General features: G+C 60.8%; 100 protein-coding genes, 2 tRNA genes and 4 pseudogenes (1 of these 106 running past the window's edge). 54 read left to right on the forward strand and 52 right to left on the reverse strand.

Annotated features, from left to right (window positions below):
- Window positions 1-66: 66 nt before the first annotated feature.
- The 7 genes from gcsR to AC07W0_RS07815 all read left to right on the forward strand — a co-directional run bounded on the left by gcsR (window position 67) and on the right by AC07W0_RS07815 (window position 9,129).
- Entirely contained in the window at window positions 67-1,575 is a 1,509-nt protein-coding gene (gcsR, locus tag AC07W0_RS07785; RefSeq protein WP_017847144.1) for a transcriptional regulator GcsR, read from the forward strand.
- Between the two features lie 414 nt (window positions 1,576-1,989).
- A complete protein-coding gene (gcvH, locus tag AC07W0_RS07790) occupies window positions 1,990-2,373 on the forward strand; it encodes a glycine cleavage system protein GcvH (RefSeq protein ID WP_046382263.1) in 384 nt (127 codons plus the stop codon).
- Between the two features lie 10 nt (window positions 2,374-2,383).
- Window positions 2,384-5,224 carry an aminomethyl-transferring glycine dehydrogenase gene (gene gcvP, locus AC07W0_RS07795; protein WP_102617341.1) on the forward strand — a complete coding sequence of 947 codons (2,841 nt, stop codon included), beginning with the start codon at window positions 2,384-2,386 and terminating at the stop codon, window positions 5,222-5,224.
- Between the two features lie 165 nt (window positions 5,225-5,389).
- Entirely contained in the window at window positions 5,390-6,766 is a 1,377-nt protein-coding gene (locus tag AC07W0_RS07800; protein WP_102617340.1) for an L-serine ammonia-lyase, read from the forward strand.
- 39 nt (window positions 6,767-6,805) lie between these two features.
- Entirely contained in the window at window positions 6,806-7,930 is a 1,125-nt protein-coding gene (gcvT, locus tag AC07W0_RS07805) for a glycine cleavage system aminomethyltransferase GcvT (RefSeq protein WP_017847140.1), read from the forward strand.
- Between the two features lie 389 nt (window positions 7,931-8,319).
- The gene (locus AC07W0_RS07810; protein ID WP_017847139.1) at window positions 8,320-8,535 is read left to right on the forward strand and encodes a cold-shock protein; all 216 of its coding nucleotides are present in this window, start codon (window positions 8,320-8,322) and stop codon (window positions 8,533-8,535) included.
- A gap of 105 nt (window positions 8,536-8,640) precedes the next feature.
- Window positions 8,641-9,129 (forward strand): RDD family protein, encoded by a 489-nt coding sequence (locus AC07W0_RS07815; RefSeq protein ID WP_046382260.1) that lies wholly within the window; start codon window positions 8,641-8,643, stop codon window positions 9,127-9,129.
- Window positions 9,130-9,192: 63 nt separating this feature from the next.
- Here the strand turns inward: AC07W0_RS07815 and nadA are convergent, their stop codons facing one another.
- Both nadA and AC07W0_RS07825 read right to left on the reverse strand, forming a co-directional pair.
- Window positions 9,193-10,251, reverse strand: coding sequence for a quinolinate synthase NadA (gene nadA, locus AC07W0_RS07820; protein ID WP_102617339.1), 1,059 nt, complete (start codon window positions 10,249-10,251; stop codon window positions 9,193-9,195).
- Window positions 10,252-10,481: 230 nt separating this feature from the next.
- Window positions 10,482-11,427 (reverse strand): annotated as a pseudogene (locus AC07W0_RS07825) (hypothetical protein).
- Window positions 11,428-11,914: 487 nt separating this feature from the next.
- Between AC07W0_RS07825 and AC07W0_RS07830 the strand changes: the two are divergent.
- From AC07W0_RS07830 to AC07W0_RS07845, 4 genes and pseudogenes are all read left to right on the forward strand, one after another.
- The gene (locus tag AC07W0_RS07830; RefSeq protein ID WP_256580840.1) at window positions 11,915-13,915 is read left to right on the forward strand and encodes a hybrid sensor histidine kinase/response regulator; all 2,001 of its coding nucleotides are present in this window, start codon (window positions 11,915-11,917) and stop codon (window positions 13,913-13,915) included.
- 301 nt (window positions 13,916-14,216) lie between these two features.
- Window positions 14,217-14,509: pseudogene (locus AC07W0_RS07835) on the forward strand (conjugative transfer ATPase); the annotation flags it as partial.
- A gap of 614 nt (window positions 14,510-15,123) precedes the next feature.
- Window positions 15,124-15,504 carry a profilin gene (locus AC07W0_RS07840; RefSeq protein ID WP_046490078.1) on the forward strand — a complete coding sequence of 127 codons (381 nt, stop codon included), beginning with the start codon at window positions 15,124-15,126 and terminating at the stop codon, window positions 15,502-15,504.
- 351 nt (window positions 15,505-15,855) lie between these two features.
- Window positions 15,856-15,960: pseudogene (locus AC07W0_RS07845) on the forward strand (TIGR03756 family integrating conjugative element protein); the annotation flags it as partial.
- Window positions 15,961-16,368: 408 nt separating this feature from the next.
- Here the strand turns inward: AC07W0_RS07845 and AC07W0_RS07850 are convergent.
- The 18 genes from AC07W0_RS07850 to AC07W0_RS07935 form a co-directional block, all read right to left on the reverse strand.
- Window positions 16,369-16,444 (reverse strand) — tRNA-Lys (locus AC07W0_RS07850).
- A 63-nt stretch (window positions 16,445-16,507) separates the two neighbouring features.
- Complete coding sequence (gene queC, locus AC07W0_RS07855; RefSeq protein ID WP_162231531.1) at window positions 16,508-17,182, reverse strand: 7-cyano-7-deazaguanine synthase QueC; 675 nt, start codon at window positions 17,180-17,182, stop codon at window positions 16,508-16,510.
- A 16-nt stretch (window positions 17,183-17,198) separates the two neighbouring features.
- Entirely contained in the window at window positions 17,199-17,846 is a 648-nt protein-coding gene (queE, locus tag AC07W0_RS07860) for a 7-carboxy-7-deazaguanine synthase QueE (RefSeq protein ID WP_017847133.1), read from the reverse strand.
- A gap of 164 nt (window positions 17,847-18,010) precedes the next feature.
- Window positions 18,011-18,841 carry a tol-pal system protein YbgF gene (gene ybgF / locus AC07W0_RS07865; protein ID WP_046382258.1) on the reverse strand — a complete coding sequence of 277 codons (831 nt, stop codon included), beginning with the start codon at window positions 18,839-18,841 and terminating at the stop codon, window positions 18,011-18,013.
- A 6-nt stretch (window positions 18,842-18,847) separates the two neighbouring features.
- Complete coding sequence (pal, locus tag AC07W0_RS07870; protein WP_003209827.1) at window positions 18,848-19,348, reverse strand: peptidoglycan-associated lipoprotein Pal; 501 nt, start codon at window positions 19,346-19,348, stop codon at window positions 18,848-18,850.
- A 52-nt stretch (window positions 19,349-19,400) separates the two neighbouring features.
- Window positions 19,401-20,660 (reverse strand): Tol-Pal system beta propeller repeat protein TolB, encoded by a 1,260-nt coding sequence (gene tolB, locus AC07W0_RS07875; protein WP_017847131.1) that lies wholly within the window; start codon window positions 20,658-20,660, stop codon window positions 19,401-19,403.
- Window positions 20,661-20,698: 38 nt separating this feature from the next.
- The gene (gene tolA / locus AC07W0_RS07880; RefSeq protein ID WP_017847130.1) at window positions 20,699-21,772 is read right to left on the reverse strand and encodes a cell envelope integrity protein TolA; all 1,074 of its coding nucleotides are present in this window, start codon (window positions 21,770-21,772) and stop codon (window positions 20,699-20,701) included.
- Complete coding sequence (tolR, locus tag AC07W0_RS07885; RefSeq protein WP_160384999.1) at window positions 21,772-22,224, reverse strand: protein TolR; 453 nt, start codon at window positions 22,222-22,224, stop codon at window positions 21,772-21,774. Before tolR ends, tolA begins: the two co-directional genes overlap by 1 nt.
- 23 nt (window positions 22,225-22,247) lie before the next feature.
- Window positions 22,248-22,943: a protein TolQ gene (tolQ, locus tag AC07W0_RS07890; protein ID WP_017847129.1), complete on the reverse strand. Its 696-nt coding sequence runs from the start codon at window positions 22,941-22,943 to the stop codon at window positions 22,248-22,250.
- A 1-nt stretch (window position 22,944) separates the two neighbouring features.
- Complete coding sequence (gene ybgC, locus AC07W0_RS07895) at window positions 22,945-23,400, reverse strand: tol-pal system-associated acyl-CoA thioesterase (RefSeq protein WP_017847128.1); 456 nt, start codon at window positions 23,398-23,400, stop codon at window positions 22,945-22,947.
- Window positions 23,401-23,539: 139 nt separating this feature from the next.
- The gene (gene ruvB, locus AC07W0_RS07900; protein ID WP_017847127.1) at window positions 23,540-24,598 is read right to left on the reverse strand and encodes a Holliday junction branch migration DNA helicase RuvB; all 1,059 of its coding nucleotides are present in this window, start codon (window positions 24,596-24,598) and stop codon (window positions 23,540-23,542) included.
- The gene (gene ruvA, locus AC07W0_RS07905) at window positions 24,599-25,210 is read right to left on the reverse strand and encodes a Holliday junction branch migration protein RuvA (RefSeq protein ID WP_017847126.1); all 612 of its coding nucleotides are present in this window, start codon (window positions 25,208-25,210) and stop codon (window positions 24,599-24,601) included.
- Window positions 25,211-25,278: 68 nt separating this feature from the next.
- Window positions 25,279-25,803 (reverse strand): crossover junction endodeoxyribonuclease RuvC, encoded by a 525-nt coding sequence (ruvC, locus tag AC07W0_RS07910; protein ID WP_017847125.1) that lies wholly within the window; start codon window positions 25,801-25,803, stop codon window positions 25,279-25,281.
- A 157-nt stretch (window positions 25,804-25,960) separates the two neighbouring features.
- A complete protein-coding gene (locus tag AC07W0_RS07915) occupies window positions 25,961-26,707 on the reverse strand; it encodes a YebC/PmpR family DNA-binding transcriptional regulator (protein ID WP_046490070.1) in 747 nt (248 codons plus the stop codon).
- A gap of 135 nt (window positions 26,708-26,842) precedes the next feature.
- Window positions 26,843-28,618, reverse strand: coding sequence for an aspartate--tRNA ligase (gene aspS, locus AC07W0_RS07920; RefSeq protein ID WP_017847123.1), 1,776 nt, complete (start codon window positions 28,616-28,618; stop codon window positions 26,843-26,845).
- 109 nt (window positions 28,619-28,727) lie between these two features.
- A complete protein-coding gene (locus AC07W0_RS07925; RefSeq protein WP_026140049.1) occupies window positions 28,728-28,949 on the reverse strand; it encodes an FmdB family zinc ribbon protein in 222 nt (73 codons plus the stop codon).
- Between the two features lie 182 nt (window positions 28,950-29,131).
- Entirely contained in the window at window positions 29,132-29,473 is a 342-nt protein-coding gene (locus AC07W0_RS07930; protein WP_017847121.1) for a ribbon-helix-helix domain-containing protein, read from the reverse strand.
- 182 nt (window positions 29,474-29,655) lie between these two features.
- On the reverse strand, window positions 29,656-30,129 hold the full coding sequence (locus AC07W0_RS07935; protein WP_102617337.1) for a Dps family protein: 474 nt from the start codon (window positions 30,127-30,129) through the stop codon (window positions 29,656-29,658).
- A 428-nt stretch (window positions 30,130-30,557) separates the two neighbouring features.
- Here AC07W0_RS07935 and AC07W0_RS07940 point away from each other — a divergent pair, with 428 nt between their 5' ends.
- Complete coding sequence (locus AC07W0_RS07940; RefSeq protein ID WP_010566142.1) at window positions 30,558-31,160, forward strand: cold-shock protein; 603 nt, start codon at window positions 30,558-30,560, stop codon at window positions 31,158-31,160.
- Between the two features lie 66 nt (window positions 31,161-31,226).
- Here the strand turns inward: AC07W0_RS07940 and AC07W0_RS07945 are convergent, their stop codons facing one another.
- Together AC07W0_RS07945 and AC07W0_RS07950 are read right to left on the reverse strand one after the other, a co-directional pair.
- Window positions 31,227-31,433, reverse strand: a complete 207-nt coding sequence (locus AC07W0_RS07945; protein ID WP_017847119.1) for a SlyX family protein — start codon at window positions 31,431-31,433, stop codon at window positions 31,227-31,229.
- A 3-nt stretch (window positions 31,434-31,436) separates the two neighbouring features.
- The gene (locus tag AC07W0_RS07950; protein WP_046382253.1) at window positions 31,437-31,862 is read right to left on the reverse strand and encodes an HIT domain-containing protein; all 426 of its coding nucleotides are present in this window, start codon (window positions 31,860-31,862) and stop codon (window positions 31,437-31,439) included.
- A gap of 743 nt (window positions 31,863-32,605) precedes the next feature.
- Here AC07W0_RS07950 and AC07W0_RS07955 point away from each other — a divergent pair.
- Window positions 32,606-33,904 (forward strand): OprD family porin, encoded by a 1,299-nt coding sequence (locus AC07W0_RS07955; protein WP_102617336.1) that lies wholly within the window; start codon window positions 32,606-32,608, stop codon window positions 33,902-33,904.
- Between the two features lie 191 nt (window positions 33,905-34,095).
- Here the strand turns inward: AC07W0_RS07955 and AC07W0_RS07960 are convergent, their stop codons facing one another.
- A complete protein-coding gene (locus tag AC07W0_RS07960; RefSeq protein ID WP_017847116.1) occupies window positions 34,096-34,938 on the reverse strand; it encodes a mechanosensitive ion channel family protein in 843 nt (280 codons plus the stop codon).
- Between the two features lie 135 nt (window positions 34,939-35,073).
- Entirely contained in the window at window positions 35,074-35,559 is a 486-nt protein-coding gene (locus AC07W0_RS07965) for a YajQ family cyclic di-GMP-binding protein (RefSeq protein WP_017847115.1), read from the reverse strand.
- 123 nt (window positions 35,560-35,682) lie between these two features.
- On the opposite strand from AC07W0_RS07965, the gene AC07W0_RS07970 reads away from it, so the two are divergent.
- Genes AC07W0_RS07970 through AC07W0_RS07980 form a run of 3 tightly spaced genes read left to right on the forward strand, consistent with a single transcriptional unit; the run spans window position 35,683 to window position 39,264 of the window.
- Complete coding sequence (locus AC07W0_RS07970) at window positions 35,683-36,600, forward strand: putative 2-dehydropantoate 2-reductase (protein ID WP_046490063.1); 918 nt, start codon at window positions 35,683-35,685, stop codon at window positions 36,598-36,600.
- A gap of 46 nt (window positions 36,601-36,646) precedes the next feature.
- Window positions 36,647-38,683: a sensor histidine kinase gene (locus AC07W0_RS07975; protein ID WP_102617345.1), complete on the forward strand. Its 2,037-nt coding sequence runs from the start codon at window positions 36,647-36,649 to the stop codon at window positions 38,681-38,683.
- 2 nt (window positions 38,684-38,685) lie between these two features.
- Window positions 38,686-39,264 (forward strand): cob(I)yrinic acid a,c-diamide adenosyltransferase, encoded by a 579-nt coding sequence (locus AC07W0_RS07980; RefSeq protein WP_102617335.1) that lies wholly within the window; start codon window positions 38,686-38,688, stop codon window positions 39,262-39,264.
- 115 nt (window positions 39,265-39,379) lie between these two features.
- Here AC07W0_RS07980 and AC07W0_RS07985 read toward each other — a convergent pair whose 3' ends face one another.
- From AC07W0_RS07985 to secA, 3 genes are all read right to left on the reverse strand, one after another.
- Window positions 39,380-40,324, reverse strand: coding sequence for a Nudix family hydrolase (locus tag AC07W0_RS07985; protein ID WP_102617334.1), 945 nt, complete (start codon window positions 40,322-40,324; stop codon window positions 39,380-39,382).
- Between the two features lie 19 nt (window positions 40,325-40,343).
- A complete protein-coding gene (argJ, locus tag AC07W0_RS07990) occupies window positions 40,344-41,561 on the reverse strand; it encodes a bifunctional glutamate N-acetyltransferase/amino-acid acetyltransferase ArgJ (RefSeq protein WP_026140046.1) in 1,218 nt (405 codons plus the stop codon).
- A gap of 124 nt (window positions 41,562-41,685) precedes the next feature.
- The gene (gene secA / locus AC07W0_RS07995; RefSeq protein ID WP_102617333.1) at window positions 41,686-44,421 is read right to left on the reverse strand and encodes a preprotein translocase subunit SecA; all 2,736 of its coding nucleotides are present in this window, start codon (window positions 44,419-44,421) and stop codon (window positions 41,686-41,688) included.
- Between the two features lie 294 nt (window positions 44,422-44,715).
- Here secA and AC07W0_RS08000 point away from each other — a divergent pair, with 294 nt between their 5' ends.
- Complete coding sequence (locus AC07W0_RS08000; RefSeq protein ID WP_017847108.1) at window positions 44,716-45,171, forward strand: DUF721 domain-containing protein; 456 nt, start codon at window positions 44,716-44,718, stop codon at window positions 45,169-45,171.
- Window positions 45,172-45,175: 4 nt separating this feature from the next.
- Here the strand turns inward: AC07W0_RS08000 and AC07W0_RS08005 are convergent, their stop codons facing one another.
- A complete protein-coding gene (locus AC07W0_RS08005; RefSeq protein ID WP_102617332.1) occupies window positions 45,176-46,660 on the reverse strand; it encodes a helicase HerA-like domain-containing protein in 1,485 nt (494 codons plus the stop codon).
- A 205-nt stretch (window positions 46,661-46,865) separates the two neighbouring features.
- Between AC07W0_RS08005 and AC07W0_RS08010 the strand changes: the two are divergent.
- From AC07W0_RS08010 to gpgF, 5 genes and pseudogenes are all read left to right on the forward strand, one after another.
- Window positions 46,866-47,897, forward strand: a pseudogene (locus tag AC07W0_RS08010) (HAMP domain-containing protein); the annotation flags it as partial.
- A 93-nt stretch (window positions 47,898-47,990) separates the two neighbouring features.
- The gene (locus tag AC07W0_RS08015; protein ID WP_370737559.1) at window positions 47,991-48,755 is read left to right on the forward strand and encodes a methyl-accepting chemotaxis protein; all 765 of its coding nucleotides are present in this window, start codon (window positions 47,991-47,993) and stop codon (window positions 48,753-48,755) included.
- A gap of 143 nt (window positions 48,756-48,898) precedes the next feature.
- Window positions 48,899-50,020, forward strand: a complete 1,122-nt coding sequence (gpgS, locus tag AC07W0_RS08020) for an N-acetylglucosaminyl phosphatidylglycerol synthase (RefSeq protein WP_046382247.1) — start codon at window positions 48,899-48,901, stop codon at window positions 50,018-50,020.
- Window positions 50,013-50,756, forward strand: coding sequence for an N-acetylglucosaminyl phosphatidylglycerol deacetylase (gpgD, locus tag AC07W0_RS08025; protein ID WP_046490052.1), 744 nt, complete (start codon window positions 50,013-50,015; stop codon window positions 50,754-50,756). The genes gpgS and gpgD overlap by 8 nt, the downstream gene beginning before the upstream one ends.
- Window positions 50,753-51,853, forward strand: a complete 1,101-nt coding sequence (gene gpgF / locus AC07W0_RS08030) for a glucosaminyl phosphatidylglycerol flippase (protein WP_017847103.1) — start codon at window positions 50,753-50,755, stop codon at window positions 51,851-51,853. The genes gpgD and gpgF overlap by 4 nt, the downstream gene beginning before the upstream one ends.
- A gap of 127 nt (window positions 51,854-51,980) precedes the next feature.
- Here the strand turns inward: gpgF and purU are convergent, their stop codons facing one another.
- Window positions 51,981-52,829: a formyltetrahydrofolate deformylase gene (gene purU, locus AC07W0_RS08035; RefSeq protein WP_017847102.1), complete on the reverse strand. Its 849-nt coding sequence runs from the start codon at window positions 52,827-52,829 to the stop codon at window positions 51,981-51,983.
- A 347-nt stretch (window positions 52,830-53,176) separates the two neighbouring features.
- Between purU and mvaT the strand changes: the two genes are divergently transcribed.
- Window positions 53,177-53,551: a histone-like nucleoid-structuring protein MvaT gene (mvaT, locus tag AC07W0_RS08040; RefSeq protein ID WP_005790963.1), complete on the forward strand. Its 375-nt coding sequence runs from the start codon at window positions 53,177-53,179 to the stop codon at window positions 53,549-53,551.
- A 90-nt stretch (window positions 53,552-53,641) separates the two neighbouring features.
- Here mvaT and sbcB read toward each other — a convergent pair whose 3' ends face one another.
- On the reverse strand, window positions 53,642-55,069 hold the full coding sequence (sbcB, locus tag AC07W0_RS08045) for an exodeoxyribonuclease I (protein WP_017846069.1): 1,428 nt from the start codon (window positions 55,067-55,069) through the stop codon (window positions 53,642-53,644).
- A 167-nt stretch (window positions 55,070-55,236) separates the two neighbouring features.
- On the opposite strand from sbcB, the gene AC07W0_RS08050 reads away from it, so the two are divergent.
- From AC07W0_RS08050 to AC07W0_RS08065, 4 genes are read left to right on the forward strand one after another with little or no spacing between them, the layout of a single operon-like run.
- Entirely contained in the window at window positions 55,237-55,929 is a 693-nt protein-coding gene (locus tag AC07W0_RS08050) for an RDD family protein (RefSeq protein WP_026139913.1), read from the forward strand.
- Window positions 55,926-56,906, forward strand: coding sequence for a stage II sporulation protein M (locus AC07W0_RS08055; protein WP_046490048.1), 981 nt, complete (start codon window positions 55,926-55,928; stop codon window positions 56,904-56,906). Before AC07W0_RS08050 ends, AC07W0_RS08055 begins: the two co-directional genes overlap by 4 nt.
- Window positions 56,893-58,422 carry a DUF4129 domain-containing protein gene (locus AC07W0_RS08060; protein ID WP_046490046.1) on the forward strand — a complete coding sequence of 510 codons (1,530 nt, stop codon included), beginning with the start codon at window positions 56,893-56,895 and terminating at the stop codon, window positions 58,420-58,422. The genes AC07W0_RS08055 and AC07W0_RS08060 overlap by 14 nt, the downstream gene beginning before the upstream one ends.
- Window positions 58,419-59,576, forward strand: coding sequence for a DUF4350 domain-containing protein (locus AC07W0_RS08065; RefSeq protein ID WP_046490044.1), 1,158 nt, complete (start codon window positions 58,419-58,421; stop codon window positions 59,574-59,576). Before AC07W0_RS08060 ends, AC07W0_RS08065 begins: the two co-directional genes overlap by 4 nt.
- A gap of 282 nt (window positions 59,577-59,858) precedes the next feature.
- Here AC07W0_RS08065 and AC07W0_RS08070 read toward each other — a convergent pair whose 3' ends face one another.
- Complete coding sequence (locus tag AC07W0_RS08070) at window positions 59,859-61,187, reverse strand: OprD family porin (protein ID WP_102617331.1); 1,329 nt, start codon at window positions 61,185-61,187, stop codon at window positions 59,859-59,861.
- 498 nt (window positions 61,188-61,685) lie between these two features.
- Here AC07W0_RS08070 and AC07W0_RS08075 point away from each other — a divergent pair, with 498 nt between their 5' ends.
- A complete protein-coding gene (locus AC07W0_RS08075; protein ID WP_186354534.1) occupies window positions 61,686-62,726 on the forward strand; it encodes an AAA family ATPase in 1,041 nt (346 codons plus the stop codon).
- A 7-nt stretch (window positions 62,727-62,733) separates the two neighbouring features.
- A complete protein-coding gene (locus AC07W0_RS08080; protein WP_102617330.1) occupies window positions 62,734-64,065 on the forward strand; it encodes a DUF58 domain-containing protein in 1,332 nt (443 codons plus the stop codon).
- A 60-nt stretch (window positions 64,066-64,125) separates the two neighbouring features.
- On the opposite strand, the gene AC07W0_RS08085 is transcribed toward AC07W0_RS08080, so the two are convergent.
- Together AC07W0_RS08085 and AC07W0_RS08090 are read right to left on the reverse strand one after the other, a co-directional pair.
- Window positions 64,126-64,485 carry a PilZ domain-containing protein gene (locus AC07W0_RS08085; protein WP_102617344.1) on the reverse strand — a complete coding sequence of 120 codons (360 nt, stop codon included), beginning with the start codon at window positions 64,483-64,485 and terminating at the stop codon, window positions 64,126-64,128.
- Window positions 64,486-64,712: 227 nt separating this feature from the next.
- The gene (locus tag AC07W0_RS08090; protein WP_017139782.1) at window positions 64,713-65,087 is read right to left on the reverse strand and encodes a tetratricopeptide repeat protein; all 375 of its coding nucleotides are present in this window, start codon (window positions 65,085-65,087) and stop codon (window positions 64,713-64,715) included.
- Window positions 65,088-65,259: 172 nt separating this feature from the next.
- Between AC07W0_RS08090 and pyk the strand changes: the two genes are divergently transcribed.
- Window positions 65,260-66,711, forward strand: a complete 1,452-nt coding sequence (pyk, locus tag AC07W0_RS08095) for a pyruvate kinase (protein WP_017846080.1) — start codon at window positions 65,260-65,262, stop codon at window positions 66,709-66,711.
- Window positions 66,712-66,803: 92 nt separating this feature from the next.
- Here pyk and AC07W0_RS08100 read toward each other — a convergent pair whose 3' ends face one another.
- Window positions 66,804-67,748, reverse strand: a complete 945-nt coding sequence (locus AC07W0_RS08100) for an iron-sulfur-binding ferredoxin reductase (RefSeq protein ID WP_102617329.1) — start codon at window positions 67,746-67,748, stop codon at window positions 66,804-66,806.
- Between the two features lie 217 nt (window positions 67,749-67,965).
- On the opposite strand from AC07W0_RS08100, the gene AC07W0_RS08105 reads away from it, so the two are divergent.
- From AC07W0_RS08105 to AC07W0_RS08125, 5 genes are all read left to right on the forward strand, one after another.
- Window positions 67,966-69,489 (forward strand): fumarate hydratase, encoded by a 1,524-nt coding sequence (locus AC07W0_RS08105; RefSeq protein WP_017846082.1) that lies wholly within the window; start codon window positions 67,966-67,968, stop codon window positions 69,487-69,489.
- Window positions 69,490-69,594: 105 nt separating this feature from the next.
- The gene (locus AC07W0_RS08110; RefSeq protein WP_046490035.1) at window positions 69,595-71,361 is read left to right on the forward strand and encodes a sensor histidine kinase; all 1,767 of its coding nucleotides are present in this window, start codon (window positions 69,595-69,597) and stop codon (window positions 71,359-71,361) included.
- Entirely contained in the window at window positions 71,355-72,680 is a 1,326-nt protein-coding gene (locus AC07W0_RS08115) for a sigma-54-dependent transcriptional regulator (protein WP_017846084.1), read from the forward strand. The genes AC07W0_RS08110 and AC07W0_RS08115 overlap by 7 nt, the downstream gene beginning before the upstream one ends.
- A gap of 216 nt (window positions 72,681-72,896) precedes the next feature.
- Window positions 72,897-74,216, forward strand: coding sequence for an MFS transporter (locus AC07W0_RS08120; RefSeq protein ID WP_017846085.1), 1,320 nt, complete (start codon window positions 72,897-72,899; stop codon window positions 74,214-74,216).
- 289 nt (window positions 74,217-74,505) lie between these two features.
- Window positions 74,506-75,138, forward strand: a complete 633-nt coding sequence (locus AC07W0_RS08125) for a flavin reductase family protein (RefSeq protein ID WP_102617328.1) — start codon at window positions 74,506-74,508, stop codon at window positions 75,136-75,138.
- 124 nt (window positions 75,139-75,262) lie between these two features.
- On the opposite strand, the gene AC07W0_RS08130 is transcribed toward AC07W0_RS08125, so the two are convergent.
- A complete protein-coding gene (locus AC07W0_RS08130) occupies window positions 75,263-75,508 on the reverse strand; it encodes a hypothetical protein (RefSeq protein ID WP_017846087.1) in 246 nt (81 codons plus the stop codon).
- A 41-nt stretch (window positions 75,509-75,549) separates the two neighbouring features.
- Complete coding sequence (locus tag AC07W0_RS08135; RefSeq protein ID WP_017846088.1) at window positions 75,550-75,891, reverse strand: antibiotic biosynthesis monooxygenase family protein; 342 nt, start codon at window positions 75,889-75,891, stop codon at window positions 75,550-75,552.
- A gap of 327 nt (window positions 75,892-76,218) precedes the next feature.
- Between AC07W0_RS08135 and AC07W0_RS08140 the strand changes: the two genes are divergently transcribed.
- Window positions 76,219-77,148, forward strand: coding sequence for an AraC family transcriptional regulator (locus tag AC07W0_RS08140; protein WP_017846089.1), 930 nt, complete (start codon window positions 76,219-76,221; stop codon window positions 77,146-77,148).
- 130 nt (window positions 77,149-77,278) lie between these two features.
- Here the strand turns inward: AC07W0_RS08140 and AC07W0_RS08145 are convergent, their stop codons facing one another.
- From AC07W0_RS08145 to edd, 4 genes are all read right to left on the reverse strand, one after another.
- Window positions 77,279-78,706, reverse strand: coding sequence for an ATP-binding protein (locus AC07W0_RS08145; RefSeq protein ID WP_162231530.1), 1,428 nt, complete (start codon window positions 78,704-78,706; stop codon window positions 77,279-77,281).
- Between the two features lie 31 nt (window positions 78,707-78,737).
- The gene (locus tag AC07W0_RS08150; RefSeq protein WP_017846091.1) at window positions 78,738-79,472 is read right to left on the reverse strand and encodes a response regulator; all 735 of its coding nucleotides are present in this window, start codon (window positions 79,470-79,472) and stop codon (window positions 78,738-78,740) included.
- Between the two features lie 137 nt (window positions 79,473-79,609).
- On the reverse strand, window positions 79,610-80,566 hold the full coding sequence (locus tag AC07W0_RS08155; RefSeq protein ID WP_102617327.1) for a glucokinase: 957 nt from the start codon (window positions 80,564-80,566) through the stop codon (window positions 79,610-79,612).
- Window positions 80,563-82,389 carry a phosphogluconate dehydratase gene (gene edd / locus AC07W0_RS08160; RefSeq protein WP_017846093.1) on the reverse strand — a complete coding sequence of 609 codons (1,827 nt, stop codon included), beginning with the start codon at window positions 82,387-82,389 and terminating at the stop codon, window positions 80,563-80,565. The genes AC07W0_RS08155 and edd overlap by 4 nt, the downstream gene beginning before the upstream one ends.
- Before the next feature lie 221 nt (window positions 82,390-82,610).
- Here edd and gap point away from each other — a divergent pair, with 221 nt between their 5' ends.
- From gap to AC07W0_RS08195, 7 genes are all read left to right on the forward strand, one after another.
- Window positions 82,611-83,612 (forward strand): type I glyceraldehyde-3-phosphate dehydrogenase, encoded by a 1,002-nt coding sequence (gene gap, locus AC07W0_RS08165; RefSeq protein WP_046490029.1) that lies wholly within the window; start codon window positions 82,611-82,613, stop codon window positions 83,610-83,612.
- Between the two features lie 198 nt (window positions 83,613-83,810).
- Window positions 83,811-84,329: an RNA polymerase sigma factor gene (locus AC07W0_RS08170; protein WP_017846095.1), complete on the forward strand. Its 519-nt coding sequence runs from the start codon at window positions 83,811-83,813 to the stop codon at window positions 84,327-84,329.
- A 74-nt stretch (window positions 84,330-84,403) separates the two neighbouring features.
- Window positions 84,404-85,372 (forward strand): FecR family protein, encoded by a 969-nt coding sequence (locus AC07W0_RS08175; protein WP_102617326.1) that lies wholly within the window; start codon window positions 84,404-84,406, stop codon window positions 85,370-85,372.
- A 116-nt stretch (window positions 85,373-85,488) separates the two neighbouring features.
- Window positions 85,489-88,053 carry a TonB-dependent receptor gene (locus AC07W0_RS08180; protein ID WP_102617325.1) on the forward strand — a complete coding sequence of 855 codons (2,565 nt, stop codon included), beginning with the start codon at window positions 85,489-85,491 and terminating at the stop codon, window positions 88,051-88,053.
- 135 nt (window positions 88,054-88,188) lie between these two features.
- Window positions 88,189-88,797, forward strand: a complete 609-nt coding sequence (locus tag AC07W0_RS08185) for a biliverdin-producing heme oxygenase (protein WP_046382224.1) — start codon at window positions 88,189-88,191, stop codon at window positions 88,795-88,797.
- A 158-nt stretch (window positions 88,798-88,955) separates the two neighbouring features.
- Window positions 88,956-89,357 carry a YbaN family protein gene (locus AC07W0_RS08190; protein WP_102617324.1) on the forward strand — a complete coding sequence of 134 codons (402 nt, stop codon included), beginning with the start codon at window positions 88,956-88,958 and terminating at the stop codon, window positions 89,355-89,357.
- A 135-nt stretch (window positions 89,358-89,492) separates the two neighbouring features.
- The gene (locus AC07W0_RS08195) at window positions 89,493-91,631 is read left to right on the forward strand and encodes a methyl-accepting chemotaxis protein (RefSeq protein ID WP_102617323.1); all 2,139 of its coding nucleotides are present in this window, start codon (window positions 89,493-89,495) and stop codon (window positions 91,629-91,631) included.
- 102 nt (window positions 91,632-91,733) lie between these two features.
- On the opposite strand, the gene AC07W0_RS08200 is transcribed toward AC07W0_RS08195, so the two are convergent.
- Window positions 91,734-92,297 carry a nitroreductase family protein gene (locus AC07W0_RS08200; RefSeq protein ID WP_102617322.1) on the reverse strand — a complete coding sequence of 188 codons (564 nt, stop codon included), beginning with the start codon at window positions 92,295-92,297 and terminating at the stop codon, window positions 91,734-91,736.
- 140 nt (window positions 92,298-92,437) lie between these two features.
- On the opposite strand from AC07W0_RS08200, the gene AC07W0_RS08205 reads away from it, so the two are divergent.
- The 3 genes from AC07W0_RS08205 to AC07W0_RS08215 are packed head-to-tail and all read left to right on the forward strand — an operon-like array spanning window position 92,438 to window position 96,061.
- Entirely contained in the window at window positions 92,438-93,865 is a 1,428-nt protein-coding gene (locus AC07W0_RS08205; protein WP_102617321.1) for a di-heme oxidoreductase family protein, read from the forward strand.
- 31 nt (window positions 93,866-93,896) lie between these two features.
- A complete protein-coding gene (locus tag AC07W0_RS08210; RefSeq protein WP_017846103.1) occupies window positions 93,897-94,961 on the forward strand; it encodes an imelysin family protein in 1,065 nt (354 codons plus the stop codon).
- A gap of 2 nt (window positions 94,962-94,963) precedes the next feature.
- A complete protein-coding gene (locus AC07W0_RS08215) occupies window positions 94,964-96,061 on the forward strand; it encodes a DUF1513 domain-containing protein (protein ID WP_102617343.1) in 1,098 nt (365 codons plus the stop codon).
- Between the two features lie 98 nt (window positions 96,062-96,159).
- Here AC07W0_RS08215 and AC07W0_RS08220 read toward each other — a convergent pair whose 3' ends face one another.
- The 5 genes from AC07W0_RS08220 to colR all read right to left on the reverse strand — a co-directional run bounded on the left by AC07W0_RS08220 (window position 96,160) and on the right by colR (window position 99,929).
- Window positions 96,160-96,387, reverse strand: a complete 228-nt coding sequence (locus tag AC07W0_RS08220; protein WP_017846105.1) for a hypothetical protein — start codon at window positions 96,385-96,387, stop codon at window positions 96,160-96,162.
- Complete coding sequence (locus AC07W0_RS08225) at window positions 96,384-97,103, reverse strand: lipopolysaccharide kinase InaA family protein (RefSeq protein ID WP_026139920.1); 720 nt, start codon at window positions 97,101-97,103, stop codon at window positions 96,384-96,386. Before AC07W0_RS08225 ends, AC07W0_RS08220 begins: the two co-directional genes overlap by 4 nt.
- Window positions 97,104-97,107: 4 nt before the next feature.
- Window positions 97,108-97,788, reverse strand: coding sequence for a class I SAM-dependent methyltransferase (locus AC07W0_RS08230; RefSeq protein WP_017846107.1), 681 nt, complete (start codon window positions 97,786-97,788; stop codon window positions 97,108-97,110).
- 187 nt (window positions 97,789-97,975) lie between these two features.
- Complete coding sequence (locus AC07W0_RS08235; RefSeq protein WP_017846108.1) at window positions 97,976-99,256, reverse strand: sensor histidine kinase; 1,281 nt, start codon at window positions 99,254-99,256, stop codon at window positions 97,976-97,978.
- Window positions 99,246-99,929: a two-component system response regulator ColR gene (gene colR / locus AC07W0_RS08240; protein WP_016975511.1), complete on the reverse strand. Its 684-nt coding sequence runs from the start codon at window positions 99,927-99,929 to the stop codon at window positions 99,246-99,248. Before colR ends, AC07W0_RS08235 begins: the two co-directional genes overlap by 11 nt.
- A gap of 203 nt (window positions 99,930-100,132) precedes the next feature.
- Between colR and AC07W0_RS08245 the strand changes: the two genes are divergently transcribed.
- Both AC07W0_RS08245 and AC07W0_RS08250 read left to right on the forward strand, forming a co-directional pair.
- Window positions 100,133-102,082: an LTA synthase family protein gene (locus tag AC07W0_RS08245; RefSeq protein WP_102617320.1), complete on the forward strand. Its 1,950-nt coding sequence runs from the start codon at window positions 100,133-100,135 to the stop codon at window positions 102,080-102,082.
- A gap of 50 nt (window positions 102,083-102,132) precedes the next feature.
- Entirely contained in the window at window positions 102,133-102,870 is a 738-nt protein-coding gene (locus tag AC07W0_RS08250) for a phosphatase PAP2 family protein (RefSeq protein ID WP_017846110.1), read from the forward strand.
- Window positions 102,871-102,975: 105 nt separating this feature from the next.
- On the opposite strand, the gene groL is transcribed toward AC07W0_RS08250, so the two are convergent.
- The 5 genes from groL to AC07W0_RS08275 all read right to left on the reverse strand — a co-directional run bounded on the left by groL (window position 102,976) and on the right by AC07W0_RS08275 (window position 107,600).
- Window positions 102,976-104,622, reverse strand: a complete 1,647-nt coding sequence (gene groL / locus AC07W0_RS08255; protein WP_017846111.1) for a chaperonin GroEL — start codon at window positions 104,620-104,622, stop codon at window positions 102,976-102,978.
- Between the two features lie 50 nt (window positions 104,623-104,672).
- Window positions 104,673-104,969 (reverse strand): co-chaperone GroES, encoded by a 297-nt coding sequence (locus tag AC07W0_RS08260; protein ID WP_017846112.1) that lies wholly within the window; start codon window positions 104,967-104,969, stop codon window positions 104,673-104,675.
- Between the two features lie 246 nt (window positions 104,970-105,215).
- Complete coding sequence (locus AC07W0_RS08265) at window positions 105,216-105,692, reverse strand: FxsA family protein (RefSeq protein ID WP_017846113.1); 477 nt, start codon at window positions 105,690-105,692, stop codon at window positions 105,216-105,218.
- A gap of 67 nt (window positions 105,693-105,759) precedes the next feature.
- Window positions 105,760-106,491 carry a HugZ family pyridoxamine 5'-phosphate oxidase gene (locus tag AC07W0_RS08270; protein ID WP_017846114.1) on the reverse strand — a complete coding sequence of 244 codons (732 nt, stop codon included), beginning with the start codon at window positions 106,489-106,491 and terminating at the stop codon, window positions 105,760-105,762.
- A gap of 101 nt (window positions 106,492-106,592) precedes the next feature.
- Complete coding sequence (locus tag AC07W0_RS08275; RefSeq protein ID WP_017846115.1) at window positions 106,593-107,600, reverse strand: DUF481 domain-containing protein; 1,008 nt, start codon at window positions 107,598-107,600, stop codon at window positions 106,593-106,595.
- A 192-nt stretch (window positions 107,601-107,792) separates the two neighbouring features.
- Between AC07W0_RS08275 and AC07W0_RS08280 the strand changes: the two genes are divergently transcribed.
- From AC07W0_RS08280 to AC07W0_RS08295, 4 genes are all read left to right on the forward strand, one after another.
- Window positions 107,793-108,107, forward strand: coding sequence for an MGMT family protein (locus tag AC07W0_RS08280; RefSeq protein WP_219730840.1), 315 nt, complete (start codon window positions 107,793-107,795; stop codon window positions 108,105-108,107).
- A 43-nt stretch (window positions 108,108-108,150) separates the two neighbouring features.
- Complete coding sequence (locus AC07W0_RS08285; protein WP_017846117.1) at window positions 108,151-109,683, forward strand: AmpG family muropeptide MFS transporter; 1,533 nt, start codon at window positions 108,151-108,153, stop codon at window positions 109,681-109,683.
- Between the two features lie 208 nt (window positions 109,684-109,891).
- On the forward strand, window positions 109,892-111,607 hold the full coding sequence (locus AC07W0_RS08290) for a proline--tRNA ligase (protein WP_017846118.1): 1,716 nt from the start codon (window positions 109,892-109,894) through the stop codon (window positions 111,605-111,607).
- A 20-nt stretch (window positions 111,608-111,627) separates the two neighbouring features.
- Window positions 111,628-112,581, forward strand: coding sequence for a hypothetical protein (locus tag AC07W0_RS08295; RefSeq protein WP_017846119.1), 954 nt, complete (start codon window positions 111,628-111,630; stop codon window positions 112,579-112,581).
- A 146-nt stretch (window positions 112,582-112,727) separates the two neighbouring features.
- Here the strand turns inward: AC07W0_RS08295 and dinB are convergent, their stop codons facing one another.
- On the reverse strand, window positions 112,728-113,786 hold the full coding sequence (gene dinB, locus AC07W0_RS08300) for a DNA polymerase IV (RefSeq protein WP_046382209.1): 1,059 nt from the start codon (window positions 113,784-113,786) through the stop codon (window positions 112,728-112,730).
- A 281-nt stretch (window positions 113,787-114,067) separates the two neighbouring features.
- Between dinB and AC07W0_RS08305 the strand changes: the two genes are divergently transcribed.
- Window positions 114,068-114,144, forward strand: a tRNA-Met gene (locus AC07W0_RS08305).
- 298 nt (window positions 114,145-114,442) lie between these two features.
- On the forward strand, window positions 114,443-115,343 hold the 5' portion of the coding sequence (locus AC07W0_RS08310) for an HlyD family secretion protein (protein ID WP_102617317.1). The gene runs 143 nt beyond the window's last position; 901 of the gene's 1,044 nt are visible here — the first part of the coding sequence; the start codon lies at window positions 114,443-114,445; its stop codon lies beyond the right edge, outside the window.

Here is a 115,343-nt window from a genome sequence, read left to right on the forward strand (position 1 = left end):
TTTTTGATCTCCCCCCCTGTCTGGCATACTTGCCGCCTCTCGCTCCCCAGAATTGTCAGCCGCCCCATGCGTATCCACGTCAGCTTCATCGACCGCGTCGGCATTACCCAGGAAGTCCTGGCCTTGCTCGGTGGGCGCAATCTCAACCTGGACGCGGTCGAGATGGTGCCGCCCAACGTCTACATCGACGCGCCGACCCTGAGCGCCGAAGTCCTCGAAGAGCTGCGGGACGCGCTGTTCAGCGTCAACGGCGTGCAGGCAGTGACCGTGGTGGACATCCTCCCCGGCCAACGCCGCCACCTGCAACTCGACGCCCTGCTGGCGGCCATGACCGACCCGGTGCTGGCCCTGGACAGCGCAGGCAAGATCCTGCTGGCCAACCCGGCGTTGATCGCCTTGTACGGTCGCGAACCGGCCGGCGAAAGCATCAGCGAACTGTTCAACGATCCGGCCTTGCTCGACACCTTGCTGGAGCAAGGCTTTCGCTTGCCTCTGCGCGAGATCAGCGTCAACGGCCAGACCCTGCTGCTGGAGGCGACACCGATCACCGATGCCGGTGCCCTGCTCAGCCTCTACCAGCCCAACCGCATCGGCGAACAATTGTCGGCGCTGCACCACGACCATGCCGAAGGTTTCGATGCGCTGCTCGGCGAGTCGCCGGCGATCCGCACCCTCAAGGCGCGCGCGCAGCGTGTCGCGGTACTCGATGCGCCGCTGTTGATCCAGGGCGAGACCGGCACCGGCAAAGAGCTGGTGGCGCGGGCCTGCCACGCCATCAGCGCACGCTGCAGTGCGCCGTTCCTGGCGTTGAACTGCGCGGCGCTGCCGGAAAACCTCGCCGAAAGCGAACTGTTCGGCTACGCCCCCGGCGCCTTTACCGGGGCCCAGCGCGGCGGTAAGCCGGGGCTGATGGAACTGGCCAACCAGGGCACGGTGTTCCTCGATGAGATCGGCGAAATGTCGCCGTACCTGCAGGCCAAGCTGCTGCGCTTTCTCAACGACGGCAGCTTTCGCCGGGTAGGCGGCGACCGCGAAGTGAAGGTGAACGTGCGTATCCTCAGCGCCACCCACCGCGACCTGGAGAAGATGGTCGCCGAGGGCACCTTTCGCGAAGACCTGTTCTACCGCCTCAACGTCCTCAATGTCGAAGTGCCGCCCCTGCGCGAGCGCGGCCAGGACATCCTGCTGCTGGCGCGCTACTTCATGCAGCAGGCCTGCGCGCAGATCCAGCGCCCGGTCTGCCGCCTGGCCCCCGGCACTTACCCGGCCTTGCTCGGCAACCGCTGGCCGGGCAACGTGCGGCAGTTGCAGAACGTGATCTTCCGCGCCGCCGCCATCTGTGAAAGCAGCCTGGTGGACATCGGCGACCTGGACATCGCCGGCACCTCGGTCGCACGTCAGAGCGACAGCGAAATCACCAGCCTGGAACAGGCCGTGGAAGACTTCGAACGCAGCCTGCTGGAGAAGCTCTACGCCAGCTACCCCTCGACCCGCCAGTTGGCGAGCCGCCTGCAAACCTCCCACACCGCTATCGCCCATCGCCTGCGCAAATACGGCATCCCCAACAAACCCTGATCTGGGTGCTGTCCACTGTAGGAGCGAGCTTGCTCGCGAAAAACCCAAGGGCACCGCGTTCATCCAGGCTTCCCACATCATCGTTGACGATCTTCGCGAGCAAGCTCGCGCCTACAGGGCTCGCATTCCCAATTGGGTCTGAGAACGACATCAACTGTACTGAAAGCGCTACAGCGTAACGATATCGCTACAACCCTGCTTTTTGCGCGCCATGCAAGGCTTTGATCCACATAGGCTTTTTTTCCAGCACCGAAGTGTAGCGAAATCGCTACAGCCTCAGCCGGCAACGCATTCGTCATTTTTATCAAGTCATTGATTTATAAACACTTAATGACATTGGCCGCGATATTGCTAAGCAACTCCCCATTATTCCAATCCCGTCCACCAGACGAATCTGGCCCCCGAGGAGTTTCCATGAGCGAGTTGCGTTTCACTGAAGATCACGAATGGCTGCGCGCCGAAGCTGACGGCAGCGTCACCGTGGGTATCACCGCATTCGCGCAAAATGCGCTGGGTGATGTGGTTTTCGTGCAACTGCCAGAGTTGCAGGCTTACGAAAAAGGCGCCGAGGCGTCCACCGTCGAGTCAGTCAAAGCCGCCAGCGGCGTGTACATGCCCCTGGACGGTGAAGTGCTCGAAGTGAACGCCGAGCTGGAGGGCCGCCCGGAACTGGTCAACGAAGACCCGATGGGCGAAGGCTGGTTCTTCCGCTTTAAACCCGCCGATGCCAACGCAGTGACTACGCTGTTGGATCAGGATGCGTATGACCGCCTGATCAAAGCCAACGCCGAAGCCTGAGGAGCGCGCCATGACGATCAACTTGAGCACCGCCAACGAATTCATCGCCCGCCACATCGGCCCGCGCCAGGAAGATGAGCAGCAGATGCTCGCCAGCCTGGGCTTCGACTCCCTGGAAGCCCTGAGCGCCAGTGTGATCCCGGAAAGCATCAAGGGCACCAGCGTGCTCGGCCTGGAAGATGGCTTGAGTGAAGCCGAGGCCCTGGCCAGGATCAAAGCCATCGCCAGCCAGAACCAACTGTTCAAGACCTACATCGGCCAGGGCTACTACAACTGCCACACGCCGTCGCCGATCCTGCGCAACCTCCTCGAAAACCCGGCCTGGTACACCGCCTACACGCCGTACCAACCGGAAATTTCCCAGGGCCGCCTGGAAGCGCTACTGAATTTCCAGACCCTGATCAGCGACCTCACCGGCCTGCCGATCGCCAACGCCTCGCTGCTCGACGAAGCCACCGCTGCCGCCGAAGCCATGACCTTCTGCAAGCGCCTGAGCAAGAACAAGGCCAGTAATGCCTTCTTCGCCTCGATCCACAGCCACCCGCAAACCCTCGACGTGCTGCGCACCCGTGCCGAGCCGCTGGGCATCGACGTGGTGGTGGGCGATGAACGCGAACTGAGCGATGTCAGCCCGTTCTTCGGCGCCCTGCTGCAATACCCGGCCAGCAACGGCGACGTGTTCGACTATCGCGAGCTGACCGAACGCTTCCACGCCGCCAACGCCCTGGTGGCCGTGGCCGCCGACCTGCTGGCGCTGACCGTGCTGACCCCACCGGGCGAGTTCGGCGCCGACGTGGCCATCGGCAGCGCGCAACGCTTCGGCGTCCCGCTGGGCTTCGGCGGCCCGCACGCGGCGTACTTCTCCACCAGGGATGCGTTCAAGCGCGACATGCCGGGCCGCCTGGTCGGTGTTTCGGTCGACCGCTTCGGCAAGCCGGCCTTGCGCCTGGCCATGCAGACCCGCGAGCAACATATCCGCCGCGAGAAAGCCACCAGCAACATCTGCACCGCCCAGGTCCTGCTCGCCAACATCGCCAGCATGTACGCCGTGTACCACGGCCCCAAAGGCCTGACCCAGATCGCCCAGCGCATTCACCAGTTGACCACGATCCTGGCCAACGGCCTGCGCGCCCTGGGCCTGAAAGTCGAACAAGAACACTTCTTCGACACGCTGACCCTCAACACCGGCGCCCGCACCGCCGCCCTGCACGACCAGGCCCGCGCCCAGCGCATCAACCTGCGTGTGGTCGACGCCGAACGTCTCGGCCTGTCGGTCGACGAAACCACCACCCAGGCCGATATCGAAACCTTGTGGGCACTGTTTGCCGACGGTAAAGCCCTGCCGGACTTCGCCGCCAAGGTCGAAGGCAGCCTGCCGGCCGCGCTGCTGCGTCAGTCGCCGATCCTGACCCACCCGGTGTTCAACCGTTATCACTCGGAAACCGAGCTGATGCGCTACCTGCGCAAGCTGGCCGACAAGGACCTGGCGCTGGACCGCACCATGATCCCGCTGGGCTCCTGCACCATGAAGCTCAACGCCGCCAGCGAAATGATCCCGGTGACCTGGGCTGAATTCGGTGCCCTGCACCCATTCGCCCCAGCCGAACAAAGTGCCGGCTACCTGCAATTGACCTCCGACCTGGAAGCCATGCTCTGCGCGGCCACCGGCTATGACGCCATCTCGCTGCAACCGAACGCCGGTTCCCAGGGCGAATACGCGGGCCTGTTGGCGATTCGCGCCTATCACCAGAGCCGTGGCGATCAGCACCGCGACATCTGCCTGATCCCGTCGTCGGCCCACGGCACCAACCCGGCCACCGCCCACATGGCCGGCATGCGCGTGGTGGTGACCGCTTGCGACGCGCGCGGCAACGTCGACATCGAAGACCTGCGCGCCAAAGCCATCGAGCACCGCGACCACCTCGCCGCGCTGATGATCACCTACCCGTCGACCCACGGCGTGTTCGAAGAAGGTATCCGCGAGATCTGCGGGATCATTCACGACAACGGCGGCCAGGTGTACATCGACGGCGCCAACATGAACGCCATGGTCGGCCTGTGCGCGCCGGGCAAGTTCGGCGGCGACGTCTCGCACCTGAACCTGCACAAGACCTTCTGCATCCCCCACGGCGGCGGCGGCCCGGGCGTTGGCCCGATCGGCGTCAAATCCCACCTGGCCCCATTCCTGCCCGGCCACGCGGCCATGGCACGCAAGGAAGGCGCGGTGTGCGCGGCGCCGTTCGGCAGCGCGAGCATCCTGCCGATCACCTGGATGTACATCAGCATGATGGGCGGCGCGGGCCTCAAGCGCGCTTCGCAGTTGGCGATCCTGAATGCCAACTACATTTCCCGTCGCCTGGAAGAGCACTACCCAGTGCTCTACACCGGCAGCAACGGCCTGGTGGCGCATGAATGCATCCTGGACTTGCGCCCGTTGAAAGACAGCAGCGGCATCAGCGTGGATGACGTGGCCAAGCGCCTGATCGACTTCGGCTTCCACGCGCCGACCATGTCGTTCCCGGTGGCCGGCACCTTGATGATCGAGCCGACCGAAAGCGAATCCAGGGAAGAACTGGACCGCTTCTGCGACGCGATGATCGCCATCCGCGAAGAAATCCGCGCGGTGGAAAACGGCACCTTGGACAAGGACGACAACCCGCTGAAAAACGCCCCGCACACCGCGGCGGAACTGGTGGGCGAATGGAGCCACCCTTACAGCCGTGAACAGGCGGTGTACCCGCTGGCGTCGTTGATCGACGGCAAGTACTGGCCGCCGGTCGGCCGGGTCGACAACGTGTTCGGCGATCGCAACCTCGTGTGCGCCTGCCCTTCGATCGAGAGCTACGCATAACCTGGTCAAGAATGTGGGAGGGGGCTTGCTCCCGATGGCAGAGTGTCAGTTGATAAATCTGGTGACTGACACCCCCTCATCGGGGGCAAGTCGAATCGTCGCACCGCCCCTCCCACACTTGACCGCGTATGACCTCAAGAATAATAAGAACCTGGAGAACAACTCATGTCGTTAAGCGTGTTCGACCTGTTCAAGATTGGCATCGGCCCCTCCAGCTCCCACACCGTCGGCCCGATGCGCGCCGCCGCGCGCTTTGTCGAGGGCTTGCGCCGTGACGACCTGCTGAGCGCCACCACCTGCGTCAAGGTGGAACTCTACGGCTCACTCGGCGCCACCGGCAAAGGCCACGGCAGCGACAAGGCCGTGCTGCTCGGCCTGGAAGGCGAACACCCGGACACCGTGAACACAGAAACCGTCGCCACGCGCCTGGCACAGATGCGCAGCGCCGGCCGTTTGAACCTGCTCGGCGAACACAGCATTGTGTTCAACGAGAAAGAACACCTGGCGATGATTCGCAAACCCCTCGCCTATCACCCCAACGGCATGATCTTCCGTGCCTTCGACGCCGCCGGCATCCAGATCCGCAGCCGCGAGTACTACTCGGTGGGCGGTGGCTTTGTGGTAGATGAAGACGCTGCCGGCGCCGACCGGATCGTCGAAGACGCCACGCCGCTGACCTTCCCGTTCAAGAGCGCCAAGGACTTGCTCGGTCATTGCGCCACCTACGGGCTGTCCATCAGCCAGGTGATGCTGACCAATGAAAGTGCCTGGCGCCCCGAAGCCGAAACCCGCAACGGCCTGCTGAAGATCTGGAAGGTGATGCAGGACTGTGTGGACGCTGGCTGTCGCAATGAAGGGATCTTGCCGGGGGGCTTGAAGGTCAAGCGTCGTGCCGCCGCCCTGCATCGCCAGCTGTGCAAGAACCCGGAGTCGGCCCTGCGCGACCCGTTGTCGGTACTCGATTGGGTCAACCTGTACGCGCTGGCGGTCAACGAAGAAAACGCCAACGGCGGGCGCGTGGTCACCGCGCCGACCAACGGTGCGGCCGGGATTGTGCCGGCGGTGCTGCATTACTACATGCGCTTTATCCCCGGCGCGAGTGAAGACGGCGTAGTGCGCTTTCTGCTCACCGCCGCCGCGATCGGGATTCTGTACAAGGAAAACGCGTCGATCTCCGGTGCCGAGGTTGGCTGCCAGGGTGAAGTCGGCGTGGCCTGCTCGATGGCCGCCGGTGCGCTGTGCGAAGTGTTGGGCGGCAGCGTGTCCCAAGTCGAAAACGCCGCCGAGATCGGCATGGAACACAACCTCGGCCTGACGTGCGACCCGATCGGCGGCCTGGTGCAAGTGCCCTGCATCGAGCGCAATGCCATGGGCTCGGTCAAAGCCATCAACGCAGTGCGTATGGCCTTGCGCGGCGATGGGCAGCATTTTGTATCCCTCGACAAGGTCATCCGCACCATGCGCCAGACCGGCGCTGACATGAAAAGCAAATACAAGGAAACCGCCCGTGGCGGTTTGGCGGTCAACATTATCGAGTGCTGACGCTTAGAAGCGCGTCCGCACGTTTTTCAGGAGCTGAATATGTCCACCGAAACCCTGTTGAAAACCCCGTTGCACGCGCTGCACATCGAACTCGGCGCGCGCATGGTGCCCTTCGCCGGCTACGACATGCCGGTGCAATACCCATTGGGCGTGATGAAAGAACACCTGCACACCCGTGATCAGGCCGGGCTGTTCGACGTGTCTCACATGGGCCAGATCCGCCTGACCGGCGCCAATGCCGCCAAGGCCCTGGAAACCCTGGTGCCGGTGGATATCATCGACCTGCCCGTAGGCATGCAGCGCTATGCCATGTTCACCAACGAGCAGGGCGGTATTCTCGACGACCTGATGGTGGCCAACCTGGGGAACGACGAGCTGTTCCTGGTGGTCAACGCGGCCTGCAAGGACCAGGACCTGGCGCACCTGCGTGCCAGGATTGGCGACCAGTGCAGCATCGAGCCGCTGTTCGAAGAACGCGCCCTGCTCGCCCTGCAAGGCCCGGCAGCGGTAAAAGTGCTGGCACGCCTGGCCCCTGAAGTGACCAAGATGACCTTCATGCAATTCACGTCTCTGCGCCTGCTGGGCGTGGACTGCTACGTCAGCCGCTCCGGCTACACCGGTGAAGACGGCTTTGAAATCTCGGTGCCCGCCGCCCACGCCGAAAGCCTGGCCCGCAGCCTGCTGGCCGAGACCGAAGTCCAGGCCATCGGCCTGGGCGCCCGCGACTCGCTGCGCCTGGAAGCCGGCCTGTGCCTGTATGGCCACGACATGAACACCGACACCACCCCGATCGAAGCCAGCCTGCTCTGGGCGATCTCCAAGGCCCGTCGCGCCGACGGCGCTCGTGCCGGTGGCTTTCCCGGCGCCGACCGGATCTTTACCCAGCAGCAAGCCGGTGTGAGCCGCAAACGTGTCGGCCTGCTGACTCAGGAGCGCACACCCGTGCGTGAAGGTGCGGAAATCGTCGACGAACACGGCACCGTGGTCGGCAGCGTCTGCAGCGGCGGCTTTGGCCCGAGCCTCGGCGGCCCGTTGGCGATGGCCTACCTGGACAGCGCGTTCACTGCGTTGGATACCGAAGTTTCTGCACTGGTGCGTGGGAAAAAGGTGCCACTTCGTGTAAGTAAAATGCCATTTGTGCCGCAACGGTACTACCGCGGCTGATTGATTGTTTCTATAAGTAACGCGGTTGCGTTAACGCGCACTAATCTGTAACGCAACCGCCATAAAACAGTGCATTGACGATAGTCATTGTTATAGGGGTCAACCTATAACAAGTGACCATTTCTATCGAATAAGTCGTCCGCCCATTGTTCCCCCAAGTGCCACAAAGCCGAGCAAAACCTGGGCTTTGCGCAGGGCTTGTTTTTTCTCCATTAGTTGACGTAGAGTTTGCTCACTGTGTTTGCATGGGTCGCTTGGAACCTGGACCTGGGCAGTAGCCAAAGTTTGCTACAACCCGTTCGACGTCTCTTACTTTCCTGCAACCCAGCCCAGTACTCTTTCATGCGAAAGGGGCTGTCATTCATTTTTAGCGTCAAGGAAATAAGAAAATGTCGGATAAACGTCAGAGCGGTACCGTCAAGTGGTTTAACGACGAGAAAGGGTTTGGTTTTATCACTCCAGAAAGCGGTCCGGATCTGTTCGTGCATTTCCGCGCTATTCAGGGCAACGGCTTCAAGAGCCTGAAAGAAGGCCAGAAAGTGTCTTTCGTCGCCGTGCAAGGCCAGAAAGGCATGCAGGCTGACGAAGTGATCGCCGAAGGCTGATCCCTCCTGCGACAAAAAGCCCCTGATGGTGACATCAGGGGCTTTTTTATGGGCGCGGTAAGGGCATTGCGCCGTAAAATGCTTTTTTTCTTCAGAGAGCCGGCCATGTCCAAACCCCTGCTGAGCCCCCAAGGCGAATTCCCCGCCGTTGGCCTGGGCCGTCGTCTGGCAGCGATGTTCTATGACTTCCTCCTCTGCACGGCGCTACTGATTGTCACGGCCTTTCTCTACAAGCTGGTGTGGATCGCATTCGTGGGCGAAGCCAAAATGCGTACCCTCACCGAATCCGGCGCGCTGGACGGCGACCCGCTGCTGTCGACGATTCTGTTCTTCGTGCTGTTTGGCTTCTTCGCCAAGTTCTGGACCCATTCCGGGCAGACCCTGGGCATGCAGGTGTGGGGCGTGCGCGTACAGAACGCCGACGGCTCGCGGATCAGCCTGTGGCAGGCGCTGTTGCGCTTTGTGGTGTCGATTGCATCGTGGTTGTGCGTGGGGCTGGGGTTTATCTGGTCACTGTTCGACAAGCAGAAACGCAGTTGGCACGACATCTACTCCGACACGCAACTGGTGCAGGTTCCGAAGCGGAAAAAATAACGCCCTGCTGGTGCGGATCAAAATGTGGGAGGGGGCTTGCCCCCTCCCACATGTTCGACCGGGTCAGGCGTTGCCGGCCAGCTTCAGGCGCGCGGCCTGGGTGAAGTCCAACATGCGCTTGAGCGGGCGCACCGCCTGCGGGATCACCGAAGGCTCGACGAAGATCTCGTTGCTGCCCTCACGCAGGCACTGCAGCGTGCGCTCCAGCGTATTCATCGCCATCCACGGGCAGTGCGCGCAACTGCGGCACGCCGCGCCGTTGCCGGCGGTAGGCGCTTCGACGAAGACCTTGTCCGGGCACAGCTGCTGCATCTTGTAGAAAATGCCGCGGTCGGTGGCGACAATGAACGTTTTGTTCGGTAAACGCTGAGCGGCGGCAATCAGTTGGCTGGTGGAACCCACTGCATCCGCCAGTTCGATCACCGAGGTCGGGGATTCCGGGTGGACCAGGATCGCCGCGTCCGGGTACAGCGCCTTCATGTCTTCCAGCTGCTTGGACTTGAACTCTTCGTGGACGATGCACGCACCGTCCCACAGCAGCATGTCGGCACCGGTCTGGCGCTGAATGTAAGTACCCAGGTGCTTGTCCGGCCCCCAGATAATGGTCTCGCCGTTGTCCATCAGGCTTTCGACGATTTCCAGCGCGCAACTGGAAGTCACCACCCAGTCCGCCCGCGCCTTGACCGCCGCCGAAGTGTTGGCATACACCACCACCGTGCGCTCGGGGTGTTGATCGCAGAACGCGGAAAACTCCTCCACCGGACAGCCCAGGTCGAGGGAGCACGTGGCTTCCAGGGTCGGCATCAGGATGCGTTTTTCGGGGGTGAGGATTTTGGCAGTCTCGCCCATGAAACGCACACCGGCGACCAGTACGGTCTTGGCCGGGTGAGCAGCGCCGAAGCGTGCCATTTCAAGGGAGTCGGAGACACAGCCGCCGGTTTCTTCGGCCAGGGCCTGAATCACCGGGTCGCAATAGAAGTGGGCGACCAGCACCGAGTCCTGAGCTTTGAGCTCGGCGGCGATGGCGGTACGCAGGCTAGCCTCTTCCTCGGCACTGAGGGCCTTGGGCTGCTTGGCGTCGAGGTGGGCTTGAACCAGAAGGCGTTCGGAAATTTGCGTCATGTTCGCAAGACCTGCAGGCGCCGTTGCGCGAAAGTCGAGTGTACCACCGGCTCTGGAGCCCTTCAGGCGCCGCCGGACGAAGTGATGATGTCATCAAGCACGGGTTAAGGTGAAGCTGCGCAAGGCTACAGAATATCGAATGGATTCAAAAGCCTAATCTGGCATGGCGCGACGCATCTGTCAGGCAAAAAAACGCGAAGGCGCATCACTGGGGCTTCGCGCGTTGACCCTCAGCGCATCAGCACATCCGGATCATCCTGCAACAGGACTGAGTCATGCATCTTCGCCAATGCATCCTTCAACGTCGACTGCTCCAGCGCATCCTTGGATTTTTTGCTTTCCCTGCCCGCGTGTTCGAGCAGCGCCAAGTAGTCACGCTCGGATGAGCCCTCCTTCGGCACCACGGTGTCTTCTACCAGGTTGGCCATCACATACTTCTGCGTGTGGGTATTCTGGGAAGCCGACTGTGTGACGGAAGCACGGGTCAATTGGCTGTCTGTATAGGCAAAGCTCGCGGTGCTGCTGGCCCTGTCCTGTACTTGCATATACAGGTAATTCTGCGATTCGCGACTGCCATCAAACACCGGCGGTTTCCCACCATCAAGGCCTTTGTGGAAGCTCGCCGAAAGCACCGATTGCTGGTTCTGGGTGACGCTGCGATCCGCGCTGCTGCGACCATTAACCTGGGTTTTTTGCGACACATTGTAAGAAAAGCTGTCGACCTCTGAAGGGCGCATCGGGTTGGAGCTGTCTACGGCCTGCTTGATGGAAGCCTTGAAGCCCGCAAGACCGGTCAGCAAGCCTTTATCGCTCGGATTGTTGCTCAAGGCTTCCACGGCGCCAGCGCCTTGTGGATAGTTACTGTTCAGGGCGCTGAACGCATCTTTGAACATCGCCGGTCTTGATGCTGAGGCTGACCTGATTCTCGGCCTTATTGTGCAGCACGGTCTGGTCGGCCTTGATCGCTCCAGCGTCCCCGGCCCGGTCGGCCGTGGTGTTGAGCACCGACTGTGAAATGTCCGCGCCGCCGCCTTTGGCGAACTGCGCCACCAATGCTGCCCCCAAGCCGCTGTAGCGACTGGCCGTGGAGGTCGAGTTAAAGCGGGTGTTGATGATCTTGCTGACTGCGTCCTGGCTGTTATTTTCCCAGGCCCGCACATTTTCCCGACCCGGCATCTGCCCGTCTCGGGAGTAGATATCAACGACATCGGCAGCCGGATTACCGAGGCTGACCACCGACGCAGGTCGCACCGGCGAGACATCGACAGTGTTCGCCGAAATGGCGAGCGGTGTGGCTACAGCGCGAACAATGAGGGGATTGCTAGCGATGATCGGAGTTAGCGTAGTCATGACAGTCCATGTCTTGAAAGCTTAGCCTCCAATCTAGCCAAGATACGCCGCGTATTGACAGCATTAAAGCCGAAATAAGTGGCAAAGAGCCACATCAAAAAATCCGCCTCTTTGCCGCATCACGCAGACTCAGGAGCTGTAAGTCAACGCCACACATACCGCGCGATCGCTCGTAGGAATATGTACAGAACGTGCCGGCATTATCCAATGCCTTCCCACAGCAAAAGCAGTGCAGTGCGTAAGGAAGTCGCTGGTGGGGGGAGGTATCTTAATGACATGATGAAGGCCATTTAACCCGCTCGGCCAAACTCAAATGAATAGCACCGTCGGGATGGGCTCTGAGGTCAGCGAGCTGGCCACCTCCGGCCTGAGCCAAAACGAAGCGTTCACCGAGCGCGTACTGGCCAGCATCAACGATTGCATCCAAGTACTCGATCTCGATGCCCGCCTCACGTTCATGAGCGAAGGCGGCCAAAAAATCATGGAGGTCAGTGACTTCAACACCATCCGTGGCTGCTCCTGGCCCGATTTCTGGCAGGATCAAGGCAACCTAGACGCCAAGGCCGCCGTACAGGCCGCCAGAAACGGCGAGAGCGCCAGCTTTATCGGCCCGGCCCAGACCCTGGCCGGTAACCTGAAGTGGTGGCATGTACAGGTGAGCCCGATCCTGGGCAGTAACGGCCGGCCGGAACAGATCCTCTGCGTATCCCGCGACATCACGGCCCTGCGTGAAGCCGAAGAAGCACTGCGCAAGCTCAACGAGTCCCTGGAACAACGGGTGGTGGAACGCACCCGCGACCGCGACCGCATCTGGCGCCTGTCCCCGGACCTGATGCTGGTGGCCCAACTCGACGGCGTGATCTCCGCCGTCAACCCAGCCTGGACTCGCATGCTCGGCCACGCCGAACACGACTTGGTGGGCAGCCAGTTGCTGGCCCTGGTTCACCCGGACGACTTGGCCGACTCCGCATCGGCAGTCAGCCGCCTGGGAGACGGCAAGAACTTCCCCAACTTCAAGAACCGTTACCGCCACCAGGATGGCAGCTATCGCATGATCGCCTGGACCGCCGTACCCGACAGCGATTACATCCATGCGGTGGGCAGGGATATCCAGGCCGAAGAAGAAGCCAAGGACGCCCTGCGCCTGTCGGAAGATGCCTTGCGCCAATCCCAGAAACTGGAAACCATTGGTCAACTCACCGGCGGCGTCGCACACGACTTCAATAACCTGCTGACGGTAATCAAATCCTGCGCCGACCTACTCAAGACCCCATCCCTGAGCGAAGTGCGGCGCATCAAATACATCGATGCCATCGCCAGCACCGTCGACCGCGCCGCCCGCCTGACCGCGCAACTGCTGACCTTCGCCCGCCGCCAGGCCCTGCGCCCGGAAGTATTCAATGTCGGCGACAGCGTGTTGCGGGTGGGCGAGATGATGGACAGCCTGACTGGCTCGCGGATCAAGGTCACCATCGAAGTGCCGGATGAGCCCTGCTTTATAAACGCCGATGAAAGCCAGTTCGATACCGCACTGGTGAACATGGTGGTCAATGCGCGGGATGCCATGGCCGGCAATGGCCACTTGACCATCCAGGTCGCGACAGCCGCCTGGCTGCCGTCGGTGCGCGCCCACCCGGGGCGGGTCGCCGACTACGTGACCATCGCATTGAGCGACACCGGATCAGGCATTGCGCCGGAAAAACTCGACGCCATCTTCGAACCCTTCTACACCACCAAAGGCATCGGCCAAGGCACCGGGCTGGGCTTGTCGCAAGTGTTCGGCTTTGCCAAACAGTCGGGCGGGGAGATTCTGGTGCAGAGCGAACGCGGCAAGGGCAGCCAGTTTACGTTGTACCTGCCCAAGGTCGAGGCCAGCACGATCCCGACCGCCCAGGACAACCATCGCGTACCGATCGTCTCGAACTTGTGCGTGCTGATGGTCGAGGACAATGCTGACGTTGGCCTCTACACCTCGCAGACCCTGGAACAGATGGGCTTTCACGTGTTGTGGGTGCCGGACGCCAAGAGCGCACTGGAAGCCCTGGCCCCCAACCCGGAAAGTTTCCAGGTGGTGTTCTCCGACATCTCCATGCCCGGCATGAGCGGCCTGGAACTGCTCGACGCGATCGAGGCGCTCTATCCATGGCTGCCGGTGGTGCTCACCACCGGCTACAACGACGAATACGCGCGCATTGCCCAAGAAGAAGCCAAGCGTTTTGTACTGCTGCAGAAACCCTATGCCACCGAGACGCTGGCCTTGCTCCTGCAAAAGGTCGTCAAGGGCCGTCTGGGCGGCTTGATGGGGGTGGAGTAGGTCGACGCGACCCCAGCTCAGTCGTGAATAGTCGGCATACGCATGACGCCACACCAAGATCAGTGCATCACCGCCCTGGTGCCGCGGGTAGCCGCCGGAGCATACAAGCTGCTCACCCACGTCAAGCGCCCGGAGTCTGAAGATACCCAATGGCTCCGGCCTTGCACCCGACCGGGCATCGGGCTCGGTCATGGACTGATATGGTCTGGAACCTGGTGGAAACAGGAAGCCTTCCGGCGTCTGCAACAGGCAACCTCACTAAAGGACCTTTAAAGGTAAGGGGCAGCTGACCCAGTTTGCCAAACTGAGCCCGGCGCAAAAATCGATGATGCTTTCAGCACGAAAAGAGAGCGGTAAACTCACCGAGGGCGGGGTCCTCTCCAAAGCATGGAAATGCTGTTTCGAGCAGTGCCACCAAGTCAATACCTCGCGCAGACCATGACAGCGCCAGAAGAGAAAAAACAACACTTCGACATCATGCAGGCAACAGGCTGCAGCGAACTCGACGCAGCCATTGAGGTCGCCACGACACTGGATCGATATTGCAGCATCGAACTGCACATCATCACATTCCCCGAACAAACTACGACCTAGGAGCGCCAGGTATCAAAACACTGAATACCTTGATCCAGAGCCTGATTGAAAGCCTGACCCAATGGCTTCAACAACCTGGGAAAGATGCCATTCAGACTCTTGAAGTTTATGCCCCCGTACTGATCTAGCCGTTGCAACGGGTCTTGGTACACGCGGTGGATCGCTGTGGCATCCAGTATCAACTTGGTGTAGTGCTCAGCGATTGCCTTAGACAATATCCACAGTCTGCGGGTGCAGAAAATACAATATTGGAAGTCTTGCGCAAATACTCACTACGATCTCTGATAGTCCGCCGAGGCGGCGGCATGACCCGATCTCATAAACGCTGAGTAATTTCGGAAGATCTTTTGGCAGGCACATTCATGGCCGGCTTTCCGTTAACCCAGGACTAGGTGCAAGCTTCACCACACACAGTATCCGAACGGCGCTCAGTTGCTTCAGACCATCTCCATGCCACCTTATATCAAAAACAGCTAACCACAATATAACCCATGACAATACACATTAAAAAACTGTCAGACCTGACAGTTACCAGCAGAAAAAATACAGCTATAAATTTTCATGCAGATACATTCACACAATTACTTCTATCTAACGGTATTAAGGAGAGAAACATGGAAACCTGGCAAGACTATGTAGAGCGTCTGACGAGTTCTGGCAAAGTAACCCAAGCGGCAATAGTCGGGCTTGACGGAACAATATGGGCCCAGTCACCCGAATTAAATATTTCCAGCGACGAAATCTCGCAAATCCTGGCAGGATTTAAAGATGACAGTATTTTATTAGCGACTGGAATACATATTAACGGAGTAGAATATATGCACCGACGATCATACGAAAACCAAATACAATTTAAGTACCAGGAGACGGGCGTTCATATCGCAAAAACTACGACATGTATAATTATTGGCACCTATATCGCCGGCATGGAGCCTATAGATACACAAGCGGCAATTTCAAGAGCTCAAGAGCTTCTGCTAAAAGCCGGATATTGATTTAATACACATTAAATCGCAAGAAAACAGTATGCCTATTATTTCATTAACCCCAAGGCCAGATATGATGTGAACCACTTTTAAAATTTACATCATCTTTGGCCTTTTTAAGCAGCCCCTTCAAGCAGTCCATCCGCCCTCCTATACCTAAACTCATTTCAAGTACGATGCCACGACCGACAGCCGCCCCTCCCAACCTTAGTAAAATCCAGCGCTGTTCCCCCCACTGGCAAGCGCCTTCCAAGCGATCTTGCTCAGCCCCCGCAAGGTGTCGCAAACGCCTGGAGCTTGCTATCGAGAAGAGGCCCTCTGTCGTTGACGGCGAGCCGGACGTGGCTAAAACGGTTGGGGAGCCTGTCACCAACCTGTCTGGAGTACAAGGTCGTAGGCGTCTGCTACTGGCTGCTCTGCACGCCTTTCGGTTGCAAGGTCAAAACCTGCATACAAACTGCTCACCCACGTCGAGCGCCTAGGGTCCGAAAGATACTCAATGGCTCCGGCCTTGCACCCGATCGGCCATTGGGCTCGGTCATGGACTGATATGGTCTGGAACCTGGTGGGAAGACCTAAGGTCACCGCTGCCATCCATTGATGAAAGCGCCGAGTCATCGATGATGCTCACGCTGATGATTGGTCTGGTCGGCATGAAGTGCAACAACTGGGCTGAAGAGCGTTACCTGCCAAAGTACTTGACCATTCGATCACGGCCGATGATTCGTGTGTAGGAAGATCAGCACCTAAGGAGACTTACGAGCATTGAGGAGGATTCCCTATTCAATGCAAGCCAGCATCAAATCGCGGGCAAAAAAAAACCCGGAAATCCTCACTTGCGTGGGCCTTCCGGATTTTCTAAACCGCCAAAAATGGTGGGTCGTGTGGGATTCGAACCTACGACCAATTGGTTAAAAGCCAACTGCTCTACCAACTGAGCTAACGACCCGCTGTGTTGTGGCGCGTATAATACTGATTTCTAAGGATTATTCAACACCTTATTTTAAATAAATCAAAAATAACGCGTTGGGTCCGTAATTCCGGCCATTTTGAAGCCTTCTGCACGCAGTCGGCAGCTGTCGCATTTCCCACAAGCACGGCCGTCATCGTCTGCCTGATAGCAGGAAACAGTCAGCGAATAATCGACGCCAAGCCCTACGCCAGCCTTCACGATATCGGCCTTGCTGAGGTTTTGCAGCGGCGCCAGGATACGGAAGCCCTGCCCCTCTACCCCGGCCTTGGTCGCCAGGTTGGCCATGCGTTCGAACGACTCGATGAACTCTGGGCGGCAGTCCGGGTAGCCGGAATAATCCACTGCGTTGACGCCGATGAAAATATCGCGGGCATTCAGCACTTCCGCCCAGCCGAGGGCCAGGGACAGGAACACGGTGTTGCGCGCCGGGACGTAGGTGATCGGGATGCCTTCGCTGGGGGCTTCCGGCACGTCGATGCTGCTGTCGGTGAGCGCCGAGCCGCCGATGCCGTTGAGATTCAGGCCAATGACCTTGTGCTCGGCCACACCCATGTCGCGGGCGACGCGGGCAGCGGCGTTCAGCTCGGCGCGATGGCGCTGGCCGTAGTCGAAGCTCATGGTGTAGCAGGTGTAGCCTTCAGCCTGCGCCATGGCCACCACTGTGGCGGAGTCGAGGCCGCCGGACAACAGGATTACCGCACGTTTTTGATCAATCGGTTGTTCAGTCATTTCAGCGTCCTGGCTCGTCGTTCCAAAGGTATTTATGCAGTTGCAGTTGCAGACGGACCGGTAGGTTATCAGCCACCACCCAGTCGGCCAGGTCGCGTGCGTTCAGGTCGTGATGGCTTGGAGAGAACAGCACCTCGCCCGCGCGGCGGTCCAGGCCATACTGGATCAGCTTGGAGCTCGCCCAGTCGTAATCGTCGCGGGAACAGATCACGAACTTGACCTGGTCGTTGGCCGTCAGCAGGTCCAGGTTCTCGTAGAGGTTGCGATGTGCCTCTTTGGAACCGGGGGTCTTGAGATCGACCACTCGACTTACACGCGGGTCCACAGCGGAAATATCCAGGGCGCCGCTGGTTTCCAGGGACACCTCGTAACCGGCGTCACACAGCTGCTTGAGCAAAGGGATGGCGTTGGGTTGCGCCAACGGCTCACCGCCGGTCACGCAGACGTAGCGCGGCCGGTAACCGGCAACCTGTTCAAGGATGTCTTCAAGGGTTCGCACGGTGCCGCCACTGAAGGCGTAGGCGCTGTCACAGTACTGGCAACGCAGGGGGCAACCGGTCAGGCGCACAAATACTGTGGGCAGGCCGGCCGTTCGCGTTTCACCCTGTAACGAGTAAAAAACTTCGGTGATACGTAATGTGTCTTGCATAGTCGCCACGGGCGTAACAGCTAAACAGGCTGTCCGCCTCCGTCAGGCACTTCAAGGAATTCCGCCAACGCGTAAACCCCAGGAAGCGTGTTTCATAAAAGGGCGTGGATTCTAACGAAAAAACCCGCGCCAGGCGCGGGTTTCTTCTAAACGGACAGCATCGCTTACAAGCGCTGCAGGTCGCGTTGAGCCAACTGGGCAGCGGAAGTCCCCGGATACTGGGCAACGACCTGCTGCAGAATGCCTTTGACCTTGTCGGTGTGACCCAGGCGGCGTTCTACGTCAGCGAGTTTGTACAGCGAATCCGGCACTTTGGCGTGCTTGGGGTACAGCTGGCTGACCTTGGCAAATGCCTGGCCCGCCCCCTGCAGATCACCCTTTGCCAGGTTTACCTCACCCAGCCAGTACTGGGCGTTGCCCGCGTACTGACTGTTTGGGTAACGACCGAGGAATGCGGTGAAGGCCTTGCTGGCCTTGTCGAAATCCTTGGCCTTGATCAGGTCGAAGGCTGCATCGTAATACAGTTTTTCCTTCGCCGGATCACCCGGTTCGCTGCTGGCGGCAGGGGCTGCGGCGGCGGCCCCTGCTGCTGCACCACCGGCAGCGGCACTTGGCGCGCCACCGGCAGAAGAATTATCAGGAGTAGCGGCAGGTGTAACGCCGGCTCCTATGCGTCGATCAAGATCCTGGTATCGCTCCAGGCCTTCTTGCTTCAGCTGGTTCACTTGATTCTGCAGAACTTCAATGGCGCCTTGCTGCTGCGACAATTGATCCTGCATGCGTTGCAACTGGTTGAACAGTTCGCCCTGTGCCGAGGGCGCGGACGTAGCCGCCCCCCCAGCATAGGCGCCGTTCGTGCCATAACCTGCTGGCGGATAACTGCTCCCGCTATTGTTATAGCCTGAGTTGCTATCTTCCACAGGAACCGCAGCCCACACCGCAAGCGGCGCGAGGCTGAGAGCCAATACAGTTAGAGCACGACGGCACGTTCGCATGACGAATTACTTACGCAGTTCGACGCGACGGTTTTGAGCCCAGGACTGCTCGTCGTGGCCAGTAGCAACTGGACGCTCTTTACCGTAGGAAACCAGTTCCAGTTGGCCTGGAGCAACACCTTGCAGTACCAGATAGCGCTGAACGGCTTTCGCACGACGCTCGCCCAGTGCCATGTTGTACTCGCGAGTACCACGTTCGTCGGTGTTACCTTCCAGAACAACGCGAGCGCCGTTAGCTTTCAGGTCCTTCGCGTGAACGTCCAGAGCGCGCATGGCTTCTGGTTTCAGGTCCGAACTGTCGTATTCGAAGTAGAAAGTGGTGATTGCGCGCAGAGCAGCTTCTTCGCTCAGGGAGCCGTCAACTGCACCAGTGTTGGCGCCATAACCAGCGTTTGGATCAACAGCTGCGCCTTCACCGGCATTGTCGCCGCCTTTAGACGAGCAACCAACGGCTACGGACAGAGCCAGAGCCAGAGCAGCAAACTTACCAAACTTCAGCATTTCCATCGTGAAACTCCTAATGAACCCCAGTGTGTTAAGCAAATCATGTAGCGCCGCGTCAGTTCAGGTAAGGGGACCAGGATGGTTCTCTGACTTCGCCTTGTGCGGTAGGAAGCGGGAGCCTTACGCGTCCATTAATGGACACGAGCATCAAGACTCCCCGGCCCTGCTGGCGGGTGGCGTAGATTACCATGGTGCCGTTGGGCGCAACAGTGGCTGACTCATCTAGGTTGGTATCTGTAAGGATTTTTACGGTGCCGCGCTGCAAATCCTGGGCCGCAACCCGGAAATTAGTGAAACCATCCTGACGGTGAATCATCACCAACGTCTTTTCATCAGCCGAAAGCTTAGGGTTGGCGTTGTAGTTACCAATAAAGGTCACGCGTTCCGCGCCACCGCCACCCACGCTCGTTTTATAAATTTGAGGCTTGCCGCCACGGTCGGAGGTGAAATAGATGGTCGAACCATCTTTACCCCAGAACGGTTCGGTGTTGATACCAGGACCGCTGGTCACGCGGCTGATCTGGCGCGAAGCCATGTTCATCACGTAGATATCCGGGTTGCCGTCCTTGGACAGCACGAAAGCCAGGCGCGAACCATCCGGCGACCAGGCTGGCGCACCGTTGAGGCCTTCGAAGTTGGTGATCTGCTCACGACGGCCAGTGTCGATGTGTTGGACGAAGATGCGCGGACGCTTCTGCTCGAAGGACACGTAGGCAATGCGCTTGCCGTCCGGCGCGAAGCGCGGCGACAGGATTGGTTCACGCGATTGCAGCAAGGTCACAGCGCGCGCGCCGTCATAGTCGGAACGCTGCAGCGTGTAGCGCGTGTTGTCTACGGAGAAACGCTCGGCCGTTACATACAGCAGACGTGTCGAGAAAGCCCCCTTGATACCGGTAAGCTTTTCAAACGACTGGTCCGAGATGTAGTGGGCCATGTCGCGCAGTTGTTCGGCGGTGCCCGATACGCTGCCGGTCAAGACCTGCTGCTCGGTCGCCACGTTGAACAAAGCGTACTGGATCTGCAGGCGACCGCCGGCCGGCACGATGCTGCCGACCATCAGGTACTGGGCGCCCACAGCTTTCCAGTCGCGGAAGATGACTTCGCTGGCCTGGGTCGGCTGGCTGATCATGTTGCCTTTGGGAATCGGCGCGTAGTAACCGGAGTTGCGCAGGTCGTCGCTGACGATCTGGGCCATGTCGTCCGGCAACACGCTGCCGCCCTGCCAGCCGAACGGTACAACGGCGATCGGGGTGGCCCGATCGCTACCGCTGGTGACCAGGATGTTCTTTTCATCCGCCGCCGCTATGCCTGCCATACAGCAAATAACGACAAGCAATCCTCGAAGAAGGTTTCTCACAAGGCTAAATCCTCAGGTGTGAATGTCATCTTGAATGAACGATAGGGAGCGAAGTCACTTGGTTTCATTCCCTGCATCTCGGTCAACCGGCCAATATTCTTGACCGCCGCGACCGCCGAACTGTCGAACGAACCGTCACCACTGGACTTGGCCACGCTGACCGAAGTCACCGTACCGTCCGGCAACATGCCGATCTGCAGCACTACTGTCATGCCTTTACGTGCCGAAGGTGGACGTGTCCAGCCTTCTGCTGCCCGCGCCCGAATCAGGTCGTCGAAACTGCCCGCGACTTCATCGCCACGTTCATCGGCCAAGGCTTGCTGACGCTGCGGCGTGTCGGAGAGCAAATCTGCCAAGGCCTGGGCCTTTTTCTCTTCGGCGGATTTACGCGCTGCTTCCTGGGCCTTTTTCTTGGTGGCATCGGCGGCAGCTTTCTTCTTCGCGTCGTCGGCGATTTTCTTTTTCGCCTCGTCTGCTTCAGCTTTTTTCTTGGCGTCTTCGGCGGCTTTCTTCTTCGCGTCTTCGACTATCTTTTTCTTGGCGTCTTCAGCGGCCTTTTTCTTGGCCTCTTCTTCGGCAGCTTTCTTGGCTTCTTCTTCAGATTTCTTCTTGGCTATATCAGCCAATTGTTTCTCTTCGGCTTTTTTAGCTTCGGCAGCTTTCTCGGCTTTCTTGGCTTCATCAGCCTTTTTCGCCTCGTCGGCCTTCTTCGCTTCGTCAGCCTTTTTCGATTCCTCGGCCTTTTGAGCCGCCTCTTCTTTCTTTTGTTCCGCAGCAGCCTTCACTGCTTCCTGCTCGACCTTCTTCTGTTCCATCTGCTCGACTTCAGTCTGGCGCGCAGCCGACTTCTGGGCCTCACCCGCAATCTTCTGATTGGTCTGGGTCGTGGCCTGACTTTTCGATTTCAGCTGATACAGGGTCGCCTGCACGATCGGCTTGGCTGGCGGCAGGTCCGGGGTCATGGCAAAGCTGACGAACAGCATGCCAAACACCAGGACGTGCAGGGCAATTGCCCAGACGCTAGGCCAGAAGTAGCTTTCCGAGGCGGACGGCTCTCGCTGTTGGTGCATCAGGGCGCCTCGGTAATCAAGCCAACGTTACCGACGCCGGCCTTCTGCAGCCCGCCCATGGCGCCCATGACGGAACCGTAGTCGACCGACTTGTCGCCGCGGATGAACACCTGGGTGTGCTTGCCGCCTTCGTTGCCGGAGCGAATGATCTTGGTCACCGCATCGGTCATCGCCGGCAAGGTCAGGGCCTTGTCCTGTTGTTTCTGCGTATCGACTTCGCTGCCAAGGTTCCAGTAGTAGGTCTTGTCCGCCTTGATCGAAATCGTCAGCACCTGGGTGTTGTTGTCCTGGGGCAAGGCTTCGCTGGAAACCTTGGGCAGATCAACCTTCACACCCTGGTTGAGCATCGGCGCGGTCACCATGAAGATCACCAGCAGCACCAGCATCACGTCGATGTAAGGCACTACGTTCATCTCGGCGACCGGCTTGCGCTTGGTTCGTGCTCGAGTGATTAAAGCCATCGGGGAGTACCTGCTTATTCTTCGCTGGTGTGCACTTTACGGTGCAGGATCGCCTGGAATTCGTCGGCGAAGGTGTAGTAACGGCTGATCAGGGTCTCACCGCGCGCGGCGAAGCGGTTGTAGGCGATAACCGCCGGGATCGCAGCGAACAGGCCGATCGCGGTGGCGACCAGGGCTTCGGCGATACCCGGGGCCACGGTGGCCAGGGTCGCTTGCTGGGCCTGGGCCAGGCCGCGGAAGGAGTTCATGATCCCCCACACGGTACCGAACAGGCCGATGTACGGGCTGACGGAACCCACGGTGGCGAGGAACGGCAGGCTCTGCTCCAGCTTCTCTTCTTCGCGGGAGATGGCCACGCGCATGGCACGGGCCACGCCTTCCATGACCGCTTCCGGATCGACGCCCGGCTGCTGGCGCAGGCGCGAGAACTCCTTGAAGCCGGCACGGAAGATCTGCTCGACGCCCGAATCCGGGTCAGGGTTGCTACCGGCCTGGCGATACAGTTTGGACAGGTCGATACCCGACCAGAAGCGCTCTTCGAAGCTCTCCAGGGCACGTCGACCGGCACGCAGCAGGTTGCTGCGCTGAAAAATCATGACCCAGGATGTAACCGATGCGGCTAACAGGATCAGCATCACCAGTTGAACCACAACACTGGCATTACTGACCAGGCTCCACATGGAGGAATGGTCGACGACGGTAGGTTCCACGCTAAATCTCCTGCTTTGATTGTTTACCCGCGCCGCTCACGGCGGCAAAGGCCGCACGTAGAGTTTCGGGAATGGCCCGAGGTTTCAAACTATTGGTGCGCACACACGCCACCAGGAACTGCCCCTCACAGAGCAGCGTTGCATCCGCAGCCCGCCTGACCTGCTGTTTAAAGCGCAGGCTGGCACGGTTCAATTCGATTACTTCAGCGCTGACCAGCAGCTCATCGTCCAATCGCGCCGGCGCGTAATAACGCGCCTCGCTGGAATGCACGACAAACAACAGGTCCTCCCCTGCCAGCTGGGATTGGGCAAAGCCCAGCTCCCGTAGCCGCTCGGTTCGAGCCCGCTCCATGAACTTGAGGTAATTGACGTAATACACGATGCCGCCAGCATCGGTGTCCTCGTAATAAACGCGACAGCGATGTGCGAACGACTGATCCCCGTTTTGCGCGCGCATACTCTAGTGCTTACTCCTCAGGTTGCCAATCCGGCTGGGCAACTGTTTTTTCATTCTATGAAACATTTCTAACGACTGAATGACGACGCCAGCCACTAGGACAGCACAAACCTTGAATAAATCGACCCGAGTGACCTTTTTAATCGTCCACTGCATCGAGGAATTCGTCTAGCACGGGCATCTCGCCCAATCGTGACGGAATGTTTAGCCCAAAGTGCAAATAGGCATGGCGGGTAACCACCCGGCCCCTTGGTGTACGCATGATGTAGCCCTGCTGGATCAGGTACGGCTCCAGCACGTCCTCAATGGTATGGCGCTCTTCACTGATGGCCGCTGCCAGGCTGTCCACGCCCACCGGGCCACCGTCGAATTTCTCGATCATGGTCAACAGTAGCCGCCGGTCCTGGTGATCGAAGCCGTGTTCATCCACGTCCAGCAGGTTCAACGCCAGGTCGGCCACGGCCTTGGTGATATGCCCCTTGGCCCGCACTTCGGCAAAATCGCGCACGCGCCGCAGCAAGCGGTTGGCGATCCGTGGCGTGCCCCGCGCCCGCCGGGCGATTTCAAACGCGCCTTCGGGGTCCAGGGGCAAGCCGAGAATGCCGGCCGAACGGCTGACGATGGTCGCCAGGTCTGCGGTGCTATAGAACTCTAGACGTTGGACGATGCCGAAACGGTCTCGCAACGGGTTGGTCAGCATGCCCGCGCGCGTGGTAGCGCCCACCAGGGTGAACGGCGGCAGGTCGAGCTTGATCGAGCGGGCCGCGGGGCCTTCACCGATCATGATGTCGAGCTGGAAGTCTTCCATCGCCGGGTACAGCACTTCCTCGACGATGGGCGACAGGCGGTGGATTTCGTCGATGAACAGCACGTCGTGCGGTTCGAGGTTGGTCAGCAGCGCCGCCAGGTCGCCCGGACGCTCCAGCACCGGGCCGGAGGTGGACTTGATCGACACCCCCATTTCCTGGGCGATGATGTTGGCCAGGGTGGTTTTACCCAACCCCGGCGGGCCGAAGATCAAGGTGTGGTCCAGGGATTCACTGCGCCCACGCGCAGCCTGGATGAACAACTCCATCTGCTCGCGCACGGTGGGCTGGCCGATGTAGTCGGCCAGGCTCAGGGGGCGGATGGCGCGGTCCTGGACTTCTTCACGGTCACGGGGGCCGGTGGCCGCGATCAGACGATCAGCTTCAATCACTTAAATCATTCCCTTCAGGGCTCGGCGGATCATGTCTTCGCTGCTCAGGTTCTTGTCCTTGATGGCCGACACCGCTTTGCTGGCTTCCTGCGGCTTGTAGCCCAGGGAAATCAGCGCGCTGACCGCATCGCTTTCGGCACTGGCCACCTGGGCCGCCGGCTGGTTCGGCTGGTTCGGCACCAGGGCGAACATGCTCGGCACGACTTCCCAGGCTTTGAAACGGTCCTTGAGCTCCACCAGCAGGCGTTCGGCGGTTTTCTTGCCGACCCCCGGCACCTTGGTCAGCGCCGAGGTGTCCTGGGCCGACACCGCGCGTACCAGTTCATCCACTTCCAGGCTCGACATCAGCGCCAGGGCCAGTTTCGGCCCCACACCGTTGAGGCGAATCAATTCGCGGAAGAAGTCACGGTCACGCTTGCCAATGAAGCCATAGAGCAGTTGCGCATCTTCGCGCACCACAAGGTGAGTATGCAGGGTCAATGGCTCGCCAACCGACGGAAGGCGATACAGGGTGGTCATGGGCACTTCCAGCTCATACCCCAGCCCGTTGACATCCAGAATCAGGTGCGGCGGCTGTTTCTCAGCCAGGGTGCCGCGCAAGCGTCCAATCACGGTTCAGATCCTTAAAGCTTGGGGGTCAGATCGAGGCCTGACCGCAAATAACGATTGCGCCGATGCTATCAGAGACGCAGCCGCCCGCCACGACTACGTGCCGCCCCCAGGCCGTGAGGCAGCAGGCTGGAACGGGTATGCGCGTGGCAAATGGCGATGGCCAGGGCGTCGGAGGCGTCGATCTGCGGCTTGGAGGTGAGTTTGAGCATGTGCATGACCATCATCTGCACCTGCTCTTTATTGGCCGCGCCGGTGCCGACCACGGCCTGCTTGACTTGGGTGGCGGTGTACTCGGCGATTTCCATGGCCTCCTCGGCACCGGCGACGATGGCGGCGCCACGGGCCTGGCCGAGTTTGAGGGCCGAGTCGGCGTTTTTGGCCATGAACACCTTTTCGATCCCCATGGTCACCGGCTTGTAGGTCTGGATCACTTCACGCACGCCGCGATAGACGATCTGCAGGCGTTCGGCCAACTCGCCCGCGCCGGTGCGGATGCAGCCCGAGGCGACATACACGCAGCCGCGCGGGGTGTGTTGCACCACACCAAAACCAGTGATGCGCGAACCGGGGTCGATACCTAGAATTAAAGTCATAACGCCTGCAGGTCGGGTAAACACAATTTTTGATACAGGTAAAATCCAATGTGGGAGGGGGCTTGCTCCCGATTACGGTGGTTCAGTCGACTCATAAATGACTGACACACCGCCATCGGAAGCAAGCCCCCTCTCACATTTAGATCCACATCGCCCGTCAGCCTAGCTGCTCGGCGACCGACTCTGGAATGTCAGCATTCGAGTAGACGTTCTGCACGTCATCCAGGTCCTCGAGCATATCCAGCATCTTCAGCACTTTCTGCGCGCCGTCCAGGTCCAGTTCGGCGCTGGTGGTCGGCAGCATCACGATTTCTGCGTCGGTGCCTTTGAAACCAGCGGTTTCCAGCGCGTTACGCACCGCATAGAACCCGGCGAACGAGGTGAACACATCAATGGAGCCGTCTTCGTTGGTCACCACGTCGTCGGCATCCGCGTCCATCGCGGCTTCCATCAACGCGTCTTCATCCACGCCCGGCGCGAAGGAAATCTGGCCCTTGCGCTCGAACAGGTAGGCCACCGAGCCGTCCGTACCGAGGTTGCCACCGCACTTGCTGAACGCATGACGCACCGCCGCGGCAGTACGGTTGCGGTTATCGGTCATGCACTCGACCATCACCGCCACGCCGCCCGGGCCGTAGCCTTCGTAGGTCAGCTCGACCATGTCGTCGGTATCGGCCGCACCGGCGCCACGGGCCACAGCGCGGTCGATGATGTCGCGACTCATGTTGGCGCCGAGGGCCTTGTCCAGCGCCAGGCGCAGACGCGGGTTGGAGCCTGGGTCACCGCCGCCCTGGCGGGCGGCGACGGTCAGTTCGCGAATCCACTTGGTGAAGATCTTGCCTTTCTTGGCATCCTGACGCTCTTTGCGGTGCTTGATGTTCGCCCACTTGGAATGGCCAGCCATAACACAACTCCGAAATTCTCTAGAAACCTTATCAACCCCGCCCCAGGCGGGATACAACCCTTGTAACGCAAAGGCGCATCCGAAGATGCGCCTTTTTGACTGCGTAAAACCTTATCGCGCTTTCACGCAGCGGCCTTACTCAGCCTTTGGCGCCTCGCGCAGGCGGATATGCAGCTCGCGCAGTGCCTTGGCATCCACGACACCCGGCGCCTGGGTCATGACGTCCGCAGCGCTCTGGGTTTTCGGGAAGGCGATCACTTCACGGATCGACTGGGCGCCGGTCATCAGCATCACCAGACGGTCCAGGCCGAAGGCCAGACCGCCGTGGGGCGGTGCGCCGTACTTCAGGGCGTCGAGCAGGAAGCCGAATTTCTCTTCCTGTTCGGCTTCGTTGATGCCCAGCAGACGGAATACCGCTTGCTGCATTTCCTTGCGGTGGATACGGATCGAACCGCCACCCAGCTCAGTGCCGTTCAAGACCATGTCGTAGGCCCGGGACAGAGCGCCCGCCGGGTTGGCTTCGAGCTCTTCCGGCGAGCACTTCGGCGCGGTGAACGGGTGGTGCAAGGCGCTGAAGCTGCCGTCGTCGTTCTCTTCGAACATCGGGAAGTCGACGACCCACATCGGTGCCCACTTGCAGGTCAGCAGGTTCAGGTCGTGGCCCAGCTTGATCCGCAACGCGCCCAGGGCTTCGCTGACGATCTTGGCCTTGTCGGCACCGAAGAACACGATGTCACCGTCGACTGCGCCCACGCGATCGAGGATCACATTGAGGTTGGCTTCCGGGATGTTTTTCACGATCGGCGACTGCAGGCCGTCAACGCCCTTGGCACGCTCGTTGACCTTGATGTACGCCAGGCCCTTGGCACCGTAGATGCCGACGAACTTGGTGTAGTCGTCGATCTGCTTGCGCGGCATGCTCGCGCCGCCAGGCACGCGCAGGGCGGCGATGCGGCATTTCGGGTCGTTGGCCGGGCCGCTGAACACCTTGAAGTCGACGTCCTTGAGTTGGTCGGCCACGTCCACCAGTTCCAGCGGGATACGCAGGTCAGGCTTGTCGGAACCGTAGCGGCGCATGGCTTCTTCGAAGGTCATGTGCGGGAATTCGCCGAATTCCAGGTCCAGCACTTCCTTGAACAGGTTGCGGATCATTTGTTCGGTGATGCCCATGATCTCTTTTTCATCGAGGAAGCTGGTCTCGATGTCGATCTGGGTGAATTCAGGCTGGCGATCGGCGCGCAGGTCTTCGTCACGGAAGCACTTGGCGATCTGGTAGTAACGGTCGAAGCCGGCCACCATCAGCAGTTGCTTGAACAGCTGCGGCGATTGCGGCAGGGCGAAGAAACTGCCGGCGTGGGTACGGCTCGGCACCAGATAGTCACGCGCGCCTTCCGGGGTGGCACGGGTGAGGATCGGCGTTTCAACGTCGAGGAAGCCGTTTTCATCGAGGAAGCGACGGATGCTGGTGGTCATACGCGAGCGCAGACGCAGCTTCTCGGCCATTTCCGGGCGACGCAGGTCCAGGAAGCGATAACGCAGGCGGGTTTCTTCGCCAACATCGGAATATTCGTTCAGTGGGAACGGCGGGGTTTCCGACTCGTTCAGCACTTCCAGCTCGTAGCCCAGCACTTCGATCGCGCCGGACGCCATGTTCGGGTTCACCGCACCGGCCGGACGCAGGCGCACCTTGCCGGTGATCTTCACTACGTATTCGCTGCGCACGCGGTCGGCGGCGGCGAAGCTCTCGGCGCGGTCCGGGTCGAACACCACCTGGGCCAGACCATCACGATCACGGATATCGAGGAAGATCACCCCGCCGTGGTCGCGGCGACGGTGAACCCATCCGCAAAGGGTGATTTCCTGACCTTCCAGGGTCTCGTTCAGTTGGCCGCAATAATGGCTGCGCATCATGGTAGTGGTTTCACTTCTCGTAATTCGAAATTCGGTGGCAGGCTTGGCCTCAGTCACCGTACATAAGTCAGGGGACGGATAATGCAGGAGCCTGCGCGTAGAGTTCAACTCAGTCTGCTTTGTCGCCGCCCGCCAGATTCTTCTTCGAGCCGGTCTTGAAGTCGGTCTCGTACCAGCCGCTGCCGCTCAGGCGGAAGCCCGGCATGGACAACATCTTTTTAAGCTCAGGCGCCTTGCAAGCTGGGCAATCGACCAGCGGCGCGTCGCTGATCTTCTGGATGGCTTCCAACTGATGACCACAGGAAGCGCATTGATAGTCGTACATGGGCATGGAGATGTCTCGGCGATCAGATCGTTACTGTGCCGCGCCGGCCTCCGGATAGAGGCCACTGCGCAGAAAGCGCCTGCAGCGGCAAAGCGCGGGATTATATCTGGTAAATCGAGGCAGCGCAGCCGGCTTTCTGCCCGAGGCCCGGCCCGCCTGAACGCCGGGCCAGCCCCGGAACCCCCGGATTACTCGGGATTGGACAGGCAAGCGCGGCCTTTCAATACGTGAACCACGCAGACCACCCTGACCAGCCCGCTGAAGTTCTTCACGCCGCCATAGCGCAAATGCACTTCCCGATCGACATAAGACAACAGCGCACTGACTGAACAGGCATTGAGCCTGGCTATTTCCGTGAGGATATTCCAGTAGATCTGTTCCAGCCGCAGGCAAGTGGAAAACCCATTGAGCCTTACCGATCGGGACAACGGCCGCGCCAGCCCCATATCGAACCCTTTGACAAAGGGGTCGACGTTTATCTTATGAAAACCACAGGTCTCCATCACTCTACTACCCACTCCACGTGACATACACCTGACACTCCATTGCCAAACAGCAGTCCATGGGTTTCTCCCATTGGACAGTGGGCCTATCAAACAGCAGGACGACGGGGGGCAGCCAGAAGACGGGGAGTTGATAGTCGTAGGACAACGCCAGGAAGCACGGAGAAACAAGCGGGCGGCGCCAGGACAGCGCCGCCCGAGGTCGGTGTTTACTTGCTTTCGAGTAGGGAACGCAGCATCCACGCAGTTTTTTCGTGAACTTGCATACGCTGGGTCAACAGGTCGGCCGTCGGTTCGTCGCTGACCTTATCGAGCAGCGGAAAAATACCGCGCGCGGTACGCGTAACCGCCTCCTGGCCCGCCACCAACTGCTTGATCATCTCTTCAGCGCTGGGCACGCCCTCTTCTTCCTTGATCGAAGAAAGACGCGCATAGATCGAATAGGCACCCGGCGCCGGGAAGCCCAGGGCACGAATGCGCTCGGCAATCAGGTCCACCGCCAGCGCCAGCTCGTTGTACTGCTCTTCGAACATCAAGTGCAGCGTGCGGAACATGGGGCCCGTGACGTTCCAGTGGAAATTGTGGGTCTTCAGGTACAGTACATAGGTATCGGAAAGCAGATGCGAAAGCCCGTCGACGATGGATTTGCGATCTTCTTCACTGATACCGATATCGATTGCCATGTTTATCCCCTTCAATTGAACAGCATTCATTGATCAGGTGCCGGATCACTCTAGCAAGAGTACCCAATGTGTGCAGCCCGACGCACCGAGGCGACGTGCGGCAAATCGCCCTGCGCGGCCTCGCTGGCCCGCGACGGTGAAGGCTTTAGGCGCGACAGAAAGTTTCCCCGACAGCAGGCAAAACGCCTGCAACTGTCTAGGACAAGCGTTTGACGCAGAAATGCCCGCGTCCCTTGCAACGCCCGGAAATGCTTGATTTGAGTAGGCACAGCCTTTGCTGTTAAATAGGCAGCGTGTCGCTGCCGTTATTTTCTTCGGCCAGCGCATAGGCTGATACCCGCGCACGTGCCCAACGCCTCCCATTGTTCAGAAGCGAACCGTGCCAGTCAGCTCTTCCTTGTGATCCGTCTTAACGTGAGTTAATCAAAATGTTGAAAATCGTCCACCTGCTAACGGGCGTTGCAGCTTTGCTGCTGTCCTTTATCCCGAGCCTGCAGCCTGAAAGCCTGCCCTACCTGCAACAACATGACGCTCTGTACCTGGCCTTGTTCGGCCTTCTTAACCTGACGCTGGCGCCAGTGATCCCTTACTGGAACAAAGGCACGCGTCATCAACTGCAAAACCTGGTCAGCGCGCTGCTGGTGCTGACTGTTGTCGTACAAACCCTCACCCTCCTGGCACCCATGCCTGAAGTCGGCGGCCACCCGGCCATCCTGCTCAGCCTGGTGATTGCGCTGGTCGCCATTGTTCTTCACCTGGCCATCAGCTTCTACCGTTCGTCCCCTGCGGCCGCGTCGCAAAACTACGACATGACCAATCGGGATACCGGGACCGTAAAGTGGTTCAACACGTCCAAGGGCTTCGGCTTTATTTCCCGCGATTCGGGCGACGATATCTTCGTCCACTTCCGGGCCATCCGTGGCGAAGGCCATCGCGTCCTGGTCGAAGGCCAGCGTGTGGAATTCTCCGTCATGAACCGCGACAAAGGCCTGCAAGCCGAAGATGTGATCGCCGCGTTGCCGCGTCGCTGATTCCAAGCCAGGCAAAAAAACCGCGATCCGGCACAAGCTGGATCGCGGTTTTTTATTGCGCGGCTATTAATAGTGAGGCGGCGGCGCTTCTTCTTCGGACGACTCGAACTGGCCGCCCATTTCTTCCTGGCGCTTGAGCAGCGCGGTCATCTGCAGCTGCAGGCGTTCGACCGCCCGCTGTTGGGTGACCAGGATGTCGTTGAGGGTTTCGATGGTGTCGTCCTGAAAGGCCAGGCGGCTTTCCAGGTCGGTCACGCGGTCTTGCAGATCCATGGTTCAGTCCTGGCTAAAGATGAAGTCGGCAGGTGACAGCTCGCGCAACCGCGCACGGATCGCTGCCACCTGTTCTTCAGTATACGGCCGGGCCGGATGCTTGCCCCAGACCGGCGCAGGCCAGGCCATGTCATCGCGCTTGCGCACGATCACATGCACATGCAACTGGCTGACAACGTTCCCCAGCGCGCCGATATTCATCTTGTCGGCGCCGAAACCTTCACTCAGCAATTGCGCAAGGGTTGTCGTTTCATTCCACAGTTTTTGTTGATCTATGACAGACAATTGAAAAACTTCGCTGATACCGTTTATGCGCGGTACCAGAATGAACCAAGGGTAATTCGAGTCATTGGACAGCAGCAGGCGGCACAACGGGAAGTCCCCGATGGTCAGTGTGTCTTGTTGCAGGCGTTGATCTAAGGCGAACACCGCGGGCACTCCGTTCGGCAGGTCAGATTCTGGCGCCCAGCATACCTTCGAACGCCGGCGGCTTCACTTCGAATACAGACGCCAACGCGCATCCCGATAAAAAACCTGCCCCTTTTCGAGGCAGGCGAATAATTGAGCTACGCTGAATCGGGACTCATCGGAGTGCACCAAAATGACCCACTTGTGCTTCAAAGAGATCCGCCAAGTACCCACCCATGAGGGTGAACCGGTAACGTTTCGCGCTGATACAGGATTCATGCACCACCGAATCAACGGAATGCATGGCCGTCAAGGACAAACTGAACGGCTTGAGAGGCCCGTGTTTATGCGGTTTTTACACTGCAGTGAGGCTTTTCACGAAAAAATGACATTCAGTTACCGGTTTGGGCGCGCTTGTTGCATTCACACCCACATCGTCGGCAACGGCACCCATCGGGAAGCGGGTGTTTCGCGATAAGAACACTAGCGAGTCAATGTGTATCAAGGATGCATTCAAACTTAGAAAAGGGTTTGAAAACAGCATTGAAGTTGTCAGTTCGGTAACATTCGGACTGTGAATTTGCGACATGGACCTAGCAATTCACGACAGCCTCGTAAAGAAGCTGAAAGGAAAGATGGGTAAGTATCGTCATTAGAGTCAGCGTGATATAACTTTACGCGGACACAAAAAAAGAAAGAGCCGCCCAGATAAAAATACAGGTGGGACGGCAGTACTCTTCCTAAAACCAAAGGAGCAAATCACGATGCGCGTGATGAAGTGGAGCATGATCGCCCTGGCTGTTTCAGCAGGCACCTCGCAGTTCGCAATGGCGTCTGCCCAAGACGATGCCAAGGGCTTCGTTGAAGACAGCACTTTCAGTATCAATACCCGTGCGCTGTATTTCAGCCGCGACTTCCGCAACGAGCCACTCGGTGGCTACGATAAGGTCAACGGCAAGAACAAGAGCCGCGCCGAAGAAACCGGTCTGGGCTTCAATGCCCTGTACGAATCAGGCTTCACCCAAGGCACCATCGGTGTCGGTGTTGACGTGATCGGCCTGATGGGCGTTAAGCTCGACAGCGGCAAGGGTCGCGCCGGTACCGGTTTGTTCCCAAGTGGTTCTGATGGTCGCTCGCAAGACGATTACTCTAAAGGCGGCGCGGCGGTTAAGTTCCGCCTCTCCAATACCGTTCTGAAAATCGGCGACCAGTACACTACCGCTCCTGTGTTCGCCTCTGACGACAGCCGTTTGCTGCCAGAGCTGCCACAAGGTATCTCGCTCACCAGTAACGAGATCAAGGGCCTGAAACTGGAAGGCGGTCACTTCACCTCCAGCGTCGCGCAGAACCAGACCTACCATGACAGCCTGGGCCTGACGAAGACCGACTTTGTCGGCGGCGTCTACTCCTTCACCCCAGAGTTCACCGGCAGCCTGTACTACGCGAAAACCGAAGATTACTTCCGCAAGTACTACAGCAACCTGAACTGGACCCATGCGCTGAGCGAGGATCAATCCTTCGCACTGGACTTCAATATCTACGACACGAAAAGTGACGGTGAAGGCAAGCAACGCGCTTACTACGACAAAACCACCAAGCTTGATAACCGTGCATTCAGCTTGCAAGGTGCGTACACCATCGGCGCTCACACCTTCACCCTGGCAGCCCAGAAGGTTACCGGCGACGGCGACTACGGCTACGGCGTAGACGGAGGCGGCACGGTTTTCCTGGCTAACTCCATTGCCCGTTCCGACTTCAACGCCGAAGGTGAGAAGTCCTACCAGGCACGTTACGACATCAACATGGCACCCTTCGGCATTCCTGGCCTGAGCTTCATGACTCGTTACGTAACCGGTAGCGGCGCGAAAACCGCCACCACGTCGAACGGTAAAGAGTGGGAACGCGACATCGAAGCCAAGTACGTGATCCAGAGCGGCCCAGCGAAAGACCTGAGCCTGCGTGTACGCCAAGCGACTTATCGCTCGGCTGACGGCGTGTACTACGGTTCGCCGTCGATCGACGAACTGCGTCTGATCGCGAATTATCCGTTGAACATCTTGTAATTAGCTGTTTGATTACAACGATGACTTAAGGCTCCGGCCTTAAATTAAAAGCCGCTCCCCTGCATGCAAGGGAGCGGCTTTTTTATTGCAGTATTATTTCATCAGCAAAATAACTAGCAAGCTAACTAACGAGATTGACGCGCCCGCACTAAACCTGACCTTTCAGCCAAGTTGAGTGCCAGTGTTTCCCATTACTTCGCCGCTGTTTCCTGCATCACCCGAATAACCCGCTGCGGAAATGGAATATCGATCCCCGCCGCTTTCAAGCGATCACGCGCCAGTTCATTGAACATGAACATCACGTCCCAATAATCCGCCGTCTTGGTCCAGCACCGCAAAGACACTGTGATCGAACTGTCGCCCAAGGTCGAAACCACGGCCACTGCCGCCGGGTCAGCCAATACACGCGGGTCTTTTGCCAGTTCCAGCAACACTTCGCGGGCTTTCTGCAGGTCGGCCTCGTAGTCCACCCCCACATCAAACACCACCTTGCGGGTAGGCTGACGGTTGGTGTTGGTGATGATGCCGTTGGAGAGGATGCCGTTCGGCACGATCACGGTCTTGTTGTCGCCGGTGCGCAGCACGGTGTGGAAGATCTGGATGCTGTCGACGGTACCGGACGTACCTTGGGCTTCGATCCAGTCGCCGATGCGGAACGGGCGGAACAACAGAATCAGCACGCCGCCGGCGAAGTTGGCCAGGCTACCCTGCAAGGCCAGGCCGATGGCCAGGGTCGCGGCACCGATGGCGGCGACGAACGAGGTGGTTTCCACGCCGATCATCGAGGCCACGCTGACGATCAGCATGACCTTCAGCACGATGTTCGCCAGGCTGGTGATGAAGTGCTGCAGCGCCAGGTCCGCGTTACGGATGGCCAGCAAACGCCCCACTCTGTGGGTCAGGCGGTTGATCAGCCACCAGCCGATGGCCAGGGTAATCACGGCGAGCAATACCCGGCTGCCGTATTCCATGATCATCGGGATCCACGACTGGGAGGTCTTGATCAGGTGATCCACTTCAGCGTTCAAATCCATCTACATTCTCCTGTTTGCCGGATGTACGGCGTTTTTTGTGCCCACTAACGCAATTGAGCCCCGAAGGGCTCAATGGCAGGCGCAGGTTCTGGGGCGTGGGACGTCAAAAACGGCCGCAGGTTCCCCAAAGTGCCATCAGTCGCGGAAGTTATTGAACTGCAGCGGCATCTCGAAGGTCTTGGCGCGCAGGGCAGCGATGGCCTCTTGCAGGTCGTCACGTTTCTTGCCGGTGACGCGCACCTGCTCACCCTGGATGGCGGCCTGGACTTTCAGCTTGGCGTCCTTGATATGCGCCACGATCTTCTTCGCCAGTTCCTTGTCGATGCCTTCCTTGAGGACGGCTTCCTGCTTCATCAGCTTGCCGGACGCGTAGGCATCCTTGACTTCAAGGCACTGCACGTCGATCTTGCGCTTGACCAGGGCGAGCTTGAGGATCTCGATCATCGCTTCCAGCTGGAAATCGGCTTCAGCGGTCAGGTTGACGGTCAGTTCCTTTTCCTTGAATTCGAAACTGCCCTTGCCTTTCAAGTCATAGCGACGGTCCAGTTCCTTGACGGCGTTCTCGACGGCGTTGGTGACTTCGTGTTTGTCCAGTTCGGATACCACGTCGAACGAAGGCATGTCATTTCTCCAATATAAGGGGCGGGCTCAGTAGAGATGGAGCGCGCCCAAGCTAAAATGCCGGGGCATTATAGCGGTTCTTTCGCCCCATTCGCTGTGAGCGACCCTACGGAGCACAAACTGATGTCGACCACCTGGCATATTCTCGGCGCCGGCAGCCTCGGCACGCTGTGGGCCACCCGCCTGGCCCGCGCCGGCCTGCCGGTGAAGTTGATCCTGCGCGATGCGGCACGCCTGGCCAGCTATCAGGCGGCCGACGGGCTGACCCTGGTGGAGCACGGCGTAGCGCACACTTACCCGGTACTCGGCGAAACGCCTGACAGCCCTGAGCCGATCCATCGCCTGCTGGTGGCGTGCAAAGCCTACGACGCCCAAAGCGCCGTCGCACACCTGCAATCGCGTCTCGCGCCCGGCGTCGAATTGATCCTGCTGCAGAACGGCCTGGGCAGCCAGGACGCCGTCGCCGCGCAATATCCCCAGGCCCGCTGCATTTTTGCCTCCAGCACCGAAGGCGCGTTTCGCGACGGCGATTGGCGCGTGGTGTTTGCCGGCCACGGCTACACCTGGCTGGGGGACGCCAGTCACCCCACGGCCCCGGTGTGGCTGGACGACTTGCGCGCCGCCGGCATCCCTCACGAATGGAGCAGCGACATTCTTACGCGCCTGTGGCGCAAGCTCGCACTCAATTGCGCCATCAACCCGCTGACCGTGCTGTACCAATGCCGCAATGGCGGCCTGCAAGCCCATCAGTGTGAAGTCGCAACCTTGTGCGCCGAACTCACCGAGCTACTGCAATGCTGCGGCCAGCCGGCAGCGGCGCAAGACCTGCAGACGGAAGTGGAACGGGTGATCCAGGCCACGGCGGCCAATTACTCTTCGATGTACCAGGACGTGGCCAGCGCGCGGCGCACCGAAATCAGCTACCTGCTGGGCTACGCCTGCCAGGCCGCCGCTCGGCATCGGCTGACGCTGCCGCATCTGCAACAGGTGTACACGCGCCTCGTCGACCAGCTGGTTGCACGCGGATTGCCCCGCGACTGAGGCACGCGCTACCCTGCCCACTCGTCTATTACCTGTGAAACCCCTGATGCCACTGCGCCAGCGTCTTGAAAACCTACCGGTAGGGCAGAAACTGCTGGCCGCCCTGCTGGTGCTGCTGACCACTGTGTTACTGGTGGCCAACCTGACTTTTATCAGCGCCGCTTACTGGATCTCCCAGGAGAGCATGGCACCCCAGGCGCTGCAGGCGATTGGCCGGCTGGTGTCCAACCCGGCGCTTGCCGCCGAAGCCCTTGAGTCTCCGGCCAAGGCCGACGCCCTGCTCAATGAGCTGACCAGCTATTCGCCGCTGCGCGCAGCCGCGTTGTACGACGCCGAGGGCAACCGCCTGGCGCAGATGCAACACGGCGACCGCCTGCACCTGCCGGGCAACTACCGGGATATCGAAGCCTGGCGCCTCACCGAGTTTCGCAGTAACCAAGTCATCACCCTGCCCCGCCCCGGCCAGCCTTCCGGGCATTTGTTGCTGGTGGCCAGCAGTGAGCTACCGGTGGCGTTCTATACCGGCACACTGACGGCGAGCCTGGGCATCCTAATTTTCAGCGTGCTGCTGTGGCTGGTCATCGCCCGGCAGATCAAGCGCCTGATCACCCGGCCGATCCATGAGCTGGAAGAGCTGTCGCGCCAGGTCACCCGCGAAGAGAACTACGCCCTGCGCGCCGGCCGTGGCAACCATGACGAGATCGGCAGCCTGGCAGAAGCCTTCAACACCATGCTGTCGCGCATCGAGGCCCGCGAGCAGCAGCTCAAGCGCGCGCGCGATGAGTCCCAGGCGGCTTACGACCAGGCACAGGGCCTGGCCGAAGAAACCCGCCATACCAACCGCAAACTGGAGCTGGAAGTCCAGGTGCGCAGCAAGATTGAGAAAAAACTCACCGGTTTCCAGAACTATCTCAACAGCATCATCGACTCGATGCCCTCGGCGCTGATCGCCCTGGATGAACAGCTCTATGTCACCCAGTGGAACCAGGAAGCCACCGCACTTTCCGGCACGCGCCTGGATGAAGCGCTGAACCAGCCGATCTACCTCGCTTTCCAGCCGCTCAAACCCTACCTGCCGCAGATCAAGGCCACGGTCGAGCAACACACGGTGGAGCGCATCGAGCGTGTCACCTGGGTCAAGGACGATGAATCCAAGCATTACGCCCTGACGTTCTATCCACTGATGGGCGGCGCCGGGCGCGGTGTGGTGATCCGGATCGATGACATCACCCAGCGCCTGTCCCTGGAAGAAATGATGGTGCAGTCGGAGAAGATGCTCTCCGTCGGCGGCCTTGCTGCGGGTATGGCCCATGAAATCAACAACCCGCTGGGGGCGATCCTGCATAACGTGCAGAACATCCGCCGCCGGCTGTCCCCCGACCTGCCCAAGAACCTGGAACACGCCGAACAAGTGGGCATCGAACTGCAGACGGTCAACCGCTACCTGCAAAGCCGCGAAGTCCCACAATTGCTCGACGGTATCCAGCAGGCCGGCGCGCGGGCGGCGAAAATCGTCACCCACATGCTCAGTTTCAGCCGGCGCAGCAATCGGCAGATGGCACCGTGTGATTTGCCGGCGCTGATCGACCAGGCGGTGGAAATCGCCGGCAACGACTTTGACCTGGCGATCGGCTTCGACTTCAAGGGCCAGGCGATCATCCGCCAGTTCGACCCGCAGCTCGGCCCGGTGCCCGGCACCGCCAACGAGTTGGAACAGGTGCTGCTCAACCTGCTGAAAAACGCGGCGCAGGCCATTCACCAGCGCGAAGACGACCGCGAGCCGGGGCGCATCATCCTGCGCACCCGCCTCAACCCGCCCTGGGCGGAGATCCAGGTCGAAGACAACGGCATCGGCATGAGCGAGAACGTGCGCAAACGCACCTTCGAGCCATTCTTCACCACCAAGGAAATCGGCCAGGGCACCGGGCTGGGGTTGTCGGTGTCGTACTTCATCATCACCAATAACCACAAAGGGCAGATGGAAGTGCATTCCACCCCGGGCCAAGGCACCTGCTTCACGTTGCGCCTGCCCCTGGCCGGCAGCCAATTGTCCCCCGCTGAACTTACCCAACTGGAGCACTGATCATGGGCTTTCGCCTGTCGAAGATTTACACCGGTACCGGCGACCAGGGTGAAACCGGGCTCGGCGACGGTCGCCGCGTGCCCAAGGACCACCCGCGGGTGGAAGCCATCGGCGAAGTCGACACGTTGAACAGTCAGCTGGGCTTGTTGCTGGCCGGCCTTGAAGAGCAAAGCGGCAAGCATCCGCATCTGAAGGATGTGATCGAAGTGCTGACGCCTTGCCAGCATCGTCTGTTCGACCTCGGCGGCGAGCTGGCGATGCCGGTGTACAAAGCGCTGAACGCGGCGGAGGTGAATCGGCTGGAGGCAGCGATTGATCGCTGGAACGAAGAGGTCGGGTCGCTGGAGAACTTCATCTTGCCCGGTGGCTCAGCGCTGATCGCCCAGGCCCACGTGTGCCGCAGCGCAGCACGCAGTGCCGAGCGCCGCTGTCAGCACCTGAATGCGGTTGAACCGTTGGAGGGGGTGGCTTTGGCGTATATCAACCGGCTGTCGGATTTGCTGTTTGTGGCGGCGCGGGTGATTGCCAAGCGCCAGGGTGTGGCGGAGATTTTGTGGCAGGCGGCGGCCAAACCCCACTGATTATCAGGTGTCTGGTCTGGCGCCATCGCGGGCAAGCCCACTCCCACATTTGGATTTGTGAACACCTTCCAATGTGGGAGTGGGCTTGCCCGCGATGAGGCCAGCAAACGCTAGATCAATCTTGCGGCCAGAACGCCCGAATCCCTGCCACACCTTGGGCGCCGACATCCCATGCCTGCTCGCGCTCAGCAGGCCCAACGCCACCCAACAGATACACCGGCTTGCTGAACCCGCGGATCAGCTCTGCCGCCTGTTCCCAACCCAACGGTTGGGCATCGGGATGGGTCTGGGTCGGCTGCACCGGCGACAGCGTGACAAAATCCACGTCCATCAATTCCGCCAGCGCCAGTTCCTCGGCGTTATGGCAAGACGCCGCCAACCAGCGATCCTTCGGCAGCGGTCGGCCCTTGCTTGCGTATTTGCGCAGTTGTGCCGAGGTCATGTGCCAACCGGCCGCGGGAAAATCCCCCAGCCATTCGAACGGGCCCTTGAGCATCAGTTGCGCCTTGCCGGCACACAGGCCCACGGCGTCTACCGCCAGGTCACGGTACTTGGGGTCGTAACCGTTAGGGGCGCGCAGTTGCACCAGCTTGATGCCGCCCGCGATGGCTTTCTGGATACCGCGCAACAGCGGCGCGGTTTCCAACTCGCCCGGTGTGATCAGGTAGTCGCCGGGCAACCGTGCGGCGGCAACGATCGGCGCATTGGCCGCCGGGAACTCATAGTTGAGCAGGTCACGCGCCGCGACCCATTCCAGGGGTTGACCTTCGGCGCCGTGTGGCTCGCCGGTAAAGGCCGAGACTTCCCAGACATCCAGCAACACCTGCTTATCCGGGTAATCATGCTGCACCTTGATCAACGGTCGCGCCATGGTGACCTGGATGCCCAGCTCTTCCTGCAACTCGCGGGACAGCGCCGTGGCGACCGACTCGTCGGCCTCCACCTTGCCGCCGGGAAACTCCCAGAGGCCGCCCTGATGCTGAGTATCGGCGCGGCGCGCCAGCAGGATTCTGCCGTCGACGCCGCGGATCACCGCTGCTGCTACATGCACTCGTTTCACCGCGTTTATCCTCCGGGCTTCAGGTACGGTATTCCGCGTTGATCTTCACGTACTCGTGGGACAGGTCCGTGGTCCAGATGGTTTCGCTGCACTCGCCGCGACCCAGCTCGATGCGGATGGTGATTTCTTCCTGCTGCATCACCGCCGAACCCTGGGCTTCGGTGTAGCTCTCGGCGCGGGCGCCACGGCTGGCGATGCACACGTCACCGAGGAACACGTCGATCTTGCTCACGTCCAGGTCCGGCACGCCGGCACGGCCGACGGCGGCGAGGATACGGCCCCAGTTCGGGTCGGAGGCGAACAACGCGGTCTTGATCAGCGGCGAGTGCGCCACGGTGTAACCGACATCCAGGCATTCCTGGTGGTTGCCGCCGCCGTTGACTTCAACCGTGACGAACTTGGTGGCGCCCTCGCCGTCACGCACGATGGCCTGGGCCACATCCATGCACACTTCGAACACCGCTTGCTTCAACGCGGCGAACAGCGGGCCGCTGGTGGAGGTGATTTCGGGCAGGTTGGCCTGGCCGGTAGCGATCAGCATGCAGCAATCGTTGGTGGAGGTGTCGCCGTCGATGGTGATGCGGTTGAACGACTTGTTGGCGCCGTCCAGCATCAAGCGCTGCAGCACGTCGCGGGAGACTTTGGCGTCGGTGGCGATGTAGCCAAGCATGGTGGCCATGTTCGGGCGGATCATGCCCGCGCCCTTGCTGATGCCGGTGACGGTGATGGTCACGCCGTCATGCACAAACTGACGGCTCGCGCCCTTGGGCAAGGTGTCGGTGGTCATGATGCCGGTGGCGGCGGCCGCCCAGTTATCCACAGACAGGTCATCCAGCGCGGCTTGCAGGGCGCCTTCGATTTTTTCCACCGGCAGCGGCTCACCGATCACTCCAGTGGAGTACGGCAGCACCTGGCTGGCGTCGACGCCGGCCAGTTGTGCCAGTTTGGCGCAGGTCCGCGCGGCGGCGACCAGGCCAGGCTCGCCGGTGCCGGCGTTGGCATTGCCGGTGTTGGTCAGCAGGTAACGAATCGGACCGGCCACGCGCTGCTTGGCCAGGATCACCGGCGCGGCGCAGAAGGCGTTGAGGGTGAACACACCGGCGACGGTCGAGCCTTCAGCACAGCGCATCACCACGACATCCTTGCGCCCCGGGCGTTTGATGCCGGCCGAAGCGATACCGAGTTCAAAACCGGCAACCGGGTGCAATGTGGGCAAAGGACCAAGACCAACAGCCATGAATGCGCTCCTTAAAAATAGATGATGTCTGTGCCGTCGCGTTCGACGGTGGGAATTAATGGCAAAACGCCGCGACGGCTGATGCCGGTCGCGGCGCGGGGTGTTGCAGCGTCAGGCGAAAATCTTAGTTGATTTCGCCGTGGCAGTGTTTGAACTTCTTGCCCGAACCGCACCAGCACAGCTCGTTACGGCCCAGCTTCTGCTCGTTGCGCACTGGAGTCTGAGCCAGGGCCACATCGACCTCTTCGCCCAAGACCTCAGGCGCCTCAAGACCTGGCGCTTCCTCATGCTGGAACTGCATGCGCGCCGCCAGTGCCTCGGCTTCCTCACGCAGGCGCGCTTCTTCCTCGACCGGGTCTTCGCGACGCACCTGAACGTGGGACAGCACGCGAATCGAATCGCGCTTGATCGAATCCAGCAGTTCGGAGAACAGCGTGAACGACTCGCGCTTGTACTCCTGCTTCGGGTTCTTCTGGGCGTAGCCACGCAAGTGGATACCGTGACGCAGGTGATCCATGGTCGACAGGTGGTCTTTCCACAGGTCGTCCAGCACGCGCAGTACGATTTGTTTCTCGAAGGTGCGCAGCGCTTCGGCACTCGCCTGCTCTTCTTTCTCGTTGTACGCGGCCAGCAGCTCGGTCATCAGCTTCTCGCGCAGGGTTTCTTCGTACAGGTGATCGTCTTCGTCCAGCCACTGCTGAACCGGCAAGTCGACACCGAAGTCGCTCTTCAACGCGGCTTCCAGGCCGGCAACATCCCATTGTTCTGGCAGGGACTGTGGCGGAATGTGTGCGCTGACGGTAGCGTTGAGCACGTCCTGACGGAAATCGGCGATGGTCTCGCCAATGTTGTCGGCGGCCAGCAACGTGTTACGCATGTGATAGATCACTTTACGCTGTTCGTTGTTGACGTCATCGAACTCGAGCAGTTGCTTACGAATGTCGAAGTTGCGGCCTTCGACCTTGCGCTGGGCCTTCTCGATGGCGTTGGTCACCATGCGGTGCTCGATCGCCTCACCGGACTGCATGCCCAGGGCTTTCATGAAGTTCTTCACCCGATCCGAGGCGAAGATACGCATCAGGCTGTCTTCCAGGGACAGGTAGAAACGGCTGGAACCGGCGTCACCCTGACGACCGGCACGCCCACGCAACTGGTTGTCGATACGGCGCGATTCGTGACGCTCGGACGCGATCACCTGCAGGCCGCCGGACTCCAGCACCGCCTGGTGGCGTTTCTGCCAGTCGGCTTTGATCTGGGCGATCTGCTCGGGAGTCGGGTTGTCCAGGGAAGCCACTTCCACTTCCCAGTTGCCGCCCAACAGGATGTCGGTACCACGACCGGCCATGTTGGTAGCGATGGTCAGCGCGCCGGGGCGACCGGCCTGGGCGATGATCTCGGCTTCTTTTTCGTGGAACTTGGCGTTGAGGACCTTGTGCTCGATGCCTTCCTTGTTGAGCAGGTTGGACACGTGCTCAGACGTTTCGATCGTCGCGGTACCCACCAGGATCGGACGCCCCTGGGCCATGCCGTCCTTGATGTCGTTGATGATCGCCGCGTATTTCTCTTCGGCGGTCAGGAACACCAGGTCGTTGAAGTCTTTACGCGCCAGCGGCTTGTTCGGCGGGATGACCACAACCGACAGACCGTAGATCTGGTGGAATTCGAACGCTTCGGTGTCGGCCGTACCGGTCATGCCGGACAGTTTGTTGTACAGACGGAAGTAGTTCTGGAAGGTGGTGGAAGCCAACGTCTGGCTTTCGGCCTGGATGTTGAGCACTTCCTTGGCTTCGATGGCCTGGTGCAGGCCTTCGGACAGACGACGACCCGGCATGGTACGCCCGGTGTGTTCGTCAACCAGGACGACCTGGCCGTCCTGGACGATGTATTCGACGTTGCGATGGAACAGCTTGTGCGCGCGCAGACCGGCATACACGTGGGTCAGCAGGCCCAGGTTGTGGGCCGAGTACAGGCTTTCGCCCTCGGCCAGCAGGCCGATCTGGGTCAGCATGTCTTCGACGAACTGGTGACCGGCTTCGTTGAGTTCGACCTGACGGGTCTTCTCGTCGATGGTGAAGTGACCTTCTTTGGTCACCACGCCTTCCACTTCCTCGATGTGCTGCTCCAGGCGCGGGATCAACTTGTTGATCTCGGTGTACAGGCGCGAGCTGTCTTCGGCCTGGCCGGAGATGATCAGCGGGGTACGGGCTTCGTCGATGAGGATGGAGTCGACTTCGTCGATCACGGCAAAGTTGAGTTCGCGCTGGAATTTTTCTTCCATGCTGAACGCCATGTTGTCGCGCAGGTAGTCGAAACCGAATTCGTTGTTGGTGCCGTAGGTGATGTCGGCAGCGTAGGCCGCACGCTTCTCTTCCGGCGGCTGGAACGGCGTCACGACGCCGACGGTCAGGCCGAGGAATTCATACAGCGGGCGCATCCAGTTGGCGTCACGGCGGGCCAGGTAGTCGTTCACCGTCACAACGTGCACGCCCTTGCCGGACAGCGCGTTGAGGTAAACACCCAGGGTCGCCACCAGGGTCTTGCCTTCACCGGTACGCATTTCGGCAATCATGCCTTCATGCAAGGTCATGCCGCCGATCAGCTGGACGTCGAAGTGGCGCATGCCCATGACACGCTTACCGGCTTCACGGGCGATCGCGAAGGCTTCGGGAAGCAACTTGTCGAGGGTTTCACCTTTGGCTATGCGGGCCTTGAACTCTTCGGTCTTGGCGCGCAATTGCTCGTCCGAAAGGGCAACCATCTGCTCTTCGAAGGCATTGACCAGCTGCACCGTCTTGAGCATGCGTTTGACTTCGCGCTCATTCTTGCTTCCAAAAAGTTTCTTTAACAAAGGCGCAAACATATCGGCAGGTTCTTCCACACATAGGGATGGAGGGCGCACCGTGAGTGGCCCGAGCGGCCCTCACGGGCGCATGCGAACGCGCATTCTACCCGGAATCGTGGGTGAGGAAAGTGGCGTTGTTCCCCAATGCAGGCATGAGCCCGTGAGAGGGCCCATTTAAAATAAGGGCTTTTACCGGAACTTCAACCCATGGAGTGCATTGATTTCGCAGATAAAGCCCCGCCAATGCATTGCCTGGGGGTCCACAGGCGCTTTCTGCTAAGATGGCGGCTCTGTTACTTAAGGTGTCTGATCATGGCGTTTCGCCCTCTTACAGCCCGCGCGCCCAGCGTGTTGCTTCGCGAAGCCAAGCCGTTGAAAGCCATCTTCAGCCATGCGCAACGCCTGGGCCACCTGCAACGCCTGGTTGAAAGCCAATTGCAACCGGCAGCGCGGGAACATTGCCATGTCGCCTCGTGGCGCGAGGGCAACCTGCTGCTTATTGTCACAGACGGCCATTGGGCGACACGCTTGCGCTATCAGCAAAAACGCTTGCAGCGACAATTAATGGCGTTTGACGAGTTTGCCAGCCTGACGCGTATCCAATTCAAGGTGCAACCGCCGACCGTTCCGCAAGGCGCGGCGGGGCACACCATGGATTTATCGGCGAATGCGGCCGAAACCATTCAGGCAACGGCCGACGGCATCAGCGATCCGGGTTTACGCGCGGCGCTGGAACGCCTCGCCGCGCACGCCAAGCCCAAAGCCTGATCGGCTATCTACGCTTGCTGCCGCCCAGCAACGACCCCAGCAAGCCCCGCACCAATTGGCGCCCCACCTGATTGGCGGCCTGTTGCATGGCTGACTTGAGCGCCTTGCCGGCCGCAGTCCCGAGGAATGCCCCGGCTCTGTCGGTAAAGCTCGGTTCTTCGCTCACCGGCTTGGCTTCTTCGGCTTCGGCCGGGCCCAACGCCTTGCGCGCCATCAGCACTTCATAGGCCGATTCGCGGTCAATCGGCTTGTCATAGCGGCCCTGCAACGGCGAACTGGCAATCAGGGCGGCGCGTTCGGCGTCGCTGAGCGGGCCGATCCGCGATTGCGGTGGCGCGACCAGAACGCGCTGGACGACTTCCGGCGTGCCCTTTTCCTGCAAAGTGCCCACCAGTGCTTCACCGGTGCCCAGCTCTGTCAGGACCGACAACGCATCAAATGTCGGATTGGGCCGAAAACCGTCCGCCACCGCGCGCAGTGATTTCTGCTCTTTGGTGGTGAATGCGCGCAGGCCATGCTGGATACGCAAGCCAAGTTGCGCCAACACGCTGTCAGGCAAGTCCCCGGGCGATTGCGTGACGAAATACACACCCACACCTTTCGAGCGAATCAACCGCACCACCTGTTCGAGGCGGTCCTGCAAGGCCTTGGGCGTATCGGCAAACAATAAGTGCGCTTCGTCGAAAAACAGCGCCAGCAGCGGTTTATCGGCATCGCCGCGTTCGGGCAACTGCTCGAACAGTTCAGCCAGCAGCCATAAAAGGAAGGTTGCGTACACCTTGGGGGCTTCGTGGACCAGGCGGCTGGCGTCGAGCAGGTGGATACGCCCGCGACCATCGCTGGTGGGGTGCAAAATATCCTCGAGCTGCAGCGCCGGCTCGCCGAACAACGCTTCCGCGCCCTGCTGCTCCAACACCGCCAGGCGCCGCAACAGCGCCTGGCTGGAGCCGGTGGTCATCAGCGCCGCATCTTCACCCAGCAGTTCCGGGTGGTAGCGCAAGTGATTGAGCAGCGCCTTGAGGTCCTTCAAATCCAGCAGTAACAGGCCTTCGCGGTCCGCTACCTTGAAGGCGGCATACAACGCTGACTGCTGGCTGTCGGTGAGCTCCAGCAGGCTGCCGAGCAGCAACGGCCCCATTTCACTGATGGTGGTACGCAATGGATGACCGGACTGACCGTGAATATCCCACAGCGTGACCGGATACGCCTTGGCCGTGTAATTCAGGAAAGGCATGCCGGCGATGCGCTCGGCCACCTTGCCCTGGGGGTTGGCCGCAGCGCCGAGACCACAAAGGTCGCCCTTGATATCCGCGGCGAATACCGCCACGCCCGCATCGCTGAACGCTTCTGCCAGGCGTTGCAGGGTGACGGTCTTGCCAGTGCCCGTGGCACCGGCAACCAACCCGTGACGATTGGCCAGGCGCATGGCCTGGGCGATGGGCTGGCCATCGAGGCCGGCGCCGATAAGGAGTTGCGTGGAGTCAGGCATTTCGTCACCTATGGTTAATCTTTCGTGCCGCAAGGTCGATACACATCAATGTAAGACCCACAAAGTCTAAAAACAGATCAGACAGCTCCTACAGGGACCTCACAGGGCTATCGCCAGAAATATCACACCTTTTTTGACGCTACCATTCTGCGCATCCTATAAGGACGCGTTTTGGATATTAAGACCTTAGCGGACCCTTCAGGCCATGAATAAAAACCTGCGTTTCAGCCACAAAATCCTGCTTGCTGCCTCCCTTATCGTCATCGCCGCCTTCGCGTTGTTTACGCTTTATAACGACTACCTGCAACGCAACGCAATTCGCGAAGATCTCAACAATTACCTGCATGAAATGGGTGATGTCACTGCCAGCAACATTCAAACCTGGCTAACCGGACGCATTGTCCTGGTGGAAAACGCGGCACAAAATATTGCGATCAATCCCGACCCCAAGGTGGTCGCCAGCCTGCTGGAACAGAAAGCCCTGACCTCCTCGTTCATGGCAACCTACGTGGGCGACAGCCAGGGCGCGTTCACTATCCGCCCCGACACCAAGATGCCGGACGGTTTCGACCCACGCGTTCGTCCTTGGTACAAAGGCGCCCAGAGCAGCAATGGTTCGACCCTGACCGAACCCTATATCGATGCCGCGACGGGGCAATTGATCATTTCCATCGCGACCCCCAGCGCCCAGGGCAGCCAGAGCATCGGCGTGGTCGGCGGCGACCTGAGCCTGCAAACCCTGGTGGACAACATCGGCGCGCTGAACTTCGGCGGCATGGGTTATGCGTTCCTGGTCAGCGCCGACGGCAAGGTGCTGGTCCACCCGGACAAAAACCTGGTGATGAAAACCCTGGCCGACGTCTACCCGAAACACACACCGAAGATCAGCGGCGACTTCAGTGAAGTCGAGGCCAACGGCAAGGACAACATCGTGACCTTTACACCGATCAAGGGCCTGCCGTCGGTGAACTGGTACCTTGGTATTTCCGTGGATAAAGCCACCTCCTTCGCCATGCTCAGCGAATTCCGCACCTCGGCGATCATCGCCACGATCATTGCCGTGGTAATCATCATCGCCTTGCTCGGCATGCTGATCCGAGTGCTGATGCAACCGCTGCACGTGATGACTCGCGCCATGCAGGACATCGCCGATGGCGAGGGCGACCTGACCCGTCGCCTGAGCATCCAGAATCACGACGAATTCGGCATCCTGGGTAATGCGTTCAACCGCTTCGTGGAGCGGATTCATACGTCGATCCGCGAAGTGTCCTCGGCCACCGGGCAGGTCAATGAAGTCGCCCTGCGGGTGGTCAGCGCGTCCAACTCGTCGATGATCAATTCCGACGAGCAGGCCAACCGCACCAACAGCGTCGCCGCGGCCATCAACCAATTGGGGGCCGCCGCCCAGGAAATCGCGCGTAACGCCGCACAAGCCTCGAACCAGGCCAGCGATGCGCGGCACTTGGCCGAAGACGGTCAGCAGGTGGTTGAACGCAATATCAAGGCAATGACTCAGTTGTCCGCGATGATCAGTGCTTCCAGCAGCAACATCGAAGCACTTAACAGCAAAACGGTGAATATCGGGCAAATCCTCGAAGTGATCACCAGCATCTCTCAGCAAACCAACCTGCTGGCGCTCAACGCCGCCATTGAGGCAGCGCGCGCCGGGGAGGCCGGACGTGGGTTTGCGGTGGTGGCCGACGAAGTGCGCAACCTGGCGCACCGCACCCAGGAATCGGCACAACAGGTGCAAACGATGATCGAGGAGCTGCAAGTCGGCGCCCGGGATTCGGTCAGTACCATGAGCGAAAGCCAGCGCCACAGCCTCGACAGCGTGGAAATCGCCAACCTGGCCGGCGAACGCTTGAACAGCGTGACCCAGCGCATCGGCGAGATCGATGGGATGAACCAGTCGGTCGCCACCGCCACCGAGGAGCAGACCTCGGTGGTCGAGTCGATCAACATGGACATCACCGAGATCAACACACTCAATCAGGAAGGCGTGGAAAACCTGCAATCGACCCTGCGCGCCTGCGCCGACCTGGAACAGCAGGCGGCACGGCTGAAGCATCTGGTGGGCAGTTTCCGTATCTGACCGACACCACAGAACCTTGTGGGAGCACAGGTCCGCCTTGCGCCCACATTGACCTTTATCAACTTGAGCGCGCGCGCCCCCAATTCCGATCGAACATCTATCATTACCTCAGGTCCACGTAAGGAGAGCTACGGATCGGAGGAATGTTCATCGTGCATATCGCGGACATCACCATGTTCTACGCCCCCGCCAGCGGTGGCGTACGCACTTATCTCGACGCCAAGCACCGGCGTCTGACGCTCAAACCCGGCATTCGCCACAGCCTGTTGGTCCCCGGCGCACACTTGAGCGAACGGGATGGGATATTCAAGGTGCCGGCCCCCGCCCTCCCCTTCGGCAAGGGCTACCGCTTCCCCCTTCGGCTCGCGCCTTGGCGAAATGTCCTGCACGATTTACAGCCCGATCTGATCGAAGTCGGCGACCCGTACCTGACCGCCTGGGCGGCGCTGGATGCACGACGCCAACTGGATGTGCCCGTCATTGGTTTTTATCACTCGGATCTGCCGCTGCTGGTGAGTAACCGCATGGGGTCGTGGTTTACCCCGAACGCTGAAGCCTACGTCAGCAAACTCTATGGGAATTTCGACCGGGTACTGGCGCCCAGCCAAGTGATGGCTGACAAGCTCATCGGGCTTGGGGTGAATAATGTCTTCGTGCAGCCGCTGGGGGTCGACCTGCAAACGTTCTGCCCGGACGTCCGCGACCCGGGCTTGCGCGCCGAACTGGGGATCGCCGCGGATACCCGGCTGCTGATCTTCGCCGGGCGCGGTTCCAAGGAAAAAAACCTGCCGCTGCTGCTCAACTGCATGAAACGCCTGGGGGACAACTACCACTTGCTGTTGGTGGGCTCCGGCATGCCGGCCAGCGTACCGGACAACGTCACCGTGATCGATGGGTTCCGCCCCGCCCAGCATGTCGCCCGGCTGATGGCCAGCGCCGACGCACTGCTGCATGGCGGCGATCAGGAAACCTTCGGCCTGGTAATACTGGAGGCCATGGCCTGCGGCATACCGGTGGTCGCCGTGGCGGCCGGCGCATTTACCGAGATCATTGACGAGCGCTGCGGCCTGCTGTGTACGCCCAATAATCCAAGGGCCATGGCCGATGCGGTGCGCGAACTGTTCGGTGCCGACAGCCGTCGCCTGGGCGCGCAGGCTCGGCGTCATGTCGAACAGCATTACGCCTGGGAGACGGTCGTCGACAGCCTGTTGACGCACTATTATGCGGTGCTGGGCAGCCACAAGCCGATGCTCGCCCATGGATGAGCGTTCGGTACTGCTGGTGCTGCACGATGTAGCGCCGCAGACCTGGGCCGACTACCGCCCATTCGTCGCAGCCGTCGACGCGTTGGGCGGCGTGCCCATCACCTGGCTGGTGGTGCCGGAGTTTCATCATCATGACGCCCTGACCGCCCATGGCGACTTTCGCCGCCTGCTGGACAGCCGCGTGGCCAAGGGCGATGAGCTGACCTTGCACGGCTACTACCATTGCGACGACCAACCGGCTCCGCGCACCCCTAAAGCCTGGTTCATGCGGCGCCTGTATACCCATGAGGGTGAGTTCTACCAACTGCGCCAGGATCAGGCGCTGCAGCGTATCAGCGATGGCATCGAGGTATTCCGTCGCTACGACTGGCCGCTGCAAGGCTTTGTCGCTCCCGCCTGGCTGATGAGCCGCGGCACCCGCGAGGCACTGCGCCAATTGCCGCTGACCTACACCAGCGACCCGCAGCATTTGTACCGGCTACCCGACTTCACGCCGGTCAACGCCCCGGGGCTGGTGTGGAGTGCGCGCAGTGCCTGGCGCCGAGGTCTGTCCAAGTGTCTCAGCGATCGACGGGAACAGCGCTGGCAGGCGGCCCCGGTGATTCGCCTGGGACTGCACCCGGTGGACATGCGCCACGATTTTTCCCGCCGCTACTGGCTTGAAACCCTACAACGCCTGCTCAATGCCGGACGCACACCACTGACCAAGGCCGCTTGGCTGGCCACCCAGCCATGAGCCGGGTGATCTGGCTGCTGCTGGGCCTGCTGCTGGCGCTGGCGATTCCCGTGTGGCTGGGAGGTGGCGAAACCGTTACGCGCCTGAAGCAATTCCCGCTGCCTCAACTGTCGCTGATGTTCGGCATGATTATCCTGTGCTGGCTGATCAACAGCGTGCGTATCCGCTTATTACTGGGCGAGCAACGCGGCCAACTGGGGCGACTCAACAGCCTGGGCGTGGTGATATCGACCGAATTCGCCATGTGCGCCACGCCCGGAGGCAGCGGCGGGCCACTGACACTGATGGTCCTGCTGGCGCGCAACGGCATACGTCCGGCCCATGGCAGCGCGGTGTTCGCCATGGATCAGTTGAGCGACTTGCTGTTTTTTTTCTGCGCACTGCTGGGGATCGCGTTGTACGCAGTGTTCCACAGCCTCAGCCCACGCCTGGAGTGGCTGTTGGGGCTCAGTGCGGCATCGATGGTGGGCGCAGTGTTCAGCGCTGTGCTGCTGGTGCGCTTTCATCGCCGCCTGATACGCCTGAGCGGCACCTTGCTCCAGCGATGCAAGGTAAGCGCCGCGACTCGCCGGCGCTGGGCGCGCAAAGTATTGCGCTTCCTGGCGGCATTTACCCAAACGCTGAAATTGCCGTGGCGCACCCTGTCCGCCGTGTTTGCCTTGACCAGCCTGCATTGGATACTGCGCTACAGCGTGCTTTACCTTGCGGTGCAAGGGTTGGGAGGCGATGTGCAGTGGGCCTGGAGTTTCCTGATCCAGATGCTGTCGCTGACGGCGGGCCAGTTCAGCCTTATGCCCGGCGGGGCCGGTGCGGCGGAGTTGACGTCAGCGGCCTTGCTCGCGCCCTGGCTGGGCAAATCCAGCGCAGCGGCGGCGATTCTGATCTGGCGGGCGGTGACCTACTATTTCTATCTGCTGGCCGGTGGGCCGGTGTTTCTGCTGATGCTCGGCAGGCCGCTGCTCAAGCGTCTGTTTCAGGGGACGCCGGCCGTTTCTGCAACTCGTCCCACAATTGGGCTGCCCCAGGAAAGTCAGTACCATCCTCGGCCTCCAGCTCATCCGGGTCATAGCGACTCAGACACCCCTCGCCCAACGTAGCGGGCGCCCTGGACGTAGCTTTATCGAGTGGATCGGTCATGGGCTTGTCCTGCTGGGCAGATCAATGAAAAAAGGCCTGGGACGATTTAACGCCCAGGCCCTTCATTCTTCAATCAAAACGCGTTGATCAGAACACGACTGTTTTGTTGCCGTGTACCAGCACGCGGTCTTCCAAGTGATAGCGCAGGCCACGGGCCAGGACCATTTTCTCGACGTCACGGCCGAAGCGCACCATGTCATCAATGCTGTCGCTGTGGCTGACACGCACCACGTCCTGCTCGATGATCGGGCCGGCGTCCAGTTCTTCGGTAACGTAATGGCACGTTGCGCCAATCAACTTCACGCCACGCAGGGAAGCCTGGTGGTACGGTTTGGCACCGACAAACGACGGCAGGAAGCTGTGGTGAATGTTGATCACCTTGCCGGCGTATTCGCGGCACAGTTCCGGCGGCAGGATCTGCATGTAGCGCGCCAGCACCACGACATCGGTTTCATGCTGCTTGACCAGGCGGGACACCTCGGCGAACGCCGGTTCCTTGTCCTGCGGGTTGACCGGCACATGGTAGTACGGGATGCCATGCCACTCGACCATGCTACGCAGGTCGTCATGGTTGGAGATCACGCAGGCGATCTCACAGTCCAGCTCGTCGCTGTGCCAGCGGTGCAGCAAGTCCGCCAGGCAGTGCGATTCACGGCTGGCCATCAACACCACACGTTTTTTCTGCTCGGTATCGCTGATGTGCCAGATCATCGAAAACTCTTCGGCGATCGGCGCAAACGCCTCGCGAAACGCCTCAAGGCCAAAGGGCAGCGTATCGGCACGGATTTCGTGGCGCATGAAGAACCAACCGCTGAGATTGTCCGAGTGATGGCTCGCCTCGGTGATCCAGCCGTTGTGGGAGGCCAGAAAGTTACTGACTTTGGCAACGATGCCAACCCGGTCCGGGCAAGCGATCACCAGCCGAAAAGTGTGCATTAGGGGAAAACTCCAGAACTTCGCAAAGGCGCTCATTCTAGCGATTACGCAGAAAAACTGCAGTATCCGTTGACGCTTATTCTGCCCTCGCCTTGACCACACCCCTTAATAACGTAGGGTTTTACCACCGCTATATGCATGTGCATCGGCACGCTCAGGCAGTTAGCGAAAATTAAGCAGGTAGTCTTTGCCCATACCCGCTACTAATTAACTCGTTTGCATAGATTTGCCACAAACATTCAAAGTAATTCACATAAATGTTCCCTTAAATGTTTACTTGGGGAAATAGCCTGACTATTATTGAGCCACTATCCCTGTCAATCAGCGCTCTACATAAGGTAGTCCACATGTCCCTGATCAACGAATACCGTGCCACCGAAGAAGCTATCAAAGAGCTGCAAGCCCGTTTGAAGAATCTGTCCCAAGACGACAAACTGCAAACCGAGCTGGAATTCGAAGGCAAACTGCGTACCCTGATGGGCGAATACTCCAAATCCCTGCGTGACATCATCGCGCTGCTGGATCCAGAGTCTAAAGTTAAAGCACCGCGCGGCGCAGTGAAAACTACCGGCACCAAGCGTGCCCGCAAGGTCAAGCAATACAAAAACCCGCACAACGGCGAAGTGATTGAAACCAAAGGCGGCAACCACAAGACGCTGAAAGAGTGGAAAGCCAAGTGGGGCGGTGACGTGGTTGAAGGCTGGGCTACCCTGCTGGGCTAAGCCTCGCCAGGCTCTTGCCTGATACGCGACAGACGAAAAACGCCAGCTTGCTGGCGTTTTTTATTGTCTGAATAATCTGCAATTGCCTGATTACAGATTGAACCGAACGGCTAAAGAGTCAGCATACTCCTGCCATTGATCCAGCACCTGACGCTGAAACGGCGTGGCACTAACAGCCAATTCAATACGAGCACGTTTAAATGCCTCCAAGGTATTGGGTGCCCCCCATTCGCCATCTGACAAGCGTTGCTGACAGAAAAGTTTCCAGCGTTGTTGCTCCTCGCTGTTCAAGGTTGCAGGAAAGTTGCGCGCACGGTAGCGAAATAATAATTCCGGCAAACGCTGATCATCAAAGGGCCACTGCTGCCGCGCCAATTGCGCCGGCTCTGCCGCGCGGACTTGTTCGCACAAACGACGGTCGCGGTCACCGATAAAACCATCATAGAGCTGCTGCTCCGGGTCCGAACTCGGTGCAAAATCTTCCTCGGCATAAATCTCCGCCAACTTGTCGCGCCAAACTTCCTGTGCGTCAGTTAGCCGCAGCGCCCGCGCCTGATAAGCGTCCATATCCAATTGCAGTCGTTCACGGTCTTGCGCCCGCAGCACATTCAATGGCGCCACCACCGGGCAGCGGTTGATATGCAACAACTTGAGCGGTACCGGTAACTCGCCTGCGGCCAGGTCATCACGACGGGTGTAGAGGCGCTGACGCAAGGTATTGGCGTCGAGGTCCAGCAGCCCTTGCGGATCAAGGCCCAGGTCACAGACGATCAATGCGTTGCGATTGCGCGGGTGCCAGGCCAGGGGCAGTACGACGCCGAGGAAATGGCGCTCGGCTGAAAAACGCCCGGAGATATGCACCATCGGTTGCAGCAGCCGCACCTGGTCCATCACCCGTTGCTTGCTGCGCAATTGGAATAGCCAGTCGTACAACCTGGGCTGTTTTTCACGGACCAATCGGGCCAGGGCAATGGTCGCGCGCACGTCGGACAACGCATCGTGGGCCTGGCCATGGGCGATCCCGTTGGCCTCGGTCAAACGCTCCAACTTGAGGGTGACACGCCCATCCTGCTCGGGCCAGACGATTCCCTCCGGGCGCAGCGCGTAGGCGGTACGCATCACATCGATCAAGTCCCAGCGGCTGTTCCCGCCCTGCCATTCACGCGCGTAGGGGTCGAAGAAATTGCGATAGAGACTGTAACGGGTCATTTCATCGTCAAACCGCAGGGTGTTGTAACCCACCCCACAGGTACCGGGGGCCGCCAGTTCGGCATGCACCCGCGTCATGAAATCGGCTTCGGCCAAGCCTTTTTCCGCCAGCATGCGCGGGGTGATGCCGGTAATCGCACAGGCGGCCGGATGGGGCAGGATATCGTCGCTGGGTTGGCAATACAGGTTGACCGGCGGGCCAACCTCGTTGAGGTCGACATCGGTGCGAATACCGGCGACCTGGAGGGGACGATCGCTGCGCGGGTTGATGCCGGTGGTTTCATAGTCGTACCAGAAAAGAGTGGTCACGGGCTATTCCTGTGCTGAAGATCGACAAAGTCTAGGCGCTGGAAGGTGCCTGAGGCCAGCGCCAGATCAACTGTATAAACATCCAGCAAAACCTTGAATGGTTGCTTCCATCGCCGACACTGCTAGCATCCGAGTCTTCCAACCGCTCTGCGCTGCCAAGGATCGCGATGCCATCAGCTCCATTGGATACCCGTTACCAGATCGAGACCCCAGAGGGCATCGACCTGCCCTTGCGCCCGGCCGGCCTGCTGCCACGTGCGCTGGCCTTCGCCTTCGACCTGGGCGTGCGCGGGTTGCTCATGGGCATCCTGCTGGTTCCGTTGGCCCTGCTCGGCAACATCGGCATAGGGCTGGGCTCGTTGCTGCTGTTCCTGGTCAGTTGGTGGTACATGGTGCTGTTTGAAGTACTCAACCAGGGCTGCTCGCCGGGCAAGCAGGTCATGGGGATGCGCGTGGTACAGGATGACGGCACGCCCATCGGCTGGTCGGCCTCACTCATCCGCAACCTGCTGCGCTTTGTCGATATGCTGCCGTTCGGCTACTTTCTCGGCGCCATCAGTTGCCTGCAGCACCCTAACTTCAAACGGCTCGGTGATCTGGCGGCCGGCACGCTGGTGGTCTACCGCGAACTGCCATTGGCACGCCCCAAGGTGCCGCAAGCCCCTGCCCTGCGCCTGCCATTTGCCCTGGACCTGAGCGAACAGCGCGCCATCCTCAATTTCGCCGAGCGCCAGGGCGAACTGTCCGCCGAGCGAGTACAGGAACTGGCCTCGATCCTCGCCACGCCCCTGCAGGTGTCCCCGGCTCGCGCTGTCGAGCAGCTCAACGGCGTGGCCCGTGGCTTGCTGGGGCCGACATGAAACAGAGCCTGTTCGAAAGCCGTCATCAGCCCCAATGGCAAGCATTCGCCGAACAACTGACGCAGTTGGAACAAGGCAAGGCCAAGGCCGCTGAGCTGGCTGATTTCCCTCATCAGTATCGACGCCTGTGCCAGCACCTGGCCATGGCCCAGGAGCGCGGCTACAGCAGTTACCTGGTGGACCCGCTGCAACAACTGGCCCTGCGCGGCCACCAACAACTGTATCGCCACCGCAGCCAATTGGGTGCGAACGTATTGGCTTTCCTGCTGGCCGGTTTCCCCCGGCTGGTGCGTGAACAGTGGCGCTTCGTGCTGATCGCCAGCCTGCTGTTCTTCGGCAGCCTGGTGGGTATTGCACTGCTGGTGTACCTGTTTCCCGAACTGATCTACAGCGTCGTCAGCCCCCAGCAGGTGGCCGAGATGCATAGCATGTACGACCCGGACGCCAGTCGCCTGGGCCGCGTCGCCGAACGTGCATCCAGTGAAGACTGGATGATGTTCGGCTACTACGTGATGCACAACATCGGCATCGCCTTCCAGACCTTTGCCGCGGGCTTGCTGTTCGGCCTGGGCAGCGTGTTCTTTCTGATATTCAACGGCCTGATCATCGGTGCGATCTCCGGGCACCTCACTGAAATCGGCTACGGCCAGACCTTCTGGTCGTTTGTCATCGGCCACGGTGCCTTCGAACTCAGCGCAATTGCCCTGGCTGGCGCGGCAGGCTTGCAGTTGGGCTGGGCGTTGATCGCCCCGGGGCACCTGACACGCGGTGAATCCCTGCGGCTGGCGGCACGTAAAAGCGTGCAGATGCTCTGCGGTGTCATGCTGTTCCTGCTGATCGCAGCATTTATCGAAGCCTACTGGTCTTCCACCACCGCGATCGCGCCTTGGATCAAATACCTGGTGGGCGCGGGGCTCTGGCTACTGGTGGCCGCCTACCTGACCCTTGCCGGACGGACTCGCCATGCGCCTGAGTGATGCCAGCGTAGTGATTCGCCCGCGAACATCATGGGAAGCCATGGACCTGGGCGTGTTAATGGCCCAGGAACATCGACTACTGCTGATGGCCAGTTGGGCGCTGGTGAGCCTGCCGATATTCATCGCGCTTAGCGTTCTGTTGTGGCAATACCCGTCCACGGCCTTGTTTGTGTTCTGGTGGTTGAAGCCGGCCTTCGACCGGCTGCCCCTGTATATCCTGTCCAAGGCCCTGTTTGGCGAGACGCCCAGCCTGAAACAGGCCGTGCGTCACTGGCCGCGCCTGCTCAAGGGCCAACTCCTGGCCAGCCTGACCTGGCGGCGACTGAGCCTGAGCCGCAGCTTTTTGATGCCGGTCAGCCAACTCGAGGGCCTGGATGGTCAGGCACGCCAAAAACGCCTGGGCGTGCTGCAGCAACACAACGCCGGCGCAGCGCGCTGGTTGACCACGCTCGGTGTACACCTGGAAATCGGCCTGTGGTTCGGCTGCATGGCGCTGTTCTATCTGTTCATCCCCCAGCAGGTTGAACTGGATTGGGACTGGCAACGGCTGGCCCTGGCAACCGGCCCGGAGGGGTTGTGGCTGGAACACCTGAGCAACGCTTTCTACGCGCTGGTCCTGGTGTTCTGGGAACCGATCTACGTCGCCTGTGGCTTCAGCCTCTACCTCAACCGTCGCACCGTGCTGGAAGCGTGGGACCTTGAGCTGGTTTTTCGCCGCCTGCGCCAGCGCCTGAGCAGCGCGGCCCCGTTGCTACTGCTGGTGATCGGGCTGATGCTGCTGCCGCTGGGCCGACCCGCGATGGCCGATGACTCGCCCCCCACCCGGCAAGTCACCCCCCAATCCGCCAGCCAATCGATCAAGGCGCTGCTGGACAAGCCTCCGTTCAAAAATCCGGAAACCGTCACGCGCTATCGCTTTGCTGACGAAAAACCCAACACCAAGCCCCAGGCACGCGGTGAGGGCAAACTACCGGCCTGGCTGCAAGCACTGCTGGACAACTTCAACAGCGACGCCTTCAAGCACCTCGCCCAAGGCCTGGAGGTGCTGCTGTGGAGTCTGTTGGCGGGCGGCGTGGCGTTGCTCGCCTGGCGTTATCGCGAGTGGCTGCGCACCTTTGTCAGCCGGCGCGGGCCACGCCAACCCAAGCTCGCCAAACCGACACCCACCCAACTGTTCGGCCTGGAGCTGGGCGCCGAAACCCTGCCCGATGACATTGCCAGCGCCGCCGAGCGACTATGGCCCAACCACCCCAGGGAAGCACTGGGCCTGTTGTATCGCGGGCTACTCAGTCGGTTACTGCACGACTTCAACCTGCCACTGAAAACCGCCGACACCGAAGGCCAGGTCCTGGAACGCGTTCAACGCTTGCAACAACCACAATTGCTGGCATTCAGCGACGAATTGACCCGGCACTGGCAAAACCTCGCCTACGGGCACCGCCTTCCGCCCGCGGTGGTACAGCAGCAGTTGTGCAACGATTGGCGCACCCTGTTCAGCTCGGGAGTCGCCCGATGAAGCGGCCATTGCTGTGGGTGGGGTTGCTGCTTGCTTGCCTGCTGGGGGCGGGCGGCCTGTATGTGTGGCACAAGGCAATGCCTTATGACGAAGTGGTGGATCGCGGCCCTTCACCCGAAGCATTGGGCAATCCCTACCTGGCGGCCGAACACTTTCTGCGCCAGCAAGGCCTGGCGGTGGAACGTGCCAGCGGCCTTGAACGGCTCTCCGATCTGCCCCCAAAAGGCCGCAGCCTGTTGCTGCTGGGCGAACGCGACAACATGACCCCGCGCCAGGTGGATCAACTGCTGAACTGGGCAAAGTCCGGTGGCCACCTGCTGGTGGTGGCCGAAGCGCTGTGGGATGAAGAAACCGCTAAAAGCGGCGACCTGCTGCTCGACAGCCTGCATATCCAGCAGACCTTGAGCGACGAATCCGAGCAACCCGCTCCGGCACGCAAACAGAAAAAACCGGACCTGACCAAGCTCTATGTCGACAATGAAACCGCCCCGGCGTATTTCAGCTTCGATACCGACTTCAATCTCACCGACCCCAAGCACCTGGCCCAGTTCTCCGCCAACAGCGCCAGGTCCAGCCACCTGATGCAACTCAATCTCGGCCAAGGCCGTGTGACAGTCGTCACCGACAGCGACTTATGGAAAACCCCGGGAATCGGCCAACACGATAACGCCTGGCTGCTGTGGTACCTCAACCAGGGCACCGACGTGAGCCTGCTGTTCAACAGCGACGTGGACGACCTGTTCACCTTGTTGATGCGCTATTTCCCCCAGGCGCTGGTGGCGCTCGCCGCGCTGATCGCCCTGGCGCTCTGGCAGGCCGGCATGCGCCAAGGCCCGATCCAGGCGCCAGCGCCCAGAGCACGCCGACAACTGCAGGAACACTTGCAGGCCAGCGCCGACTTCCTGCTGCGCCGCAGCGGCCAGGGCACCCTGTTGCACGCCTTGCAGCGCGATATCCTGCGCGCCGCAAGGCGGCGCCACCCTGGCTTTGAACACCTAAACACCGCAGACCAGTGGCAGGTGCTTGAACACCTGACGCGCCAACCCTCTCACGTGATCAGCCAGGCCCTTGGCCCCCTTGCGGCAAAACGGCTTTCCAGCGCCGATTTCAGCCGCCAGGTGGCGTGCCTGCAAACGCTCAGGAATGCACTATGACCCCGCATTCTGTGACGAAGGTGCGTGGTACAACGCCAGCAAGAGAGCGCTGCGCCTCGACTCTGAGGTTCAGCGCCTCGTGGAATCCACACCCAGAGTGAGAACCAACCTGGAGTGCCTGATCCGTCGCCTGATTGCCCCGGCCGAGTCTCTGGACGCACAAGCCCCGGCAGACCTCAAAGGCCGTGTTTGGTTATATCGCATTTGTGCGGCAAGACTGTCGGTCGAGTTTCGTCGTTGAATCCAAACACGTTAACTAAAGCGACAAGTAAGCCCGCCTGTTTAGAAGATATTCAACGGGTACTCAGTAATCAGACGCGTCTGCACCAAATGCCCCCCGGTAGAAGCATCGCCATCGTGCCAGGCCTCCCGCAGGTGAACAGTCAGTTTCTTGGCCGGGCCACTCTGTACGACGTATTTCACTTCGGCGTCGGTTTCGTGTTCCTGGTCGTTGGCGCCATAGGCCCCGGCGTAGGCCGAGTTACTGGCAGTATGCGTACCGTCGATGCCAGAACCGCGAATATGACGAGCCATGAAGCTCAGGCCCGGGACGCCAAAGGAACTCATGTCCAAGTCATAGCGCATCTGCCAGGACTTCTCGCCCGGGCCATTGAAGTCGGAGTACTGCACCGAATCAGCGAGGTTGATCGAGTTACCGTAGCGGCCGGCACCGACACCAGCGTTGGTCTCCCCAAAGCCGACATAGTCGAACGGTTCGTCACCATGGATCTTCTGTCCGGCCAGGGTGAAGGTGTGCGCGCCCAGGGTGTAGGCAGCCGCCAGCGAGGCTGCAGTGGTGTCGATGGTGCCGGCCTTGGCGCTGCCGTCGTCCAGTGTGCGATAGAGGTTGAAATCCAGTGCGACGGATTGGTCAACGGCCAATGGATGAACAAGGTTCAAGTTGACGTAGTACTGGTTCCAAACGTCTTCCAGGCGCGCTCCGTACAGCGACGCGGTGAATTCCTTACTGAACTGGTACTTGCCACCCGCGAAGCTGGCCGACGCCGCTTCCACACCCGCATAGCTGGCGAGAATGTCGCCGCTGCGCGACGTGGTGGTGTTACCGGTACCGGCGGTGTAATGACCGGCCTCCAGGTTCAGGCCCGTGATTTCATGACTGTCGATCTGGAAGCCTGATGCGGTCTGTGGCATCAGGTAGTTATCAGCGGTGGCAAACACCGGCGACGTGGGCTGCAAGTCGCCGACCTTGAGCGTGGTATTGGAAACACGGAACTTGACGTCACCGCCGGCCTTCGCGAGGCCGTGATCCGGATGGCCATTGGCATCGGATGGAATGTTCGGGCCTCCGGCACGGTCGGTGCTCCCGTCGATGCGCAACGCCAGGTCGGCAAACGCATCAATGCCGACGCCGATGGTGCCTTGGGTGAAGCCCGAGCTGAAGGTCGCCATCAGCGCTTGACTCCAGTCACGGGTGTGGGTGCCGCTGCCGTTCTGGTTCCAGAACATGTTGCGATTCAGAATATTTAAACTGCTGTCCGCGACAAACCCCTTGGAATCGGACTGATCGCTGGCATAGCTCATGGCCGGCAAGGCAAATGCCAGCGCCACGGCCAAGGTATTGAGTTGAAGTGCCGATTGGCGTTTTTTCATTATTTTTGCTCCAGTGCACGATGTCGTGTTGGAGCATTAAGGCGATAGCCCAGACGATCAACAAATGAAACCAGATGAATATTCTGATATTAAACTTGGCGGCTAAACAAGCCAGCTTGTTACTCGAGAGCGGCTGCTTTTGCCCAACGCTGTTGAAAAAGTGGCTCTCCTGCCGCCCTATAACGAGCTGCCCGTTGCAGCCGGAGAGGCGAGAGAGCGTCTTATTGAGGTTTACAAAGCATAGCCAGTCTGTAGTGTCTTCTCTTGAGCGGCCACACTTCCATTGCCCTTGGCATCAGGGGATGATCCGGAAGGCAGTGCCACTGGCGCCTGGAGGCATCCCTCCAAACCGAAGCGGGTCATTATGGCCGACGCGTCGTCTGTCGAGCACCCAAAGTCGGGGACTATCATGGAATGAAAGTTGTGCATATCGACCTGATTCCATTCATCCGGCCCATAAAAACCCAACAATAGTTAGATTAGGTAAGTATCTGATTTATGGATAATACAACCAATGTAACAATGAATAAGGCTCCGGAAATCATCAGCGAATTTCCAACACCCACTGCCCTGACCACCGAAACCCTGCAACACGCCAGCCGCCAAGCCCAGGCGTTGCGTGTTGAGCTGCGCAAGGCGGTGATTGGCCAGGACCAGGTGATCGACGACGTCCTCACCGCCTTGATCGCCGGCGGCCACGTGCTGCTTGAAGGCGTACCCGGCCTGGGCAAGACCTTGTTGGTTCGGGCCCTGGCCCGTTGCTTCGGCGGCGACTTCGCGCGCATCCAGTTCACGCCGGACCTGATGCCCAGCGATGTCACCGGGCACGCCGTGTACGACCTGCACACCGAGCAGTTCAAGCTGCGCAAGGGGCCGTTGTTTACCCACCTGTTGCTGGCCGACGAGATCAACCGCGCGCCGGCCAAGACCCAGGCCGCCTTGCTCGAGGCCATGCAGGAGCGCCAAGTGACCCTTGAGGGCGAAGCGCTGCCCATCGGCCAACCGTTCATGGTGCTGGCCACCCAGAACCCCATCGAGCAGGAAGGCACCTACCCGCTGCCCGAGGCCGAACTGGACCGTTTCATGCTCAAGGTGCGGATGGACTACCCCGACTCCCAACAAGAGCTGGAGATGGTGCGCGAAGTCACGCGCTCATCCCGGGCCGACATGCTCGATGTACAACCCCTGCGCACCGTGCTGCAAGCCGAGGACGTGTTGCAACTGCAACAGATCGCCAGCGAACTGGCGCTGGATGAGCAAGTACTCGACTACGCCGTGCGCCTGGCACGGGCCACCCGCAGTTGGCCGGGGCTGACCATCGGTGCCGGCCCACGCGCATCCATTGCCCTGGTGCGCGGCGCCCGTGCCCGCGCCTTGCTGCGCGGGGGCGAGTTCGTCACCCCGGACGACATCAAGGGCTGCGCCCTGGCGGTGCTGCGTCATCGCGTTCGCATCGCCCCCGAGCTGGATATCGACGGACTGGAAGTGGACCAGGTCCTCCAGCAACTGCTGGACCAGATTTCGGCACCTCGGCAATGACCCATCCATGAAGCCGACCCGTCTGCTGTTGATCTGGCTCGGCGTGCTGCTGGGCCTGAATATATTGCTGGGCGCCGCACAGGCGTTGCAACTCCCGGTGCCCGACAGCCTGCATTCGGTGGCCTGGGGTCTGCTGCTGGCGCTGTTGTTGCTGGCGCTATTGGACGCGATGCGCCTGCGCCGTCGTCCGTCCGCGCGAGTACAACGGCAGATGCCCGGCAGCCTGGCATTGGGGCGCTGGGGCGAAGTACGCCTGACGCTTGAACACGATTACCCACAACCGCTGACGGTGCAGGTGTTCGATCACGTCCCCGACGGCCTGAGCCTGGAACACATGCCGCAGTCGATCGAACTGCGCCCCGGCGAACGCAGCGAACTGGGCTATCGGCTGCGCCCCCTGCGGCGTGGGCACTTCAGTTTCAGTCGCTGCGAGCTGCACCTGCCCAGCCCCTTGGGGTTGTGGTCCGCTCGGCGCAGTATTGAGGTCAGCGATGCCACCCGGGTCTATCCGGATTTCGCCCGCCTGTATGGCGCGCAGCTCTTGGGTGTGGATAACTGGCTGAGCCAGTTGGGCGTGCGTCAACGCCAGCGCCGGGGGTTGGGGCTGGAGTTTCATCAACTGCGCGAGTTTCGCGAGGGCGACAGCCTGCGGCAGATCGACTGGAAAGCCACCGCACGCCAACGCACGCCGATCGCCCGGGAATACCAGGACGAACGCGACCAGCAGATCGTGTTCATGCTCGATTGTGGTCGGCGCATGCGCAGCCAGGACGCAGAGCTGTCCCACTTCGATCACGCGCTCAATGCCTGCCTGCTGCTCAGTTATGTTGCCTTGCGCCAGGGCGATGCCGTCGGCCTATGCACCTTTGCCTGCGACCAGCCGCGCTACCTGGCGCCCGTCAAGGGCAGCGGGCAGTTGAATCTGTTGCTCAACACCGTCTACGACCTCGACACCACGCGACGCGCGGCCGACTACGAAGCCGCGGCCAACCAGTTGCTGGCTCGGCAGAAACGCCGGGCGCTGGTGATCGTGGTGAGTAACCTGCGGGATGAGGACGATGAGGCACTGCTGACCGCGGTCAAACGCATCAGCCGGCAACACCGGGTACTGGTCGCCAGCCTGCGCGAAGAAGTACTCGACCAACTGCGCCTTTCGCCGGTGCAAACCCTGCCCGAAGCGCTGGCCTACAGCGGCACCGTCGACTACCTCAATCAACGCGACGAACTGCATGACCGCCTGAACGCCCATGGGTTGTCGGTACTGGATACGCGCCCCTCGGAGTTGGGCGCCGCTCTGGTGACACGTTACCTGGGCTGGAAAAAAGCCGGCGTTCTGTGAAAACAGCGCACACCCCGGCTTGGGTCGCTACACCCAAGCCGGGGCGACTACGCGCTATGTCTAAGCGGACGCCTGTAAGGGGTCAAAGCTGAAATACTGCAGCAAGGCATTGATCAGTTGGCCGTATTCGACAGGCGCCTCAGCCACGCTGAAACCCGAGTCGTAATGCTGGGGATTGATGTCCTCGTGACTCCATAAACAGGTCGCGGTGAAATCAACTGCCTGGAAATCACCGTCGACCGTGGGAATCTTCAAGCGCAGCTCGAACGCCACGTCGACCATCATCGGCAATTGACTGATCAACATCAGTCCTTCTGCAGATACGTTACCCAAGTAACCAATGGGCTTATCCGTAAGCCGGTTGAACACTTGCAGGAAACAAGACAATTGATGCCGCTCAATTCGTCGGTCGATAAACATGATGATATCGCCATCCATTGGCCATAACTCTGGCCGCGCCAGTGATTCGGAACGGGCTAAACACCCCCGCTCTCCCTGGAGATCGGTGCGACAACAGCTAGCGCTTTGCCACTCTACAGCCTGCCAATCCCAAGTGTTCCATCCGCTTGGACACAAACTTGTACAAACGGACATTCAAAGAATAGCTTAAGACTGGCAACGGGCCAGCTATGCAACGATAAATAGCATCACAACGACGCCGGACGTGGCTGCGCAACGCTCGCCCCGGAGTAGTGCCCCAGTTGTTGCAGGGTGTCGAGACGCGCACGGGCCCGATAGGCGTACTCGCTGGACGGGTACTGGTTGATGATGAACTGATAGGTTTGCACCGCGTCGACGAACAGCTTCTGTCGCTCCAAACACTGCCCGCGCAACATCGAGACCTCCGGCTGCACATAGCGCCGGGTGCGACTTTCCCGGTCGACCTGGGACAATTCCAGGGTCACGCGCTCGCAGTCACCAACCCCGTACGCACGGTAGGCGTTGTTCAAATGGTGGTCCATCGACCAGCGGGTACAGCCGACAACACTGACGGCCAGGGCAGCAATGAGCAAAATTCGCATGAGGGTTCTCCTGTCTTGTGCAGTGTATCGACCCCTCGTCAAAAATCTTCAAGGTTGTTCAGCTATTCAACCGGAGCGAAAAGCGAATCGCCGATAAGTAGTGCAAACGAACAATGACTACAACCAAAGAGCATAGTAGCCTTCCTCAGCGCTTGAACTCAGGAGTCTGTGCATGTCCGTCCGTCGTACCAAAATCGTCGCCACCCTTGGCCCGGCCAGTAACTCGCCGGAAGTCCTCGAACAGCTGATTCTGGCTGGTTTGGACGTTGCCCGTCTGAACTTCTCCCACGGCACCCCGGACGAGCACAAGGCTCGCGCCAAACTGGTGCGTGACCTGGCCGCCAAACACGGTCGCTTCGTCGCATTGCTGGGTGACCTGCAAGGCCCGAAAATCCGCATCGCCAGATTCACCGACAAACGGATCGAGCTGAAGATCGGTGACACGTTCACCTTCTCCACCAGCCACCCGCTGACCGACGGCAACCAGCACGTCGTGGGTATCGACTACCCGGACCTGGTCAAGGATTGCGGCGTCGGCGACGAACTGCTGCTGGACGACGGCCGCGTGGTCATGCGAGTCGACACCGCCAGCGTCACCGAGCTGAACTGCACCGTGATCATCGGCGGCCCGCTGTCGGATCACAAAGGTATCAACCGTCGCGGTGGTGGCCTGACGGCGCCGGCCCTGACCGAAAAAGACAAGGCCGACATCAAGCTCGCCGCCGAAATGGAAGTGGACTACCTCGCGGTGTCCTTCCCACGCGACGCTGCCGACATGGAATACGCGCGCAAACTGCGCGACGAAGCCGGTGGTACTGCCTGGCTGGTGGCGAAGATCGAACGCGCCGAAGCCGTGGCCGATGACGAAACCCTCGACGGCCTGATCAAGGCGTCCGACGCGGTGATGGTTGCCCGTGGCGACCTGGGCGTGGAAATCGGTGATGCCGAGCTGATCGGTATCCAGAAAAAAATCATCCTGCACGCACGCCGCCACAATAAAGCGGTGATCGTGGCGACCCAGATGATGGAGTCGATGATCCAGAACCCGATGCCGACCCGCGCCGAAGTGTCCGACGTGGCCAACGCCGTGCTCGACTACACCGACGCCGTGATGCTCTCGGCTGAAAGTGCCGCTGGCCCGTACCCGCTGGAAGCCGTCCAGGCCATGGCGCGTATCTGCATCGGTGCCGAAAAGCACCCGACCAGCAAGACCTCCAGCCACCGCATCGGCAAAGTGTTCGAAAGCTGCGACCAGAGCATCGCCCTTGCCGCCATGTACACCGCCAACCACTTCCCTGGCGTCAAAGCGATCATCGCCCTGACCGAAAGTGGCTACACGCCGTTGATCATGTCGCGTATCCGCTCCTCGATACCGATCTACGCGTTCTCCCCGCACCGCGAAACCCAGGCCCGCGCGGCGTTGTTCCGTGGTGTCTACACCGTACCGTTCGACCCGGCGTCGTTGCCACCTGAGCAAGTCAGCCAGGCTGCCATCGACGAACTGCTCAAGCGTGGCGTGGTGGAGAAAGGCGACTGGGTCATCCTGACCAAGGGCGACAGCTACCACACCATCGGCGGCACCAACGGCATGAAGATCCTGCACGTTGGCGACCCAATGGTCTGAGTGATCTGCTGAAAAAACAAAGCCCCGCCCTGTGAATGGCGGGGCTTTTTGCTTTGCGGCTCACAGTGATGGGCTTGCCTGTGGAAACGTCATCAGCACCCGCTGATCGACCTGGGCAGGAACACATCAGCCAACAGTTGATTGCGCGGCAGCCCCGCCAGGAACAGGCGCTTGGAGAACGCCTCGACGCTGGCCGGATGCCCGCAGAGCAAGGCCAGTGTTTGCCGGGAAACCAGCCGCAGTTGCGCCAAGGCCGGGGTCAACTGCGCCGCCGTCCACAGCTCCACCGTCAGGTTCGGATGGCGCTCGGCCAGCGCTGCCAGGGGCTCGGCCAAGTAGTGACCGCTGGCATCGTGGGCCAGGTGAATCAAGCGGATCGCGCCTTGGTGGTCCTGGCGCAACGCCTCACGCAACACGCCCCACAACGGGCCCAGGCCGGTGCCGGACGCCAACAGCCACAGCGGCCGGGTTTGCCAGTCGGGGTCGTACTGCAAAGCGCCGCCGCGCAGTTCGCCCAGGCGCAGACGGTCACCGACGCGCAACTGTCGAGCGGCATCGCTGAACGCGCCGGGCTGACGGCAGTCGAGATGAAACTCCAGGAACGGATCTTCCTCGGGCAGGCTGGCCAAGGAATACGGGCGCGCCACCGGCCCCGCCCACAACACCAGATGCTGCCCGGCCCGGTAGCGCAGGCCGCGCTCCGGTTGCAGGCGCAGGCGCAGCACATGCGTGCTCAACCACTCCACGCCGACCACCGCGGCCGGCACGCCGTCACGGCTCGGGTCAAACGCTTCGACGTGCAGGTCCGCCACCACCCGGCACTGGCAGGCCAGGCGCCAGCCGTTCTCGCGTTGCGCCGGGCTGAGGGCGTCGGGCTGCTGATCCTCGACCTCGCCCCGGCAACGCACCAGGCACGCATGGCAACTGCCGGCGCGGCAACTGTAGGGCACGGCAACGCCGGCCTGGTTCAGGGCATCCAACAGGTTGCTACCGGTGGAGACCGACCAGTGGCGTTCGCCGACGTACAGTTCAGGCATACAAGGTCTCAGATCAAAAAAGCCTACACAGGGAATCACGCCCGGCAGAGTTTGACCATAGTCGGGTGTATCGGCCACCGTGCCGGGTTATACTGCCGCGCCTTTTTAGCGTCGCGCCAGCATCACTCGGCGTGCCTTGGAAAGGTGGTTTCAGCCGACCGATACACCCCACTGAAGCCACCTTTATTGAATGTTCCCTTATAGAGGAGCGCGACTCATGACCGTGATCAAGCAAGACGACCTGATTCAGAGCGTTGCCGACGCCCTGCAATTCATTTCCTACTACCACCCCGTTGACTTCATCCAGGCAATGCACGAAGCCTACCTGCGCGAAGAATCGCCGGCTGCCCGTGACTCCATCGCCCAGATCCTGATCAACTCGCGCATGTGTGCCACCGGCCACCGCCCGATCTGCCAGGACACCGGTATCGTCACCGTGTTCGTGCGCGTAGGCATGGACGTGCGCTGGGACGGCGCCACCATGGGCCTGGACGACATGATCAACGAAGGCGTGCGTCGCGCCTACAACCTGCCGGAAAACGTCCTGCGTGCTTCGATCCTCGCCGACCCGGCGGGCGCGCGTAAAAACACCAAGGACAACACCCCGGCGGTGATCCACTACTCCATCGTCCCGGGTAACACCGTGGAAGTGGACGTGGCCGCCAAGGGCGGTGGTTCCGAGAACAAGTCGAAAATGGCCATGCTCAACCCGTCCGATTCGATCGTCGACTGGGTGCTCAAGACCGTTCCGACCATGGGCGCCGGCTGGTGCCCACCGGGCATGCTCGGCATCGGCATCGGCGGCACCGCCGAGAAAGCCGCCGTGATGGCCAAGGAAGTGTTGATGGAATCCATCGACATCCACGAGCTGAAAAAGCGTGGCCCTTCCAACCGTATCGAAGAGATGCGCCTGGAGCTGTTCGAGAAGGTCAACCAACTGGGCATCGGCGCCCAGGGCCTGGGTGGCCTGACCACCGTGCTCGACGTGAAGATCATGGATTACCCGACCCACGCCGCTTCCCTGCCGGTGTGCATGATCCCCAACTGCGCCGCCACCCGTCACGCGCACTTCGTGCTCGACGGTTCGGGCCCGGCATCGCTGGAAGCGCCACCGCTGGACGCCTACCCGGAAATCGTCTGGGAAGCCGGCCCGTCGGCCCGTCGCGTCAACCTCGACACCCTGACCCCGGAAGACGTGCAGAGCTGGAAGCCGGGCGAAACCGTGTTGCTCAACGGCAAGATGCTGACCGGTCGCGACGCGGCGCACAAGCGCATGGTCGAGATGCTGAACAGGGGCGAAACCCTGCCGGTGGACCTCAAGGGTCGCTTCATCTACTACGTCGGCCCGGTTGATCCGGTGCGCGACGAAGTGGTTGGTCCTGCCGGCCCGACCACCGCGACGCGGATGGACAAGTTCACCCGTCAGATCCTCGAACAAACCGGCCTGCTGGGCATGATCGGCAAATCCGAGCGCGGCCCGACCGCCATCGAAGCGATCAAGGACTACAAGGCCGTGTACCTGATGGCCGTAGGCGGTGCTGCTTACCTGGTGGCGCAAGCCATCAAGAAGTCGCGCGTGGTGGCTTTCGCCGAACTGGGCATGGAAGCGATCTACGAGTTCGAAGTGAAAGACATGCCGGTCACCGTTGCGGTGGACAGCAAAGGCGAATCCGTCCACATCACCGGTCCTGCCATCTGGCAGAAAAAGATCAGTGAAAGCCTGGCGGTAGAAGTGCAGTAAGCGCTTCTTCGCACCGATAAAGGCGACTGCGGCTACACAGCCCAGTCGCCTTTTTTATCGCGCATGCTATGGTGCTCCCCCCTAATTGCAGCTGTTCATCTCCGTATGATCGCGATCCCTCGCCCCCTGCGCCTGACCTTCTACTCCCTGTTGATCATCGCCGGTGCGGTGCTGGCCGCTGCCCTGGCCACCCGCCATGCCGAACGCCAGGCCCTGGTGGACGATGCCGCCCGTGCCAATCAGCAATTAGCGCTGTACGCCAACTCGCTGCACACCCTGATCGAACGCTACCGCGCCCTGCCCGCCGTGCTGGCACTGGACTCGGAAATGATCAGCGCGTTGAAAGGCCCGCTGGATGCCGCGACCCAGGACCTGCTCAACCGTAAACTGGAACGTATCAACAGCGCCGCGCAGTCCTCCACATTGGAACTGATGGACCGCACCGGCCTGGCCGTAGCCGCGAGCAACTGGAAGCTGCCGAGCAGTTACGTCGGGCACAATTATGCGTTCCGGCCTTATTTCAGGCAGACCCTGAGCCAGGGCACCGGGCGCTTTTATGCGGTCGGGGTGACCACCGGCGTGCCGGGGTATTTCCTATCCAGCGCGGTGCTCGATGAACACGAGCAGTTCCTCGGCGCGATGGTGGTCAAACTGGAGTTCCCCGAACTCGAGCGCGAATGGGCCCAGGGCAACGACCTGCTGCTGGTCAGCGATGCACGCGGCATTGTGTTTATCGCCAACCAGCCGGGCTGGCGTTATCGCAACCTGCGCCCGCTGTCGGCCAGCGACCTCGCCGAACTCACGGCCACCCGCCAGTACGACAAGAAACAGCTGCAATCGCTGGAGACCCAGACCCTGCAGCGTTTCGACGAAAACAGCCACCTGATGCGCGTCAACGGCCCCGACGGCAACGCCCGGTACATCTGGGAATCCCTGCCGCTGAAGGGCGAAGGCTGGACCTTGCACCTGCTGCGCAAACCCCAGTTCGCCTTCGAAGACCAACGCAACGCCGGCCTCGCCGCCGCCGGTTCGTGGCTGGCGCTGGTGTTCCTGGTGCTGTTCCTGACCCAGCGCTGGCGCCTGGCCCGCATGCGCCAGCGCAGCCGCGAAGAGCTCGAACAGCTTGTCGAGGAGCGCACCCAGGCCCTGCGCACGGCCCAGGATGGTTTGGTGCAATCGGCCAAGCTGGCGGCGCTGGGGCAGATGTCTGCCGCCCTCGCCCATGAAATCAACCAGCCGCTGACCGCACAGCGCATGCAATTGGCGACCCTGCGCCTGCTGCTCGACCATGGCCGCGTGGAAGATGCCTACAAGGCGCTCACACCACTGGACGACATGCTCACCCGCATGGCCGCGCTGACCGGCCACCTCAAGACCTTCGCCCGCAAAAGCCCCAGCGGCCTGCGCGAGCGCCTCGACCTGGCCAGTGTGGTCGACCAGGCCCTGCAACTGCTCGACGCGCGCCTGCGCGATGAAGGCATCGGCACCGTGCTGGACCTGACCCGCCCCGCCTGGGTCCGTGGCGACGCGATCCGCCTGGAACAAGTACTGATCAACCTGTTGCGCAATGCCCTCGACGCCATGGCCAACAAGCCGCGCAAACGCCTGGAAATCCGCCTGCACGCCGATGAGCAACTGTGGCAACTGACCGTCAGCGACAGCGGCGGCGGCATCGCCGAAGAACACCTGAACAGCGTGTTCGACCCGTTCTTCACCACCAAGCCCGTGGGTGATGGACTCGGCTTGGGGCTGGCGGTGTCCTACGCTATCGTGCATGAACTGGGTGGACGCCTGTGCGTCGCTAACCGTGGCGACGGCGCGGTATTTACCCTGACCCTGCCTATCGCGCTGGAGACGCCGGAGCTATGTTGAATGCGGTGATTGTGGTCGATGACGAAGCCAGCATTCGCACAGCCGTTGAGCAATGGTTGAGCCTGTCGGGATTTGACGTGCAGTTGTTCAGTCGCGCCGAGGCCTGCCTGGCGCAACTGCCCAAGGACTTTCCCGGGGTGGTGTTGAGCGACGTGCGTATGCCCGGCCTCAGCGGCCTGGAACTGCTGGCCGAAGTGCGGCGGCGCGACGCCGACTTACCGGTGATCCTGCTGACCGGCCATGGCGATGTGCCGATGGCCGTCGAGGCCATGCGCGACGGGGCCTACGACTTCCTGGAAAAACCCTTCAGCCCCGAAGCCCTGCTCAACAGCCTGCGTCGCGCCCTCGATAAACGTGGGCTGATCCTGGAAAACCGCCGCCTGCATCAACAGGCCGATCATCGGACACAACTGGAAAACAGCCTGTTGGGCGTGTCCCGCAGCATGCAGAACCTGCGCCGCCAGGTGCTCGACCTGGCGACGTTGCCGGTCAATGTGCTGATCCGCGGCGAGACCGGCAGCGGCAAGGAACTGGTCGCCCGCTGCCTGCACGACTTCGGCCCGCGGGCGAAGAAAGCCTTTGTCGCGCTCAATTGCGCGGCAATCCCCGAGCAGCTGTTTGAAGCCGAGCTGTTCGGCCACGAGAGCGGCGCGTTTACCGGCGCTCAGGGCAAGCGTATCGGCAAGCTGGAATACGCCCACGGCGGCACGCTGTTTCTGGATGAAATCGAAAGCATGCCCCTGGCCCAGCAAGTCAAATTGCTGCGGGTGTTGCAGGAGCAGAAGTTGGAGCGCCTGGGCTCCAATCAGAGCATCCACGTCGATCTGCGCATCATCGCTGCGACCAAACCGGACCTGTTGGAAGAAGCCCGCGCCGGACGCTTTCGCGAAGACCTGGCCTATCGGCTGAACGTCGCACAACTGCGCCTGCCGCCCCTGCGCGAGCGCCGTGAAGATATACCGCTGCTGTTCGATCACTTTGCGCAAAGCGCCGCCGAACGCCTGGGCCGCAGCGTTGAACCGCTGAGTGGCGCGCAACTGGGGCGCCTGCTCAGCCATGACTGGCCGGGCAACGTGCGCGAACTGGCCAACGTCGCCGAACGCCAGGTGCTGGGGCTGGGCGAACCGGAGCCCGAAGGCATCGAGGCCGGGCAATCATTGGCGGCGCAACAGGAAGCCTTCGAGGCCCACTGCCTGAAAGCCGCACTGACCCGACACAAAGGCGATATCAAGGCGGTACTGGCCGAGCTGCAACTGCCCCGGCGCACCTTCAACGAGAAAATGCAGCGGCATGGGTTGGTGCGCGAGATGTTTCTCTAGGGCGTTCTTTGTGGTGTTTTCAAAGACGCCATCGCGGGCACGCCATAAGCGGATTTCCGCTCACCCACCCCAGAACCATCGGCGGCTTTCCGCTCAAAAAAAGCTGCAAACCCTTCTAGATCGGGCCTTCCCCCACCTGGCACAGCTCCTGCTATAGCCCCAGTCAGGCTGTGCTCAGGCACGCTCCATAAAAACAACTATCTGAAGGTTCCTTCAATGGATAACTCCAATACTTTGCCTCTGGGGTCGGCGGCTGCGCCGGCGAAAGAACGCACCACCACCAGCCGCATCAAATCGATCTTCAGCGGATCGGTCGGCAACATGGTCGAGTGGTACGACTGGTACGTCTATGCGGCGTTCTCACTGTACTTCGCCAAAGCCTTCTTCCCGAAAGGCGACACCACCGCCCAACTGCTCAACACCGCTGCGATCTTCGCCGTGGGCTTCCTGATGCGCCCGATCGGCGGCTGGCTGATGGGCCTGTATGCCGACCGCGCCGGTCGCAAGGCCGCGTTGATGGCCTCGGTGCTGCTGATGTGCTTCGGCTCGCTGATCATCGCCCTGAGCCCGGGTTATGAAACCATCGGCGTCGGCGCACCGATCCTGCTGGTGTTCGCCCGTCTGCTGCAAGGCTTGTCGGTGGGTGGCGAATACGGCACCTCGGCCACTTACCTGAGTGAAATGGCGACCAAGGAGCGTCGCGGTTTCTTCTCCAGCTTCCAGTACGTGACCCTGATCTCCGGCCAGCTCATAGCCCTGGCGGTGCTGATCGTGCTGCAACAAGTGCTCACCACCGAGCAACTCTACGATTGGGGCTGGCGTATCCCGTTCGCCATCGGCGCCCTGTGTGCAGTGGTCGCGCTGTACCTGCGTCGCGGCATGGAAGAAACCGAGTCGTTCACCAAGAAGGAAAAAGCCAAGGAAAGCGCAATGCGTACCTTGATGCGCCACCCCAAGGAACTGATGACCGTGGTCGGCCTGACCATGGGCGGCACCCTGGCCTTCTACACCTACACCACCTACATGCAGAAGTACCTGGTGAACACCGTCGGCATGAGCATTTCCGACTCCACCACCATCTCGGCGGCGACGCTGTTTCTGTTCATGTGCCTGCAACCCCTGGTCGGTACGCTGTCGGACAAAGTCGGCCGCCGTCCGATCCTGATCGCCTTCGGCATCCTCGGCACGCTGTTCACCGTGCCGATCCTGACCACCCTGCACACCATCCAGACCTGGTGGGGCGCGTTCTTCCTGATCATGGCGGCGCTGATCATCGTCAGCGGCTACACCTCGATCAACGCGGTGGTGAAGGCTGAGCTGTTCCCCACCGAAATCCGCGCGCTGGGCGTGGGCCTGCCGTATGCGCTGACCGTATCGATCTTCGGCGGCACCGCTGAATACATCGCGCTGTGGTTCAAGAGCATCGGCATGGAAACCGGCTACTACTGGTACGTGACCGCATGTATCGCGGTGTCGTTGGTGGTCTACGTGACCATGAAAGACACCCGCAAGCACTCGCGGATCACCACGAACTAACCGCCGAACGCAGTCACGAATGTGGGAGGGGGCTCGCTCCCGATCGCGGTGTATCAGTCAACTTGTCTCAAGCTGACCCACCGCCATCGGGAGCAAGCCCCCTCTCACATGTGGAACCAGGACAACTCTGGGCCGACTTATAGGGGGTGTCGACCGCGCGCGCAGACTGAACGGGACGCTGTGAAAAATAGGTGGGCGCTGAATGAAAATCCCATAAGGCCGATGGAAATTCGCCGCCATGGCTTGCACTATGACGGCCTCTCAGAAAAGCGCAGCAGGAATCCCAGCCATGTCTGACGACAGCTACTACTACGAACCCGCCAAGGGCCACGGCCTGCCCCATGACCCGTTCAACGCCATCGTCGGCCCGCGACCGATCGGTTGGATTTCGTCCCACGACAGTGAGGGCCACCTGAACCTGGCGCCCTACAGTTTCTTCAATGCGTTCAACTACATTCCGCCGATCATCGGGTTTTCCAGTGTCGGGCGCAAAGACAGCCTGAACAACATCGAACAGACCGGCGAGTTTGTGTGGAACCTGGCCACCCGTCCGTTGGCCGAGCAGATGAACCAGAGCTGTGCCGCCGTGCCGCCGCAGGTGAATGAGTTCGAGTTGTCCGGCCTGACGCCGATGGCCTCGAAGATCGTCGGCGTGCCGCGGGTGGGCGAGAGCCCGGTGGCGTTCGAGTGCAAGGTCACGCAGATCATTCAGCTGCAGCGTGCCGACCATGTGCTGGTACCCAGCTGGCTGGTGCTGGGCGAGGTGGTCGCGGTGCATATTGCCAAGTGGCTGCTCAAGGATGGGATCTACGACACCGCCGCCGCCGAGCCGATCCTGCGTGGCGGCGGCCCGGCGGATTACTTCCAACTGGGCCCCGAGGCGCTGTTCAAAATGTATCGCCCAGGCGCCACCCAAGCCTGACTGCAATGCAATAAAAATGTGGGAGGGGGCTTGCCCCCGATAGCGGTGTTTCAGCTACAGATAGGCTGACTGACACACCTCCATCGGGGGCAAGCCCCCTCCCACATTAGATCAGCGGCGTGCGTTAGTTTGTGGCAGTCGCCCAGGTCAACTGACCTTCTGCGTCGACGTCGGTCAACAACTCAAGGTGCAGCGTCGCCGCATCATCGGCATCGGATGCCGTCTTGAACTTCTGTCCATCCAGGATCTTGTGAAACTGCGGTGCGCCCATGCCATCGAGTGCCTTGACGGCGACGGCGGCGCTGTAGCCCCCTTCGCCCGGTACTACGGCGGAAACGGCTTCGTGGTGGGCAAATTGTTTACGTGCCATGTTGCAGGTCCTGGCCAATGGAAAGTCGGCCATTCTAAACCCTAACCGGCGAGTTGCAGGTACTCGCCGTAAGCATTGGCGGCGGATGCATCGGTGAAGGTCTGGAAGTCCATGCTGCGCACGACTGCGTCGTTCAACAGCTCGGTGAAGATCATCAGGGCTGGCGAGTTGAAGTAGGCACTCATCGCCTGCTCGCTGCTCCAGAGGCCCGAGACCAGCCAGACATCGGGGTCGACCTGGGAATGCTGCAACGAAAATTGCAGGCAACCCTGAGCCTGACGGCCCGGTTCGATCAAACTGCTCAAACGAGCACCGAGTTCGGTGCTGCAGCCGCTACGGGCGCGGATAAAGGCCATATGGCTCGCGGGAATGGGGGTGGACATGTTCGACTCTCCCGTTGAGAAGTGATGCTCGGCAAGCACTGTGAGGGTGTGTTGCCACAGGATCAAAGATAACGGCGCGGGTCGAGGCGCGGTTAGTCGATTCCTGCCGGCTTATTGCACAATCCTGCGAAAAGCGTAGACAGGACGATTGCCCGCCGGTTTTATTCCACCGGCAAACGCCTTGTTTCAGGGACGTGACAGCCGCCGCGCTTGCCTGATTCACGCAGCTTCGCAGGATCAGGCAAGGATTGTGCAGAATCGACATAACACGGTTTGCACCGCCACCGCTAAGCTGAGCCCATCAAAGAAGCCTGCAGAGGACGCCCTATGTCGTCGCCCGAACCTAAGCCCGTGCCCCTCGATGCCGAGATGGAAAAACAGCGCGCCGAACTGGCCAGCATCGTGCGTCGGCATACCTGGGAAGACGGCTCCTACGGTACGGCGATCACGTCACTGTTCCTGAACCGCCACAACACCCCGCGCGACTTCAGCCCGGTGCTGGTGGAGCCCGCCTTGTGCATCCTGGCCAATGGCCGCAAGGAGGTGCGCCTGGCCGATGAAATCTTCGCCTATGACCCGCTCAATTACCTGGTGTTTTCGGTGTCGATGCCCGTGGCCGGGCGGATCATCGATGCCACCGAGCAAGACCCCAACCTGTCGATCCGCATCAACATCGACCCGGCGCAGCTCACCGCCCTGATCGCAGAAGCCGGGCCGATGGGCGTGCCATCGCGCCCGACTGCGCGTGGGATGTACGTCGACCGCCTCGACAACCAACTGCTCGACGCCGTACTGCGCTTGACGCGCTTGCTCGATTCGCCCAAAGACATAGCGATGCTGGCGCCGTTGATCAGCCGTGAAATTCTCTACCGCTTGTTACGTGGGCCGCAGGGTTACCGGCTGTATGAAATCGCCGTGGCCAACAGTCAGAGTCATCGGGTCAGCCAGGCGATCAAATGGCTCAATGGCAACTACGAACAACCGCTGCGCATCGATGACCTGGCCAGGGAAGTGAACCTGAGCGTCTCGACCTTGCACCACCGCTTCAAGGCCATCACCGCGATGAGCCCGCTGCAATACCAGAAGCAATTGCGCTTGCAGGAAGCGCGGCGGCTGATGCTTGCCGAAGGTCTGGAAGCCTCCGCGGCGGGGTATCGGGTGGGGTATGAAAGCCCGTCGCAGTTCAGCCGCGAATACAGCCGGCTGTTTGGTGCGCCGCCGCTGCGGGATTTGGCCAGGTTGCGTCAGAGCGTGTGATTCACTGCCGATCAGATGTGGGAGGGGTGGTTCGACTTGCTCCCGATGGCAGTGAGTCAGCTAAAGATAAGCTGACTGTTGCACCGCTATCGGGAGCAAGCTCCCTCCCACATTTGATCGGCGGCGCTGCTTAGTCGAGGGTTCGGGGCAGTTGCAGGGTGACCCGCAAACCACCCTCGCGCAAATTCTGCAAACTCACTTCGCCGCCATGGCTGTGCGCTATGTTGCGCGCGATGCCCAGGCCCAGGCCGTAGCCCTGCTGCTGGCCGGCGAGGCGGAAGTGCGGTTCGAAGACTTGCTCCAGGCGCTGTTCCGGCACGCCGGGGCCTTCGTCGTCGACGTGCAGGATGAACTCCGCGCCATCGTCCTCGATATGCAAATGGGCGTTCTGCCCGTACTTCAATGCGTTGTCGATCAGGTTGCCGATGCAGCGCTTGAGCGCCAGCGGCTTGCCCGGGTACGGCGCCAACGCGCGCCCATGCTGGGTCACGCGGCCGTTGCCGTTGGGCGCCAGGTACGGTTCCACCAGGCAGTCGAGCACATGGTTGAGGTCCACCGGCTCGATGTTTTCGTGGATGTCGGTGTCTTTCACGCATTGCAGCGCGCCTTTGACCAGCAACTCCAACTCGTCCAGGTCGCGGCCGAATTTGGTTTGCAGGTTTTCATCTTCAAGCAATTCAACCCGCAGGCGCAGGCGTGTGATTGGTGTGCGCAAGTCGTGGGAAATTGCACTGAACAACTGGCTGCGTTCGGTGAGGTAACGGCTGATGCGTTCGCGCATGGCATTGAATGCGCGCCCTACTTCGACCACTTCACTGCCGCCGCCTTCGGCCACCGGCTCCACGTCGGCGCCCAGCGACATGTCCCGCGCCGCCCGCGCCAAGCGCTTGAGCGGCCGGCTCTGCCAGTGGACCAACAGGCCGATGAACAGCAGCAAAAAGCCGCTGGTCAGCACGATAAACCACACTTGCTGCGACGGCAGGCCTTGTTCTTCAAGGCTGGTGTACGGCTCGGGCAACAGCGAGGCGATGTACAGCCATTCGCCAGGGGCGAGTTGGATCTGGGTGACCAGCACGGGCGGGTTCACCGGTTCCAGGGTCAGCGCGTAATGCGCCCAGGAGCGTGGCAGCTCATCGAGTTTCAACCCGGCATTGAAGATGCGCAGGTCTTCGGCGCTGACGAATTCCACCGAGATATGCACATCGGCGCCCAAGGTCTGGCGCAACACTTCATCGACCGCCTTGAGCACCGCTTGCTTGCGCGGGGTCTGCGGCAAGATCGCCATGTCCAGCGGGCGGTCGTTGAGCGTCACCACAAACCGTGTGCCGCCCATGCTGCGCAATTGGTCGAGGACCAACGGGCGGTAAGCCACCGGCAACGAACGGAAATAGCTCACGCTGGCGGTCATCGAATGCGCCAGGCTGCGGGCGCTGGTGACCAGGCCTTCGAGCTGGGTGGCGCGCAATTGCGAGACCCAGATCACGCTGGACAGCGCCTGAGCGAACAGCACCGCGAGCAGCGTCAGCAGGAGCATGCGCCCGAGCAGCGAGCGCGGCACCGGGAAGCGGCGGCGACGTTCGCTCAGGTGTTCAGTGGACACTGCCGGCAACCACGCTGGCTGCCAGTTGATAACCGCTGCCGCGCACGGTGCGGATCAGCCTCGGCGGTTTTTCCGTGTCGCGCAGGCGTTGGCGCAGACGGCTGACGGCCATGTCGACGATCCGGTCGAGCGGCATCAGGTCGCGGCCACGGGTGGCGTTGCCGATGGTGTCGCGGTCGAGGATCTGTTGCGGGTGGTCGAGAAACAGCTTGAGCAGGGCAAAGTCGGCCCCGGAGAGGATCACCTCTTCACCGTCGACGTGAAACAGTCGGTGGCTGATCGTGTCCAGGCGCCATTCATCGAACACCAACACCTCGCCATTGCCGCCGCGCTCCTGGCCGAACTGGCAGCGGCGCAACAGTGCCTTGATCCGCGCCTGCAACTCGCGGGGGCTGAAAGGCTTGCCGATGTAGTCGTCGGCGCCCAGCTCCAGGCCGATCACACGGTCGGCTTCGTCGGAACTGGCGGTGAGCATGATGATCGGCACCTGCGCCTGGCGCGGGTGCTGGCGAATCCAGCGACACAGGCTGAAGCCGTCTTCGTCCGGCAACATCACATCGAGGATGACCAGGTCGCACGGCGCCTCGTCCATCGCCTGACGGAACCCCGCACCGTCCGGCACGCCACGCACCTGGAAACCGGCGCGACTGAGGTAGGTTTGCAGCAATTCGCGGATTTCCTGGTCGTCGTCGACGAGGAGAATCGATTTACTGATTACGCTCACGGGGTCCTCCTTGTTGTTATGGCCAAACTTGAGTCATCTGTTGTTCATCAGGGCCTCATCGGGGGCAAGCCCCCTCCCACATTTGGAATGCATTCCAAGTGTGGGAGGGGGCTTGCCCCCGATGGCGCGATCACTGCCTACGCGAATGCCTGTTCAAGCGCCACACCCGCCCCGGTCAACCCGGAATACGGCGCCGTCACCAGCCATACCGGAATGCCCTTGAAGTAGTCGCTCATGCAGCCTTTGTCACTGAAGCTCTTGGCAAAATCGCTGTGGATAAAGAAGTCGGCAAACCGCGGAATCACCCCGCCGACGATATACACACCGCCCCGTGCGCCGGTGGTCAGGACGTTGTTACCGGCTACGCGGCCCAGCCAGATACTGAACTGGTTCAACACTTCCATCGCCACCGGGTCGCCGGCCAGGCCTGCCGCCGTGATCGCTTCTGGCGTATCCAGCACCGGCGAGTGACCATCCACCGCACAGATCGCCCGATACACCCGTGGCAAACCTGCACCACTCAAGGCGCTTTCGGCGCTGACATGGCCGATCTCATTGTAAATGTGCTGCCACAGCTGGGCTTCCCGCGGGCTGCTCAGGGGCAGGTCGACATGGCCGCCCTCCCCCGGCAACGCGACCCAACGGCCGCCGCCCAGGTCGAGCAAGGTGCCGACGCCCAGACCGGTGCCCGGACCGATCACCACCGCCGGGCGCAACGGTTCCGGCGTGCCAGGGCAGACCACGCGGAATTCGTCGGGCTTCAAGCGGGTCATGCCCAGGGCCATGGCCGAGAAGTCATTGACCAGCAGCAATTCATCCACCTGCAAGGTGTTGCAAAACGCAGTCTTACTCAGGCGCCAGTGGTTGTTGGTGAATTTAAATTCATCACCGCTCACCGGCCCGGCCACCGACAGGCACACCGCGCCGATGTCGCCGATCGCCAGGCCTTCTTCCTTGAGGTAGACCTTGATCGCGTCCTCAGGGCTTTTATGATCCGCGGTGGCCTGCACCCGGATCGAATGCAGTGCCTGATCCCGCCACAACGCAAACCGGGCGTTGGTACCGCCAATATCACCGACCAGCGCAAGCTTCACTTAAGCGTCTCCAAGGCACAGGTAAAGGCGCTGGCGCCTTGCTCTGCAGAGCTTGCGGCCAAGCGCATAAATGCAAACAGCTCGCGACCGGCCCCCACGTTATTGCCCAACAGGCCCGTGGCAGGTGTGCGCGCTGCAAATTCTTCGGCGTCCACCTTAAGCTCCAAGGTGCCTTTGACACCATCCACACGAATGATATCGCCATCGCGCACCCGTGCCAGCGGCCCGCCGCTCTGGGCTTCGGGGTTGACATGGATCGCGGCGGGGATCTTACCCGACGCGCCGGACATGCGCCCGTCCGTTACCAGCGCCACTTTGAAGCCACGGTCCTGCAACACGCCAAGGAACGGCGTCATCTTGTGCAATTCGGGCATGCCGTTGGAGCGCGGCCCCTGGAAGCGCATCACCGCGACAAAGTCTTTTTCCAACTGGCCGGCCTTGAACGCATCGGCCAGATCTTGCTGGTCCTGGAACACCACGGCCGGGGCTTCGACGACCTGGTGCTCGGGGGCCACGGCGGAGACTTTCATCACGCCACGGCCGAGGTTGCCTTGCATCACGCGCAAGCCACCTTCGGGCGAGAACGCACGGGCCACCGGGCGCAGGATGGCTTCGTCGAGGCTTTCGATCGGGCCGTCGCGCCAGATCAGCTCGCCGTCGACCAGGAACGGTTCCTGGATGTAGCGGCTCAGGCCTTTGCCGGCCACGGTGTTGACGTCTTCGTGAAGCAGGCCGGCTTCGAGCAGTTCACGAATCAGGAACGACATGCCGCCCGCCGCCTGGAAGTGGTTGATGTCGGCTTTGCCGTTTGGATAGACGTGGGACAGGGTCGGCACCACCTCGGAGAGGTCGGCCATGTCTTGCCAGGTCAGGATGATCCCCGCCGACATGGCGATGGCCGGCATGTGCAAGGTGTGGTTGGTGGAACCGCCGGTAGCGTTGAGCGCGACGATGGCGTTGACGATGGATTTTTCGTCGACGATCTCGCCGATCGGCGTGAAGTTGCCGTTGGCCTTGGTCAGGCGCGTGACCTGATGCGCGGCTTCGCGGGTCAGCGCGTCACGCAGCGGCGTGTACGGGTTGACGAACGAGGCGCCGGGCAAATGCAGGCCCATCACTTCCATCAGCAACTGGTTGGTATTGGCGGTGCCATAGAAGGTGCAGGTGCCGGGGCTGTGGTAGGACTTCATCTCCGACTCCAGCAGCTCTTCGCGGCTGGCCTTGCCTTCGGCGTAGCGCTGGCGCACGTCGGCCTTCTGCTTGTTGGAGATGCCCGACGGCATTGGCCCGCCAGGAACGAAGATCATCGGCAGATGGCCGTAGCGCAGGGCGCCCATCATCAGGCCGGGGACGATCTTGTCGCAGATGCCCAACATCAGCGCAGCGTCGAACATGTTGTGGGACAGCGCTACCGCCGTGGACATGGCGATGACTTCACGGCTGAGCAGGCTCAGCTCCATGCCCGGCTCGCCTTGGGTCACGCCGTCGCACATGGCGGGCGTGCCGCCGGCGAACTGGCCGACCGAGCCGACTTCGCGCAGGGCTTTTTTGATCTGGTCCGGGAAATGTTCATACGGCTGGTGCGCCGAGAGCATGTCGTTATATGACGAAACAATTGCCACGTTGGCGGCATTCATCATACGCAGACTATTTTTATCTTCGGTGCCGCAACCGGCCACGCCGTGGGCAAAGTTGGCGCATTGCAGCTTGCCGCGCATCGGGCCGTCGCTGGCGGCGCCGCGAATGAGCGCAAGGTAAGCCTCACGGGTTGCACGACTGCGGGCGATAAGCCGTTCGGTGACCTCAAGAACGCGGGGATGCATGTGTAGAACTCCAGGCTAACGGATGTGGCGACCTGAGTGTCTATGCTGATCAAACGCCCGCGGCACATGGGATGGCAGAGAGTCGCTTGGATCATCGGACCAGTTGATTCAGGTCACTCGTTGTAGATTGAACAAAATATTGCCACTAAAAAGGCTTGTTTTCTATTTTTATGCGAATAATCTTGTAATTCTTACAACAAATCGACGACAGGCACTCTCCAATGACTCTTCGAATCGCAATCAATGGTTTTGGCCGTATCGGCCGCAATGTCCTGCGCGCACTGTATACCCAAGGCTATCGCCAGGATTTGCAGATCGTCGCGATCAATGACTTGGGCGACAGCTCGATCAATGCCCACCTGCTCAAATACGACACCGTCCACGGTACTTTCGATGCAGAGGTCGCACACGATCAGGAAAGCCTGACCGTCAATGGTGACCGGATCGCCGTCAGCGCCATTCGCAACCCGGCCGACCTGCCCTGGGCTGCGCACAATATCGACGTGGTGTTCGAATGCACCGGCCTGTTCACCGACCGGGCCAAGGCTGCTGCCCATATTAGCGCCGGCGCGCGCAAGGTGATCATCTCTGCCCCGGCCAAAGGCGCGGATGCCACCGTGGTCTACGGGGTAAATCATGACATTTTGCGTCAATCCCACCAGATCATCTCCAACGCTTCCTGCACCACCAACTGCCTGGCACCCGTGGCCCAGGTGCTGCACCGCGAGCTGGGCATCGAAAGCGGCCTGATGACCACCATCCATGCCTACACCAACGACCAGAACCTGACCGACGTCTACCACACCGACCCCTACCGCGCGCGCTCGGCCACCCAGAACATGATCCCGAGCAAGACCGGCGCCGCCGAAGCGGTCGGCCTGGTGCTGCCGGAACTGGCGGGCAAGCTGACCGGCATGGCCGTGCGGGTGCCGGTGATCAACGTATCGCTGGTGGACCTGACCGTGCAGTTGAAGAAAGACGCTACTGCCGAGGAAGTCAACGCGCTGCTCAAGGAAGCCAGCCAGCACTCGAAGATCCTCGGCTACAACACCCTGCCGCTGGTTTCCAGTGACTTCAACCACAACCCGCTGTCGTCGATCTTCGACGCCAACCACACCAAGTCCAGCGGCAAACTGCTGAAAGTGCTGGCCTGGTACGACAACGAGTGGGGCTTCTCCAACCGCATGCTGGACAACTGCCTGGCGCTCTGCAACGCCGAATAATCTTTTGTGGGAGGGGCGGTTCGACGGTTCGACTTGCTCCCGATGGCGGTGTATCAGTCATGCATGTGTTGACTGACATTCCGTAATCGGGAGCAAGCCGCTCCCACATTTGATAGGTAGAGGCCCAGAGAAACAGCCACTTGCCATTTGTGCTGATGATACGCATTATCATTAACTACAAATCGGTCCGGTATCGCTGTGAGCCAATCTCGCTTCAACCAAGTCTTTCTCACCCAACGGGTGATTCTGCTACGCACCTTGCAGCGGATGGTGAACAACCACAGCACCGCCGAGGACCTGTTGCAGGAAACCTACCTGCGCGTGACCCGGGCCCTGGGCGAGCGGCCGATCGATCACCTCGAACCCTTCGTCTACCAGACCGCGCGCAACCTCGCGCTGGATCACTTGCGTTCACGCAGGATACAGGCGCGCACACTGCAGGAAGATGTCCCGCTGGACGTCCTGCAAAGCGTCGCCGCCCCCATCAGCACGCCCGAAGACGCGACCCAGGCCGAGCAACTGCTTGAGCACCTGAGCATCAGCCTCGGCCAATTGAGTGCCCGCCAGCAACGGATTTTCATCCTCAGCCGCCTGCATGGTTGCAGCTACCAGGAGATTGCCGATCAATTGGAAGTGTCCTTGAGCACGGTGCAAAAGGAACTGAAATTGATCATGGCCATCTGTGTAGGTGTGGCCGAACGGCTGGATCAGCCTTAAGCTTCACCCGACAGAAATGTCGACCCAGGCTGTAGGAAAGATAAATAGAACGTGGCGAAGACCCGAGGCACACCGTGACCGACCCGAATAAACTGCGCCCCCACGCGCTGGCTCATGAGGTGTTGCAAGACCCGGCGATGGACCAGGCCCTCGACTGGCTGATCGCCCTGCAGTGCCCGCAACCCGGGCAGCAGGCCGCATTCGAAGCCTGGCTGGCCGGCGACCCGGCGCGCGTCCAGGCCTTCGGCAAAGCCCAGGCCGCCTGGGGCGGGGCGCCCGTCCACAGCGCCGCCGTTGCGCTGGCCGCACCGCGCAAACCCAGGGCCTGGCGCCGTATCAAACCGCATTGGAAACCACTGGCCACCGCCGCCGTGTTGATGCTCGGGCTGTTCAGCTTCAGCAACCTGCCGGTACGCCTGCAAGCTGACCACCTCACCGTGGTGGGTGAGCGCCAGCGCCTGCAATTGGATGAGGGCTCGAACGTCCTGTTGAACACCGATTCGGCGTTCTCCAGCACCACCCGGGATCACCAGCGCATCGCCCGCCTCTACCAAGGCGAAGCGTTTTTCGAGGTAACGCCCAACCGCGGCCTGCCCCTGGAAGTCGACGCCGGCCCGGTGCGCGCCAGCGTGCGCGACACCGCGTTCGCCGTGCGCTACCTCAACGGCGAAGCGCAGGTGCAGGTGCAGCGCGGCGACGTCGACCTGAGCAACACCTTCGACGATGCCCGCGTGCGCCTGAGCGCTGGGCAAAGCATCCGCATCGGTCCCAAGGGCTTCGGTCAACCCGCCAGGCTCGACGCCAACAAGGACCTGGCCTGGGTCCAGGGCCGGCTGATCTTCGAAAACCGCCCGATGAGCGAAGTGCTCGCCGAATTGCGCCGCTACTACCCCGGCTGGATCGTCAACACCAACGACCAACTCGCCAGCGTCGCCGTCACCGGCAACTACCGCCTCGACCAACCGTTGGACGTAGTGCGTTCCCTGGCCCACATCACCTCGGCCAAGCTCTCTGAATACCCGGCCTTGGTGATCCTGAACTAAATGAGAATTATTTTTACTCGATAGACCTCGGCTGTACGTCTCGTCTTAGCCAATGCAACTGATTCCTATTTGAACCAGTGCGCAACTATAAGACTCGTACTTCCGGAGCGCTCTCGATGTCCTCTCGTTTCAATCGCCGGTCTTCTTCACCCGTGCTGTCCTTGCTGACCGCCGCCCTCCTGCTGGCCGGTACCCCGCTGACGGCCGCCGCCGCCGAACCGACCGCCCGCAGCCACGGCAACTACAGCTTCAGCATCGAACAGCAGCCACTGGTTTCGGCACTCAATGCCTTCACCGCCGTGACCGGCTGGCAAGTCGGCCTGCCGGCGGAGCTGGGCCAGGGCGTGTCGTCCCCTGGCGTGCGCGGTGCGCTGTCGCCGGAAAAAGCCCTGGAGCGCTTGTTGGTGGGGACCAACCTGGGCTACCGCAAACTCGGCAACAGCAACATCGTCCTGGAAAAGCGCGCTGCCGGCGGTGTCCTCAACCTGCAACAGGTGACCATCAGCGCCACCCGTAACGAGCAGGACGTCAACAGCGTACCGAACACCGTCAGCGTGCATGATCGCCAAACGCTGGACCGCCAGAACGTCAACACGATCCGCGAGCTGGTGCGTTACGAGCCGGGCGTCTCGGTCGGTGGCGCCGGCACCCGTGCCGGCAATGCGGGCTACAACATTCGCGGTATCGACGGCGACCGCATCCTCACCCAGGTCGATGGCGTGGAAGTGCCGGACAACTTCTTCAACGGCCCCTACGCCAAGACCCGTCGCAACTACGTCGACCCGGAAATCGTCAAGCGCGTGGAAATCCTGCGCGGCCCGGCGTCGGCCCTGTACGGCAGCAGCGCCATCGGCGGCGCGGTGAGCTATTTCACCCTCGACCCGGACGACATCATCAAACCCGGCCAGGACGTCGGCGCCCGCCTCAAGACCGGCTACAGCTCCGCCGACGAGAGCTGGCTGACCTCCGCCACCGTCGCCGGCCGCGTACAGGACGTTGACGGCTTGTTGCACCTGAGCCAGCGCAACGGCCATGAAACCGAAGCCTACGACGGCAACAACGCCACCGGCCTGGCCCGCACCGGCGCCAACCCCGAGGAGGCGCGCACCACCAACGTGTTGGCCAAACTGGGCTGGAACTATGGCGATGACAACCGTCTGGGCCTGACTTACGAGAAGTACAAGGACGATCGCGACGTCAACCTGAAGAATGCCGTGGGTGGCCCGTTCGTCGGTGGTCAAGGTTTCAATCTCTACCGTGACCGCCGGGGCAACGACACCATCACCCGCGAACGTTTTGGCCTGGAAAACACCTTCGCCCTCGACTCGCCCGTGACCGATCGCATCAAGACCAGTCTCAATTACCAGATCGCTAAGACCGACCAGAGCACCGCAGAAATCTACCAGGCCGGCCGTCGGGTATTGCGCACCCGCGACACGCTTTACGAAGAAAAACAGTGGGTATTCGATGCCCAGCTGGACAAGGCATTCAGCCTCGGCGAAACCGATCACCAAGTGACCTACGGCACCACGCTCAAGCAGCAGAAAGTCACCGGCTCCCGCGAGGGCGCAGCTACTTGCCTCGCCGTCGGCGCCGGTTGCACAGCCATTGGCGCGCCCAGCCCAACGGCCAGCGACAGCGTGAAGAAGGCCAGCGACTTCCCCGACCCGACCATCAACACCTATTCGTTGTTTGCCCAGGACCAGATCGCCTGGGACAAATGGACCTTCCTGCCCAGCCTGCGTTATGACTACACCCAGCTCAAACCCAAGCTGACCCAAGCGTTCCTCAGTACCGTCAACCCGACCGGCCAATACCCGGTGAGCGACAAGGAAAAAACCTGGCACCGTGTCACCCCCAAGTTTGGCCTGACGTATGCCCTGACCGATCACTACACCCTGTTTGGCCAATACGCCGAAGGCTTCCGCACGCCCTCGGTCAAGGCGCTGTACGGACGTTTTGAAAACCTGAACCTGGGCTACACCGTCGAGCCCAACCCCAACCTCAAGCCGGAAACCAGCAAAGGCATCGAAACCGGGATTCGCGGCAAGTTCGCCGCAGGCTCCTTCGACATCGCGGTGTTTTACAACAAATACCGCGATTTTATCGACGAAGACAACGCGGTCGTCGGCGGCACCGTCGAACAGTTCCAGGCCGTCAATATCAAGCGCGCAACCATCAAGGGCGCGGAAGCCAAGGGCCGCTTGAACCTCGACGCCTTCGGGGCGCCTCAGGGCCTGTATACCCAGGGGTCGATTGCCTACGCCTACGGGCGCAACGACGACAGCGGCGAGCCGCTGAACAGCGTCAACCCACTCAAAGGCGTATTCGGCCTGGGTTACGAACAGGACAACTACGGTGGCCTGCTGAGCTGGACCCTGGTGAAGAAACAAGACCGTGTCGACAGCAAGACCTTCTTCGCGCCCGACGGCGACAGCGCCAACGGCCCGTTCAAGACCCCAGGCTTCGGCATCCTCGACCTGACCGGCTTCTATAAAGTCACCCGCGATGTGACCCTCAACGCCGGCCTCTACAACCTGACCGACAAGAAGTACTGGAACTGGGATGACGTGCGCAGCTACGACAGCGTCGGCGAAGCCGGTGTCACCGGCCCGGCCAACCTCGACCGCCTGACCCAGCCCGGTCGCAACTTTGCGATCAATGTGATCTGGGACATCTGATCAATCCGCCTCGCCGGAATCAATCACCGGCGAGGTGAGGATTTTTTACTGTGCCGCGTCTTCTTGTTCGTCTAGTTACTAACCGCCCAGCCATGCCTCAGGGCAACACGGCGCTCCCTTCACAAGGACTTTGTCATGACCGCTTCGCCTTCCGCAGAACGCCCAAGCCTGCGCTCCCAGCGCCTGAACCAGATCACCAGCGAGCCGCACACCCGGCTCGATGCGCTAGTCAAGGCGCACGCGCCGTTTGAAACCCAGCCCAACTTCGCGCGCTTCGTGGTGGCGCAGTACCTGTTCCAATCGGAACTGGTGGCGCTGTACAACGATGCCGCGCTGATCAAGATCGTCCCCGACCTGGCCGAGCGCTGCCGCGCCGACGCCGCCAGGCTGGACCTGGCCGACCTGGACACTGACGTGCCGGCCGCCGTCCCCGGCGCCGTGCAGAACCCGAGCCAAGCCGAAGCCCTGGGCTGGTTGTTCGTCTCCGAAGGCTCGAAGCTGGGCGCGGCGTTCCTGATCAAGCGCGCCGTGGCCCTGGGCCTGAGCGAAACCTTCGGCGCCCGCCACCTCGGCGAGCCGGCCGGCGGCCGCGCCGACGGCTGGAAGCGCTTCACCCGCACCCTCGACGGCCTGGAATTCAGCGCCGAAGAAGAAGCCGATGTGGAAAAAGGTGCGCTCAATGCGTTTATGCGCTTCACGGTGTTGCTCGAACAGGCATACGCTACCGCCCCTGAGCTGGCCTGATATTCGATTGAAATGCGTAATCGGTGGGAGGGGCGGTGCGACGATTCGACTTGCTCCCGATAGGGGTGGGTCAGCCATGAAAGTGGTGGCTGACACGCCCCCCACACTTGGATCTCATGCCAAGCTGAATAATTGTTTTCCCCGACTTGCACACACCCATGACCGGCAAATCCCCATCCACCTCGAGAATCGCCCGGCTCCTCTTCGGCCTGCTGGCCTACGTCAGCCTGGGTATCGGGTTGGTGGCGATTGTCGTGCCGGGTTTGCCCACCACCGAATTCATCCTGCTGGCTGCCTGGGCCGCCACCAAAAGCTCGCCGCGCCTCAGCGCCTGGCTGGAAAAACACCGCCTGTTCGGGCCGATCCTGTTCAACTGGCGCAACGGCAAGATCATCGCGCGCCGCGCCAAAATCAGCGCGACCGTCAGCATGCTGTTCTGTGCCCTACTGATGCTGCTGACGCTCGATCACGGCTGGCCGATCTACCTGACCATCGCCGGAATGAGCCTGGGCAACCTGTGGATATGGTCCCGCCCGGAACGGCTCGCACGCCCCGTATAGCGCGGGATGTAGGCGTTTTCCTACCGTTCATCGCCTCCCTCTCATGAAACCCCTGGCTGCGCCGATGCTCCGGATAAGGCGCCGAATGGACTTGGCCCAGCTCGCATACCAACAAGCCCATCCGTGAGTGAACCTATGTTCGATACCCTCTCCATCCGCTTGAAAATCTTGCTGCTGTCCGGCCTCTGCCTGCTGGGAGTGATTGCGCTGGTGGTCGGCATGAATATTTACAATACCGCGCAGAACAATGCGCTGGTCAGCGACTCAAGCTCACGGATGCTCACCGCCAGTGTGCAACAACTGCTGCAAGCCAAGGCTGCCGAACAGGCGGTGCAACTGCAGCGAACCTTCGGCGACAGCCTGGTGGCGCTGACCGCCCTCGCCGACCAGGTCAAAGACCTGCGTACCCTGGCCGCCAAGCGCTCCCTCGAACCGGGCGCGCTGCGTGAAGAACTCAACCAGAGCCTGAAAACCGCGTTTGAACGCAACAGCAAGGTGCTGGGGATCTGGATGTCGTTCGAGCCCAATGCGCTGGATGGCAAGGACAGTGAGTTTATCGACGACAAGGCGCGTGTCTCCAACGATAAAGGCCGTTTCTCCAGCTACTGGAGCCGCGCCGGCGGCGAAGGCTTGAACACCATCATGGTCGAAGAGGACCTGAACAAAACCACCCTCAACCTCAACGGCACCCCCTACAACATCTGGTACACCTGCCCACGGGACACCCGTCGCGCTTGCCTGCTGGACCCGTATGAAGACACGGTGGGCGGCAAGACTGTATTGATGACCACCATCGCCCTGCCGTTGCTGGTAGACGGCAAACTCATCGGCGTCCTGGGCGTCGACATTGCCCTCAATGCCTTGCAAGCCAGCACCGATGTTGCACAGAAAGACCTGTTCAACGGTATGGCGCAGTTGGAGATTATCTCCAGCACCGGTTTGATCGCCGCCTACAGTGGCGAACCGGCCAAGGTCGGCAAGAACCTGATCGACACCCTGGGCGCCGAAGGCAAAGAGATCGTGCAACTGCTGGGCAGCGACAACCGCACGATTCTCGAACAGGAAAACACCATTCGCGCGGTGTACCCGCTCAAACCGCTTGCCGACGCCAAGTCCTGGGGCATAGTGATCAAGCTGCCCAAGGCCGTACTGCTGGCCGACAACGTCAAGCTGCAAGCCGTACTCGACAAGGCTCAGGCCAGCGGCACGCTCAAGGCCTTGCTGGTCGCGGCCGTCGCCGCATTGCTCGGCCTGCTGCTGGTCTGGCTGACCGCCACCGGCGTGACCCGGCCGATCAACAGCGTGGCCGCCATGCTCAAGGACATCGCCAGCGGCGACGGCGACCTCACCCAGCGCCTGGCCTACTCCAAGAAAGACGAGCTGGGCGAACTGGTGACCTGGTTCAACCGTTTCCTCGACAAGCTGCAACCGACCATCGCGCAGATCAAGCAAAGCATCAGCGAAGCCCGTGGCACGGCGGACCAGTCTTCGGCCATTGCACGCCAGACCAGCGAAGGCATGCAGGTGCAGTTCCGCGAGATCGACCAGGTGGCCACGGCGTCCAATGAAATGAGCGCCACCGCCCATGACGTCGCCAACAGCGCCTCCAACGCCGCCAGCGCGGCGCGCGGGGCCGATCAGTCGGCGCGCGAAGGCATGTCGATCATCGAGCAGAGCACCCGCGATATCACCACCCTCGCCGACGAAGTCAGCAAGGCCGTGAGCGAAGTCGAAGCACTGGCCGTCAACAGCGAGCAGATCGGTTCAGTGCTGGAAGTGATCCGCAGCATTGCCGAGCAGACCAACCTGCTGGCGCTCAACGCCGCCATCGAAGCGGCACGCGCCGGGGAAAGCGGGCGCGGGTTTGCGGTAGTGGCCGACGAAGTACGCAACCTGGCCAAGCGCACCCAGGATTCGGTGGAGGAAATCCGCCAGGTGATCGAACGCATCCAGAGCGGCACCCGTGGCGTGGTGGCGACCATGCATTCGAGCCAACAGCAGGCCCAGAGCAATGCCGGGCAGATCCATCAGGCCGTGCAGGCGCTGGGCAAGATCAGCGACGCAGTGACGGTGATCAGCGACATGAACCTGCAGATCGCCAGCGCCGCCGAACAACAGAGCGCAGTGGCCGAAGAGGTCAACCGCAATGTGTCGGCGATCCGCACCGTGACCGAAACCCTCACCGGCCAGGCTACGGAATCGGCGGCAATCAGCAGCCAACTCAATGCACTGGCCAGCCAGCAGATGAAACTGATGGATCAGTTCAGGGTGTAAACAACACTGTAGGAGCGAGCTTGCTCGCGAAGAACGTCAACGATCACGCGTGCATCCTGGATGAACGCGGTGCCCTTGAGTTTTTCGCGAGCAAGCTCGCTCCTACAGGCCGGTCCAGGCCGTGACAAACGCCGCCACATCCTCTTTCGGCGCGGTACGCGGCGGGTTCTGCGGGGTGCCCAGGTAGAGGAAGCCAATGACTTCCTCGCCCTCTTTCAGTCCCAGCCCCTTGGCCACATGGGCCGAGTAGGACAAGTCCCCGGTGCGCCACTCCGCGCCAATCCCCTGGGCATAGGCCGCCAGCAGGATGCCATGGGCGGCACAAGCCGCCGCCAGCAACTGCTCGGATTTCGGCACCTTGAAGTGTTCCTGCTGGCGGGCAATCACCACTACGACCAGCGGCGCGCGCAACGGGCCGTTCTGGGCCTTGTCGAGGACGGCCTGCGGCGCGTCGGGGTCTTGCAGGCGGGCGGCTTCGACCAGCAACGTGCCCATCTGCTCACGGGCCGCGCCTTCCACGGTGAGGAACCGCCAAGGACGCAACTGGCCGTGGTCGGGCGCACGCATGGCCGCGGCGAACAGCACATCACGCTGCTCCTGGGTCGGTGCCGGTTCCAGCAGGCGCGGCACGGAAACACGGTTGAGCAAAGCGTCGAGAGCCTGCATTGGCCACCTCCAGAAAAAAATGTGCGGTCATTCTAGCGGGAATGGACCGGGATGCCATCAAACGATAATTGCTCTTATTCAAACCGCCCCGCCCTGTTAGACTTTGCGACCTTATTTTCCGCCTTTGCTCAGGAAACTCGATGCTCCGTTCGCTTCTTCGCCTGTCTGCAGGACTGATGGCCATGAGCCTGGTTGCCTGCGATGACGCCCCCCGGTTTACCCAGGCTGAGCCGGGGGAAGCGCGGGCCGGCGGGGCAACGACGGTGAACAAACACGGCCAGAACGCCTTTTCCCTGCCCTCGGCCAACCTGTCGCCAACCCGCCGCCTGGATTTCAGCGTCGGCAACAGTTTCTTTCGCAGCCCCTGGGTGATCGCGCCTTCCACCACCACCGCGCGCGACGGCCTGGGGCCGCTGTTCAACACCAATGCCTGCCAGAACTGCCATATCAAGGACGGCCGTGGCCACCCGCCACTGGCCGACGCGCAGAACGCCGTGTCGATGCTGGTGCGCCTGTCGATCCCGGATGCGCCGCCGTATGCCAAGCTCATCGAGCAACTCGGCGTAGTGCCCGAGCCGGTCTACGGTGGGCAGTTGCAGGACATGGCCGTACCCGGCGTGGCGCCGGAGGGCAAGGTGCGGGTCGACTACACGCCGGTCAACGTCACGTTCACGGACGGCAGCGTCGTCGAACTGCGCAAGCCCAACCTGCAGATCACCCAACTCGGTTACGGCCCGATGCACCCGGACACGCGCTTCTCCGCACGCATCGCCCCGCCGATGATCGGCCTGGGCCTGCTCGAAGCGATTGCCGACGCAGATATCCTGCGCAACACCGACCCGAAGACCGCCGACAAAGACGCCATCGTCGGCCGCGCGAACTGGGTCTGGGATGACGCCCGGCAAAAAGCCGTGCTCGGACGCTTCGGCTGGAAAGCCGGGCAACCCAACCTCAATCAACAGAACGTTCACGCGTTTTCGGGGGATATGGGCCTCACCACGTCGCTGAGACCCGTCGATGACTGCACCGACGCCCAGGTCGCCTGCAAACAGGCGCCCAACGGCAATGGCCCCGATGGCGAGCAGGAAGTCAGCGATAACATCCTGCGCCTGGTGCTGTTCTATACCCGCAACCTGGCGGTGCCCGTGCGCCGCGACGTCGACGCACCACAGGTGCTGACCGGGAAGAACCTGTTCTACCAGGCCGGTTGCCAGGGGTGTCATACGCCGTCGTTCACCACGGCGGCCAATGCTGCCGAACCTGAACTGGCCAACCAGGTGATTCGCCCCTACAGCGACCTGCTGTTGCATGACATGGGCGACGGCCTGGCCGACCACCGCACCGAATTCAAGGCCAGTGGCCGCGACTGGCGCACGCCACCGTTGTGGGGCATCGGCCTGACGCAAACCGTCAGTGGCCACACCCAGTTCTTGCATGACGGCCGCGCCCGCAACCTGCTGGAAGCCGTGCTCTGGCACGGCGGTGAAGCACAAGCGGCGCAGCAGCATGTGTTGTCCTTCAATGCCGAGCAGCGCGCTGCACTGCTGGCGTTCCTGAACTCTTTATAAGCTTCGCCCCACTTACAGAAGGGAGCTCGACATGTTCCGTCCCAAGTTGTTGTTCACCAGCCTGGCCGCCCTCGCGCTCGGTGCCTGCTCGCCGCAAGACCCGCAAGCGGTGACCTCGGCCGCCATCGCCAAGCAAGTGATCTTGCCGACCTACAGCCGCTGGGTGGAAGCCGACCGTCAACTGGCCGTCAGCGCCCTGGCGTACTGCCAGGGCAAGGAAAGCCTGGACACCGCTCGCGCCGACTTCCTTCACGCCCAAAAAGCCTGGGCCGAACTGCAACCGCTGCTGATCGGCCCGCTGGCCGAGGGTAACCGTTCGTGGCAGGTGCAGTTCTGGCCGGACAAGAAAAACCTGGTGGGTCGCCAGGTCGAGCAACTGGTCGCCGCCCAGCCGCAGATCGATGCGGCCGCCCTGGCCAAATCCAGCGTAGTGGTGCAGGGCCTGTCGGCCTATGAATACATCCTCTACGACGCCAAGACCGATATCGCCGACGCCGCCCAGAAAGCCCGCTACTGCCCGCTGCTGACGGCCATCGGCGAGCGCCAGAAAGCCCTGGCCGAAGAGATCCTGGCCAGTTGGAACAGCACCGACGGCATGCTCGCGCAGATGAGCAAGTTTCCCAACCAGCGCTACGCTGATTCCCACGAGGCCATTGCCGACCTGCTGCGCGTACAAGTGACCGCACTGGACACCCTGAAGAAAAAACTCGGCACGCCGATGGGCCGCCAGACCAAGGGCATCCCGCAGCCGTTCCAGGCCGACGCGTGGCGCAGCCAGTCGTCCCTGCGAAGCCTGGAAGCCAGCCTTGCCGCGGCCCAGACCGTGTGGGTCGGCGTCGACAACAAAGGCCTGCGTGGCTTGTTGCCGGCCGATCAAAAGGCCCTGGCCGAGAAGATCGACGCCGCCTATGCCGCATCCCTGAAACTGTTCGCCAGCAACCAGCGCACCCTCAACGAATTGCTCGGCGATGACGCCGGACGCCAGCAGCTCAACGATCTCTACGACAGTCTCAACGTCGTCCACCGCCTGCACGAAGGCGAGCTGGCCAAGGCGCTGGGCATCCAACTGGGCTTCAACGCCAACGACGGTGACTGATGATGCTCAGGCGACAGGCTTTGGCCATTGGCAGCGCGTTGCTCGGCGCACTCACGCTGGGCGGTTGGACGTTGTTCAAGCAGAAAGACAAGGGCCCGCTGCTGCTCTCGGCGCGGGATGATGCAGACGGCAAACACTATGCTGTCGGTTATCGCCTGGACGGCCAGCGGGTGTTCGCCACCCAGGTCGGCCAGCGCTGCCACGACATCATCAACCACCCGACGCTGCCGATCGCGCTGTTTGTCGCCCGTCGCCCAGGCACCGAGAGTTACCTGATCGACCTGCGTGATGGCGCGCTGCTGCAAACCATCACCGCGAATGCAAACCGCCACTTCTATGGCCACGCGGTAATCCATAAAAGTGGCGACTGGCTGTACGCCACCGAAAACGACACCTCCGATCCGGGCCGTGGCCTGCTCGGGGTGTACCGGTTCGAAGGCGAACGGCTGGTGCATAGCGGCGAGATTTCCACCCATGGCATCGGCCCGCACCAGGTGGCGTGGATGCCCGACGGCGAAACCCTGGTGGTGGCCAACGGCGGCATCCGCACCGAAGCCGAAAGCCGCGTGGAAATGAACCTCAACGCCATGGAACCGAGCCTGGTGCTGATGCAATGCGATGGCAGCCTGATCAGCAAGGAAACCCTCGGCCAGCAGATGAATAGCGTGCGCCATATGGGCATCGCCAGCGATGGCACCATCCTCACCGGGCAGCAGTTCATGGGGCCGTCCCAGGAGCGCTCCGAGTTGCTTGCGATCAAGCGGCCGGGGCAGCCATTCATGGCGTTTGCGGTGGCCGACGAGCAGTTACAGGCGATGGCGCACTACACCGCCAGCGTCGCGGTACACAGCGAATTGCGCCTGGTCGCGTTGACCGCACCGCGCGGCAACCGCTTGTTTATCTGGCACATCGACAGCGGCGAGCTGCGCCTGGATGGGCCGTTGCCGGACTGTGCGGGCGTGGGTGCGGTGGCGGACGGGTTTGTCGTGACCTCCGGCCAGGGGCGCTGCCGGTTCTATGACTGCCGCCAGGCACAGCTGAGCGCAACACCGTTGGAATTGCCAGCCGGGCTTTGGGATAACCATCTGCATCTGGTCTGACGGTCAGGCTCGGCCCGCGCTGCGCCCGACGGGCAAATCGCTGGCGAAAAAAAAAGGGCCTCGTCTCACAAGGCCCTTTTTGGGTGGTTTTGATCGTTTCAACTTTGTGGCCCCACCCCTCGAGACATCCCGAACATGAACAGCAGCAGGTCATGATCGGGCTTGACCGTCGCATTCGCCTTGGCGATGCGCGGCAGCAGGCATTGCCCGCTGCCTTGCACCGCACTGAGGACCTGTGTCCGAGGCTGTTCCCATGCAGCCAGGGCCAGGGCAGCAACGCCCAACGCCCCGACCAGAAACAGACCTCGAGCTATTTCTAGCTTCATTTGGTTAAACCCTTGATAGCGCTGCCAAACGCCGTCTCGTAAAAGTAGCTGAGTTTTGCCCAGTCGCCATCGCTCCACGACGAATGGCGGCGCAGTTGCAGCATGTCATGGGAGGCGGCTCGATAAGCGGTCAGGCGCTGGCGGCATTTCTCGAAGTCCAGCAGCGCGACTTCCACGTTGGCCGAGTCGGGCTCACCCGTAACGCGCACAAAGATATGCTTGATGTACAAGCAACCGTGTTGCCAGCGACCTTTGTGCATGCGCGCCAATGTCGCCGCCACCTCTTTGAGTACACGCTCGTGTACCGCTTCGCCGTACTGTTCACGGCCACCGGCGGCGTACCATTTTTCGATTTCGTCGAAACCGTCCAGCGAAGCCGTCACCAACAATGCTTTCCATTGGTGTTGCGGATCACGACGCGCCTCGCAGAACACCATCTCCGGCACCCGCACATTCAGCGCGCGCAGGCCTTTTAGAGCATCCCGTTCGCGCAACACGGTCGGGCGCCCAAACGGATGCAGCCAACTGCGGTAGATATGCCCGGTCTGACGTTTGCTGTAGAGCAAACGCCCGGTGGGCCCCATCACACGCTGCACGCCACTTTCACCGCCACGCCGACGATTAGGCTCTTCGACCCACTCGCCCTGCTGGCGCCAGAAATACTCAAATCGCTCTTCGGGAGCTACATGACTGCCTGCTACGCACTCAACTGCCATCCTGTTACCTCTTGCGCAATACATATACTCGCCACATGGCGTAGAGCGGAATGAAGTCCAGGGACTCCTGAACACGGAAACCGGCCTGCTCAAACTCTGCCTCGACAGTAGCAGCCGGTAACACGAACCGGTTTTGGTAACCTTCCTGCTCACCTTTCCTACGACGTTTTACTTCAGCACGCTTGCGTTTCCAGGCCTTGAAGTTGCCATCCACCCACAGCGAGATGATCACGCTGTCGCGGGTAACACGATGAAACTCCTGCAATATCGCCAAGCGGTGCTTAGGCTCACCAATGTGGTGCATCAGGCGCATGCAGAAGATGCTGTCGACCGCGTTATCAGGCAAATCGATATCAAAGGCGGATGTCTGCAAAGGGCGTACCCGTTTGACCACGTCCGCCGGCTGGGCGACCATCGCGACCTTCAACATCGACTCCGAATTATCGGCGCCGATGATCACCCGGTTGGGTTTTTCCGCCAGCAACGGCCAGAAACGCCCGGCCCCGCAAGGCAAGTCCAAGACCAGGCCAGGTTCACCGGCCATGGCCAACGCACCGCGCGCCAACTGCTCGTCACGTTTGTGGGACAGCCGGCGAGCTAAATTGTCCTGATGTTTGAGCAAATAACTCTGCGCATGCTCTTCGTCGTACTTATCGGAAAATTCGAGCTTGATCGGGGTAGGCATCTTACGTCTCCGTTTACTGATGCCTACGACCTTAAGTTGCAGACTGTGATCAATAGGTCAACTCGTTGTGAAAAACTTGTCCTGTCCAGATTCATACATGTCAAGACTTTACCGACACAAATGATAGCAACGGGCTATCTACGACGAATTACACTGATCGTTGCCAGCATAGCGGTAGCACACACGGTCAGGATTTGACCTGGCTCAGTTGGACGTGAAAGCGGCAACCATTGGGTTCCATGGTGCTCAGGCTGACGCTCCAGCCTTGGTTTTCGCAGATCCGCTGCACCAGCGACAGCCCCAGGCCAAGGCCTTCGCCGCGTTTTTCGCTGCCGCGCACGAAGGGCTCGAACATGGCTTCGCGCTTGTCTTCGGGAATGCCGACGCCGGAGTCTTCCACCACAAAACCACTCGGTTCCAGGGTGAGCCGGATAAAGCCCTGCTCGGTGTAATGCAGTGCATTACGCAGCAGGTTGCCCATCACCGCATGCAGGAAGGTGGTGTTATAGCGGGTATCCAGGGGGTTGCCCGGCTGGTAGATCAGTTGCAGGCCTTTTTGCTCGATCGGCTCACGCCAGATGCCGAGCAAATCATCCGCCACCTGGGTGAGGGTTACCCGGGGGGACATGGTGGCGTCGTTGTGTTGGGCGCGTGCCAGCATCAGGAAGGTCTGCACCAGTTCGCGCATTTCTTCACAGGCCCTGGCGATACGCAGCACCTGGTTGCGCCCACGCTCGTCGATGGCCGGGTTTTCCAGCAGCAGCTCGCAGGAACTGGCCAATACCATCAACGGCGTGCGCAATTCGTGGCTCACATCACTGGTAAACAACTGCTCGCGGGACAGCGCCTGGCGCAGACGGCCCAATGTGGCGTCGAAGGCCACGGCCAGCTCGCCCACTTCATCGGCGGCGTAATCCGGTGCCAGGGGCGGCGCCAGGCCGAGCAACTGGTCACGATGACGCACCTGGCGCGCCAGGCGCACCACCGGTGCCATCACCTTGCGGGCCAGCACCCAGCCGAGGAAAACCGCCAGCGCCAGGCTGAGCACGAAGCCCACCAGCACCACCGCGAACAGCACGCGCTCACGCTCTTCGAAATCGCTCTGGTCTTGCAGCAGCACGTAACGCCGACCATCGACCACTTCGACCATAGCGTGGTACGACAACGCCTCGCGGAACACTTCATGAAAACCCGGATCCAGGTGCCGCAGGTCCTTGGGCAGCTCGAAATCCCCGCGCCCGCCGCTGAAATAGAACAGTTGGTCCGGCTCGGGTCGGTGGCTCCAGTCCTCGACGCTGTCCATCAGCAGCAGGCGCTGCAAGTCGCCGCCCAAACCTGCCGAAATCAGCTTCTCTTCCACCAGATGCACCGTCGCGATGATCCCCATCGCGAAGGCGCCCGCCACCAATGCGCTCATCAAGGCAAAGGCGATGATGATCCGCTGGGCAAGGCTTTGCTTAAACTCCATCACGACCCTCGGCCAGGCGGTAACCCACACCGTGTACCGTTTGCAGCAATGGTTTGGCGAAAGGTTTATCGATCACTTGGCGCAACTGGTGGACGTGACTGCGCAGGCTGTCACTGTCGGGGCAATCATCCCCCCATAGGGCTTCTTCGAGAATTTCCCGACGCAGCACATGGGGACTTTTCTGCATCAACACCGCCAGCAGCTTCAGGCCCACCGGGTTGAGCTTGAGCAGGCGCCCTTCGCGGGTGACTTCCAGGGTATCGAGGTCGTAATGCAGGTCGGCCACCTGCAGGGCACGGCGTCCGCCCCCCTGGGCGCGGCGCAGCACGGCTTCGATGCGCGCGGCCAGTTCCGACAGGGCAAACGGCTTGAGCAAGTAGTCATCAGCGCCGGACTTGAAGCCCTGCAGGCGATCATCCAACTGATCGCGGGCGGTGAGCATGATCACCGGCGTATCGCGGCGCGCATCTTCGCGCAGGCGTTTGCACAGGGTGTAGCCATCGATGCCGGGCAGCATGATGTCGAGTACGATCAGGTCGTAGTGCTCGGTGGCAGCCAGGTGCAGGCCCGACAAACCGTCCTGCGCGCAGTCCACGGTGTAACCTTTGAGCCCCAGATAATCGGCCAGATTGGCCAAAATATCGCGGTTGTCTTCAACCAATAAAATTCGCATGGGCAGTGTCTCCGTACTTTCGTGCCAGCCGTGTGTTGGCTCGCGCAGCTTAAGGCCTAGTGGGGCTCAGGGATAGAGCTGAGCGCTGCGCAGATAAACGATTTCAACCGATTAAAGAGTTGAACGAGTTTTTCACTATAGCTTCACAAACTGACTACAGTGCCAGGCCGAAGATCGCCCCCATCGATCTAAGGAAGTTGGACATGGGGTTTCTCAAAACGGCGCCTATGCGCTATTTGCTGTTGGTAACCGGTGCCTGGCTGGTTGTTTTCCTGCTCACCCGCAGCGTACTGCTCATTACGCATCTGGATGAAGTCGGCGGCAATCTGCTGCCGGTGTTTGGCGTGGGCCTGCTCTATGACCTGGCTTTTCTAGCCTATGCCGCCCTCCCTCTGGGGCTGTACCTGTTGCTGTGTCCGCCCGCGCTGTGGCGTCGCCGTGGCCATCGCTGGTTCCTGCAGGCAGTGCTCACCGTCAGCCTGTTTGCAATGCTGTTCACCTCGGTGGCCGAATGGTTGTTCTGGGATGAGTTCGGCGTGCGCTTCAACTTTATCGCCGTCGACTACCTGGTGTACTCCGACGAAGTACTGAACAACCTGCTGGAATCCTACCCCATCGGCAAGTTGCTCAGTTTGCTGGCGATGCTGGCTGTCGTGCTGAGCCTGGCCCTGCGCAAGCCATTCAATGCGGCAATGAACGCCCCGCTGCCGCCCATGCGCGGCCGTTTGTTGAATGCCTTGGCGCTGTTGGTCGTCGCGGGCCTGAGCCTGCAACTGATCAGCCAGGACAGCCCACGCGCCCAAGGCGGCAATGCCTACAAGAACGAACTGGCGAGCAATGGCCCGTATCAGTTTTTCGCCGCGTTCCGTAACAACGAGCTGGATTACTCACAGTTCTACAAGAGCCTGCCAACCGAGATCGTGGCCAAGCAGTTGCGCGCCGAACTCAGCGAGCCCAATGCGCGCTTCATCGGCCAGGACCCACTGGATATCCGCCGTGCCATCACCCACCCGGGCACGCTGCGCAAACCCAACATCGTGCTGGTGACCATCGAAAGTTTCAGCGCCAAATACATGGGCAGCAATGGCGACGGGCGCAACCTCACGCCGAATCTCGACGCCTTGCGTCAACAAAGCCTGTACTTCAACAACTTCTACGCCACCGGCACCCGCACCGACCGTGGCCTGGAGGCGATCACCCTGGCCATCCCACCGACGCCGGGACGCTCCATCGTCAAGCGCATTGGTCGGGAGAGCGGCTTTGCCAGCCTGGGGCAACAACTCACGGCCATCGGTTACGACAGCGTGTTTGTGTACGGCGGGCGCGGTTATTTCGACAACATGAACGCGTTTTTCAGCGGCAACGGTTATCGCGTCGTAGACCAGAGCAGCGTGCCCGAGTCGGAAATCTCGTTCAAGAATGCCTGGGGCATGGCGGACGAGGATCTGTACAAACAGACCCTGAAGCTGGCCGATGCCGACTACGCCAAGCAGCAGCCGTTCTTGCTGCAACTGATGACCACCTCCAACCATCGCCCCTACACCTACCCGGACGGGCGCATCGATATCAAATCCGGCAATGGCCGCGACGGCGCGGTGAAGTATACCGACCATGCCATCGGCCAATTCCTGGAAGCGGCGCGTCAGAAGCCATGGTTCGATAACACGATCTTCGTCTTCGTCGCCGACCACACCGCCGGCAGTGCAGGCAAGGAAGACCTGCCCATCACCAACTATCAAATTCCACTGTTCATCTATGCGCCGAAGCTGATCGACGCACGGGAATCGGCGCAACTGGCCAGCCAGATCGACCTGGCGCCGACCCTGCTGGGCCTGATCAACCTGAGCTATGAATCGACCTTCTTTGGCCGTGACCTGTTGCAGGACAACCCATTGCCCCCTCGGGTCGTGGTCGGCAACTACCAGCACCTGGGGCTGTTCGACGGCAAAAACCTGGCGATTCTCAGCCCACGCCAGGGTCTGCGTCGCCACGACGAGGCGCTGGGTAAAAGCCAGGAGTTGCGGGTCGGCAGCGATGACCCGCTGATCCAGCGGGCAATCACCTACTACCAGGCCGCCAGTTATGATTTCAAACAACAACTGCTGAGCTGGAAAGCGCCCAAGGAAGAGGCCCCGGCATTAAGCACGCGCTAACCAAAACGTCCCGTACAGCCGAGTACGGGACTTTTTTATCAGGGTTTACCATGCAATCCCCACCTGTTGTTCCGGTTTCCAAACCTCTCAATTTCTGGCTGTGCCTGGGCATCCCCGCCGGTGCTGTGCTGCTGATGCTATTGCTGCAGCTGACATCGCTGGACATGGACCTCACCAAGCAGTTCTACAGCGCTGCGGGTGGCGGCTTCATCGGGCGTTACAGCTTCTTCCTTGAAGACATCCTGCATGACCGCGCCAAACAGATGGTCATCCTGTTCTCGGTGCTGGCCATTCTGGGGTTTGCCGGTACCTTTATCCTCCAGCGCCTCAAGCCGTACCGCCGCGAACTGGGCTGCCTGGTGTTGTCCCTGGGACTGGCCACGGCGTTCGTCTCGCCGTTGAAAACCGTCACCGCCGTGCAATGCCCGTGGAGCCTCAAGGAGTTCGGTGGCCAGGAAACCTACAGCGAACTGCTGAGCCCTCGCCCGCCCACCGATAAACCTGGGCGCTGCTGGCCCGGCGGACATGCGGCAACCGGGTTCGCCCTGTTCGCCTGGTTCTTTGCGCTACGGGATCGTCGGCCGCGGATGGCGCGCAAGGCGTTCATCTTTGCCGTGGCGCTGGGCAGCGTGTTTTCCGTGAGCCGCATGGCACAGGGCGCGCACTTCTTTTCCCACAATGTGTGGACGGCGATTTTCTGTTGGCTGATCTGCCTGGGGCTGTACTGCCTGATACTCTATCGGCCATCGAAGGTCAGGGTGTCAGAAGTGCGTGCATTGAATACGTAGACCGGCCAACCACTTCAGTTACCTCCCTCCCTTTACACACCCGCATAAAAAAACCCCGCCTGCATCGCTGCAGGCGGGGTTTTTCAGTCGCCGGGTAAGGCTGGCTTACATCATGCCGCCCATGCCACCCATGCCGCCCATGTCTGGCATACCGCCGCCAGCCGAGCCTTCTTTCTTCGGTGCTTCAGCAACAGCGGCTTCGGTGGTCAGGATCAGACCGCCGATGGAGGAAGCTGCTTGCAGCGCCGAACGAGTCACCTTGGTAGGGTCCAGGATGCCCATTTCGATCATGTCGCCGTATTCGCTGGTTGCCGCGTTGTAACCGAAGTTACCTTTACCGTTCTTCACAGCGTTAACCACAACGCTTGGCTCGTCGCCGCTGTTGGCAGCGATCTGACGCAGCGGTGCTTCAACGGCGCGACGCAGTACAGCGATACCCACGTCCTGATCGGCGTTGTCGCCTTTCAGGTCCAGGATGGCTTCCAGGGCGCGGATCAGTGCAACACCACCGCCAGGTACCACGCCTTCTTCAACGGCTGCGCGGGTTGCGTGCAGGGCGTCTTCAACGCGGGCTTTCTTCTCTTTCATTTCAACTTCGGAGCCAGCGCCAACCTTGATCACTGCAACGCCGCCGGACAGCTTGGCCAGACGCTCTTGCAGTTTTTCACGGTCGTAGTCCGAGGAAGTTTCGGCAACCTGGGCACGGATCTGAGTGATGCGCGACTGGATGTCCTGATCTACGCCAGCACCGTCGACGATGATGGTGTTTTCCTTGGAGATGGTCACGCGCTTGGCGCTGCCCAGGTTTTCCAGGGTGGCGCTTTCCAGGCTCAGGCCGATCTCTTCGGAGATAACGGTACCGCCGGTCAGAACGGCGATGTCCTGCAGCATGGCCTTGCGACGGTCGCCGAAGCCTGGAGCCTTGACGGCTGCAACCTTGACGATGCCACGCATGTTGTTCACAACCAGAGTCGCCAGGGCTTCGCCTTCAACGTCTTCGGAAACGATCAGCAGTGGGCGGCCGGCCTTGGCAACGGCTTCCAGCACCGGCAGCATTTCGCGGATGTTGGAGATTTTTTTGTCGACCAGCAGGATCAGCGGGCTTTCCAGCTCGGCAACCATGGTTTCTGGCTTGTTGACGAAGTACGGGGACAGGTAGCCACGGTCGAACTGCATGCCTTCTACAACCGACAGTTCGTTTTCCAGGCCAGTGCCTTCTTCAACGGTGATCACGCCTTCTTTACCGACTTTTTCCATGGCTTCGGCAATGATGTCGCCGATGGAGTTGTCGGAGTTGGCGGAGATGGTACCCACCTGAGCGATAGCCTTGGTGTCAGCGCATGGCTTGGACAGGTTTTTCAGCTCTTTGACGATGGCGATGGTCGCCTTGTCGATGCCGCGCTTGAGGTCCATCGGGTTCATGCCGGCAGCGACGGCTTTCAGGCCTTCGTTGACGATCGACTGAGCCAGAACGGTAGCGGTGGTGGTGCCGTCGCCTGCGTCATCGTTGGCACGGGAGGCAACGTCTTTGACCAGCTGCGCGCCCATGTTCTCGAAACGGTCTTCCAGTTCGATTTCTTTGGCGACGGAAACGCCGTCCTTGGTGATGGTCGGAGCGCCGAAGCTCTTCTCGATGATCACGTTACGGCCTTTAGGGCCCAGGGTCGCTTTTACTGCGTCAGCCAGGACGTTGACACCGGTGAGCATTTTCTTGCGGGCGGAATCGCCGAATTTAACTTCTTTAGCAGCCATTATCGATATTCCTTAAATACTTTGTAGTAACGGGAAAATGAGCGGGGAAATCAGCCTTCCAGAACGGCGAGAATCTCGTTCTCAGCCATGACCAGCAGGTCTTCGCCGTCGACTTTCACAGTGTTGCTGCCGGAGTAAGGACCGAATACAACCTTGTCACCGACTTTAACGGCCAGCGCACGTACTTCACCGTTTTCCAGAGTCTTGCCTGGGCCTGCAGCGACGATCACACCGTGGTTGGCTTTTTCAGCAGCCGAACCTGGCAGAACGATACCGCCAGCGGTTTTCTTTTCTTCTTCGCTGCGACGGATAACGACGCGGTCGTGCAGAGGACGAAGCTTGCTCATTGTCGATCTCTCCTAATTGTGTTTTTCATCGGCCGGTGTCAGTACCGGCAGGTTAAATCCGGCGGGGCCGGTCGCGGTTCGCTGGGCGAAACGCGGAAGTCTGTCTGGTGTCGCCACCAGAAACCTTGCGGTGACCGTTACATAAGGGCGCATCAGCTTATTACAAGGGGCCGGCGATGAATTTTTTTGCGTCTGCCGGCCCTTAAAAACAACACAGCCCCCGAAGGGGCCGCGCCAGTGAAGCGGTTATTTGCTGTCGCGATGCTCGAACTCACCTTCGATCACATCACCTTCTCGCCCCAACGGCTGGCGCGGAGCCGGGCCGCCACGGGGTTGCAGGTCATCGGCGAACGCCCGTTGGCGAATCGCAGCCTCTTCGGCGCGCTGGCGCATCTTGCCCGCCAGCAGCTTGCGGGTGAACGGCAGCAACATGACCAGGCCGAGCACATCGCTGATGAAGCCTGGCAGGATCAACAGGCCACCGGCCAGAGCCATCATCAGCCCTTCGAGCATGGTTTGTGCCGGCAATTCGCCGCGATTCAGGCTTTCACGGGCACGCAGCGCCGTGGCCAGACCGGCGACGCGCAGCACCAGAACGCCGAGCATCGAGCCGAGAATGATCAGCAGCAGTGCCGGGAAAAACCCGATCGCACCACTGACTTTTACGAATACGAACAGCTCCAACACCGGGAACAGCAGAAAGAGCAATAAAAAAGGGCGCATCAAATGGTTTCCTCAACGCAAGATTGCCTTGCCAGTCCACCTTAGATGACGTCGCCATTTCGTGAATTCAAGCTTCAGCGACGCTTTTTTTCGGCCAGACCTCAGCATGAGCCAAGGAAACCAGGGCCTCGCGCACTTGTGTCGGCGTGTTGCAAGACTCGGCGAACGGCAACCAGTGCAGCGCATGCCCTATGCGCAGGTGCATGCCTTCGCTGTCGATCCCGGCCAGTTGCGCCGGCTCGTGGGTGGGCAAACCGGCCAACCCGACGTAATGGGCGATGGCCTTGGTGTGGTCGGCGTTCATGTGCTCGACCATGCTGCGCTCGGCCGGGCCGGCGAACGGGTTGGCCAGGGTCAACCGGTCAAGCCAGTGAATCGCGCCAAAGCCGCCGATATAGCGGTGACGTACCGGCTTGAGTACCCAGAAGTCGAAGTCGTGGGCCTGGTGATAGTTGGCCGATTCGGGGAAGTAGCGGTAATAGCGTTCGGCGGCCGCTTCAATCGCGGTGGCATCGTGCAATTGCTCGGCTTCGGCCAGGTAGGTCAGGCGCCCCACTGCCTGCACGTCATCCGCTTCACGCTCACCGACCAGCAGCGAGCACTTGGGGTCTTTCTGCAGGTTATGGGTGTGTTGGGCAATCCGGCTGATCAGGATCAGCGGCCGGCCTTGCTCGTCCAGGCAATACGGCACGACCGAACCGAAGGGAAAACCGGGCATGGCTTTGGACAATGTGGAGAGGGCTCCACGGTATTCCTTGAGCAACAGCTCTCGGGCGTTCTTGGCAACGTGCGCGCTCAACGTATGACTCCTCGGGAATTCAGTCGCCCATAGCGTATGGGAATGGATCTCAAGCCAAGGTAATCAATATCCGCGCAGGTTGCCAGCGGGCACGAAGCGGATTACCAGGCCACGCCAAACCCTGCGGTGTAGCGGGTCTTGCTCAAGCTGCTTTCCGAGTCGCCGCTGATCACGTCACGCTCGGCCTTGAGATTGAGCGACGCCCACTCGGTGACCTTGTAGCGCAGGCCCATTTCCGCATCGAGGGCATACTCGGCCGGCCCGCCGATAGGCTTGCCCAACTCGCCGGAGGTGAAGAATTCAACTGTCTTGCCGATCAGGTAGCGGTTGTAGTCCCACTTCATGGCCAGGGAATAGAAGTTGTCCTTGCCGCCATCGAAATATTCGTAATCGGTGCGGTTGACCAACGAACCCAGGGAGAACGCGCCGAGCTCATCGTCCCAGAATTGGTAGCCCGGGCCGGTGCCGACAGTGCGTTGGCGGGACAGGTCTTCGACCCTGTCGCGCTTATAGGTCAAGCGGCCCTGCCAGAACCAGTGCTCGGTGATGAAGCGGTCGAGGTCGTATTCCAGGGACCAGTTGTCGGTGGTGGTGACGTCGTCCTGGAACTCGCGGTTGTACTCGCCCTGCCCGGTGTGGCGCCATTGGCCGTGGCGGGCGGAGGTCTTGAAGTCGATGTCGTAGTCGTTGGTGTCCTTCTCGGCGCGCTTGTAGTCCAGCGCCATGTCGACATTGCCTTTCCACACCAGGTCTTCGATCACCGGCGTGGGCTTGATGATCTGCTGGATGCTGGCCAGTTCCACGGTCTTGGGCGCTTCGCCGTTGGCCAGCACCACTTTGCCATCCGCCGCAGCCTGCAAGGATTTGGCTTTCTCACCGGTGTAGGCATCCTGCTTGACCAACAACTCCTGATCGCTTTCCAGGGTTTTCACCTGCTTCCAATCCACCGGGATAGCCCCCGCATAGTCGGTCTGGATCAGCAGCTTGCCACCGTCGAAGAGCTTGATCTTGCCGGACAGGCGGTCACCGTTCTTTAACCAGACGGTGTCGGCGAGCAAGGGGGTGGAAGCGCTGAAAACAGCAAGGCACAGCAAGGTTCTGGACAACATAAGCAGATAAGGGGCTCAGGATTGGCGAAATAGGGGCGTTATCGTGTTAGATAGCTAGGACTGACTCAATGAATTGTGTTGAGTTCAGTTCTCATCTGCATATTTACAGACGTTTCTTACAAGAAACCGACGATCTGAACGGATATATCCACCGTGAAGCAACCCGCCGAAGCCCCGCAAAGCCCTGCCGAGATGCGCCGCACCGCGCTGTACCTGACGCTGGCGCAAATCCCCGAAGGTTGCGTGGTGAGTTACGGCGAACTGGCCCACCTCGCCGGGCTGGGGCGCGCGGCGCGCTGGGTCGGGCGCACCCTGAGCCAACTGCCCGACGATACCCGCTTGCCCTGGCACCGCGTGCTGGGGGCCGGCGGTCGGATAAGCCTGCCGACGGGCAGCGCCTCAGGCGACGAACAACGTGCGCGTTTACGCAACGAAGGTGTCGCTATCCTGAACAATCGCGTGGATATTCAGCGTCATGGCTGGCGCCCGGTAGAGCACAGCGGTTAGAGTGCGCGCTTTGTTTCCGTGAATCTGAGGCAGACTCCAGCCCATGCCCCGTAAAACCTGGCGCGCCGCGCTCGCCGCCTATGCCAGCCCCTCGACGTTAGTGCTGTTGTTGCTCGGCTTTGCCGCCGGCTTGCCTTACATGTTGGTGTTCTCGACGCTTTCGGTATGGTTGCGTGAGGCCGGTGTGGCCCGCGAGACCATCGGCTATGCGAGCCTGATCGGTTTGGCGTATGCCTTCAAATGGGTGTGGTCGCCATTGCTCGACCAATGGCGCCTGCCGCTGCTGGGCAAACTCGGACGTCGTCGCTCCTGGCTGGTGCTGGCCCAATCGCTGGTGATCCTCGGATTGATCGGCATGGGCTTCTGCGACCCGCAGAAACACTTGTCCTGGCTGATCGCTATTGCGGTGATCGTCGCCTTCGCTTCGGCTACCCAGGATATTGCAGTCGATGCCTATCGCCTGGAAATCGCCGATGACAGCCGTCAGGCTGCCCTGGCCGCCAGCTATATGTCCGGTTACCGCATCGCCGCCCTGCTCGCCACGGCCGGCGCGCTGTTTTTTGCCGAAGGTTTCGGCTCTACCGGTTTCAACTATAAACACTCGGCGTGGACCGGCACCTATGTGCTGTTCGGCGTGCTAATGATTCCGGCGCTGCTGACCACCCTGTTCATGCGCGAGCCCAATGTGCCACTGCGCACCCAGTTGCAGGCCGGACGCTACAGTTTCGTGCATCAGTTGGTGTCGGTGTTTGTGCTGATCGTGCTGTTGGTGTCGGTGCCGGCGACGTTCACCCAGTTGTACAACACCGATTTCGCCAGCGTGCTGTTCCACGGTGTCAGCCTGTGGGAACTGTTAATGGAAGACCGCGCCTTCCTACGCGCCATCCTCTATATCACCCTGACAACATTGTGTCTGTCGGCCATGGGCCGCCGAGGCCTGGCGCCGGTGCTGACGCCGGTCAACGACTTCATCCTGCGCTACCGCTGGCAGGCACTGCTGCTGCTCGGGCTGATCGCCACCTATCGCATGTCCGATACGGTGATGGGCGTGATGGCCAACGTGTTCTATATCGACCAGGGCTTCACCAAGGACCAGATTGCCGGGGTCAGCAAGATCTTCGGCCTGATAATGACCCTGGTCGGCGCCGGCATGGGTGGCCTGTTGATTGTGCGCTTCGGCATCCTCCCGATCCTGTTCATCGGCGGCATCGCCTCGGCCGGCACCAACCTGCTGTTCGTGATGCTCGCCGACATTGGCCCGGACCTGCAGATGCTGATCTTCACCATCTCCCTGGACAACTTCAGCTCAGGCCTTGCCACCTCGGCGTTTGTCGCCTACCTGTCGAGCCTGACCAACCTCAAGTTCTCCGCCACCCAATACGCGCTGCTGAGTTCGATCATGCTGTTGCTGCCGCGCCTGATCGGCGGGTATTCGGGGGTGATGGTGGAGAAGTTCGGTTATCACAACTTCTTCCTGATCACCTGCATGCTGGGTGTGCCGACCTTGCTGCTGATTGCGCTGCACTGGTATCAAGAGAATCGGCGGATTCGCTTGAATCCGCCGGCAGAAGACTGACAGAGCCTCCCCTTGTAGCTGTAGCGGGCTTGCTCGCGAAGAAGTCACAGACACCGCGTTTACCCCGGTTTCCCGCGTCATCGTTGACGATCTTCGCGAGCAAGCTCGCTCCTACAAACAGCTCTGCGTCCTGATGCCTGTACGGCGGCAGTTTGCGCCCGTACAATCCCAAGTCACTTCAAGTCCAAGCAACCGACAACGGCCTACCATGCGTACCAGTCAATATTTGCTCGCCACACTGAAAGAAACGCCTTCCGACGCGGTTGTGATCAGCCATCAGCTGATGCTGCGCGCCGGTATGATCCGCAAGCTGGCTTCTGGCCTGTACACCTGGCTGCCCATGGGCCTGAAGGTGATGCGCAAGGTCGAAGCCATCGTTCGCGAAGAAATGAACGCTGCCGGTTCTCTGGAAGTGTTGATGCCGAGCACCCAACCGGCCGAGCTGTGGCAGGAATCCGGGCGCTGGGAAGAGTATGGCCCTGAATTGCTGCGCTTCAAGGACCGTCATGGCCGCGACTTCTGCGCTGGCCCGACCCATGAAGAAGTGATCACCGACCTGATGCGCAACGAGTTGAGCAGCTATAAACAGCTGCCCCTCAACCTGTATCAGATCCAGACCAAGTTCCGTGATGAGATCCGCCCACGCTTCGGCCTGATGCGCGGCCGCGAGTTCATCATGAAGGACGCGTATTCGTTCCACGCCGACCAGGCGTCCTTGCAGGTCACCTATGACCGCATGCACACCGCCTACTGCAACGTGTTCACGCGCCTGGGCCTGAAATTCCGCCCGGTTGAAGCGGACAACGGCTCCATCGGCGGCGCCGGCTCCCACGAGTTCCACGTACTGGCCGAGTCCGGCGAAGACGATATCGTGTTCAGCAACGGTTCCGACTACGCGGCGAACATCGAGAAAGCCGAAGCCGTGCCACGGGAAACCGCCCGTCCAGCCCCGGCTGAAGAACTGCGCCTGGTGGACACCCCGGACACCAAGACCATCGCGGCCCTGGTGGAAAAATTCAATCTGCCGATTGAAAAGACCATCAAGACCCTGATCGTTCACGCCGAGGAAGCCGGCAAGCTGATCGCCCTGGTGATCCGTGGCGACCACGAGCTCAACGAAATCAAGGCCGCCCAGCAACCGGGCGTGGCCAGCCCGCTGGTCATGGCCTCCGATGCCGAACTGCGCGACGCCATTGGCGCCGGTGCTGGCTCCCTGGGCCCGCTGAACCTGCCGCTGCCGATCATCATCGACCGCTCGGTCGAGCTGATGAGCGACTTCGGTATCGGCGCGAACATCGACGACAAGCACTACTTCGGCGTGAACTGGGAACGCGACTTGCCGGTGCCGACCGTGGCCGACCTGCGTAACGTGGTCGCCGGCGACCCGAGCCCGGATGGCAAGGGCACCCTGGAAATCAAGCGCGGCATTGAAGTCGGGCACATCTTCCAGCTGGGCAACAAGTACAGCAAGGCGATGAAGTGCGAAGTGCTGGGCGAAAACGGCAAGCCGATCACCCTCGAAATGGGTTGCTACGGCATTGGCGTATCGCGCGTGGTTGCCGCTGCCATCGAGCAGAACAACGACGAGAAAGGCATTATCTGGAGTGACGCCCTGGCGCCGTTCCAGGTGGCCCTGGTGCCGCTGCGCTATGAAACCGAGCAAGTCCGTGAAGCCACCGACAAACTGTATGCCGAACTGACGGCCGCCGGTTTCGAAGTGTTGCTGGACGACCGCGACAAGAAAACCAGCCCGGGCATCAAGTTCGCCGACATGGAGCTGATTGGCATCCCGCACCGGATCGTGGTCAGTGACCGTGGCCTGGCCGATGGCAATCTGGAATACAAGAGCCGGACCGAAGCCGAAGCCCAACCGTTGCCGGTGGCTGACGTGCTGTCTTTCCTTCAGGCGCGTATTCGTCGCTGAAAACCAGATCAAGAGAAGTCATGTTCAAGCGAAACACCAGAGCCCTGGGGGGCGCCGCCTTGTGCGGCGCCCTGCTGGTCAGCGGCTGCGCCAACCAGATGTCGCAACGCAGTGAGCACGAGGAGCGGGTCGAGCGTAAGTTGCTCGACCACAGCCTGCAGATCGATGTAGGCGAACCCAAAGTGCTGGAGCTGCCGCAACGCCTGGTTCGCATTCACGAGCAGAAGACCTTCGAGGTCACCGAATTCGAAGTCACCCGTCGTTACGACCGCTACACCCCCTACCAACCCTGGCGCAAACTCTATGAGATGCCGCTGGGCGCGGTCGCTTTGGTGGCCGGCGCGGGCGCCAACGTGGCGAATATCTTCGCCCTCGGCAACCTGCCGACCAGCATGACCCACGATTGGCTGAGCTACGGCATCGACGGCATCAACCCGTTCATGAACGTGCAATCCCATGGGCGTGCGCAACAGAACCTGGCGGGTATCGATGAAGTCCAGCGCGACAAGCGCGTGGAGTATTCGAGCCTGCCCTGGAGCGAACGCCCGGTGCAGGTCACCGCTGGCAGGCAAGTGTATGAAATGACCACCGACCGCAACGGCGTACTGCGCCTGAACCTGTTGGACAGCCCGTTTGCCGAGCAGGATCTGAACCGCATCAGCACCTTGAAGATCAGCGTGGAAGATGGCCAGGACGACGTACATTCGGACTCGACCCTGGCGGTGAGCCACACACTGCGCGGCAAGTTGCTCGAAGCCCACGGCCTGATCTACGACGACCTGGAAGACGACGAAGTCAGCCAGTGGGTCCACCGGGTCAAGCGCCTGTCGGAGTTGGGCCTGGAGGAAGAAGCCAGCGAACTGGAGCAGAGCCTGATCGAACTGACCCACAATGATCCGGAGTTGCAGCAGGAATTCCTGCAAGCGCTGACCAAGGACGCGGGGCGACTCGTCGCAGATCCTGGCGCACGCTGATCCCTCGAAAACGCTGTAGATCTAAATGTGGGAGGGGGCTTGCCCCCGATAGCGGTGACACATTCAACACCTTAGTTGACTGACACACCGCTATCGGGAGCAAGTCGAATCGTCGCACCGCCCCTCACACATTTGGTTTCCGGGTTCTACCAGGAGAGTTCGAGTTGTTCATTGCCGCTGCTCAGGTCGAGCAACCGCACCCCAATCCCCAGCAACCGCACCGGCTTGCCACCGCGATTGAACGCCTGGGTCATCAGCTGTTGATAACTTTCCAGGTCCCGCCCTGCCCCCGCCTGCTCCAGGGTCGTCTGGGTAAAGTCATGAAACTTCACCTTCACGAACGGCTTCCCCGCGCGGTAACTGCTGTCGATGCGCGCGATGCGTCCAGCCAGGGTTTCCATCAGTTCAGGCAGTTTCGCCAGGCAACTTGAAAGATCTGGCAGGTCCACATCGTAGGTATTTTCCACACTGATCGATTGCCGACGACTGTCGTTCTGCACCTCGCGCTCATCTATCCCACGCGCCAGGCTCCACAGTCGCTCGCCAAAACTGCCGAATTCGCGCACCAGCGCCAGCTTGTTCCATTCGCGCAACTGCAGGCAGTCTTCAATCCCCAGGCGCGCCAGCTTGTCGGCGGTCACCTTGCCCACGCCATGCAGCTTTTTCACCGGCAATATCGACACAAAGTCTTCGACCTGGTCCGGGGTGATCACAAACAGGCCGTTGGGTTTCTTCCAATCACTGGCGATCTTGGCCAGAAACTTGTTGGGCGCCACACCGGCGGACACGGTGATATGCAACTGATTGGAGACCCGGCGGCGGATGTCCTGGGCAATACGCGTGGCGCTGCCGCCAAAATGCGGGCTGTCGGAGACATCCAGGTAAGCCTCATCCAGGGAAAGCGGCTCGATCAGGTCGGTATAGTCGCGAAAGATGCCGTGGATTTCCTTCGACGCTTCCTTATAGGCATCCATGCGCGGCTTGACGATGGTCAGGTCGGGGCAGAGCTTCAAGGCATGGCGTGATGACATCGCCGAACGCACCCCATAGGCCCGCGCTTCGTAGTTGCAGGTTGCGATCACCCCGCGCCGATCCGCCGAGCCGCCGACGGCCAGCGGTTTTTGCGCCAGGCTCGGGTCATCGCGCATCTCGATGGCGGCGTAGAAGCAATCACAGTCGACGTGGATGATTTTGCGCTGCGTCATATATAAGAAGGGGAGCAATCCAACGGATGGGCAGTATCGCACTCACCCCTGTATATAGCACCAGTAGTTTGAATCTTCCGCTTGAGCGGTAGGAAAATTCTCAGATGAATTTATTTTCTCAATCGAATTTAAGCTGCCAATAGAGCTGAAACCCTCGGCCAGACTGGCCCCGAAGGCTAAACCTGGCTCTGATGGAGAGCTAACCGATTGAAGCACAAGCGCTTTTCTTCGATTCATAGGTTGACACCCCTGCGCTGCGCTGTAGAATGCCGACACACAGACGCGGGATGGAGCAGTCTGGTAGCTCGTCGGGCTCATAACCCGAAGGTCGTCGGTTCAAATCCGGCTCCCGCAACCAGTTTTAAGTACACGTCAAACACCGCCACGACCTCACCGTCGCGGCGGTGTTTTCGTTTGTGCTGATTTTAATGACTGCGACTGAGGGCGCTGGCCGCGCCCGGTTTCAGCTCGATTGCTTGATAAAAATCAACGTTGTGTACAGCCCTTGGTTGGTAACGTTTACCCGGATGGGCAAGCATCGGAATTCACCTGCCGCAACGGATGAAATAACGCGCCCGCGTGTGCGTCTCGCGGCCTGACAGGTGCTGGTGTACGCCTCAATCGATCTTCACGCCTCCCCACTCAAGGATCGGATCATGACGGCCATCCCGAGTAACGATGCGAAGTGGTCTTGGCGGCGTGTCACAAGGATTGTTCTGATCCTGGTCATCGTCTTGGCAGCCGGCGCCGGTGGCGCCTGGTACTGGTGGCAAAGCCAGCAAGGCAAGTTGCCCGAGGGCATTGTCTCCGGGAACGGCCGCATCGAATCCGACCAAATCGACATCGCCGCGAAGTTGGCCGGACGCGTGCGCGAGGTGCTGGCCCGGGAAGGTGACCTCGTCACCGAAGGCCAGGTGCTCGCCCGCCTCGATACCACGGAGTTGCAAGCGCAACGCGCCAAATATGCCGCCGACGTGGCTTCCGAGGAGGCCTCGATGCTCGAGGCAAAGGCGACCGTCGTGCAACGGCAGGCAGAACTGACCCTCAAGGAAGCAAAGCTGCGCCGCGCCCTCAAGCTGATCGTCACCGGGGCGATCAGTGAGGACAACCGCGATGAGGCGCAGGGCGAACGCGATTCTGCGCGCGCCGTTCTCGACGCCGCGCAGCGGACCGTGACCGCGCGCGAGCGTTCGGTGGTGGCCGCACAAGCCCTGGTTAATCAGACCGACGCCCAGATCGCCGACACCATTCTTGTGGCGCCCGTGCAAGGGCGTGTTCTGTATCGTCTCGTCAACCCCGGGGAAGTCGTTTCGGCGGGCGGAAAGGTGCTGACGATCATCGACCTGTCCGAAATCTACATGGAGATTTATCTCCCCTCCGAACAGGCCATGCGCGTAACGATCGGGTCGGCCGCACGAATCGTGTTCGACGGTGCCGACTTCGCCGTGCCGGCCAAAGTGAGTTTCGTGTCGCCGGACGCGCAGTTCACCCCCAAGCAGGTCGAGACGCGCAGCGAACGCGACAAGCTTATGTTCCGGGTCAAGCTGCGCATTCCGC

Source organism: Pseudomonas sp. GW704-F2 (genome assembly GCF_059423025.1).

Coding starts and splice junctions, on each gene's coding strand:
- gcsR (WP_017847144.1), top strand. CDS start 67: ATGCGTATCCACGTCAGCTTCATCGACCGCGTCGGCATTACCCAGGAA.
- gcvH (WP_046382263.1), top strand. CDS start 1,990: ATGAGCGAGTTGCGTTTCACTGAAGATCACGAATGGCTGCGCGCCGAA.
- gcvP (WP_102617341.1), top strand. CDS start 2,384: ATGACGATCAACTTGAGCACCGCCAACGAATTCATCGCCCGCCACATC.
- AC07W0_RS07800 (WP_102617340.1), top strand. CDS start 5,390: ATGTCGTTAAGCGTGTTCGACCTGTTCAAGATTGGCATCGGCCCCTCC.
- gcvT (WP_017847140.1), top strand. CDS start 6,806: ATGTCCACCGAAACCCTGTTGAAAACCCCGTTGCACGCGCTGCACATC.
- AC07W0_RS07810 (WP_017847139.1), top strand. CDS start 8,320: ATGTCGGATAAACGTCAGAGCGGTACCGTCAAGTGGTTTAACGACGAG.
- AC07W0_RS07815 (WP_046382260.1), top strand. CDS start 8,641: ATGTCCAAACCCCTGCTGAGCCCCCAAGGCGAATTCCCCGCCGTTGGC.
- nadA (WP_102617339.1), bottom strand. CDS start 10,251: ATGACGCAAATTTCCGAACGCCTTCTGGTTCAAGCCCACCTCGACGCC.
- AC07W0_RS07830 (WP_256580840.1), top strand. CDS start 11,915: ATGAATAGCACCGTCGGGATGGGCTCTGAGGTCAGCGAGCTGGCCACC.
- AC07W0_RS07840 (WP_046490078.1), top strand. CDS start 15,124: ATGGAAACCTGGCAAGACTATGTAGAGCGTCTGACGAGTTCTGGCAAA.
- queE (WP_017847133.1), bottom strand. CDS start 17,846: ATGCAAGACACATTACGTATCACCGAAGTTTTTTACTCGTTACAGGGT.
- ybgF (WP_046382258.1), bottom strand. CDS start 18,841: ATGCGAACGTGCCGTCGTGCTCTAACTGTATTGGCTCTCAGCCTCGCG.
- pal (WP_003209827.1), bottom strand. CDS start 19,348: ATGGAAATGCTGAAGTTTGGTAAGTTTGCTGCTCTGGCTCTGGCTCTG.
- tolB (WP_017847131.1), bottom strand. CDS start 20,660: ATGGCAGGCATAGCGGCGGCGGATGAAAAGAACATCCTGGTCACCAGC.
- tolA (WP_017847130.1), bottom strand. CDS start 21,772: ATGCACCAACAGCGAGAGCCGTCCGCCTCGGAAAGCTACTTCTGGCCT.
- ybgC (WP_017847128.1), bottom strand. CDS start 23,400: ATGCGCGCGCAAAACGGGGATCAGTCGTTCGCACATCGCTGTCGCGTT.
- ruvC (WP_017847125.1), bottom strand. CDS start 25,803: ATGACTTTAATTCTAGGTATCGACCCCGGTTCGCGCATCACTGGTTTT.
- AC07W0_RS07915 (WP_046490070.1), bottom strand. CDS start 26,707: ATGGCTGGCCATTCCAAGTGGGCGAACATCAAGCACCGCAAAGAGCGT.
- aspS (WP_017847123.1), bottom strand. CDS start 28,618: ATGATGCGCAGCCATTATTGCGGCCAACTGAACGAGACCCTGGAAGGT.
- AC07W0_RS07925 (WP_026140049.1), bottom strand. CDS start 28,949: ATGCCCATGTACGACTATCAATGCGCTTCCTGTGGTCATCAGTTGGAA.
- AC07W0_RS07930 (WP_017847121.1), bottom strand. CDS start 29,473: ATGTCACGTGGAGTGGGTAGTAGAGTGATGGAGACCTGTGGTTTTCAT.
- AC07W0_RS07935 (WP_102617337.1), bottom strand. CDS start 30,129: ATGGCAATCGATATCGGTATCAGTGAAGAAGATCGCAAATCCATCGTC.
- AC07W0_RS07940 (WP_010566142.1), top strand. CDS start 30,558: ATGTTGAAAATCGTCCACCTGCTAACGGGCGTTGCAGCTTTGCTGCTG.
- AC07W0_RS07945 (WP_017847119.1), bottom strand. CDS start 31,433: ATGGATCTGCAAGACCGCGTGACCGACCTGGAAAGCCGCCTGGCCTTT.
- AC07W0_RS07955 (WP_102617336.1), top strand. CDS start 32,606: ATGCGCGTGATGAAGTGGAGCATGATCGCCCTGGCTGTTTCAGCAGGC.
- AC07W0_RS07960 (WP_017847116.1), bottom strand. CDS start 34,938: ATGGATTTGAACGCTGAAGTGGATCACCTGATCAAGACCTCCCAGTCG.
- AC07W0_RS07965 (WP_017847115.1), bottom strand. CDS start 35,559: ATGCCTTCGTTCGACGTGGTATCCGAACTGGACAAACACGAAGTCACC.
- AC07W0_RS07970 (WP_046490063.1), top strand. CDS start 35,683: ATGTCGACCACCTGGCATATTCTCGGCGCCGGCAGCCTCGGCACGCTG.
- AC07W0_RS07975 (WP_102617345.1), top strand. CDS start 36,647: ATGCCACTGCGCCAGCGTCTTGAAAACCTACCGGTAGGGCAGAAACTG.
- AC07W0_RS07980 (WP_102617335.1), top strand. CDS start 38,686: ATGGGCTTTCGCCTGTCGAAGATTTACACCGGTACCGGCGACCAGGGT.
- argJ (WP_026140046.1), bottom strand. CDS start 41,561: ATGGCTGTTGGTCTTGGTCCTTTGCCCACATTGCACCCGGTTGCCGGT.
- secA (WP_102617333.1), bottom strand. CDS start 44,421: ATGTTTGCGCCTTTGTTAAAGAAACTTTTTGGAAGCAAGAATGAGCGC.
- AC07W0_RS08000 (WP_017847108.1), top strand. CDS start 44,716: ATGGCGTTTCGCCCTCTTACAGCCCGCGCGCCCAGCGTGTTGCTTCGC.
- AC07W0_RS08005 (WP_102617332.1), bottom strand. CDS start 46,660: ATGCCTGACTCCACGCAACTCCTTATCGGCGCCGGCCTCGATGGCCAG.
- AC07W0_RS08015 (WP_370737559.1), top strand. CDS start 47,991: ATGATCAATTCCGACGAGCAGGCCAACCGCACCAACAGCGTCGCCGCG.
- gpgS (WP_046382247.1), top strand. CDS start 48,899: ATGTTCATCGTGCATATCGCGGACATCACCATGTTCTACGCCCCCGCC.
- gpgD (WP_046490052.1), top strand. CDS start 50,013: ATGGATGAGCGTTCGGTACTGCTGGTGCTGCACGATGTAGCGCCGCAG.
- gpgF (WP_017847103.1), top strand. CDS start 50,753: ATGAGCCGGGTGATCTGGCTGCTGCTGGGCCTGCTGCTGGCGCTGGCG.
- purU (WP_017847102.1), bottom strand. CDS start 52,829: ATGCACACTTTTCGGCTGGTGATCGCTTGCCCGGACCGGGTTGGCATC.
- mvaT (WP_005790963.1), top strand. CDS start 53,177: ATGTCCCTGATCAACGAATACCGTGCCACCGAAGAAGCTATCAAAGAG.
- AC07W0_RS08050 (WP_026139913.1), top strand. CDS start 55,237: ATGCCATCAGCTCCATTGGATACCCGTTACCAGATCGAGACCCCAGAG.
- AC07W0_RS08055 (WP_046490048.1), top strand. CDS start 55,926: ATGAAACAGAGCCTGTTCGAAAGCCGTCATCAGCCCCAATGGCAAGCA.
- AC07W0_RS08060 (WP_046490046.1), top strand. CDS start 56,893: ATGCGCCTGAGTGATGCCAGCGTAGTGATTCGCCCGCGAACATCATGG.
- AC07W0_RS08065 (WP_046490044.1), top strand. CDS start 58,419: ATGAAGCGGCCATTGCTGTGGGTGGGGTTGCTGCTTGCTTGCCTGCTG.
- AC07W0_RS08070 (WP_102617331.1), bottom strand. CDS start 61,187: ATGAAAAAACGCCAATCGGCACTTCAACTCAATACCTTGGCCGTGGCG.
- AC07W0_RS08075 (WP_186354534.1), top strand. CDS start 61,686: ATGGATAATACAACCAATGTAACAATGAATAAGGCTCCGGAAATCATC.
- AC07W0_RS08080 (WP_102617330.1), top strand. CDS start 62,734: ATGAAGCCGACCCGTCTGCTGTTGATCTGGCTCGGCGTGCTGCTGGGC.
- AC07W0_RS08085 (WP_102617344.1), bottom strand. CDS start 64,485: ATGTTTATCGACCGACGAATTGAGCGGCATCAATTGTCTTGTTTCCTG.
- AC07W0_RS08090 (WP_017139782.1), bottom strand. CDS start 65,087: ATGCGAATTTTGCTCATTGCTGCCCTGGCCGTCAGTGTTGTCGGCTGT.
- pyk (WP_017846080.1), top strand. CDS start 65,260: ATGTCCGTCCGTCGTACCAAAATCGTCGCCACCCTTGGCCCGGCCAGT.
- AC07W0_RS08100 (WP_102617329.1), bottom strand. CDS start 67,748: ATGCCTGAACTGTACGTCGGCGAACGCCACTGGTCGGTCTCCACCGGT.
- AC07W0_RS08105 (WP_017846082.1), top strand. CDS start 67,966: ATGACCGTGATCAAGCAAGACGACCTGATTCAGAGCGTTGCCGACGCC.
- AC07W0_RS08110 (WP_046490035.1), top strand. CDS start 69,595: ATGATCGCGATCCCTCGCCCCCTGCGCCTGACCTTCTACTCCCTGTTG.
- AC07W0_RS08115 (WP_017846084.1), top strand. CDS start 71,355: ATGTTGAATGCGGTGATTGTGGTCGATGACGAAGCCAGCATTCGCACA.
- AC07W0_RS08120 (WP_017846085.1), top strand. CDS start 72,897: ATGGATAACTCCAATACTTTGCCTCTGGGGTCGGCGGCTGCGCCGGCG.
- AC07W0_RS08125 (WP_102617328.1), top strand. CDS start 74,506: ATGTCTGACGACAGCTACTACTACGAACCCGCCAAGGGCCACGGCCTG.
- AC07W0_RS08130 (WP_017846087.1), bottom strand. CDS start 75,508: ATGGCACGTAAACAATTTGCCCACCACGAAGCCGTTTCCGCCGTAGTA.
- AC07W0_RS08135 (WP_017846088.1), bottom strand. CDS start 75,891: ATGTCCACCCCCATTCCCGCGAGCCATATGGCCTTTATCCGCGCCCGT.
- AC07W0_RS08140 (WP_017846089.1), top strand. CDS start 76,219: ATGTCGTCGCCCGAACCTAAGCCCGTGCCCCTCGATGCCGAGATGGAA.
- edd (WP_017846093.1), bottom strand. CDS start 82,389: ATGCATCCCCGCGTTCTTGAGGTCACCGAACGGCTTATCGCCCGCAGT.
- gap (WP_046490029.1), top strand. CDS start 82,611: ATGACTCTTCGAATCGCAATCAATGGTTTTGGCCGTATCGGCCGCAAT.
- AC07W0_RS08180 (WP_102617325.1), top strand. CDS start 85,489: ATGTCCTCTCGTTTCAATCGCCGGTCTTCTTCACCCGTGCTGTCCTTG.
- AC07W0_RS08185 (WP_046382224.1), top strand. CDS start 88,189: ATGACCGCTTCGCCTTCCGCAGAACGCCCAAGCCTGCGCTCCCAGCGC.
- AC07W0_RS08190 (WP_102617324.1), top strand. CDS start 88,956: ATGACCGGCAAATCCCCATCCACCTCGAGAATCGCCCGGCTCCTCTTC.
- AC07W0_RS08195 (WP_102617323.1), top strand. CDS start 89,493: ATGTTCGATACCCTCTCCATCCGCTTGAAAATCTTGCTGCTGTCCGGC.
- AC07W0_RS08200 (WP_102617322.1), bottom strand. CDS start 92,297: ATGCAGGCTCTCGACGCTTTGCTCAACCGTGTTTCCGTGCCGCGCCTG.
- AC07W0_RS08205 (WP_102617321.1), top strand. CDS start 92,438: ATGCTCCGTTCGCTTCTTCGCCTGTCTGCAGGACTGATGGCCATGAGC.
- AC07W0_RS08210 (WP_017846103.1), top strand. CDS start 93,897: ATGTTCCGTCCCAAGTTGTTGTTCACCAGCCTGGCCGCCCTCGCGCTC.
- AC07W0_RS08215 (WP_102617343.1), top strand. CDS start 94,964: ATGCTCAGGCGACAGGCTTTGGCCATTGGCAGCGCGTTGCTCGGCGCA.
- AC07W0_RS08220 (WP_017846105.1), bottom strand. CDS start 96,387: ATGAAGCTAGAAATAGCTCGAGGTCTGTTTCTGGTCGGGGCGTTGGGC.
- AC07W0_RS08225 (WP_026139920.1), bottom strand. CDS start 97,103: ATGGCAGTTGAGTGCGTAGCAGGCAGTCATGTAGCTCCCGAAGAGCGA.
- AC07W0_RS08230 (WP_017846107.1), bottom strand. CDS start 97,788: ATGCCTACCCCGATCAAGCTCGAATTTTCCGATAAGTACGACGAAGAG.
- AC07W0_RS08235 (WP_017846108.1), bottom strand. CDS start 99,256: ATGGAGTTTAAGCAAAGCCTTGCCCAGCGGATCATCATCGCCTTTGCC.
- colR (WP_016975511.1), bottom strand. CDS start 99,929: ATGCGAATTTTATTGGTTGAAGACAACCGCGATATTTTGGCCAATCTG.
- AC07W0_RS08245 (WP_102617320.1), top strand. CDS start 100,133: ATGGGGTTTCTCAAAACGGCGCCTATGCGCTATTTGCTGTTGGTAACC.
- AC07W0_RS08250 (WP_017846110.1), top strand. CDS start 102,133: ATGCAATCCCCACCTGTTGTTCCGGTTTCCAAACCTCTCAATTTCTGG.
- groL (WP_017846111.1), bottom strand. CDS start 104,622: ATGGCTGCTAAAGAAGTTAAATTCGGCGATTCCGCCCGCAAGAAAATG.
- AC07W0_RS08260 (WP_017846112.1), bottom strand. CDS start 104,969: ATGAGCAAGCTTCGTCCTCTGCACGACCGCGTCGTTATCCGTCGCAGC.
- AC07W0_RS08265 (WP_017846113.1), bottom strand. CDS start 105,692: ATGCGCCCTTTTTTATTGCTCTTTCTGCTGTTCCCGGTGTTGGAGCTG.
- AC07W0_RS08275 (WP_017846115.1), bottom strand. CDS start 107,600: ATGTTGTCCAGAACCTTGCTGTGCCTTGCTGTTTTCAGCGCTTCCACC.
- AC07W0_RS08280 (WP_219730840.1), top strand. CDS start 107,793: ATGCGCCGCACCGCGCTGTACCTGACGCTGGCGCAAATCCCCGAAGGT.
- AC07W0_RS08285 (WP_017846117.1), top strand. CDS start 108,151: ATGCCCCGTAAAACCTGGCGCGCCGCGCTCGCCGCCTATGCCAGCCCC.
- AC07W0_RS08290 (WP_017846118.1), top strand. CDS start 109,892: ATGCGTACCAGTCAATATTTGCTCGCCACACTGAAAGAAACGCCTTCC.
- AC07W0_RS08295 (WP_017846119.1), top strand. CDS start 111,628: ATGTTCAAGCGAAACACCAGAGCCCTGGGGGGCGCCGCCTTGTGCGGC.
- dinB (WP_046382209.1), bottom strand. CDS start 113,786: ATGACGCAGCGCAAAATCATCCACGTCGACTGTGATTGCTTCTACGCC.